102 protein-coding genes, 1 tRNA gene, 1 other RNA gene and 1 pseudogene are annotated in these 115,343 nt (G+C 71.6%); 42 read left to right on the plus strand and 63 right to left on the minus strand.

The window, feature by feature from the left end:
• Positions 1–437 precede the first annotated feature (437 nt).
• Positions 438–788 carry a histone-like nucleoid-structuring protein Lsr2 gene (locus Vse01_RS16170; protein ID WP_093409819.1) on the minus strand — a complete coding sequence of 117 codons (351 nt, stop codon included), beginning with the start codon at positions 786–788 and terminating at the stop codon, positions 438–440.
• Positions 789–900: 112 nt separating this feature from the next.
• Positions 901–2,409 (minus strand): lysine--tRNA ligase, encoded by a 1,509-nt coding sequence (lysS, locus tag Vse01_RS16175; RefSeq protein ID WP_093409821.1) that lies wholly within the window; start codon positions 2,407–2,409, stop codon positions 901–903.
• A 91-nt stretch (positions 2,410–2,500) separates the two neighbouring features.
• On the opposite strand from lysS, the gene Vse01_RS16180 reads away from it, so the two are divergent.
• On the plus strand, positions 2,501–3,241 hold the full coding sequence (locus Vse01_RS16180) for a class I SAM-dependent methyltransferase (RefSeq protein WP_093409824.1): 741 nt from the start codon (positions 2,501–2,503) through the stop codon (positions 3,239–3,241).
• A 219-nt stretch (positions 3,242–3,460) separates the two neighbouring features.
• On the opposite strand, the gene Vse01_RS16185 is transcribed toward Vse01_RS16180, so the two are convergent.
• The 7 genes from Vse01_RS16185 to Vse01_RS16215 all read right to left on the minus strand — a co-directional run bounded on the left by Vse01_RS16185 (position 3,461) and on the right by Vse01_RS16215 (position 10,241).
• A complete protein-coding gene (locus tag Vse01_RS16185) occupies positions 3,461–4,219 on the minus strand; it encodes a type III pantothenate kinase (protein WP_093409827.1) in 759 nt (252 codons plus the stop codon).
• Between the two features lie 19 nt (positions 4,220–4,238).
• A complete protein-coding gene (gene nadC, locus Vse01_RS16190; RefSeq protein ID WP_093409829.1) occupies positions 4,239–5,135 on the minus strand; it encodes a carboxylating nicotinate-nucleotide diphosphorylase in 897 nt (298 codons plus the stop codon).
• The gene (locus Vse01_RS16195) at positions 5,132–6,826 is read right to left on the minus strand and encodes an L-aspartate oxidase (protein WP_093409832.1); all 1,695 of its coding nucleotides are present in this window, start codon (positions 6,824–6,826) and stop codon (positions 5,132–5,134) included. The genes nadC and Vse01_RS16195 overlap by 4 nt, the downstream gene beginning before the upstream one ends.
• 61 nt (positions 6,827–6,887) lie before the next feature.
• The gene (locus Vse01_RS16200) at positions 6,888–7,784 is read right to left on the minus strand and encodes a septum formation family protein (protein WP_093409835.1); all 897 of its coding nucleotides are present in this window, start codon (positions 7,782–7,784) and stop codon (positions 6,888–6,890) included.
• Between the two features lie 160 nt (positions 7,785–7,944).
• The gene (gene panD / locus Vse01_RS16205) at positions 7,945–8,364 is read right to left on the minus strand and encodes an aspartate 1-decarboxylase (protein ID WP_093409837.1); all 420 of its coding nucleotides are present in this window, start codon (positions 8,362–8,364) and stop codon (positions 7,945–7,947) included.
• 27 nt (positions 8,365–8,391) lie between these two features.
• Positions 8,392–9,240 (minus strand): pantoate--beta-alanine ligase, encoded by an 849-nt coding sequence (gene panC, locus Vse01_RS16210; protein WP_093410101.1) that lies wholly within the window; start codon positions 9,238–9,240, stop codon positions 8,392–8,394.
• A 38-nt stretch (positions 9,241–9,278) separates the two neighbouring features.
• The gene (locus Vse01_RS16215) at positions 9,279–10,241 is read right to left on the minus strand and encodes a Rossmann-like and DUF2520 domain-containing protein (protein ID WP_093409839.1); all 963 of its coding nucleotides are present in this window, start codon (positions 10,239–10,241) and stop codon (positions 9,279–9,281) included.
• Between the two features lie 109 nt (positions 10,242–10,350).
• On the opposite strand from Vse01_RS16215, the gene Vse01_RS16225 reads away from it, so the two are divergent.
• Positions 10,351–11,754, plus strand: coding sequence for an SAM-dependent methyltransferase (locus tag Vse01_RS16225; RefSeq protein ID WP_232511428.1), 1,404 nt, complete (start codon positions 10,351–10,353; stop codon positions 11,752–11,754).
• Between the two features lie 37 nt (positions 11,755–11,791).
• Positions 11,792–12,973 (plus strand): NADH-quinone oxidoreductase subunit D, encoded by a 1,182-nt coding sequence (locus Vse01_RS16230; RefSeq protein ID WP_170863599.1) that lies wholly within the window; start codon positions 11,792–11,794, stop codon positions 12,971–12,973.
• A gap of 44 nt (positions 12,974–13,017) precedes the next feature.
• Here Vse01_RS16230 and Vse01_RS16235 read toward each other — a convergent pair whose 3' ends face one another.
• From Vse01_RS16235 to Vse01_RS16250, 4 genes are all read right to left on the minus strand, one after another.
• The gene (locus Vse01_RS16235) at positions 13,018–14,679 is read right to left on the minus strand and encodes a hypothetical protein (protein WP_139233237.1); all 1,662 of its coding nucleotides are present in this window, start codon (positions 14,677–14,679) and stop codon (positions 13,018–13,020) included.
• 156 nt (positions 14,680–14,835) lie between these two features.
• Positions 14,836–15,834: a glycine betaine ABC transporter substrate-binding protein gene (locus Vse01_RS16240; RefSeq protein ID WP_093409843.1), complete on the minus strand. Its 999-nt coding sequence runs from the start codon at positions 15,832–15,834 to the stop codon at positions 14,836–14,838.
• Positions 15,835–16,092: 258 nt separating this feature from the next.
• The gene (locus Vse01_RS16245; RefSeq protein ID WP_373870678.1) at positions 16,093–16,827 is read right to left on the minus strand and encodes an ABC transporter permease; all 735 of its coding nucleotides are present in this window, start codon (positions 16,825–16,827) and stop codon (positions 16,093–16,095) included.
• Positions 16,824–17,510, minus strand: a complete 687-nt coding sequence (locus Vse01_RS16250; protein WP_093409848.1) for an ABC transporter permease — start codon at positions 17,508–17,510, stop codon at positions 16,824–16,826. Before Vse01_RS16250 ends, Vse01_RS16245 begins: the two co-directional genes overlap by 4 nt.
• 2 nt (positions 17,511–17,512) lie before the next feature.
• Between Vse01_RS16250 and Vse01_RS16255 the strand changes: the two genes are divergently transcribed.
• Complete coding sequence (locus Vse01_RS16255; RefSeq protein ID WP_093409851.1) at positions 17,513–18,508, plus strand: ABC transporter ATP-binding protein; 996 nt, start codon at positions 17,513–17,515, stop codon at positions 18,506–18,508.
• A gap of 96 nt (positions 18,509–18,604) precedes the next feature.
• Here the strand turns inward: Vse01_RS16255 and Vse01_RS16260 are convergent, their stop codons facing one another.
• From Vse01_RS16260 to folP, 7 genes are all read right to left on the minus strand, one after another.
• Positions 18,605–19,096, minus strand: a complete 492-nt coding sequence (locus tag Vse01_RS16260) for a hypothetical protein (RefSeq protein WP_093409853.1) — start codon at positions 19,094–19,096, stop codon at positions 18,605–18,607.
• A 74-nt stretch (positions 19,097–19,170) separates the two neighbouring features.
• The gene (locus tag Vse01_RS16265; RefSeq protein ID WP_093409856.1) at positions 19,171–19,476 is read right to left on the minus strand and encodes a hypothetical protein; all 306 of its coding nucleotides are present in this window, start codon (positions 19,474–19,476) and stop codon (positions 19,171–19,173) included.
• A gap of 55 nt (positions 19,477–19,531) precedes the next feature.
• Positions 19,532–20,740: an ABC transporter permease gene (locus Vse01_RS16270; RefSeq protein WP_093409858.1), complete on the minus strand. Its 1,209-nt coding sequence runs from the start codon at positions 20,738–20,740 to the stop codon at positions 19,532–19,534.
• 183 nt (positions 20,741–20,923) lie between these two features.
• Entirely contained in the window at positions 20,924–21,409 is a 486-nt protein-coding gene (locus Vse01_RS16275; protein WP_170863606.1) for a DUF3180 domain-containing protein, read from the minus strand.
• 109 nt (positions 21,410–21,518) lie between these two features.
• Positions 21,519–22,046 carry a 2-amino-4-hydroxy-6-hydroxymethyldihydropteridine diphosphokinase gene (gene folK / locus Vse01_RS16280; RefSeq protein ID WP_093409860.1) on the minus strand — a complete coding sequence of 176 codons (528 nt, stop codon included), beginning with the start codon at positions 22,044–22,046 and terminating at the stop codon, positions 21,519–21,521.
• Complete coding sequence (folB, locus tag Vse01_RS16285) at positions 22,043–22,408, minus strand: dihydroneopterin aldolase (RefSeq protein ID WP_093409862.1); 366 nt, start codon at positions 22,406–22,408, stop codon at positions 22,043–22,045. The genes folK and folB overlap by 4 nt, the downstream gene beginning before the upstream one ends.
• The gene (folP, locus tag Vse01_RS16290) at positions 22,405–23,337 is read right to left on the minus strand and encodes a dihydropteroate synthase (protein WP_232511429.1); all 933 of its coding nucleotides are present in this window, start codon (positions 23,335–23,337) and stop codon (positions 22,405–22,407) included. Before folP ends, folB begins: the two co-directional genes overlap by 4 nt.
• Before the next feature lie 343 nt (positions 23,338–23,680).
• On the opposite strand from folP, the gene Vse01_RS16295 reads away from it, so the two are divergent.
• Genes Vse01_RS16295 through Vse01_RS16325 form a run of 7 tightly spaced genes read left to right on the plus strand, consistent with a single transcriptional unit; the run spans position 23,681 to position 31,991 of the window.
• On the plus strand, positions 23,681–23,998 hold the full coding sequence (locus tag Vse01_RS16295) for a hypothetical protein (protein ID WP_093409864.1): 318 nt from the start codon (positions 23,681–23,683) through the stop codon (positions 23,996–23,998).
• 13 nt (positions 23,999–24,011) lie between these two features.
• A complete protein-coding gene (locus tag Vse01_RS16300) occupies positions 24,012–24,374 on the plus strand; it encodes a hypothetical protein (RefSeq protein WP_093409867.1) in 363 nt (120 codons plus the stop codon).
• A 49-nt stretch (positions 24,375–24,423) separates the two neighbouring features.
• A complete protein-coding gene (locus Vse01_RS16305; RefSeq protein WP_093409870.1) occupies positions 24,424–27,729 on the plus strand; it encodes an ATP-binding protein in 3,306 nt (1,101 codons plus the stop codon).
• A gap of 1 nt (position 27,730) precedes the next feature.
• Positions 27,731–29,668, plus strand: a complete 1,938-nt coding sequence (locus Vse01_RS16310) for an MraY family glycosyltransferase (RefSeq protein ID WP_093409873.1) — start codon at positions 27,731–27,733, stop codon at positions 29,666–29,668.
• A complete protein-coding gene (locus tag Vse01_RS16315) occupies positions 29,665–30,225 on the plus strand; it encodes a hypothetical protein (protein WP_093409876.1) in 561 nt (186 codons plus the stop codon). Before Vse01_RS16310 ends, Vse01_RS16315 begins: the two co-directional genes overlap by 4 nt.
• Entirely contained in the window at positions 30,218–31,384 is a 1,167-nt protein-coding gene (locus Vse01_RS16320) for a M23 family metallopeptidase (protein ID WP_093409878.1), read from the plus strand. Before Vse01_RS16315 ends, Vse01_RS16320 begins: the two co-directional genes overlap by 8 nt.
• Before the next feature lie 13 nt (positions 31,385–31,397).
• Positions 31,398–31,991, plus strand: coding sequence for a hypothetical protein (locus Vse01_RS16325; RefSeq protein ID WP_093409881.1), 594 nt, complete (start codon positions 31,398–31,400; stop codon positions 31,989–31,991).
• Positions 31,992–31,993: 2 nt separating this feature from the next.
• On the opposite strand, the gene Vse01_RS16330 is transcribed toward Vse01_RS16325, so the two are convergent.
• Positions 31,994–32,548, minus strand: coding sequence for a hypothetical protein (locus tag Vse01_RS16330; protein ID WP_093409884.1), 555 nt, complete (start codon positions 32,546–32,548; stop codon positions 31,994–31,996).
• A 198-nt stretch (positions 32,549–32,746) separates the two neighbouring features.
• Here Vse01_RS16330 and Vse01_RS16335 point away from each other — a divergent pair, with 198 nt between their 5' ends.
• A complete protein-coding gene (locus tag Vse01_RS16335; RefSeq protein ID WP_093409886.1) occupies positions 32,747–35,302 on the plus strand; it encodes an FtsK/SpoIIIE domain-containing protein in 2,556 nt (851 codons plus the stop codon).
• Entirely contained in the window at positions 35,299–36,009 is a 711-nt protein-coding gene (locus Vse01_RS16340; protein WP_093409888.1) for a hypothetical protein, read from the plus strand. Before Vse01_RS16335 ends, Vse01_RS16340 begins: the two co-directional genes overlap by 4 nt.
• Positions 36,010–36,024: 15 nt before the next feature.
• On the opposite strand, the gene folE is transcribed toward Vse01_RS16340, so the two are convergent.
• The 4 genes from folE to Vse01_RS16360 form a co-directional block, all read right to left on the minus strand.
• The gene (gene folE, locus Vse01_RS16345; protein ID WP_170863608.1) at positions 36,025–36,687 is read right to left on the minus strand and encodes a GTP cyclohydrolase I FolE; all 663 of its coding nucleotides are present in this window, start codon (positions 36,685–36,687) and stop codon (positions 36,025–36,027) included.
• Positions 36,688–36,725: 38 nt separating this feature from the next.
• Positions 36,726–38,744 carry an ATP-dependent zinc metalloprotease FtsH gene (gene ftsH / locus Vse01_RS16350; RefSeq protein ID WP_093409891.1) on the minus strand — a complete coding sequence of 673 codons (2,019 nt, stop codon included), beginning with the start codon at positions 38,742–38,744 and terminating at the stop codon, positions 36,726–36,728.
• A 406-nt stretch (positions 38,745–39,150) separates the two neighbouring features.
• Positions 39,151–39,726 (minus strand): hypoxanthine phosphoribosyltransferase, encoded by a 576-nt coding sequence (hpt, locus tag Vse01_RS16355; protein ID WP_093410109.1) that lies wholly within the window; start codon positions 39,724–39,726, stop codon positions 39,151–39,153.
• A 99-nt stretch (positions 39,727–39,825) separates the two neighbouring features.
• Positions 39,826–39,963 carry a hypothetical protein gene (locus Vse01_RS16360; RefSeq protein WP_170863600.1) on the minus strand — a complete coding sequence of 46 codons (138 nt, stop codon included), beginning with the start codon at positions 39,961–39,963 and terminating at the stop codon, positions 39,826–39,828.
• Positions 39,964–40,115: 152 nt separating this feature from the next.
• On the opposite strand from Vse01_RS16360, the gene Vse01_RS16365 reads away from it, so the two are divergent.
• On the plus strand, positions 40,116–41,078 hold the full coding sequence (locus Vse01_RS16365; protein WP_093409893.1) for a GlxA family transcriptional regulator: 963 nt from the start codon (positions 40,116–40,118) through the stop codon (positions 41,076–41,078).
• Positions 41,079–41,104: 26 nt separating this feature from the next.
• Here the strand turns inward: Vse01_RS16365 and Vse01_RS16370 are convergent, their stop codons facing one another.
• From Vse01_RS16370 to dacB, 4 genes and pseudogenes are all read right to left on the minus strand, one after another.
• Positions 41,105–42,739 (minus strand): gamma-glutamyltransferase family protein, encoded by a 1,635-nt coding sequence (locus Vse01_RS16370; RefSeq protein WP_093409896.1) that lies wholly within the window; start codon positions 42,737–42,739, stop codon positions 41,105–41,107.
• 68 nt (positions 42,740–42,807) lie between these two features.
• A pseudogene (gene tilS / locus Vse01_RS16375) lies at positions 42,808–43,800 on the minus strand (tRNA lysidine(34) synthetase TilS); the annotation flags it as partial.
• 16 nt (positions 43,801–43,816) lie between these two features.
• The gene (locus tag Vse01_RS16380) at positions 43,817–44,884 is read right to left on the minus strand and encodes an Rv3626c family coenzyme F420 biosynthesis-associated protein (RefSeq protein WP_093409901.1); all 1,068 of its coding nucleotides are present in this window, start codon (positions 44,882–44,884) and stop codon (positions 43,817–43,819) included.
• A 126-nt stretch (positions 44,885–45,010) separates the two neighbouring features.
• On the minus strand, positions 45,011–46,534 hold the full coding sequence (gene dacB, locus Vse01_RS16385; RefSeq protein ID WP_373870679.1) for a D-alanyl-D-alanine carboxypeptidase/D-alanyl-D-alanine endopeptidase: 1,524 nt from the start codon (positions 46,532–46,534) through the stop codon (positions 45,011–45,013).
• Positions 46,535–47,045: 511 nt separating this feature from the next.
• Here dacB and Vse01_RS16390 point away from each other — a divergent pair.
• Positions 47,046–47,552 carry an inorganic diphosphatase gene (locus Vse01_RS16390; RefSeq protein WP_093409905.1) on the plus strand — a complete coding sequence of 169 codons (507 nt, stop codon included), beginning with the start codon at positions 47,046–47,048 and terminating at the stop codon, positions 47,550–47,552.
• Positions 47,553–47,577: 25 nt separating this feature from the next.
• Here Vse01_RS16390 and eccD read toward each other — a convergent pair whose 3' ends face one another.
• Entirely contained in the window at positions 47,578–48,978 is a 1,401-nt protein-coding gene (gene eccD, locus Vse01_RS16395; RefSeq protein ID WP_093409908.1) for a type VII secretion integral membrane protein EccD, read from the minus strand.
• 100 nt (positions 48,979–49,078) lie between these two features.
• Between eccD and eccCa the strand changes: the two genes are divergently transcribed.
• From eccCa to Vse01_RS16410, 3 genes are all read left to right on the plus strand, one after another.
• Positions 49,079–53,026: a type VII secretion protein EccCa gene (gene eccCa / locus Vse01_RS16400; protein ID WP_093409910.1), complete on the plus strand. Its 3,948-nt coding sequence runs from the start codon at positions 49,079–49,081 to the stop codon at positions 53,024–53,026.
• A 73-nt stretch (positions 53,027–53,099) separates the two neighbouring features.
• Entirely contained in the window at positions 53,100–54,422 is a 1,323-nt protein-coding gene (gene mycP, locus Vse01_RS16405) for a type VII secretion-associated serine protease mycosin (RefSeq protein WP_170863601.1), read from the plus strand.
• Between the two features lie 132 nt (positions 54,423–54,554).
• On the plus strand, positions 54,555–55,223 hold the full coding sequence (locus tag Vse01_RS16410; protein WP_232511433.1) for a phosphatase PAP2 family protein: 669 nt from the start codon (positions 54,555–54,557) through the stop codon (positions 55,221–55,223).
• Between the two features lie 7 nt (positions 55,224–55,230).
• Here Vse01_RS16410 and Vse01_RS16415 read toward each other — a convergent pair whose 3' ends face one another.
• From Vse01_RS16415 to Vse01_RS16440, 6 genes are all read right to left on the minus strand, one after another.
• Positions 55,231–56,409, minus strand: a complete 1,179-nt coding sequence (locus tag Vse01_RS16415) for a MarP family serine protease (protein ID WP_093409916.1) — start codon at positions 56,407–56,409, stop codon at positions 55,231–55,233.
• Between the two features lie 63 nt (positions 56,410–56,472).
• Positions 56,473–57,177, minus strand: a complete 705-nt coding sequence (locus Vse01_RS16420; RefSeq protein ID WP_093409919.1) for an NUDIX hydrolase — start codon at positions 57,175–57,177, stop codon at positions 56,473–56,475.
• A 2-nt stretch (positions 57,178–57,179) separates the two neighbouring features.
• Positions 57,180–57,788 (minus strand): TlpA family protein disulfide reductase, encoded by a 609-nt coding sequence (locus Vse01_RS16425; RefSeq protein ID WP_093409922.1) that lies wholly within the window; start codon positions 57,786–57,788, stop codon positions 57,180–57,182.
• Entirely contained in the window at positions 57,785–58,564 is a 780-nt protein-coding gene (gene nth, locus Vse01_RS16430; protein WP_093409925.1) for an endonuclease III, read from the minus strand. Before nth ends, Vse01_RS16425 begins: the two co-directional genes overlap by 4 nt.
• Before the next feature lie 55 nt (positions 58,565–58,619).
• Positions 58,620–59,765: a CapA family protein gene (locus Vse01_RS16435; protein WP_093409928.1), complete on the minus strand. Its 1,146-nt coding sequence runs from the start codon at positions 59,763–59,765 to the stop codon at positions 58,620–58,622.
• 58 nt (positions 59,766–59,823) lie between these two features.
• Positions 59,824–60,501 carry an adenosylcobinamide amidohydrolase gene (locus Vse01_RS16440; protein ID WP_093409930.1) on the minus strand — a complete coding sequence of 226 codons (678 nt, stop codon included), beginning with the start codon at positions 60,499–60,501 and terminating at the stop codon, positions 59,824–59,826.
• Between the two features lie 220 nt (positions 60,502–60,721).
• Between Vse01_RS16440 and Vse01_RS16445 the strand changes: the two genes are divergently transcribed.
• The 9 genes from Vse01_RS16445 (at position 60,722) to Vse01_RS16485 (ending at position 71,714) form a co-directional block, all read left to right on the plus strand.
• Positions 60,722–61,399, plus strand: a complete 678-nt coding sequence (locus tag Vse01_RS16445) for a Crp/Fnr family transcriptional regulator (protein WP_013736306.1) — start codon at positions 60,722–60,724, stop codon at positions 61,397–61,399.
• Positions 61,400–61,573: 174 nt separating this feature from the next.
• Positions 61,574–62,194 (plus strand): TetR/AcrR family transcriptional regulator, encoded by a 621-nt coding sequence (locus Vse01_RS16450; protein WP_093409933.1) that lies wholly within the window; start codon positions 61,574–61,576, stop codon positions 62,192–62,194.
• Positions 62,195–62,220: 26 nt separating this feature from the next.
• A complete protein-coding gene (locus Vse01_RS16455) occupies positions 62,221–63,021 on the plus strand; it encodes a TIGR03084 family metal-binding protein (RefSeq protein WP_093409935.1) in 801 nt (266 codons plus the stop codon).
• A 43-nt stretch (positions 63,022–63,064) separates the two neighbouring features.
• Positions 63,065–64,777 (plus strand): acyclic terpene utilization AtuA family protein, encoded by a 1,713-nt coding sequence (locus Vse01_RS16460; protein ID WP_093409938.1) that lies wholly within the window; start codon positions 63,065–63,067, stop codon positions 64,775–64,777.
• Positions 64,774–65,985 carry an acyl-CoA dehydrogenase family protein gene (locus Vse01_RS16465; RefSeq protein WP_093409941.1) on the plus strand — a complete coding sequence of 404 codons (1,212 nt, stop codon included), beginning with the start codon at positions 64,774–64,776 and terminating at the stop codon, positions 65,983–65,985. Before Vse01_RS16460 ends, Vse01_RS16465 begins: the two co-directional genes overlap by 4 nt.
• Complete coding sequence (locus Vse01_RS16470) at positions 65,982–67,583, plus strand: acyl-CoA carboxylase subunit beta (protein ID WP_093409943.1); 1,602 nt, start codon at positions 65,982–65,984, stop codon at positions 67,581–67,583. Before Vse01_RS16465 ends, Vse01_RS16470 begins: the two co-directional genes overlap by 4 nt.
• 58 nt (positions 67,584–67,641) lie before the next feature.
• Positions 67,642–69,654, plus strand: a complete 2,013-nt coding sequence (locus Vse01_RS16475; protein ID WP_093409946.1) for an acetyl/propionyl/methylcrotonyl-CoA carboxylase subunit alpha — start codon at positions 67,642–67,644, stop codon at positions 69,652–69,654.
• Entirely contained in the window at positions 69,651–70,841 is a 1,191-nt protein-coding gene (locus tag Vse01_RS16480; protein ID WP_093409948.1) for an acyl-CoA dehydrogenase family protein, read from the plus strand. The genes Vse01_RS16475 and Vse01_RS16480 overlap by 4 nt, the downstream gene beginning before the upstream one ends.
• 138 nt (positions 70,842–70,979) lie before the next feature.
• Positions 70,980–71,714 carry a hypothetical protein gene (locus Vse01_RS16485; RefSeq protein ID WP_093409951.1) on the plus strand — a complete coding sequence of 245 codons (735 nt, stop codon included), beginning with the start codon at positions 70,980–70,982 and terminating at the stop codon, positions 71,712–71,714.
• Between the two features lie 52 nt (positions 71,715–71,766).
• Here the strand turns inward: Vse01_RS16485 and Vse01_RS16490 are convergent, their stop codons facing one another.
• From Vse01_RS16490 to Vse01_RS16500, 3 genes are all read right to left on the minus strand, one after another.
• Positions 71,767–72,909, minus strand: a complete 1,143-nt coding sequence (locus Vse01_RS16490; RefSeq protein ID WP_093409954.1) for a hypothetical protein — start codon at positions 72,907–72,909, stop codon at positions 71,767–71,769.
• Complete coding sequence (locus Vse01_RS16495) at positions 72,906–73,847, minus strand: transporter substrate-binding domain-containing protein (RefSeq protein ID WP_093409956.1); 942 nt, start codon at positions 73,845–73,847, stop codon at positions 72,906–72,908. The genes Vse01_RS16490 and Vse01_RS16495 overlap by 4 nt, the downstream gene beginning before the upstream one ends.
• A 91-nt stretch (positions 73,848–73,938) precedes the next feature.
• The gene (locus tag Vse01_RS16500; RefSeq protein WP_139233238.1) at positions 73,939–74,550 is read right to left on the minus strand and encodes a DUF8737 domain-containing protein; all 612 of its coding nucleotides are present in this window, start codon (positions 74,548–74,550) and stop codon (positions 73,939–73,941) included.
• Positions 74,551–74,629: 79 nt separating this feature from the next.
• Here Vse01_RS16500 and Vse01_RS16505 point away from each other — a divergent pair, with 79 nt between their 5' ends.
• Both Vse01_RS16505 and Vse01_RS16510 read left to right on the plus strand, forming a co-directional pair.
• Complete coding sequence (locus Vse01_RS16505) at positions 74,630–74,983, plus strand: winged helix-turn-helix transcriptional regulator (RefSeq protein ID WP_093409961.1); 354 nt, start codon at positions 74,630–74,632, stop codon at positions 74,981–74,983.
• Positions 74,984–75,368: 385 nt separating this feature from the next.
• A complete protein-coding gene (locus Vse01_RS16510; protein ID WP_170863602.1) occupies positions 75,369–75,704 on the plus strand; it encodes a hypothetical protein in 336 nt (111 codons plus the stop codon).
• A 22-nt stretch (positions 75,705–75,726) separates the two neighbouring features.
• On the opposite strand, the gene Vse01_RS16515 is transcribed toward Vse01_RS16510, so the two are convergent.
• The 7 genes from Vse01_RS16515 to Vse01_RS16545 all read right to left on the minus strand — a co-directional run bounded on the left by Vse01_RS16515 (position 75,727) and on the right by Vse01_RS16545 (position 83,699).
• Positions 75,727–77,202, minus strand: a complete 1,476-nt coding sequence (locus Vse01_RS16515) for a serine/threonine-protein kinase (protein ID WP_093410117.1) — start codon at positions 77,200–77,202, stop codon at positions 75,727–75,729.
• Positions 77,203–77,233: 31 nt separating this feature from the next.
• On the minus strand, positions 77,234–77,770 hold the full coding sequence (locus tag Vse01_RS16520; protein ID WP_093409969.1) for a hypothetical protein: 537 nt from the start codon (positions 77,768–77,770) through the stop codon (positions 77,234–77,236).
• A 243-nt stretch (positions 77,771–78,013) separates the two neighbouring features.
• Positions 78,014–81,601 (minus strand): adenylate/guanylate cyclase domain-containing protein, encoded by a 3,588-nt coding sequence (locus Vse01_RS16525; protein ID WP_093409972.1) that lies wholly within the window; start codon positions 81,599–81,601, stop codon positions 78,014–78,016.
• Positions 81,598–82,425, minus strand: a complete 828-nt coding sequence (locus Vse01_RS16530; protein ID WP_093409974.1) for an MBL fold metallo-hydrolase — start codon at positions 82,423–82,425, stop codon at positions 81,598–81,600. The genes Vse01_RS16525 and Vse01_RS16530 overlap by 4 nt, the downstream gene beginning before the upstream one ends.
• Positions 82,426–82,537: 112 nt before the next feature.
• Positions 82,538–83,008, minus strand: a complete 471-nt coding sequence (locus Vse01_RS16535; RefSeq protein WP_093409977.1) for a RidA family protein — start codon at positions 83,006–83,008, stop codon at positions 82,538–82,540.
• Entirely contained in the window at positions 83,005–83,160 is a 156-nt protein-coding gene (gene sp36 / locus Vse01_RS16540; RefSeq protein WP_013736319.1) for a Sp36 family protein, read from the minus strand. The genes Vse01_RS16535 and sp36 overlap by 4 nt, the downstream gene beginning before the upstream one ends.
• A 44-nt stretch (positions 83,161–83,204) precedes the next feature.
• A complete protein-coding gene (locus Vse01_RS16545) occupies positions 83,205–83,699 on the minus strand; it encodes a hypothetical protein (protein ID WP_093410120.1) in 495 nt (164 codons plus the stop codon).
• A 326-nt stretch (positions 83,700–84,025) separates the two neighbouring features.
• Here Vse01_RS16545 and Vse01_RS16550 point away from each other — a divergent pair, with 326 nt between their 5' ends.
• Genes Vse01_RS16550 through bagB form a run of 3 tightly spaced genes read left to right on the plus strand, consistent with a single transcriptional unit; the run spans position 84,026 to position 86,831 of the window.
• Positions 84,026–84,622 (plus strand): Rv0361 family membrane protein, encoded by a 597-nt coding sequence (locus Vse01_RS16550; RefSeq protein WP_093409979.1) that lies wholly within the window; start codon positions 84,026–84,028, stop codon positions 84,620–84,622.
• Positions 84,623–84,648: 26 nt separating this feature from the next.
• Positions 84,649–85,626, plus strand: a complete 978-nt coding sequence (gene bagA, locus Vse01_RS16555) for an ATPase BagA (protein WP_093409981.1) — start codon at positions 84,649–84,651, stop codon at positions 85,624–85,626.
• Positions 85,627–85,679: 53 nt separating this feature from the next.
• Positions 85,680–86,831: an ArsA family ATPase gene (gene bagB, locus Vse01_RS16560; protein ID WP_170863603.1), complete on the plus strand. Its 1,152-nt coding sequence runs from the start codon at positions 85,680–85,682 to the stop codon at positions 86,829–86,831.
• Positions 86,832–86,878: 47 nt separating this feature from the next.
• On the opposite strand, the gene Vse01_RS16565 is transcribed toward bagB, so the two are convergent.
• Positions 86,879–87,199 carry a WhiB family transcriptional regulator gene (locus tag Vse01_RS16565; RefSeq protein WP_093409985.1) on the minus strand — a complete coding sequence of 107 codons (321 nt, stop codon included), beginning with the start codon at positions 87,197–87,199 and terminating at the stop codon, positions 86,879–86,881.
• A 402-nt stretch (positions 87,200–87,601) separates the two neighbouring features.
• On the opposite strand from Vse01_RS16565, the gene Vse01_RS16570 reads away from it, so the two are divergent.
• Positions 87,602–90,055 carry a penicillin-binding protein gene (locus Vse01_RS16570; protein ID WP_093410122.1) on the plus strand — a complete coding sequence of 818 codons (2,454 nt, stop codon included), beginning with the start codon at positions 87,602–87,604 and terminating at the stop codon, positions 90,053–90,055.
• 119 nt (positions 90,056–90,174) lie between these two features.
• Here Vse01_RS16570 and Vse01_RS16575 read toward each other — a convergent pair whose 3' ends face one another.
• On the minus strand, positions 90,175–90,630 hold the full coding sequence (locus Vse01_RS16575) for a GatB/YqeY domain-containing protein (RefSeq protein ID WP_093409988.1): 456 nt from the start codon (positions 90,628–90,630) through the stop codon (positions 90,175–90,177).
• A 25-nt stretch (positions 90,631–90,655) separates the two neighbouring features.
• Here Vse01_RS16575 and Vse01_RS16580 point away from each other — a divergent pair, with 25 nt between their 5' ends.
• The 3 genes from Vse01_RS16580 (at position 90,656) to Vse01_RS16590 (ending at position 92,151) form a co-directional block, all read left to right on the plus strand.
• Entirely contained in the window at positions 90,656–91,549 is an 894-nt protein-coding gene (locus tag Vse01_RS16580; protein ID WP_093410125.1) for a metallophosphoesterase, read from the plus strand.
• A gap of 66 nt (positions 91,550–91,615) precedes the next feature.
• A tRNA-Pro gene (locus Vse01_RS16585) sits at positions 91,616–91,692 on the plus strand.
• A gap of 132 nt (positions 91,693–91,824) precedes the next feature.
• The gene (locus tag Vse01_RS16590; RefSeq protein WP_093409990.1) at positions 91,825–92,151 is read left to right on the plus strand and encodes a zinc finger domain-containing protein; all 327 of its coding nucleotides are present in this window, start codon (positions 91,825–91,827) and stop codon (positions 92,149–92,151) included.
• A 37-nt stretch (positions 92,152–92,188) separates the two neighbouring features.
• On the opposite strand, the gene Vse01_RS16595 is transcribed toward Vse01_RS16590, so the two are convergent.
• Together Vse01_RS16595 and Vse01_RS16600 are read right to left on the minus strand one after the other, a co-directional pair.
• On the minus strand, positions 92,189–92,650 hold the full coding sequence (locus Vse01_RS16595) for a hypothetical protein (RefSeq protein ID WP_093409992.1): 462 nt from the start codon (positions 92,648–92,650) through the stop codon (positions 92,189–92,191).
• Between the two features lie 113 nt (positions 92,651–92,763).
• Positions 92,764–93,543: a phosphodiesterase gene (locus Vse01_RS16600; protein ID WP_093409994.1), complete on the minus strand. Its 780-nt coding sequence runs from the start codon at positions 93,541–93,543 to the stop codon at positions 92,764–92,766.
• A 188-nt stretch (positions 93,544–93,731) separates the two neighbouring features.
• Here Vse01_RS16600 and Vse01_RS16605 point away from each other — a divergent pair, with 188 nt between their 5' ends.
• Positions 93,732–95,150: a sensor domain-containing diguanylate cyclase gene (locus Vse01_RS16605; protein WP_093409997.1), complete on the plus strand. Its 1,419-nt coding sequence runs from the start codon at positions 93,732–93,734 to the stop codon at positions 95,148–95,150.
• A gap of 101 nt (positions 95,151–95,251) precedes the next feature.
• Here Vse01_RS16605 and Vse01_RS16610 read toward each other — a convergent pair whose 3' ends face one another.
• Both Vse01_RS16610 and Vse01_RS16615 read right to left on the minus strand, forming a co-directional pair.
• Positions 95,252–96,310 carry an aspartate-semialdehyde dehydrogenase gene (locus Vse01_RS16610; RefSeq protein WP_093410000.1) on the minus strand — a complete coding sequence of 353 codons (1,059 nt, stop codon included), beginning with the start codon at positions 96,308–96,310 and terminating at the stop codon, positions 95,252–95,254.
• A 5-nt stretch (positions 96,311–96,315) separates the two neighbouring features.
• Positions 96,316–97,581 carry an aspartate kinase gene (locus Vse01_RS16615; protein ID WP_093410002.1) on the minus strand — a complete coding sequence of 422 codons (1,266 nt, stop codon included), beginning with the start codon at positions 97,579–97,581 and terminating at the stop codon, positions 96,316–96,318.
• 222 nt (positions 97,582–97,803) lie between these two features.
• Here Vse01_RS16615 and Vse01_RS16620 point away from each other — a divergent pair, with 222 nt between their 5' ends.
• The 3 genes from Vse01_RS16620 (at position 97,804) to leuA (ending at position 101,247) form a co-directional block, all read left to right on the plus strand.
• Positions 97,804–98,619, plus strand: a complete 816-nt coding sequence (locus Vse01_RS16620; protein ID WP_232511431.1) for a hypothetical protein — start codon at positions 97,804–97,806, stop codon at positions 98,617–98,619.
• 85 nt (positions 98,620–98,704) lie between these two features.
• On the plus strand, positions 98,705–99,253 hold the full coding sequence (locus tag Vse01_RS16625; protein ID WP_093410005.1) for a nitroreductase family protein: 549 nt from the start codon (positions 98,705–98,707) through the stop codon (positions 99,251–99,253).
• 236 nt (positions 99,254–99,489) lie between these two features.
• Complete coding sequence (gene leuA, locus Vse01_RS16630) at positions 99,490–101,247, plus strand: 2-isopropylmalate synthase (RefSeq protein ID WP_093410007.1); 1,758 nt, start codon at positions 99,490–99,492, stop codon at positions 101,245–101,247.
• 39 nt (positions 101,248–101,286) lie between these two features.
• On the opposite strand, the gene Vse01_RS16635 is transcribed toward leuA, so the two are convergent.
• The gene (locus Vse01_RS16635) at positions 101,287–102,759 is read right to left on the minus strand and encodes an MFS transporter (RefSeq protein ID WP_093410010.1); all 1,473 of its coding nucleotides are present in this window, start codon (positions 102,757–102,759) and stop codon (positions 101,287–101,289) included.
• 108 nt (positions 102,760–102,867) lie between these two features.
• On the opposite strand from Vse01_RS16635, the gene Vse01_RS16640 reads away from it, so the two are divergent.
• Together Vse01_RS16640 and Vse01_RS16645 are read left to right on the plus strand one after the other, a co-directional pair.
• Positions 102,868–103,527, plus strand: coding sequence for an HNH endonuclease family protein (locus Vse01_RS16640; RefSeq protein ID WP_093410012.1), 660 nt, complete (start codon positions 102,868–102,870; stop codon positions 103,525–103,527).
• Positions 103,509–103,955 carry a hypothetical protein gene (locus Vse01_RS16645; protein ID WP_093410015.1) on the plus strand — a complete coding sequence of 149 codons (447 nt, stop codon included), beginning with the start codon at positions 103,509–103,511 and terminating at the stop codon, positions 103,953–103,955. Before Vse01_RS16640 ends, Vse01_RS16645 begins: the two co-directional genes overlap by 19 nt.
• 82 nt (positions 103,956–104,037) lie before the next feature.
• Here the strand turns inward: Vse01_RS16645 and Vse01_RS16650 are convergent, their stop codons facing one another.
• The 10 genes from Vse01_RS16650 to ffs form a co-directional block, all read right to left on the minus strand.
• On the minus strand, positions 104,038–105,162 hold the full coding sequence (locus Vse01_RS16650; RefSeq protein ID WP_275415505.1) for an ABC transporter ATP-binding protein: 1,125 nt from the start codon (positions 105,160–105,162) through the stop codon (positions 104,038–104,040).
• A complete protein-coding gene (locus Vse01_RS16655; RefSeq protein ID WP_093410017.1) occupies positions 105,159–106,274 on the minus strand; it encodes an ABC transporter ATP-binding protein in 1,116 nt (371 codons plus the stop codon). The genes Vse01_RS16650 and Vse01_RS16655 overlap by 4 nt, the downstream gene beginning before the upstream one ends.
• Positions 106,275–106,337: 63 nt before the next feature.
• Positions 106,338–107,300 carry an ABC transporter permease gene (locus tag Vse01_RS16660; protein WP_093410020.1) on the minus strand — a complete coding sequence of 321 codons (963 nt, stop codon included), beginning with the start codon at positions 107,298–107,300 and terminating at the stop codon, positions 106,338–106,340.
• Positions 107,297–108,301 carry an ABC transporter permease gene (locus tag Vse01_RS16665; protein WP_093410022.1) on the minus strand — a complete coding sequence of 335 codons (1,005 nt, stop codon included), beginning with the start codon at positions 108,299–108,301 and terminating at the stop codon, positions 107,297–107,299. The genes Vse01_RS16660 and Vse01_RS16665 overlap by 4 nt, the downstream gene beginning before the upstream one ends.
• A gap of 77 nt (positions 108,302–108,378) precedes the next feature.
• Positions 108,379–110,040 carry an ABC transporter substrate-binding protein gene (locus tag Vse01_RS16670; RefSeq protein WP_093410025.1) on the minus strand — a complete coding sequence of 554 codons (1,662 nt, stop codon included), beginning with the start codon at positions 110,038–110,040 and terminating at the stop codon, positions 108,379–108,381.
• A 261-nt stretch (positions 110,041–110,301) separates the two neighbouring features.
• Complete coding sequence (locus Vse01_RS16675; RefSeq protein ID WP_093410027.1) at positions 110,302–110,739, minus strand: hypothetical protein; 438 nt, start codon at positions 110,737–110,739, stop codon at positions 110,302–110,304.
• 71 nt (positions 110,740–110,810) lie between these two features.
• The gene (gene recR / locus Vse01_RS16680; protein ID WP_093410030.1) at positions 110,811–111,404 is read right to left on the minus strand and encodes a recombination mediator RecR; all 594 of its coding nucleotides are present in this window, start codon (positions 111,402–111,404) and stop codon (positions 110,811–110,813) included.
• 8 nt (positions 111,405–111,412) lie between these two features.
• On the minus strand, positions 111,413–111,721 hold the full coding sequence (locus Vse01_RS16685) for a YbaB/EbfC family nucleoid-associated protein (RefSeq protein ID WP_232511434.1): 309 nt from the start codon (positions 111,719–111,721) through the stop codon (positions 111,413–111,415).
• A gap of 241 nt (positions 111,722–111,962) precedes the next feature.
• Positions 111,963–114,887 carry a DNA polymerase III subunit gamma and tau gene (locus tag Vse01_RS16690; RefSeq protein ID WP_093410035.1) on the minus strand — a complete coding sequence of 975 codons (2,925 nt, stop codon included), beginning with the start codon at positions 114,885–114,887 and terminating at the stop codon, positions 111,963–111,965.
• A 300-nt stretch (positions 114,888–115,187) separates the two neighbouring features.
• An RNA gene (gene ffs, locus Vse01_RS16695) (signal recognition particle sRNA small type) lies at positions 115,188–115,277 on the minus strand.
• Positions 115,278–115,343 lie beyond the last annotated feature (66 nt).

The raw sequence follows: 115,343 nt of genomic DNA on the forward strand, positions 1-115,343 counted from the left end.
GCCCTCGTGCTCCTCACGTGCCGTGCGCACTCGATCTTGGTGGTCAAGACTCTCGGCGGGGCCGGATACGCGAGCGCCCGGGACGGGCGTCCGCGCCTCATTACTCTATCGCCGCGAGCCGACTCGGCTGACCTCGTGTGTCTGCGTCGTAGGCCCGGTACGCGTCGTTTTGCACAACCATCCACGCTCAACGGGTGTTCCGGGCATGGTCTGTGTACGCGCAGAGCGAAATTCGAACCGGCGGCCGGAGCCTCCAGGAACGCCGCACGGGGCGCCCCGGCCCGGGACAGCACCACCACGGCACCATCCACAGGTTGTGGACAAGACATCCACCGGCTGTGGACAACGCGCGGTACGCCCCGAATAGTCCCGCGACGACGACGCCGGCCCGGAGAGCGTCTCCGGGCCGGCGTCGTGCTCACTCCTGGTGCCTGGTCTCAGTGACCGGCCTTCGAGTGGTACTCGTCGACGATCTCCTGGGGGATCCGGCCTCGGTCCGAGATGTCCTTGCCCGCCTTGCGCGCCCAGGCCCGGATGGCCTTGTTCTGCTCGCGGTCGGCGGTGGCGCCACCGCGACCACGGGCGGCCCGACCACCGACGACCACACCGCCGCGACCGACCTTGGTGCCGTGAGCGATGTACGGGGCGAATACCTCGCGCAATTTCTCAGCGTTCGAACCTGACAGGTCGATCTCGTACTGAACACCGTCGAGCGCGAACTTGACGGTCTCGTCCGCGTCCCCGCCGTCCAGGTCATCGACCAGCTTGTGAATGATCTGCTTGGCCATGCCACATTCCTTTCGAGCAGGGCTGATCCTGCCAACTGCACAAGCACAATAACCCGTCAGATGCTTGCCGCGTCAATAGGATGCGGTAACGAGGCGGTAAGTTTTCGTACGACTACTCGGGGCGAACCAAGGGGAAGAGGATGGTTTCCCGAATTCCCAGGCCGGTCAGCGCCATCAGGAGACGGTCGATTCCCATTCCCATGCCACCGGCCGGCGGCATTCCGTACTCCATCGCCCGGAGAAAGTCCTCGTCCAGTCGCATCGCCTCGTCGTCGCCCCGAGCGGCCAACTGCGCCTGGGCCATCAGTCGTTCCCGCTGCACCACGGGGTCGACCAGCTCGGAGTACGCGGTGCCCAGTTCGAAACCGAGCACGTACAGGTCCCACTTCTCCGCCAGGCCCGGCTCGCTGCGATGGGAGCGGGTCAGCGGACTGGTCTCCTCCGGGTAGTCGCGCACGAAGGTGGGTGCTTCCAGGCCGGGTACGACCAGTTCCTCGAACAGTTCCTCGGCGAGCTTGCCCGGGCCCCACTTCGGGTCGACGGCCAGGCCCACCTTGTCGGCGTACTCAACCAGGCGCGCCCGCTCGGTGTGTACCGTGACCTCCTCACCCAGCGCCTCGGAAAGCACACCGAAGAGAGTGACCGAACGCCACTCGCCACCGAGGTCGAACTCCCGACCGTCGGCGTGGGTGACCACCGTCGATCCGGAGACCGCGATCGCCGCCCGCTGGACGAGATTGCGGGTCAACTCGGCCATCGTGTCGTAGTCGCCGTACGCCTCGTACGCCTCCAGCATGGCGAACTCGGGCGAGTGCGAAGAGTCGATGCCCTCATTACGGAAGTTGCGGTTGATCTCGAAGACCCGCTCGACCCCGCCGACCACGGCACGCTTCAAAAACAGTTCCGGCGCGATTCGGAGATACAGATCGGTGTTGAGCGCATTGCTGTGGGTCACGAAAGGCCGGGCCGCCGCACCACCATGCAGCAACTGCAACATCGGGGTCTCCACCTCAAGGTAACCCTCGGCGTGCAACGAATCACGCAGACTGCGCAACGTGGCCGCCCGAGTACGCACCATCTGCCGCGCCTGCGGACGGACGACCAGATCGACGTAGCGCTGCCGGACCCGGGCCTCCTCGCTGAGCGGCTTGTGCGCCACCGGCAGGGGGCGCAGCGCCTTGGCGGTGACCGCCCACTGCTCGGCCAGCACCGACAGCTCACCCCGACGGCTGGTGATCACCTCTCCGGTGACCCCGACGTGGTCACCGAGATCCACCAGGCGCTTCCAGGCTTCCAGCCGATCCGCGCCGACCCGGTCCAGCGACAGCATGGCCTGCAGTTCGGTACCGTCACCGTCGCGCAAGGTGGCGAAGCAGAGCTTGCCGGTGTTCCGTACGAAGATCACCCGGCCGGTGACCGAGACCCGGTCGCCGGTGGCGGTGTCCGTCGGCAGGTCCGCGTATCGCTCGCGCAGCTGGCTCAGCGTGCTGGTACGCGGGTAGCCGATCGGATAGGGCTGCACACCGTCGGCGAGCATCCGGTCCCGCTTCTCCCGGCGGACCTTCATCTGCTCGGGAAGGTCGTCGGCGGGGTCGACTGGCACGGGGCTCTGTTGGGTCACGGCACGCTTCCTCAGCGGGAGAATTCGGGCGGGGTCAAGCCCCGAGCGTACTCAAACGCCCCGGGGACCGTTACTGGATAGCCTGCCGGTCATGACCGACCCCACCCAGGCCCTCTCCTTCGGCACCGCCGCCGCCGACTACGACCGCTACCGTCCCCGCTATCCACCGGCGGCGCTGCGCTGGGCGCTCGCCGGCATCGACGCTCCCGCGCAACTTGTCGATCTGGGTGCCGGGACCGGCATCCTGGCGCGTGGGCTGCTCGCCCTGGGGCACCGGGTGACCGCCGTCGAGCCCGGCCCCGCGATGCGGGCCCAGTTGACGTCGCTCGACGGCGACCCGCTCGCCCTGGCCGGCAGCGCCGAGGCGATGTCGCTGCCCGATGGGTACGCCGACGCCGTGCTCACCGGTCAGGCGTACCACTGGTTCGACCGGCCACGGGCGCACGCGGAGATCGCCCGGGTGCTGCGGTCCGGCGGGGTCTTCGCGCCGTTGTGGAACCTGCGCGACGACTCGTGCGCCTGGGTGGCCGAGCTGAGCCGAGTCGCCGAGATCGGCGACACCGTCGAGTACCTGCGGCAGAGCGTGACCGACTTCGGCGACTCCTTCACCAGCCCGGAGTGGGCCGAGTTCACCCACACCACCACGCTGACCCCCGACGAACTGCTCGGCCTGGTCCGCACCCGCTCCCACTACCTCACCGCCGCCCCTGACCGACGCGCCGAGGTCGACCGTGAGGTCCGCACCCTCCTGCGCACCCACCCCGACCTGGCCGGCCAGGAAACCGTCACCCTCCCCTACACCACCCTCGTAGCCCGCGCCCGAAAAACCTGAACCACTCACGACGAGACCGCGACAACGGACGGACCCCCACCCCCCACCACAGACCCCACCCCCAGCGGACGGATGACGCGTACCCATCGAAGGGTTTCCGGGCAGCCCGACCGGCGCAGGGATCAAGCCTGACCGCCCGGAGCCGGTCGGGCTGCCCGGAAACCCCACCGCAACCACCGAAGCTGCCCGGACCCACCGCAAGAAGAGAACGAGAAAGCGTCAGACGTTCCGCTCGTACACCATGCGCAACCCGATCAGCGTGATCATCGGCTCGTGATGCGTGATCGTCCGGCATTCGTTGAGCACCAGCGAGGCCAGCCCGCCGGTCGCGATCACCGCCTTCAGCTCGCCCATCTCGGCGGCCATCCGCTCCACGATCCGGTCCACCTGGCCGGCGAAGCCGAAGTAGAGGCCCGCCTGGAGGCACTCGACGGTGTTCTTGCCGATCACCGAGCGGGGCCGGGTCGCCTCGACCTTGCGCAGCTGGGCGGCGCGGGCGGCGAGCGCATCGAAGGAGATCTCGATGCCCGGGGCGAACGCACCGCCGAGGAACTCGCCCCGGCCGCTGATGACGTCGAAGTTGGTGGTGGTGCCGAAGTCGACGACGATGGACGGCCCGCCGTAGAGGGTGTACGCGGCCAGCGTGTTGACCACCCGGTCCGCGCCGACCTCCTTCGGGTTGTCGATGGCGAGTTGCACCCCGGTACGTACGCCGGGCTCGACGATGACGCTCGGCAGCTCACCGTAGTAGCGGGTGAGCATGGTCCGCAGCGAACGCAGGGCCGCCGGGACCGTCGAGCAGGCGGCCACGCCGGTGATCTCGACGGCGTCACCGGCGAGCAGCCCCCGGAACATCAGCCCCAGCTCGTCGGCGGTCGAGCGGGCGTCGGTCTTGATCCGCCAGGAGTGCACCAGCTTGTCGCCGTCGAAGGTCGCCAGCACGGTGTTGGTGTTCCCGATGTCGATGCAGAGCAGCACGCACGCAGCCTAGACGGGTTTACTCCGTACGCAGGTCCAGGGCGATGTCCAGGATCGGTGAGGAGTGGGTGAGCGCGCCGACGGAGAGGAAATCGACGCCGGTGGCACCCACCGCCGCCGCGTCGGCGAGGGTCAGCCCGCCGGTCGCCTCCAACTCGGCCCGGTCCCCGACGGCGGCGACCACCTCGGCGAGCACGGCCGGGGACATGTTGTCCAGCAGAAGAAAGTCGACGCCGGCCTCGACCGCCTCCACCGCCTCGGCGAGGGTGTCCACCTCCACCTGCACCGGTACGTCCGGGAACGCTTCCCGAACCCGCCGGTAGGCGGCGGCGACGCCGCCCGCCGCGAACTTGTGGTTGTCCTTGACCATGGCGACGTCGTGCAGGCCCATCCGCTTGTTCGTGCCCCCGCCGGCCCGGACCGCGTACTTCTCCAGGGCTCGCAGTCCCGGGGTGGTCTTGCGGGTGTCCAGGACCATCGCCTTGCTGCCGGCCAGCGCGTCCGCCCAGGCCCGGGTGTGGGTGGCCACTCCGGACATCCGGCTGAGCAGGTTGAGGGCGGTGCGCTCGGCGGTGAGCAGCACCCGGGTGGGGCCGGTCACCGTGGCCAGCACGTCCCCCCGGGCCACCCGCTCGCCGTCGCGGGCCACCAGCGAGACCTCGACGGTACGTCCGATCCCGGTACTCTCGGCGGCCAGTTCGAACACGGCGGCGGCGACCGCCAGCCCGGCCACCACGCCGTCGGCGCGGGCCACCACATCGGCGGTGTCCGTCTGGGTCGCCGGGATGGTGGCGACGCTTGTCACGTCGAGCCCGTCCGGACCGAGATCCTCGACGAGCGCGTTCTCGATGATCCGGCGCACCTGGTCCGGGTCCAGCCCGGCCGCGCGCAGCAGCCGCACCGTCTCGCTGGTCATCGCGTCTCCTCCCACCGGGTGGTCAACCGTCCCTGCTCGCCGACGGCACCGACCAGGTGGCCGTGCCACCGCTCGTCGGCCACCGGGAAGTCCTCCCGCCAGTGGCAACCCCGGGTCTCCCGGCGGGCGTACGCGGCGGCAACCAGCGTGGCAGCCACCGTGAGCAGGTTCGTCGCCTCCCAGTCCGCGGTGCGCGGTGTGCCACGAGCAACGCCCAACTCGACAAGTTCGGCGGCGGTCGCGGTGAGCGTCGCGGCCGAGCGGAGCACCCCGGCGCCCCGGGTCATCGCCCGCTGCAACGCTGACGTCGCCGCGGCGGGCAGCACCCAGCCACCCTCCCCACGCCATGCTCCGGTGTCCGCCGGGCGGGCCTGCTCGGGGAGACCGGCGGCGATGTCGTCGGCGATCCGTCGGGAGAAGACCAGCCCTTCCAGCAGCGAGTTGCTGGCCAGCCGGTTCGCGCCGTGCACGCCGGTGCAGGCGACCTCGCCGCAGGCGTACAGACCGGGGATCGAGGTCCGACCGTGCAGGTCGGTGCGGACCCCACCGGAGGCGTAGTGCGCAGCCGGGGCCACCGGGATCAGGTCGGTTCCCGGGTCGACGCCGATGGCCAGGCACGACGCGACGATCGTGGGAAAGCGGCGGGCCAGGAAGTCGCCGCCGAGATGGCGGGCGTCGAGGTGGACGTGATCGTCACCGGTGGCCAGCAGCACCCGGTGGATGCCCTTGGCGACCACGTCCCGTGGCGCCAGCTCGGCCAGCTCGTGCTGGCCGAGCATGAAGCGTTTGCCGTCGGCGTCCACCAGGTGCGCGCCCTCGCCCCGCAACGCCTCGGAGACCAGCGGCTGCTGGGCGTGGCCGGCCCCCGGCACTCGGGAGTGTTCCGGCACGATCAGCGCGGTCGGATGGAACTGCACGAACTCCACATCGGTGACCGCCGCACCGGCCCGCATGGCCAGGGCGACCCCGTCTCCGGTGGAGACCGCCGGGTTGGTGGTGGCCGCGAAGATCTGCCCCATGCCGCCGGTGGCCAGCACGACCGCGCGGGCCAGCAGCGCACCGACACCGTCCTCGCTGCCCTCGCCGAGCACGTGCAACGTGATCCCGCACGCCGCGCCGAGCCCGCCCGGGCCGTCGCCGGGGGCCCGGAGCAGATCCAGCACCAGCGCGTGCTCGACGAGCCTGATCCACGGGTCGCGGCGTACTGCCTCGTGCAGCGCCCGCTGCACCTCCGCACCCGTCGCGTCGCCGCCGGCATGCACGATGCGGTCTGCCCGGTGCCCACCCTCCCGGGTGAGCATCAACGAGCCGTCGGCGTTGCGGTCGAACTCGGCACCGAGGCGCATCAGTTCCCGCAGCCGGGTCGGCCCCTCCTCCACCAGTACGCGGACCGCCGCCGGGTCGCACAGGCCCACGCCGGCGATCTCGGTGTCGGAGGCGTGCATGGCCGGGGTGTCGGTCGGGTCGAGTACAGCGGCGATGCCGCCCTGTGCCCACCGGGTCGATCCCTCGTCGATGTCGACCTTGGTGACCACGGTGACGTGCAGGCCCGCCTCACGCAGGTGCAGCGCGGCGGTCAGCCCGGCCACGCCGGAGCCGACCACGATCACGTCGGTGGTCTCCACCCAGCCGGGTGCCGGGGCGGCCAGCCGGTTCGGCAGTGCCGGCAGGCCGACGGTCGGTAGGTCCATGCCCACAGTCAACCCGAATGGCTTTCGCCTCGGGCGGCGGGGGCGGGACGAGTGGTTCCGGCTACTTCGTCCGGACCGGAAGTTCAGCCGGGCCCACTCCCTTGAGCGTCCCGGTCACCCGACGGTCGCTGAGCCACAGGTAGCAGCGGATCCCCCGATCGCCCACCCGCCACCGACCGGCGCTGGGCGGACGCACCACCACGTCGGTACGGAAGACCAGGTCGTCGTCGTCCGGCAGACCGGCGAAGCGGGCCAGAACCGACCGGCAACCGGCGTAGAAGGGTGCCCACTGCGCGCTGCGCGTCGGATACGGACGGTCCGGGGCCGGCCAGACCCCGGCGAACTCGGCGTCGTGACGCTCGGTACACGGCACCGGAACCAGGGTCTGCACCACCCCGCCCCCGCCGGTGCGCGTCTGCTGGCAGCCCAGTCGCAGCGCCGACGCCGTCCGCAGCACGTCGCGCAGCGAGCCGGTCCGCAGCACGACCTTGGCGCCCGCCTCCACCGTGTCGACCTCCATCAGGTCGCAGCGGTACCAGCGCGAGCCGGCCGCCCAGCCCGGCTCCGACGGCACCGCGACCGCCAACCGGAGCCGCCCGGCCCGCCAGTTGTCACCGACGTAGCCGGTGGCCCGGTTGTCACACTCGACAAAGGCGGTACGCAGCTCCGCCGAGCTTGTGGACGGCGGTTGATTCCGGTCGGCGGGGAAGGTGCCGACGTGCACCGTCTCCACCCGGTGCGGCGCGGCGCAGTCCACCGGCGCGTACGCACCGAGCGGCACCACCTCGGCGAAGTCGGCCTCGTGACAGACCCCCGCGGCGGGGGTGAAGGCCCCGGGCGGCGGCAACGCGGCCCAGTCGTCCACCAGGTTGCCGTCCAGCCCTGCGGTCGATCCGCAGCCGGCCAGCAGCGCCGCCACGGCGAAGGCGGTGACCAGGGTCCTCGTCGCATGCTGCATGGCGCCGCCTCCCCCAGTCAGCGGCCGTCCCCCGACGGCGCCTTCAGGGTAACCAGAAATGACCTTCCGGTGACAGACCGGAATCGCGGCGCGATCGTCGCCGCCGGTCAGAAAGGCCGCCCGAACAGGTGCCGACGGACCCGGCCGCCGAGCGGACCCGCTACACCGACAGCGGGTTCGACACCGGGGCGCCAGCGGTGCCGGGCGCGGCGGTCGACGGGTCGGCACCGAGGTCGACGACCCGGTTGTCCGCGTCCACGTGCACCACCCGGGGGCGGTACGCACGAGCCTCGGCATCGTCCATCTGCCCGTACGAGATGAGGATGATCAGGTCGCCGGGCTGCACCAGGCGGGCGGCGGCACCGTTGATGCCGATCACCCCGCTGCCCCGCCGGCCCGGGATCACGTACGTCTCCAGCCGGGCGCCGTTGGTGATGTCGACGATCGCCACCTGCTCACCGGGAAGCAGGTCGGCGGCGTCGAGCAGATCCTCGTCGACGGTCACCGAGCCGACGTAGTGCAGGTCCGCCTGGGTCACCGTGGCCCTGTGGATCTTGGACTTTAGCATCGTGCGGAACATCGGGACGCCTTTCACGGGTATGTGTGGTCAGGAAGCCGGGTCGAGTCGGATCGGAGCGTTGTCGATCAGTCGGGTGGCGCCCACCCAGGCCGCCACGAGCAGTCGGGCCGGGCCGCGTACCGGCCCGGGCTCCAGATCCGGATCGGTGAGCACCAGGTAGTCGAGCCGTGCTCCGGAGTCGCCGGTACCGAAGGCCACGTGCGCGGCGGTCAGGACCGCTGCGGCGTCACGACCAGCCGCGGCTGCCTCGGCACCGGCCCGCAACGCCCGGGACAGGCTCAGCGCCACCGACCGCTCGGCCGGCGAGAGGTAGCGGTTGCGGCTGGACAGGGCGAGGCCGTCCGGTTCCCGGACCGTGGGCACCCCGATCACCTCGACCGGCACGTCCAGGTCCCGGCACATCCGTCGGACCAGGGTCAACTGCTGGTAGTCCTTCTCACCGAAGAAGGTCAGGTCCGCGCGGGTGAGCTGGAGCAGCTTCAGCACCACGGTGAGCACCCCGTGGAAGAAGCCGGGCCGGCTCAGTCCTTCCAGATCCTCACCGAGCGGCCCCGGAGTGACCCGAACCGCCGGCTCGCCGCCGGGGTACATCTCCTCCACCGGGGGAGCGAAGACCAGGTCGGCACCGGCCCGCCGGCACACTTCAAGATCAGATTCGAGAGTACGCGGGTAGCGGTCGAAGTCCTCGTTCGGCCCGAACTGCAGCGGATTCACGAAGATCGTCACGATCACGTGGTCGGCGCGCGCTCGGGCCTCCCGCAGGAGCGTCTCGTGCCCCTCGTGCAGCGCACCCATGGTCATCACCACCCCCACCGTCCCGGTGCGGGCGGCTCGCGCCCGGGCCAGGTCGGCACGGGTGTGCACCAGCTCCGTCACGTGATCCACCTCGCTCGACAGCTGTCCTCCGCCGACGGTCACGCCGCCACCCCGCTCCGGTAGTCGTCCAGGACGCCGAGCAGTGGCGCCACGTCGCCCGGACGCAGTCGGCCGGCCGCGACGGCCCGATCGGCGGTACGCCGCGCCAGCACGAGGTAGGGCTCGACCGACTCCGGTGCGGTGGCGGCGAGCTGCGCCAGGTGCCGCCGCACCGTACCCGCGTCGCCTCGGGAGACCGGGCCGGTCAACGCGTCGTCACCGAGGCGCAACGCGTTCTCCAGCGCGGCACGCAGCAACGGGGCGAGCACCTTCTCGGGCTGACCCACCCCGGCGTCACGCAGCCGGTCGGCCGCCTCGTTGACCAGGGTCACCAGGTGGTTGGCACCGTGTGCCAGCGCCGCGTGGTACAGGGGTCGGTCGGCCTCGGCGATCCACTCGGGCACCCCACCGAGGTCGACCACCAGACGGGCGGCAAGCGGGCGCAGGTCGGCCGGCGCGGTCACCCCGTACGAGATGCCGGGCAGCCGGCCAAGGTCGTCGGGCGTGCCGGCGAAGGTCATCGCGGGATGTAACGCCAGCGGACGGGCACCGGCCGCGCTGGCCGGCGCCAGGACCGCCAGGCCGTGCGCCCCCGACGTGTGCGCGATCACCTGACCGGGGCGCAGCGCGCCGTCGGCAGCCAGAGCGGCCACCACCTCGGTCAACGCGTCGTCCGGCACGGCGACCAGCAGCAGATCGGTGGCAGCCCGGGCGACCTCGGTGGCGGACCGGCGAGGAACGGTCGGCAGCAGCAGTGCCAGGCGGGCCCGGGAGGCACCGGACGCCCCGCTGGCGGCGACCACCCGATGGCCCGCAGCGGCCAGCGCGGCGCCCAGGGTGGCACCCACCCGTCCGGCGCCGATGACGCCGACGGTGAGCACGGAAGTGGTGGCGACCTGGGCCGATGCCACGGTCGCGGGCCGCCGACGGGCGGCCGAGTCGGTGCGCAGCGGTGCGCTCATGTCACGATCCAGTCCTCGAGACGGGGTACCGGTCGGGGCAAGTATGCGTCGCTGACGCGGATCTGAAACAAGGATGTGTGAAATCGTTCACCGGTGTGAGGAGGGCCCCATGTCGATGCGCTGGCGGGAGGCGATGCGGCAAGCGCTCTACGGACCCGACGGCTTCTTCGTCTCCGGTGCCGGGCCGGCAGCCCACTTCCGGACCAGCGTGCACGCTTCCCCGATTTTCACCTCGGCGCTGCTCCGCCTGATCCACCAGCTCGACGCCGCCCTGGGCTTCCCCGACCCGTTCGACGTGGTGGATGTGGGGGCTGGGCGGGGTGAACTGCTCCACGCTCTCGCTGTTGGGGTTTCCGGGGAGCCCGCCCGCTCCGGGCTCGCCCTGGGGGTTTCCGGGGAGCCCGCCCGCTCCGGGCGGTCAGGCTTGATCCCTGCGCGGGCGGGCTCCCCGGAAACCCTGACCACCACGGCCGCCGCCGGTACCACGCCGGCTGAAACCTCATCCGCATCCGTCGAATCATTGCCGTCCGCGCCGGTTCCGCTGGCTCGGCGGGTACGGTTCACCGCCGTCGAACTCGCCCCGCGCCCCGACCACCTTCCCGACCAGATCGTCTGGACGAACGAGATCCCCACCGGCATCACCGGCCTGCTGCTGGCCACCGAGTGGCTCGACAACGTCCCCCTCGACCTCGCCGTCCACACCGACCACAACTGGCACTACCTCCTCGTCGACCCCACCACCGGCACCGAGACGACAGGCGAACCAGTAGGTCGAGACGACGCAGCCTGGCTGACCACCTGGTGGCTCCCACAGACCGACCAGACACCGGAGGCGCGGACCGTTACGGACGACCCGAACCTCCCTCAGCAGACCGAAACGGACGGGTCGGGCTCGACCAGGTCGGGTTTCCGGGCAGCCCGGCCGGCGCAGGGATCAAGCCTGACCGCCCGGAGCCGGCCGGGCTGCCCGGAAACCCCCACGGACCGCACCCCCACGGACAGCAGCTCAGCTGTGCACAGGGCGGAGATCGGGCGGGCCAGGGACGAGGCATGGGCTGATGCCGTGGGGCGTGTCGACCGAGGGCTGGCGTTGGCGGTGGACTACGGACACCTGCGTGCGGAGCGGCCGATCGACGGGACGCTGACCGGGTACCGGGCTGGACGGCAGGTGCCGCCGGTGCCGGACGGCTCCTGCGACGTCACCGCACACGTCGCCATGGACTCGGTCGCCTCCACCGGTGAACGGGTCGCCCGGTGCGCGTACGTCCTGACCTCGCAGCGGGAGGCGTTGCGAGCGCTCGGGGCCGACGGCGGACGACCGCCGCTGAGCCTGGCCTCCAGCGACCCGGCCGGCTACCTGCGGGCGCTGGCCACCGCGTCGGCGGCGGCCGAGCTGATCGACCCGGCCGGCCTCGGCGGCCACTGGTGGCTGTGGCAGCCGGTGGGCCTGCCCGCCGACCGGCTACCGCCTCTCGCGGCCCTGCGCGGTGGTGCCCACGAGCTGAGCCGCTGATGGGCGACCACCGCCAGGCCCGGTGGTTCATGGCACGATGGCGGGCATGACCACGGGCGAGCTGCGCGAGCTGACCGTCGGCACCGGCGCCGGGCTGGTGGCCGGCACCGGCGGGGAGCAGCTCGGCGCGGACATGGTGCTGAACATCGGACCGCAGCACCCCTCCACGCACGGCGTGCTGCGGCTCAAGCTCGTGCTCGACGGCGAGCGGGTGCTCGCCGCCGAACCGGTCGTCGGCTACATGCACCGGGGTGCCGAGAAGCTGTTCGAGGTACGCGACTACCGGCAGATCATCGTGTTGGCCAACCGGCACGACTGGCTCTCGGCGTTCGCCAACGAGCTGGGCGTGGTGCTCGCCGTGGAACGGCTGATGGGCATGGAGGTGCCCGAGCGAGCCACCTGGCTGCGGATGGCGCTCGCCGAGCTGAACCGGGTGCTCAACCACCTGATGTTCCTCGGTTCGTACCCGCTGGAGATCGGGGCGATCACTCCGATGTTCTACGCCTTCCGGGAACGGGAGACGCTCCAGGCGGTGCTGGAGGAGGTCTCCGGCGGGCGGATCCACTACATGTTCAACCGGGTCGGCGGCCTGAAGGAGGAGGTGCCGGCCGGTTGGACCGGTCGGGCCCGGGCCGCCATCGGTGAGGTACGCCGCCGGATGCCGGACCTGGACAATCTGATCCGCCGCAACGAGATCTTCCTGGCCCGGACCGTCGGGGTGGGGGTGCTGTCGGCGGCGGACGCGGCGGCGTTCGGTGCGTCCGGTCCGGTCGCCCGGGCCTCCGGGCTCGACCTGGACCTGCGCCGGGACGAGCCGTACCTGGCCTACGACCAGCTCGACGTGCCGGTGGTGACGAAGACGGCCGGCGACTGTCACGCCCGCTTCGAGGTGCTGCTCGACCAGGTGTACGCCTCGCTCGACCTGGCGGAGCAGTGCCTGGACCGGGTCGACCAGCTCACCGGACCGATCAACACCAGGCTGCCGAAGGTGCTCAAGGCACCTGAGGGACACACGTACGCCTGGACGGAGAATCCGCTCGGCATCAACGGGTACTACCTGGTCTCGCGGGGCGAGAAGACGCCGTGGCGGCTCAAGTTGCGCACCGCCTCGTACGCCAACGTGCAGGCCCTGGCCACCCTGCTGCCCGGCTGTCTGGTGCCGGACCTGATCGCCATTCTCGGCTCGATGTTCTTCGTGGTCGGCGACATCGACAAGTGACTGCCCCTTCCCGGCGCCGCTGACGGGCGACGGCGTGCGAAGGGTCAGCGCCAGCGGCCAGTGCCACTCTCGTACGCGGCCGGGCCGTGGTCGGGCTCGTCCACGCGATGCCGGCGGCCGTACTGCTCCCCGCCCGCACGCTGTGCTCGCGCCGGTTCGGGCTGGTACCCGTACGCCGGCTCCGGCGCGTAGCCGCGCGCCGGTTCGGGCTGGTAGCCGCTCGCTTGGTCGGGCTGGTGACCGCGCTGACGGGGCGGACGCCACTCCTGCGGCACCGGCACCCCGCCAGCGGGTAGCGCCGGACGGTTCTCCGGCTCACCCCAGCCGTCCCGCCACGCGTCGTCGCTCGCCGCCCGGCGTGGCTCGTCGCGACGTACGCTCGCCCAGCGATCCTCCATCCGGTATTCGGTGCCGGCCGGATCGGCGTGCAGCTCGGCCCGGCGTTCGCCGACGCGCAGCTCGCGGCCCCGGTCGTCGTCGCGTACCGCCGCCCACCGGTCCCCGGCCCGCAGCTGCGCCCAGTACTCACCGGTGTCGTCCGCCCGGTGTCCCCGGGCCGCCGGCACCGGGTCGGCGGGGGCCTCCCAGCGCTGGTCACCCGCGTCCCAGCCCCGGTCGTCGCGCGGGCCCCAGTCACCGTTCCGGTCCGCGGAGGGCCCGTCCGGATAGCCGGAGCCGCCGTCGCGGGCGGCGGACCAGTCGTCGTGCGCGGCGGACCAGCGACCCTGCTCCCGCGGTGGAGACCAGGACCGTTCCTCTTCGCGGGGTGAACCGGACCAGGAACGCTCGTCGTCCCGGGACGATCCGGACCAGGAGCGCTCCTCCTCCTGCGCCGCCCCGGACCAGGAACGTTCGTCGTACCGCTCCGCACCGGACCAGCGGTGGCCGTCGTCCCGGCGGGAACGGTCCTCGCCGTCGGACCACGAGCGGTCGTCCCGGTCGATGCCGCGCCCCTGCCCGTGCTCCCCGGCCTGCGCTCCCGACCACCCCGACGAGTATCCGCCGTACCGGCCGCCGGACTCGCCCACGATGGTGTGCCGCGTGGTGACGTGCACCGTCTCGGTGTGCCGGACCACCCCGAGCGGCCTCGGCGCCGGCTCGCCCGGACGACTGTCCTGCTCCGGACGGACCGGCGATCCGTAGACACCGGCTGAGCCGCTGGCCGGGCGATCGTTGCCGGGCCGGGAACGTTCCCCGCCGTACCCTGCGACCGGGCCGTGACCAGACTGAGCTGTGCCGTAGACCCCGGCCTGCGCGGCCGGCCGTTCGGGCTGCCGCGGCGGGGCCTCCGGGGTTGGCACCCGGGCCCGGCCGGGGCCGGGTGGCTCGTCGTTCGTGGCCGCATCGACGCCGCCCGCGTCGATCCGCCGACGCACCCCGGCCAGCGCCTCCTGTACCCGCTGGACCTCGTCAAGAGCCTGGTTTCCGCGCTGGGCGGCAGCCACGATCTCACCGCGCAACTCCCGCCGCAGCTCGTCGACCTCCGCCCGGAGTTCCTCGGCGTGCTGTCCGCCGCCGTCGGTACGCAGCGTGATGGAGAGCCCGATCAGCACCACAGCCAGGATGGCCAGCACCGCGGCGAACCGCAGCGGCCCGTTGCCGTCAGCGACCAGCAGAATCAGCACCGCGACGGGGGCCAGGGCCACCCCGCCCCAGAAGAGCACGGTGAGCAGCTTGCGCGTATCGGCGGGCACCGGGGCGGGCATGGGTCCGCAGCCTACCGAGAGTTGCGTCACGTGGGAACGGCTTGACGGCAGGTCCGTCGGGAATGCGCCAGGGTTACCGCTGCGCGGTTACGGCCGGCAGACGGCATGGCGCCCCGGCCGACTCGGCCGGGGCGCCATCGCGGTTGGCGCGGCTGCTCAGCTCTGCGCGTACGCCGCGTCGGTCGAGAAGACCAGGCCGACGCTGATCGTGCCGTTGCGCAGGCCCGTCTTGGTCAGCGGGCCGCCCTGGTCGAGTGAGGAGAACGAGCCGACCGTCAGCCCGTAGGTCTGCTCCAGGCCGGGCTTGCAGAACGGACGCTCCTGGCACTCCGGCGGGCCACCCAGCACCGTCGCCGTACCCGAGCACTTCTCGGCCAGTTCGGAGAGGGTCCGCACGCCGTACTTCTCGGAGAACTCCTGGGTCACCGCGAAGGCGTTCTGGTTCTGGGCCGCTGCCGGCGCGCCGAAGGTCAGGCCCACCTGCTCGCCCAGGTCACGCAGCGCGGTGACGGTCTTGTCGACGTCCGGCGAGGAGACCGGTTGGCCACCGCTGTTCACCTTGCCGTTGAGGAACTCGGCGAGGGTGGCCGCGTACTCCGGGACGACCTGGATCTCGCCCTTCTCCAGCGCCGGCTCGTACAGCTCCCGGTTGCCGATCTGCTGCACGGTGGCCTGGTAACCCGCGGCGGCCAGCTGGATCTTGTAGAGCTCGGCGATGATCTCGCTCTCGGTGAAGTTGCCCGCCCCGACCGTGATCTGCCCGCCCGGTCCCTGCTCCACACCGTCGGTAAGTGAGTTGGCGTCGGCGAACTCCTGTGCCGCGGCCTGGGCGCTCTTGCGGTCCACGTCGACCGCCTTGTTGAGCTGCACCAGCTTCGGCGTGTCGAGCACCGCGGAGACCTTGTCGAGGGCGGCGATCAGCTGCGGGGTCGCCACCTCGCTGTTGACCGCCGGGATGATGTTGTCAGCGTTCTGCAGTGACTTGTCGTCTTCGAGTGCGATCAACTGCTCACCGGCCACCGGCGCACAACCCTCGCCGGAGGCGCCCTGCTCGGGCGCCTCCGTGCCGGACGAACCGGCGTCGCCGCAACCCGCCAGGACCGCCGCCGCGACAGCCCCCACGACCGCGATGGACAGTCTTCTACCTGCGCGCATGAGCCCGCCTTCCGTGTCCCGGCGCGGCCCCGGTGGGCCGGCCGCGTGTCCGACGGGCGATCCGCCCTCCGGCCGCCCGCGTTTCCACCCAACATCCTGACGCGGCCCCCCGACAAGCCGAGGAGGCGTTCGTCACCGGAACGTCACCCATTGGGGTCATCGCGGCCCGGCCAGTCCCCCCAGGTGTCGTCGATCGCACGCCCGGCCCGCTGGGCCAGGGTGTTCGGTCCCGTGGTCTTCGAGTCAGGGGTCTCCTGGTCAGGAGCCGGCGACGGCGTCCGCCGCGCGTCGCCCGGCACGACGCCGGACGCGGCGCAGCGGGCGGGGGGTGACCAGCCGTTCGACAAACGCGAAGAGCAGTTCGACGCTGACCGCGAGCCCGGCGACCAGTAGCCCGCCGGCCAGGATCTGACCACCACCGACCGCGATGCTCAGACCGAACCCGAACCGGATGATCTCACCCAGGCCACCCCCGTTGACGAAGGTCGCCAGCGCCGCGGTGGCGACCACCTGGACGGCGGCGGTGCGGAAACCGGCCGCGAGATAGGGCACCGCGAGCGGCAGTTCCACCCGACGTAACACCTGCGCCCCGGTCATGCCCATGCCACGGGCCGCCTCCCGGGTCTGCGGATCAACCTGCCGCACCCCCGTGTACGCGTTCGCCAACAGCGGCGGCACGGCGAAGACGGCCAGCGCCACCACCACCGCCGGCCGGCCGAACCCGAGGAAGGTCAACGGGAGGATGGTGAGCAGGGCCAACGTGGGCACCGCCAGGGTCAGGTTGGAGACGAGCACCACCAGCCCGCCGCCCCGGCCGGTGTGTCCCAGCCACAGACCCAGCGGCCAGGCCACCAGGCAGCCGACCAGCACCGCGGCGGCCGAGATGCTTACGTGCTCGCCGAGCCGGTCCAGGATGCCGCCCGGGTTCGTCCAGTTCAGCGGGTCGTTGAGCCAGACCACCGCCTGGGACACCGGGTTCGTCGCGGCGCTCATCCGGTCCGCCCGCGCAGCCATGGGGTGAGCAGCCGACCGGCCCCCACCAGGAGCAGGTCGAGCACCAGCGCCAGCAGGACGCAGAGCAGCGTGCCGGTCATGATCTGGGCCTTGTAGAGGTTGTTCTGGAAACCGGCGAAGATAATTTGCCCGAGCCCGCCCCGCCCGATCACCACGCCGACGGTGACCAGGGCAACCGTGGACACCGTGGCCAACCGCAGCCCGGTCAGGATGCCGGGTAGGGCGAGCGGCAACTCGATCCGCAACAGTCGCCCCCAACGGCCGTACCCCATGCCTTCGGCCGCCTCGCGGACCTCCGCCGGCACCTGGTTGAGCCCGGCGACGGTGTTGCGGACGATCACCAGCAGCGCGTACAGCACCACCACGCTCAGCACGGTCGCGACACCGATGCCCAGATAGGGTGCGACGAATGCGAACAGGGCCAGGGAGGGAACCGTGTAGAGCACCCCGGTCAGTGCGAGAATCGGCCCGGTGAGCGGCCGGAACCAGTACGCCACCACTGCCAGCGGGACGGCGATCAACGCGGCGATGAGCACCGCCCGGAGGGTCAGCGTGGTGTGCTCACGCAGGGCGTTGAGCACGGTTTCCGAGTTGTCCCGCACGTACTGCCAGGAGAACCACGGGTTACCCGGATCGGCCCGGTAGCTCAGGCGGAAGGACATACGTGGACGTTACCCCGGGTGCCGACGGTCATCGACGTGCCGCGTCGATCACCCTCGACGGCATCGGCAAGCGCTACCCGGACGGCACCGAGGCTGTCCGCGAGCTCAGCCTGCATGTCGACGAGGGCGAACTGGTTGTGCTGATCGGCCCCTCCGGTTGCGGCAAGTCGACCGTGCTGCGGATGATCAACCGGCTGATCGAGCCCACCGAGGGCCGGATCCTGCTCGGCGACTCCGACGTCACCCGGGTCGACCCGGTGAAACTGCGCCGCCAGATCGGCTACGTCATCCAGAACGTCGGGCTCTTCCCGCACCAGACGGTGGCCGCCAACGTCGCCACCGTGCCCCGGCTGCTCGGCTGGGCCGCCGGTTCCGTCAAGCGCCGGGTCGAGGAGCTGCTGGAGCTTGTCGGTCTCGATCCGGCGCAGTTCGGCCGGCGCTACCCCCACGAACTCTCCGGCGGCCAGCGGCAGCGGGTCGGGGTGGCCCGGGCGCTCGCCGCCGATCCGGTGGTGCTGCTGATGGACGAGCCCTTCTCCGCCGTCGACCCGATCGTGCGCACCCGGCTTCAGGAGGAGTTTCTGCGGTTGCAGGCGGAGGTACGCAAGACCATCGTGCTGGTCACCCATGACCTGGACGAGGCCGTCCGGCTCGGCGACCGGATCGCGGTGCTCTCCGAGGGCGGCCGGTTGGAGCAGTACGACATCCCGGCGGCGCTGCTCGGCGCCCCCGCCACCGGCTTCGTCCGCGAGTTCGTCGGAGCCGACCGAGGGGTCCGCCGGCTGGCCGTCACCCCGTTGACCCGGGAGGTGCTTGATCCGCTGCCGGTCGACGGCGTGGCGGACCTGCCATCGGTGCCGCTGGGCGGGTCGGCGTACGACGCGCTGGCCGTGCTGCTCACCTCCGCCGGTGGCCAGGCCGTGGTCACCGAGGACGGGCGGCCGGTCGGGACGCTCAGCCGGGAACGCATCCTGACGCTGACGGAGTCGGCCGGCTGAGTGCCGCGATGCGTCGCCGGGCTCAGCGATGTTCAGCCCGGCGTCCGGCACCGGAGGTCGGCCGGGTCCGTCGTGCCGACGGACCCGGCCGTACGGTCAGCGCCGGCCCCGGTAGCCGCCCAGGGTGGCGATGCCGATGATCCAGCCGACGAAGAGGCCGTACTCCGCGCCGTCCCCCGCAGCCTGGAAGGCGCCCAGCAGCGACGGGTTGGTCCGGATCAGCGTGGTGAACAGGGCCGCGAAGGCCCCGGCGAAGACGAACGCCGCCCAGCCGGCGAAGAACTGGCTGATGGTGCCCCGGGCACGGGCGAGCTGGGAGCCCGGCAGCAGGTAGAGGAACAGGAAGGTGAGGACGACCACGAGGATCGCCCTCAGGTCGTCGGCGAAGATCTCCTGGATCGAGTCGGAGGAGTCGAATCGCCAGGCCGGCCAGGCGAGCAGTCTGAGGAACCACCCGCCGGCGCTGTCCGGATCGGTGTTGTCCCGGGCCCAGTCGACGTACCAGGGACTACCGAAGACCAGAACCAGGATGAGCGCGGCGAGCGTGCCAGCGCCCGGTGCGGACTTGTAACGATTGGTGAGAGCCATGGCCCCGCTATTTCCCAGCGGATCGACGCAGGCAAACGCGAGGTGTCATTTATGGTGGTACGAGCGTTTGACGGCTAATGCTTCATCAGGTAGTCGATGAACGCGGCGCGCAGCAGCGGTGCCGACTCCTCGTAGCCGTGCCCGGTCATCTCGCGCCAGAGGGCCACCGCCTCATCGACAGTCGGCCCCACCGAGTTGGGCGCGCCGTCCAGCGCGGCGGCCTCGTCCGCATTCGGCAGGTGCCGCAGCACCGACCAGAAGAACCGTACGTCGCGGCGCTCCCGAGCAAGGGTGAACGCCCGTTCACGCAACTCCTCGGTGGAGAGGACGTCCAACTCCTCGAACGACCGGCCGCCGGAGATCGATGATGTGTCGGTCATGTGCCGAGCCTAACCGTCGAGATCACGCTCGGCGCGCCGACAAGCTGCCGACCCGTCAGCGGTCATCGGTCTCCCAGGCTGGTGGGCCGGCCTCCCACCGCCGGGCTCCCCACGGGTCCGTACCGCTGACGGACGGTTGGGCCGGCAGCACGGGCGGCCAGTCGCCGACCGGTTGCGGCTGCGTCACACTCCATCCAGCCCCGGTGTTCGGTTCGGTGGGCGGCGGGGGCGGAGCCCCGAAGACCGGCAGCGGACGTCCGTACCTCTCGACCAGGCGTGTGACGATGAGCCCGACGGCCAGCGCAGCACCACCGACCGCCCAGTAGCTGACCGTCCAGCTGCGCGACTCCGCGTACGCCAGGAACAGCCCGATCGCGCCGGCCGTCAGCAGCGTGCCGAAGACGCCGCCACGCAGCCCGAACGCGCTGGTGCCGGCGAGCAGCGTCGCGCCCACCGCCAGCACCGTCCAGTCCAACCCCGCCGTCGGTGTCACGGTGCCGTCCGCCGCGGCGATCAGCACTCCGGCGAGGGCCGCGAGCACGGTGGAACAGACGTATCCAGCGGTGGCGACGAGGGCGGCCGCCGCTCCCCGCCGCCGGGCCGGGTCGGCGACCGGACGGAACCGGCCGACCAGCCGACGGATCGGGCTCACCGCTCCGAAGAGACCACCGAACACCGCGATCGCGGCGAAGCCCACGAAGAGCTGTCCGGCGGTCCCCCGCGGGTCGTAATCCCCCTGCACCAGTACGGGCGCGGAGCGCTGCTCGATGTAGACGATGACGCCGGCCGCGCCACCGAGGCTCGCCGCCCAACCGGGCACGTGCAGCAGCGCGACCACCAGCCCGAGCACCAGTCCACCGATCGCGGCCACGGCCGTGGCCATGCCGACGGTGCCGAGCAACCCGCGGTCGCTCTGTTCGGCGAAGTGCAGCCCGGCCGCGACGGCGACCGGCCCGACAGCGAGGTTGACCGCGGCGGTACGCAGCGTCAGCCCGACGGCCAGGGCGAGCAGACCCAGACCGACCACGTCGACGATGAGGTCCCGCAGCCCGTTGCCGCGCAGCAGGGCCGGATCCTCCCGCCACACCAGGTAGACAAGTGCGCCGAAGCCGAGCAGCAGGAGCGTCTCCCAGACGATGTAGACGCCGAAACGGTCCCGGCCCGGCTCGGCGTCGGAATCGTCGAGCACGGCCTCCGCCCCGGTCGCGGGACCGGCCGAGGTGGGCTCCGGCGGTCCATCACGGCCCGGTTCGTCGTACCCCATGATTTCTGCCTCCCAGCGGTCGCCCGGACTCCACCGACGCAGGGGCGGACCAGCGGCGGGGCGTTGCCCTTCGGTCGCAGGCACCGTACCCGCGCGCGAGAGCGGACGTAACCCCCTGCCTGGGCGGGTGGCTGACGGCCCGGACCGGGTTGCGCAGGCCCGGCGAGCCGCGTACGACAGGACCTAACGGTGGCCCGGGTGGTTTTCCCAGTCGTCCGGCTCGTGCTCGTCGTCGGGCCGCTCCGGGACGCGGCACGCCCGCTCCAGCCAGAGCGCGGCGGCCACCAGAGCGGTCGAGGCCAGCACACCGGCAATGGCAGCCGGGCGGTCGTCGGCGGCCGCCCGCGTCGGCTGTACGAACAACCAGCCCGTCAGCCCCGCGTACCCTCCGGCGAAGATGGCGCCGACCAGCGCGGACGCCTTGGCCAGTACGACGAACCGAGCCACCATCAACGGATTGACCGGGTCACGGCCCGGTCGGCGGTCGATCCGACCCCGGGTGTTGATCGCGGCGTACGCCTCCAGCACAGCCAGCCCGGCCAGCGTCACCACCGGCAGCCAGGGCAGCGGCGGCAGCCGCTCGTAGTAGATGCCGCTGATCAACAGCCAGGCCACCGCGGCGGCGGCGAGGGCGGCCACCACCAGCGTCGAGATGCGGGTGGGTCCCATCCGCGACCCGTCGGGCGGCGGTGAAACGCTCATGCCGGCGCCCCGCTGCACGTCGCACCGCCAGGAGACACCGTCGCGCTGAGCCTGATGGTCCGCTCGGTGCGCTCGCTCATGCCGTCGACTCTAACGTCAGATCGGGTCGGGGGCTCAGTTCCGGCACCTCGACGGCGAGCGGGCCGGTGGTGAGCAGGTCGGTCAACGAACCATGCCCCGGCAGGTGACCGTAGGGCTGGATGTCGATCCACGGTCGCAGCACGAAGGCCCGCAGATGGGCCCGGGGATGCGGCAGGGTCAGCTCGGGGTCGTCACTGAACACCGGGTGGTCGTCGTCGGTCCACACCGCGACGATGTCGACGTCCAGCGTGCGGGGACCGAAGCGCCGCTCCGGGTCCCTGACCCGCCCGGCGGCGGCCTCCGCCGCCCGCGCCCGCGCCAACCAGTCGTATGGGCCGGCGTTCGGGTCCACAGCCAGCAGCACGGCATTCAGGTACGCCGGCTGTTCGACGTCGCCCCACGGTGGGGTCTCGTAGACCCCGGAGACCACCAGCACACTCTCACCGAGGACGGTCAAGGCGGTGCGCAGGTGACCGAGCCGGTCACCGAGGTTGCTGCCGAGGGAGAGCACGGCGCGGGTCATCGGGTACGCGTCCGACGCATCGTCACGGCCACGTCGGTGAAGGCGTGCGGAACCGGCGCCTCGGGCTTGTGCACCGTGACCGTCACGCCGGACACCCGCGGATCCGCCAGGCAGACCTCGATCAGCCGATCGGCGAGAGTCTCGATCAGATTGACCGGCTCGCCGGTGATCACCTCGACCAGCCGCTCGGCCAGTTCGCCATAGTGCACGGTGTCCCGCACGTCGTCGGACCGCGCGGCCGGACCCAGGTCGAGTTCGAGCACCGCGTCGACGACGAACTCCTGACCGTTGGCGCGTTCGAAGTCGTACACCCCGTGCCGGCCGTGCGCCCGCAGGCCGGTCAGCTCGATCCGACCGGTCATCGTCGCCCCTGCCCGTCGACCGCGCTCCCGTCGGCGGCAGCCGACCAGACGACCTCACCAACTGTCGACCCGCCACCGGGGATGATCTCGGTGGCCAGCCGGGGACGGCCGGTGGCCTGCCAGACGGCGAGGGCGTCGACGGTGGCGCGCACGTCGTGCACGCGTACCCCCCAGGCGCCGGCAGCGACCGCGAGCAGGCTGGTGGCGACCGTGGCCGCCGTCCGCCCGTCGGTGGGTCGGGGCACGCCGTCGGAGTCGGCCAGCAGTTGTCCCAGGTACGACTTGCGGCTCGCGCCGAACAGCAGCGGGTAGCCGAGTTCGATAAGTTCGGGCAGCCGGGCGCTGAGTTGCCAGTTGTGGGCGGCGTTCTTGGCGAAGCCGAGGCCCGGATCGATGATGATGCGCCCCGGGTCGACTCCGGCGGCTAGCGCCGCGTCCACCCGCTTACCGAGTTCGGCACGGACGTCGGCGACCACGTCGCCGTAGCTGGCCAGCTCGCTCATCCGGCGGGAGTGGCCACGCCAGTGCATCAGCACCCAGGGGCAGCCGGCGTCGCCGACCACCCGGGCCATGTCGGCGTCGGCGAGCCCTCCCGAGACGTCGTTTACCACGACCGCGCCGGCGTGCAGCGCCGCCACGGCCACCCGGGCGCGGGTGGTGTCGATGCTGACCGGGACACCTGCCGAGGCGAGTTCCCGGATCACCGGTACCACGCGGGCGGTCTCGGTCTCCGCGTCGACCCGGTCGGCACCGGGGCGGGTCGACTCACCACCGACATCCACCAACCCCGCCCCTTCGGCTCGTAGCCGGACGCCGTGTGCGACAGCGGCCTCGACGTCGGCGTAGCGTCCGCCGTCGGAGAAAGAGTCGGGCGTGACGTTCAGGACGCCCATCACCACCGGGGCCGGGGCCCGCACCAGATCGGTCACGAGTAGGACGGTACCGGTCCCGTTGCACGTCGCAGACCGCCCCGTCGACACCCCTGACATGGCAATTGGAACAGGTGTACGATCGGTCGTCCGGGTCACTTCGGGCAGCATCTTCGCGGCTTGTCGCAAAGGGGGGCGGCCCGTACGCTGTGGAATTGCCCAGCATCGAGATGGCGACGGTAGGAGGGAGGGCCGAAACGGGACAACCCGCCCAAAAATCGCCACCCTACGTGGCGGTTGTCGTACGCAGGGTCTCGTGCGCTGCGCACATTGAGCACCGATCCCGCCAGGCTTGCCTACTGCACCACCGCGGCGCCGCCGGCCGCGACTTGGGGAGGTTTCAGTGATCGCCATCGAGCTGATGGAAACGGCGTCCACAAGCGCCGCCCACCTGCTCTCCACCCTGGCGTCGTCGATTCCGTTCGCCGCCGAGGAACCGAAGGGGATCGACACCGAAGGCGTCGTCACCTTCTTCGCCAGCAAGATTGCTCCGATCCTGCTGGCCGTGCTGGGCGTCATCTTCATCGGCCGCGCCAGCCGAGGCGAGATCTCCAAGGTGCTTACCAGTTCGGCCATCGCGATCGTCGGGTTGGCCTTCATCGCCGGAGCCGCCACCCTCTTCTTCATCGGCGACTTCCTGATCAACCTGATCTTCGAATAGGCGCGGGCACGAGATGCGGCTGCGCACCGACGACGACATCTACCGGGCCCGCCTGGTCTATCTCGGCCCGCCCGGCTACACCCTTCCGGTCCACCTGCCGTACGCCCAGTACGGGCTGTTCATGCTGCTCGTCCCCCTCTACATGTTCATCCACTGGCTGTTCACGCTGCAGGTCGAGCTCTTTCCCGCCTGGGAGATCGCCCTCGCCATCGTGACCACCTCGTTCGTCTTCCGGTACGTCGACCCGGACCGTCCGGCGCGCATGGTGATCCGTACCGCGCTGACCGACTGGCGACGCACCCGGGAGCCGGCCGCCGAGCAGCGCGATCCGCGCCTGGTCGGCAGCAGGATCAGGATCCGGGAGGAACTGGCATGACCGGCTGCACGCCGTACGGGCCGAACGAGGACACGGGCAGGGCGATCGCATGAGCCGCTCCGCCACGCCGGGATCCCCGGCCGGACGTCCGGCCGCACCACACGGTAACCGTGCGCGTTCATTCGACTACCCTGAATCCGACGAGCGGGACGAGGCCACGTTGGATCCGGCGCTCGCCACCACCCCGGGTCACGGCAGCGTCGGCGTGTTCCAGGCACCTCGCCCGCCGCAGCGCCGGGCGGTTCCGGCCGACCCGGCCCCGGCCAGCCGGGACGGCGCAGACATCGACTCTCCGTTCCTCGATCTTTTCGGTGGCGCATACCCTCGCGGCGGTTCCGCCCAGCGGGGCAACGGGCTCCCCGCGCGGGCCCTGCCGCAGCAGCCGCACCCCACGCCACCACCCGCCGTCGGGCCCGCACCGGCCGCTCATCGGGCGGCTCCGCCACCGGCACCCCCGCGACCGCCCGGCCCCACGCCGGCCGCGCCACCTGTCCACCCAGTCGACGACGCGGTGGCAGCCCCGAGCCTGCCGCCGGCCCCCTCCCGGGTGGCGCCCGCCCCCGCAGACCGGTTGCCGAGCGCCCGGCCACCCGCCGACGATCGTCCCGCCGGAGACGACCGTCCGGTCCGGGAGGACCGCCGCGCCCGCGACAACAACGACCTGGCATCCGCCGACGCCGAAACCCGGACGCCACGCCGGGTGGCACCCCCGGCCAACCGCCCGGCTCCCCGGCAGCGGTCCGTCGACCATCGGGACCGGCCGGTCAAGCCGGTCCGCGTTCGCCCCCCGAAGATCAAGTTTGGCGATCGGGATCCGGCGGTCGAGCTGGCCATCACCGAGATCGCCGGTCACCTGACCTTCACCCCCAACACGGTCACCGCCTGGTACTGGCTGCCCGAGGTGCGCTGGGCCTTCCGCCCCGACGCCGAACGCGAGGCGTTGCTCGCGGCCATCTCCGAGCAGTACGCCGGCCTGGCCGGCTTCCGGCTGCACCTACGCCGGACCACCCGGCCCTTCCCGGCCGACGAGTGGGCCCGCACCATCGACGCCAACACCGCCGGGCCGCTGCCCGACGTGGCCGGCACACCCGGCTGGGCCGAGCACCTGGTCGCCGCGCAACGGCACCTGCTCTCGGTCAATCACGCCGAGGGCCAGACCTACCTCGGCGTCACCTTCGCCCGCCGTTCCCTCGGTGACTCGCTCACCGAGCGACTGCTGCGCACCTTCGGCCGCGGCGTCGCCGATGGCGAGCGACGCAAGCTCGGCCGCACCGTCGAGCAGTTCGACGAGGTACTCGGCGCCTTCGGGATGCGCGGACGACGGGTCACCGCGCACGAACTGGAATGGCTGCTCTACCGGTCGGTGGCGCTCTGCATGGCACCTCCCGGCACGCTCTCGCCCATCACCGACGGACGTTGGGAACGCGGCGACCTGCTCGCCCTCACCGAGCAGGTCGAGCGCTACCGCACGCCGTACGGCTCCACTGTCAAGCTGGTCCACCGGATGACCGGCGAGGAACGACACGTGGCGGTGCTCGCCGTCGGTCGGATGGAGCCGCTCGAGATCCCCGAGCGACACGAGCCCTGGCTGCACTTCCACGAGCGACTGCCCTGGCCGATGGAGCTTTCCACCCGGGTCGACATCCTCGGTTCCGGCGACTCCTTCCGCAACCTGGAACACCGGCTCCGGATGATCCGGTCACAGCAGTTGGACTACGCCGAACACGGCATCGACGCCCCGCCCGAGCTGGAACGACTCGCCAAGCGGGCCCTGGTCATCGGCGACGAGATGACCACCGGGCTGCCGGTCGACTCCGCCCGCGCCCACGGCTGGCACCGGATCGCGGTCGGCGGCCGTACCCGGGAGGAGTGCCTGGAACGGGCCCGACGGCTCATTCAGCTCTACTCCCGCGAACTGCGCATCTCCCTGCAACACCCGAAGAACCAGGACTGGCTGGCCCGCGAGTTCATCCCCGGCGAGCCGATCGCCAACACCGGCTACGTACGCAGGATGCCCGTCAACCTGCTCGCGGCGGCGCTGCCGCAGGCCGCCTCCACGGTGGGTGACCGACGTGGCGACCTGATCGGGCGTACCGCCGGCACCTGCCGTCGGCCGGTCTTCCTCGACCTGCACTTTCCCATGGAGGTGCGGGAGCGATCCGGTCTGGCGGTCTTCGTCGCCGAACCGGGCGGTGGCAAGTCCACGCTGCTCGGCGCGTTGGGTTACCTGGCCGCCCGCCGTGGCGTGCAGGTGACGCTGCTCGACCCCTCCGGCCCGCTGGCCCGGCTCTGTGCGATGCCAGAGCTTCGGCCCTACTCGCGGGTGCTGAACCTGACCGGCTCCGAACACGGCACGCTGGCGCCGTACGCGCTGATCCCGACGCCCCTGCGCAGCGAGTTCGCCACCGGAGCCGCCGGCGACCGGGAGTTCGAGATCTCGGTTTCCAACGCGCGGGCCGAACGCCGGATGCTGGTCCAGGACATCTGCATGATGCTGGTGCCACCGCAGGTGGCCCGGGAGGCCTCCACCGCCACCCTGTTCCGGCACGCCGTACGCCAGGTCCCGGCAGAGGAGACCTCCACGCTGGACGATGTGGTCACCTGTCTCGGCCAACTCGACGACGACGCCGGCCGGGAGCTGGCCAACCTGCTGCTGGACACCGCCGAGATGCCGCTGGCGATGCTCTTCTTCGGCCGCCCGCCGGAGGGTCTGCTCGGGCCGGACGCCGCACTCACCGTGATCACCATGGCTGGCCTGCGACTGCCCGACCTCAAGATCGAACGCGAGTACTGGTCTGCCGAGGAGGCGCTCGCGCTGCCGATGCTGCACACCGCGCATCGGCTGGCGGTCCGCCGATGCTACGGCGGCTCGATGGCCTCGCGGAAGCTGGTCGGCCTGGACGAGGCGCACTTCATGGAGGGATGGCGCTCCGGCCGGTCCTTCCTCGTCCGACTCGCCCGCGACTCCCGCAAGTGGAACCTCGCCGCACTGGTCGCCTCGCAGAACCCACGTGACATCCTCGGTCTCGACGTACAGAACCTCGTCTCCACCGTTTTCGTCGGCCGGATCGCCGAGGACGCCGAGATCGCCTCCGAGGCGCTGCGGCTGCTGCGCGTACCGGTCGACGACGGCTACGAGGCCACCCTCGCCTCTCTCTCCACCGCCGACGCGACCTCCGCCAGCCGGCTCGGTTTCCGGGAGTTCGTGATGCGCGACGTCGACGGCCGGGTCCAGAAGGTCCGGGTCGACGTCTCCTACGTGGATGGCCTACTGGACCACCTCGACACCACCCCCGCCGCCATCGCCGCCGCCGCAGGGGTGCTGCCGACCGTGCTGCCTGACCTGGAGGCGTGACATGGCGAGGGCCCGGGCACGGATCACGGCGCTCCTCCTGGCACTCGGCGTCCTCGCCGCAGCCACGATCGGCTGGCCCGGGCTCACAGCCACACCGGCGTACGCGGCTCCGGTGGCGTACCAGGCCGCGGCGGCCGAACTCTGCTCGACCGAGGAATGGCAGGTCGATTTCCGCGCCTGCGTCGCCAAACTTCAGCAGGTGGCGGAATCGGAGGCGACCTGCCTCAACCCTCCGACACCAACTGCCCCCGACTCCGGCATCGCCGGCTGGTTCGCCTCCCGTCCAGAGGCATCCAAGCTCCCCGGCCCGAAGGGTTACTACAGCGACTACGGCTACGCCGGTTACAGCTACAGCACCTACAAGATCGAATCCGGCTGCGCGACCACCCTGCTGCACCCGGACTACAAGTTCACAAACACCATCGCCAACGGCGAGTTCATGATGGCGACGGCGATCATCGGTGCCTCGAACGCCCTGCGCGAACGCGCCTGGGAGCCGGGCACCATGTGGGGCTGGGCCGACCCGCTGGTGGACCAGGCCACCAAGGCGATCTACCAGAAGGTGTTCAGCGTCTTCGGCATCGTCACCCTCTGCGTGGTCGGGCTCTACCTGCTCTGGCGCTCGCGCCAGTCCGACATGAGCAGCGCGATGACCACGGCGGGGTGGGCCCTGGTGGTGATGGTGGCGGTCACCGCGCTGGCCGCCTGGCCGGTCAAGTCCGCGAACCTCGCCGACGGTGCCCTCGTCTCCACGCTCGGCGTCGTGCACGACGCCGTCGGCCCGGCCGCCAAGGACGTGCCCCCGGACCGGTGTGCGATGCCGAACCCGGACGCCTGCACGGACAAGCGCCCTCCGGCGGTTCGGGCCAGTGACACGGCCGCCGAGGCGATGCTCTACCGGAACTGGCTGCGCGGCGTGCTCGGCTCGGCCGACAGCGAGACCGCGAAGAAGTACGGTGCCGCGCTCTACGACGCCAAGTCGCTCTCCTGGGGCGAGGCCGAGAAGATCCGGACCAGTCCTGAAACCCGCGAGGCCACCATCAGCGCCAAGAAGCAACAGTGGATGACTGTCGCCGCGCAGATCGAGCGGGAGGATCCGGAGGCCTACGAGTACCTGCAAGGCGTCCGGGACATGGACCGGGTGGGTGCCGGGTTCATCGCGGTGCTCGCCGCTCTGCTTTTCGCGATGTTCGACCTGACCGCGTCGCTGCTGGTGCTGCTGGGCTTCCTGATCTTCCGGTGGGCGGTGATCGCGGCGCCGATCCTGGGCACCATCGGCCTGCTCCGTCCAGCCAGCGCTGGCCTGCGGCGGCTGGGTAACGCGGTGGTGGCGGCGCTGTTCAACATCGCGATCTTCGGCACCGGTGCCGCCATCTACCTCTTCGCGGTCGACCTCATCATGAGCACGGCGACCCTCCCCGGCTGGCTGCAGGTGGTGCTGGTCTGGCTCTGCGGGGTGGTCGGCTGGCTGCTGCTGCGCCCCTACCGCCGGATCACCCAGCTCGGCGGCAAGGACAACAGCGAGGCGGTCAGCTCGGCGGGCTCCTGGCACCGCCGATTCTTCCGGGACATGCGCACCGCGGCCCGGCTCGACATCGCCGAGCCCGGTGGCACCGCCGAGCCGACCGTCGGACGACGCCGGGCGATCGCACCGGAGCAGCCGAAGGTGCGTCCGGAGGCTCGTCCGGACCCGGTCCCCAGCGGCGCACCCGCGGCCGCGAAGCGGCCGGACGACCGCGAAGCGCGCGGCGCCGACGATCAGCCCCGGGAGCGGCCTGGCAAGGGGGCGGCCGCGCCCAGGCCCCGTCGTCGACAGCCGGCGTCATGGACGGAACCGGACCTGCCGGACGAGAATCCCTCCTACGTCATCTACCGTCCCGGTTCGGCCGAACGGGCTCCCGAAAAGCCGGCACCGCGGGTCCGCTCCGAGGCGCGGTGACGGTCGTGCGCCGGGCGATCGAGTTCCTGTTCCTGCGGTTGCTACGGTCCCGGCTGGGTGTCGCACTCGGGATCGCCGTGCTGGTGCTCGGGGTGGTCGGTGCAGCCAGGTTGGTGGCTGGCCCGAGCGACCCGGCGGCCGGGCTCAGTAATCGCCCGACCGACCCGATCACCACAGTGCACCCGACCACCGGGGACGACGGCGCGATCTCCACCACCACGACACCGTCCCCGGTCACCCGGCCCGGCCAGCCGACACCGGATCTGGTCGCCGAACGCTTCGCCGCCGCCTGGCTCGGCCGCCCCGGCCAGACCGCCGAGGACTGGCACGACGCGCTACGCCCGCTCTCGACCGCCGGCCTCACCGAGAAGCTTTCCGGCGCCGACCCGGCCGAAGTGCCCGCCAGCGCGGTCACCGGCGAGGTAACCCTCCGCCCACGCGGTGAGACCTTCGTGGAGGCGACAATCCCGCTCGACGGCGGGCAACTCCGCCTCGAACTGCTGGCACCCGACGGGCGATGGTTGGTGGACGCGGTGGACTGGAGCAGGGATGAGTGAGCAGAGCCGGCCCCGTCGACCGGTCCGGACCGGCGCCCTCGCCGCCGCGCTCACTGCGGCGCTGGCACTGCTCTGCTGCACCGGTGGCGCCGGTGCCTTCTTCCTCACCGAGTTGGGTGGCGACTCCGCCGAGCAGTTTGCCCCGGCCAGCATGGACTGCACCGGCGACTTCGAGGTCGACGCCACCGGCACGATGCCGCGCTTCGCCGAGTACGGAGAACGCCAGCTACGCAACGCCGCAGTGATCATCAAGGTAGGTCAGGAGATGAAGGTGCCGCCACGGGGCTGGGTGATCGCCGTGGCGACCGCCATGCAGGAGTCGCGGCTGCTGAACCTGGCAAACAGCACGGTCGGCGAGTCACAGGACATCCCGAACGAGGGGATCGGGGCCGACCACGACTCCGTCGGCCTCTTCCAGCAACGGGCCTCGTGGGGCACGGTCGCCCAGCGGATGAACCCCGAGTACGCGTCCCGCAAGTTCTACGAGAAGCTGGTCGACGTGGCCGACTGGGAGAAACTGCCGCTGACCGTGGCCGCGCAGCAGGTCCAGATCAGCGCCTTTCCGGACGCGTACGCCAAGCACGAGGAACTCGCTGCCCGCATCGTGGACGCGCTGGCCGGGGGTGCGGCGCGGACCGCGCTGATCGCCGGACAGGACGTATGTGACGCCGCCGCGGGCGGCGAGATCGCCGCCTCCGGTTGGACCGCACCGATTCCGGGCGGGGTTGGCTCCGGATTCCGAACCGCCAGTCGGCCCGGACACAACGGTGTGGACATCGCCGCGCCGAAGGGCACCTTGATCAGGGCCTCGGCGACCGGACGGGTGCTGGTGTCTCGCTGTGATCCCGACCGGAGAGGGCGACTAACGTGCAACGTGGATGGCTGGCCCGGTAAGGGAGGCTGCGGCTGGTTCGTCGACGTGCTGCACGCCCAGGGCTTCATCACCCGCTACTGTCATCTGGTGAGTCGTCCCCGGGTCGCCGCAGGCGACACGGTGCAGGCCGGTGAGGTGATCGGCGAGGTGGGGAGCAGCGGCAACTCCTCCGGGCCGCACCTGCACTTCGAGGTGCACGTCGAAGGTGATCGCAGCAGCCGGGGCGCCATCGACCCGGTGCCGTTCATGCGGTCGAAGGGCGCGCCGTTGAAGGGCGCCGGGTGAACCACGGGCAATCATGACCGAACCACTTCCCGACCCGTTCGCCGACCAGCCCGACTGGGCTCCCCAGCCGCCGCGCCCGATCGAGATCCTTCCCGCTGCCGGAAGCGTCGAACTGCGCGGCCGGCGGGTGCTGGTCGGACTCCCCGGTCTGGGATGGCGTGCCGACCTACGGGCCGACGATCGGGTGGTGCAGAACAGCCGCACCTACGTACCGGTCATCCCGGAGCACGAGTGGTATCGCGCCGAGGCGGACCAGGTCGAGGTGTTCGCCCCGCTGGTGCCGGTCGAACGGGTCTGGGTCGAGACGGTCGGCCGGGCGACCACGCCGACGACTGAGAGCGGCCTGCGTCTCGTCTCGCTGGACGCCCCGGCCCACCCAGCGCCGACGCCGGTCTTCGAGGCGGACGCGGTGACCGGGCGACGGGTCGTGCACATGGTCGGTTCGGTCGAGCACCGTGATCTGCGCGCCGTCACCGAGACTTACTCGGGTGCCGAGGGCGACATCTGCGTACGGGTGACACCCGAGGTGGAGTGGTACCGCTGGGCCTGGCGCGGTCAGGCCCCCACCACATTGGAGGTACCGGTACACATGCTGTGGGTGGAGTGAAGCTAGCCGGGCACGGCTGAGCAGACCCGCCAGTCCTCGCCCAACCGGGTGGTGAACGTCCAGGATTGCCGATCACTCTGCCGAATACCGTCCACCTGCGCCGCGAAGGTTAGATCGACACGCACCTCGGCGCTGCCGTCGATCCGATCCACCTGGAAACGTTCCCAACTAACCCACATGGTCGTGCCGAACCGCTCCTCCCGGGCTGCAAGGTCATCCCTGAGCCGTCGAAGCGTCTCGAACTCGGACACACCTTCGCAGCTGAATAGGCGCGATCGAGCGTCGTTGCGATCTACTAGGTACGCACGCAGGTAGTTATCCACTACCACTGCGGGAGTGCTGCGGTCGAGGGTGGTGGCGCGGTCGTAGACGAAATAGCCGACGACTCCCCCGGTCAGGCAGAGCACCGCGACCACCCCAGCGACCACGGTCAGTACCGTACGCAGGCGCCGCCGGGGCTGGCGCGGGGCCGGCGCGACCGCAGGCGGTGCCAGTTCCTCCGGCGGTGTCCTCTGCGCCGGTACGCGGGAGACCTGGGAACCGGCGGGGGGCGGCACTGATTCCACCCTCTGAGGCTAGCGGCTGCCGGCCCAGGACCCAATGCCCCAGATTTGGCAGATCGTGACCGAACCCTGCCGATGGGTGAGATCCATGACAACACCGACGCAGCGCCGACGCGCTTCCCGGAGGTGGAGCCTTCGCTGGGATACCGTCGTTGCTGCCCGGCGAGTGGGTGCCGACCTCGGGCGGAGGGGGTGGACACGGTGGGCGGTCCGAAGGCACGGACGCTCCGCGCCGCCGCGCTGCACCGCCGGGCCGCCGCGACGGTCACGGCGGCGACGAACGTTCTCGACGAGACCCGTCCCGTCCCGGCCGACCAGCGCCGCCAGTACGCGCTGGCCGAGCGGCTGCGCCTGGCGGCCACCGTCCTCGCCCCTGGTTGGGCCGGGTCCACGCTGGACACGGTCGAGCCGGCGCATCCAGCCGGGGAGGGACCGCCGCCGTTCGTCCGAGTGGGCACCGCCGCCCCGCTGGACGACGCACGTTTCCCGGCGCTGGTGCCGATGTTCGGCAGCGGCCACCTCGTGGTGGACGCCGACGCGCACGAGGCACGGGTCGCCGGGCTGCTGCGGGCTGTACTGCTGCGGATGCTGGCGGCTACACCGGCCGGGGCGCTGCTGGTACGGGCGGTGGACGCCACGGGTGTCGCGCTGGCGCCGTTCGCGGCGCTCGGTGACGCCGGGGTGCTTGCCCCACCGGCCACGGACGCCGACGGTCTTCAGGCCGTGCTGGCGGAGGCGGAGCGGTGGGTGGCGCCGGACGCCGCCGGTCCTCGCCGGCACGACCGTGCGCTGCTGCTGGTGCTGGCCGCGCTGCCCGAACCGTACCGGCCGGGCGATCTCGCGCGGATCGAGACGCTCGCCGAGCAGGGGCCGGAGGCCGGGCTGCACCTGGTGGTGGCGGGGTGGCCACCGGCCCGGGCCGCACTGCCCAGGGCTACGCCGCTGGCCATGCGGACGGCCTACGCGTTGCTCGGTGATCCGCCGGGCGGGGCGTTCGCCGGTGGCGGCACCGACGGAGGGCTGAACTCGCCGGTCTTCGTCGACCCGGATCCGCCGGCCGAGTTGGTCGATACCGTGTGCCGCCGGATCGCGGCCCAGATCGAGGCCGGCAGCCGGCTCTTCCTGTCCCACCTGCTGCCGCCCACCGACGAGCTGTGGCAGGCGGCCGGGACGGAGGGGCTCAGCAGCACCGTTGGCGATGCGGGTGGCCGACCGGTTTCCCTCGGCTTCACCGAGCTGACCCCGCACTGGCTGGTCAGCGGCCGGTCGCGGGGCTGCCGGTCCACCTTCCTGACCACGGCGCTGTTGGGGCTCGTCGCGCGGTACGGCCCGGACGAGTTGTCGCTGTACCTGGTGGACCTCGGTGACGGCGAGTCCTTTGCCGAGTTCCTGCAGACGGAGCGGGACCGATCGTGGGTCCCCCAGGTCCGGGCGGCCGCGATGGCCGCCGACCGGGAGTACGTACTGGATCTGGTGGACCAGTTGACCGCCGAGGTGCATCGACGCGCGGAGGCATCCGCCCGCGCGGGTGGGCAGCGCTTCGCCGAGTTGCGGAAGCATCGCCCGCTCCCCCGGGTGGTCTGTGTGCTGGAGAACCTGCCGCTGCTCTTCGCCGAACGGGATCGCCTCTCCGCCGAGGTGGCCGCGCGGTTGGACGCACTCGCCCGGACCGGGCGGGCGTACGGGGTTCATCTGGTGCTGGCTGGCGAGGGCGACCTGGGCCTGGGCACCCGATCGGACGGTGGGCAGCGGGACTCCCTGCTGGGCCAGTTCCCGGTGCGGGTGGCGCTGCCGGGCGGCGGGGCGGTGCTGGCACCCACCAACGACGCCGCAGCCGGCCTGCCGGTGGGCAGCGCGGTGGTCAACACCGCCGGTGGTCTCGGCGGTCCCCGCGGGGCGATCCGAGGTCATGAGCGGATGGTGCGGTTCCCCGACCCGGCTGACGAGCCGGAGACGGTGGCCGGGTTGCGCCACCGACTCTGGGCGGCCCGGCCGCCGAACGCGACGCCACCCGTCGTCTTCGCCGGGTACGCGCGGCCGGTGCTGAGCAACGATCCGCGTTATCGGGCAGCCGTCGCGGGGCAGTCGACGGCCCCGGCCGCCCTGCTCGGCCGGGCGGTGGATGTCGCGCGCAGCACCGCGGCGGTGCCGTTCGGACCGGCGGCTGGGCGCAACCTCGCGGTTCTCGGTCCGCGGCCGGCTGCGTGTCGCCTGTTGGCGACGGCCGCGCACAGCACGGCGGCTCACCATCCGGCGGGTACGGCGCGGTTCGTGGTCGCCGTACCGGACGCCGAGGCTGGGCACCTGGCCGATGCTCTGGTCGCGGAGTTGGCCGAACGCCACCAGGTCGACCGGGTGGACCTCACCGGCCTGGTCGCCGTGGCGGACGCCGGTGAGCCGGCGTACCTGATCGTCTTCGGGCTGGATGTGGCACCGCCCGAGCAACTGCCGGCGGCCAGACTGCGGGCCCTGCTGCGCGACGGACCACCGGCCGGGCAGCACCTGCTCGGCTGGTGGCGTACGGTGCCGTCGTTCGCGACGCTTATGGAACCGGACGAGACCGTGGACAAGCTGACCGCCGTGGCGGTGGCGGGTGTGCCGGGGGCCCAGCTCACTCCGGTCTTCGGCCGCCCGGTGGAGTGGCGACCCCGACCCGACCGGGTGGTGCTCTGGGACGGGCCGGCAGAGCGCGGCGTGGTGCTGGTTCCGTACGACGTGCCCGGCAGCGTGCAGGGGGAATCCAGATGACTCTCGATCAGTCGCCGGTCACCACCCCCGGGCCGGTTCGGCAGCGCTCGGCCAGCGCACCGGGGGATCCGGTGCGGGCCGCCTGGTCCGACTATCTCGCCGCCGCCCGGCAGCTCGACGGGGTACGCCGTGGCGCGGCGACCGCCGCGGGCGAGCAGGCCCGCGCGGTCCAGGCCGCGCGGGAGGAGCTCGCCGCGGTACGCACCCGGCTGGCACCGCAGGAGAGCCGACTACGTGAGCTGGGCGTACCCCCGATCTCGCTGGTGCCGACACCGCCAGAGCTGGCGGAGGCGACCCGGTCGATGAGCGGCGGCCCGGCGGCGGTGTTGACGGCGTTGCGGGATGCCCGACGGTGGGCTGTCGGAGCGGATGACACGCTCGCCGCCCGCGGCCTGTCCCAGGTCGCGCACTGGCCGTCGCGCGCCCGCAACCTCCTGGTGTACGGGCCGCTGGGGTTGCTCGTTCCGGTGCTTCTGGCGGTGGTGTATGCGCTGGCCGGCACCGGTGCGGTGACCGGGTTGGCGTTGCTGGTGGGGCTGCCGGCACCGGCGGTCGCGTTCGGCCTGGGGTGGTTCGCGGTGGGCCGTTGCTTCCCGCCCGGCCCGGGTGGGCGAGTGGATCGCACGCCCCGGTTCGGCGCGCTGGTCTGCCTGGTCCCGGCCGTGGTGGTCAATGCGGGAATCGTGCTGGCGATGCTGTCGTCCTGAACAACCGACCGTCGGTCAGCGAGGGATGATCAGCGCCATCGCCTCGGCCCGGGACTTGGCGTCGTGTTGCAGAGTGCCCCGCACCGCAGACGTGATCGTCTTGGCACCGGATTTCTGGATGCCCCGCATCGCCATGCACATGTGTTCGCACTCGAGCACGACGACCACGCCGCGCGGCGCCAGCCGCGTCATCAGCAGGTCCGCGATCTGCGAGGTGAGCCGCTCCTGCACCTGGGGCCGCCGGGCGAAGACCTCGACCAGCCGGGCCAGCTTGGACAACCCGGTGATCCGGCCGTCGGGACCGGGGATGTAGCCGATGTGGGCACTGCCCCGGAAGGGCAGCAGGTGATGCTCGCAGAGGCTCATCACGTCGATGTCCCGGACCAGCACCAGTTCCTCGTGGTTGGCCTCGAAGGTGGTGGTGAGCACCGTGCCCGGGTCGACGCGCAGGCCGGCGAAGAGTTCCGCGTACGCCCGCGCGACCCGGGCCGGGGTCTGTTGGAGGCCGTCGCGGTCGGGATCCTCCCCGACCGCGATGAGGATCTCGCGGACGGCCTTCTCAATCCGGCCGAGGTCCATGGTGTCCTCGACGGGACGACCGGTGAGCCGGCCGTTGATCAGCCGCGCGGCGATGTAGTCGAGGCGATCGGTGTCGGGCTCGGTGGCGGAGGCGGCCAGTCCCCGCTGCGGGGAACTGGCCGCCGTGTCGTCGGTGCTCAGTGCGAACCGTCCGAGGAGTTGTTGGAGCTGCCGCCACCGACGGTCGCCTCCGCGCCGTCGGCCTCCGCCTGCACCTTCAGCGCGTCCTTCTCCGCCGGGGTGAGTACGGGCGGCTCGGTGGAGGGCTGCCGCTTGCCGAAACCGTTGTACGGGGCCATCGGCGGTCGCTTCACCACCCGGGCGCAGATCCGGGCCATGTCGGCGGTGGAGAGGGTCTCCTTCTCCATCAGCTCGAGCACGATGTTGTCCAACACGTCCCGGTACTCGACCAGGATCTCCCAGGCCTCGTCGTGTGCCAGTTCGATGAGTGCCCGCATCTCGCCGTCGATCTCGGCGGCGACCGCGTCGGAGTAGTCCCGCTCGTGGCCCATGTTGCGACCGAGGAACGGCTCGTCGCCGCTGGTGCCGTACTTGATGGCACCGAGCTTGGAACTCATCCCGTACTGGGTGATCATCGCGCGGGCCAGCTGGGTGGCCTTCTCGATGTCGTTGCCGGCACCGGTGGTGGGCTCGTGGAAGACGAGTTCCTCGGCGGCCCGGCCACCCAGCGCGTACGCCAGGGTGTCGACCATCTCGGCGCGGGTCTGGGTGTACTTGTCCTCCGTGGGCAGCACCAGGGTGTGGCCCAGGGAACGGCCCCGGGACAGGATCGTCACCTTGTGCACCGGTGCGGCGTGCGGCAGCGCCCAGGCGACCAGTGCGTGCCCACCCTCGTGGTACGCGGTGATCTTCTTCTCCTGGTCACTCATCACCCGGGTACGACGCTGCGGGCCGGCGATCACGCGGTCGATCGACTCCTCGAGCGAGTCGTTGGAGATGGCCCGCTGGTCCTTCCGGGCGGTCAGCAGGGCCGCTTCGTTGATCACGTTGGCGAGGTCGGCGCCGCTGAAGCCCGGCGTCCGCTTGGCCACCGAGTCGAGGTCGACGTCGGGCGTGAACGGCTTGCCCTTGGCGTGCACCCGCAAGATGGCCTTGCGGCCCTCCATGTCGGGAGCGTCCACCGGGATCTGCCGGTCGAACCGGCCCGGACGCAGCAACGCCGGGTCGAGGATGTCCGGCCGGTTGGTGGCGGCGATCAGGATGACGCCGCCCTTGACGTCGAAGCCGTCCATCTCGACGAGGAGCTGGTTCAGGGTCTGCTCGCGCTCGTCGTGGCCGCCGCCCATGCCGGCGCCACGGTGCCGGCCGACGGCGTCGATCTCGTCGACGAAGACGATTGCGGGCGCGTTCGCCTTGGCCTGCTCGAACAGGTCACGGACCCGGCTGGCACCGACACCGACGAACATCTCGACGAAGTCGGAACCGGAGATCGAGTAGAACGGCACCCCGGCCTCGCCGGCTACCGCTCGGGCGAGCAGCGTCTTACCGGTGCCGGGCGGGCCGAAGAGCAGCACGCCCTTCGGGATCTTCGCACCGAGCGCCTGGTACTTCGCCGGGTTCTGCAGGAAGTCCTTGATCTCGTGCAGTTCCTCGACGGCCTCCTCGGAGCCCGCCACGTCGGCGAACGTCGTCTTCGGCGTGTCCTTGGTGATCATCTTCGCCTTGGACTTGCCGAAGTTGAGCACTCGGGAGCCGCCGCCCTGCATCTGCGACATGAAGAACAGCAGCAGGAGCACGAGCAGCACGATGGGAAGCAGGTTGACCAGCAGGCTGACCCAGATGCTGTCGGACGACACCTCGGTGTCGGCCGGCCCGGTGACCCGGTTGTTGGCCTTGGCGTCGAGGACCTGGTTCCAGACCTCGTCGCCGACCTCGTAGGGGAATTGGGCCTCGATCAGCTTGGTGGTGGTATCGCCGAACTCGGTCTCCTCGGCCAGCTCGAGCTGGATCGTCTGTTCCTTGTCCTGGAAGACGACCTTCTCGATGCCGCCCTTGTTGAGCTGGTCGAGCGCGACGGACGTGTCCACCCGGTGGTAACTGGGTCCACCGGTGAACAACTGACTGAGCACGACGGCGCCGAGGATGACCAGGATGACCCAGAACACCGGTCGGCGGAAGAAACGCGTACGTTCCATGCTGTTGTCGAGCGCCGAGACGCCCGCATCCTCCTGATCGACGTCCTGACCGACTGTGGGTGTCGCCGCCTGGGCGGCTGCCGGAGCCGCCGTGCGGGCCGGCCTCGACCCCGGGACGCGATTGCCGCGCCACGGTCATTCGACGGTACACCGTGCGAGACCGATATGAGCTGGCGAGCCCAGCACTTACGCGCACGGCGAACCGGATGTCAGCCGGCGTGGCCCGGAGTCGGATCCCCGGGTCACCGTGGTCAAAGGTAGTCCGATCAGCTGAAAGTCGGCTGAATGTCGGGCGGACGCGCCCGCGGCGACAGTCGGGCCCGGCGGCGTGGCGGCCGGGGGCGTCGACGGTTCCGCGACGAGGGCTGACGGTCCGGCGGCACCGCGACGCGACGCCGCCGCACGGTCAGGAGCGGGCGTAGACCTCCGGCTTGAGCACTCCCACGTACGGCAGCTCCCGGTAGCGCTCACCGAAGTCGAGGCCGTACCCGACGACGAACTCGGTCGGAATGTCGAAGCCCACGTACCGGACCGGAACCGTCACCTTCACCGCGTCCGGCTTGCGGAACAGCGCGACCACCTCGACGCTCGCCGCCGACCGGGACTCCAGGTAGCGCAGCAGCCAGGACAGGGTCAGCCCGGAGTCGACGATGTCCTCCACGACGACGACGTGCCGACCGGCGATGTCCCGGTCGAGGTCCTTGAGGATGCGCACCACGCCGGAGGAGGTGGTGCCCTGCCCGTACGAGGAGATGGCCATGAAGTCCAGCTCGGCCGGGGGTCCGTGCCGGCCCAGCGCCCGGGCGAAGTCGGCCATGAACATGACCGCGCCCTTGAGTACGCAGACGAGCAACAGCCCGTCGGTGACGTGGGAGTAGTCCGCGGAGACCTGCTTGGCCAGCTCCGCGGTCTTCTCGCGGATCTGCGCCTCGGAAATGATCACGTGGTCGATGTCGGCGTCGTACCAGGAGCCGTCAGCCATGACCATAGCCTGCCGTACGCCCCGGGTTCACCGTCGGCGGGGCCGCCCGTTTCGAGGCAGCCCCGCCCAGTGATTTTTCGGATGAAGGGAACATTCGCCTCAGCAGTGGCGTGACTGCCACCTGCGGCCCCCGTCGGAGGGCTTCCAGTCCGCGGAGTCACGGCTGTCGGCGGTCAGCCCCAGGGCGGACAGCAGGGCGAGGGTCAGGAAGAACAACAGGAAGAACAGGAAACCCATGGCGGCGCTCGCTTTCTGGCGTCTGCGGTTGTCGTGTCGCCGCCGGTGCGCACCGGACATCTACCAGTCTGCGTACCCCGCCAATCCCCGAACAGTGGCAGGAATGCCACTCCTACTCGATTTCCTGCCACTCCTACGGTTACCCTCGTCACATGCTTCGTTCCGTGGCCGTACTCGTCCTGGACGGCGTCGCCCCGTTCGAACTCGGCGTGCTCGCCGAGGTGTTCGGCACCGACCGCACCGCCGACGGACTGCCCGGCTACCGCTTCGACGTGTGTGGACCCGGGCAGGCCCCGGTACGCACGTCCGCCGGCTTCCACCTGGTACCGAACGCCGACCTGGATCCGCTGGAGCAGGCGGACCTGGTGGCCGTCCCCGCCCACGACCCGACCACCACCGCACCGGCCGAGGTCCACGAGGCGCTGCGTCGCGCCGCCGACCGGGGCGCGTACCTGTTCAGCGTGTGTGCCGGCGCGTACCTGCTGGGCGAGGCGGGACTGCTCGACGGCCGGGAGTGCACCACCCACTGGCGGCACGTCGACGAGTTGCAGCGCCGTCACCCGAGCGCCCGCGTGCGCTGCAACTCGCTCTACGTGCAGGACGGTCGACTGCTCACCAGCGCGGGCACCGCCGCCGGTATCGACGCCTGCCTGCACCTGGTACGCCAGGCGCACGGCTCGGCCACCGCCACCCGGCTCGCCCGACGGATGGTGGTACCGCCACATCGCGACGGCGGACAGGCCCAGTACATCGAGGCGCCGATCGCGAAGGCACCCGAGGCGCCCACCCTGGAACCGGTACTGGAGTGGCTGATGGGCCATCTGGACCGGCAGACCAGCGTCGACGAGTTGGCCGCGCGGGCCGGGATGGCGCCACGGACCTTCGCCCGCCGGTTCCGTGCCGAGACGGGCACCACCCCGCACGACTGGCTGACCAACCAACGCGTCCTGCTGGCCCGCCGGCTGTTGGAGGACACCACGCTCACCGTGGAGGGGGTGGCCGAACGGGCCGGCTTCGGTGACGCCGCCGCCCTGCGGCACCACTTCACCCGCCGGGTCGGCGCCACGCCGCAGGCGTACCGCACCACGTTCCGCGATCGTGCTCCGACCGGTTGACCGGTCACCGGCCGGTCGCGCAGCTGTCAGAAGCCGCCGGCACCGCCGTCTACCCGGGGCTCGGAACCGACGACGTATCCCCCGTCGTCGCGTCGCCAGATCGCCTGCCCGTAGCCGAAGACGGTGGGATCGGGCGCGACGGTCACCTGGTGCCCCCGGTCCCGCAGGTCGGCCAGCCGCGCGGCACCGCCGGGCCCGGCGATCAACTGCTCCTCGACCAGCAGCGAACGACCCGCGTGCCAGTACCAGCGAGGGACGTCCAGCGCCGCCTGGGGGTCGAGGCCCGCGTCCACGGTCCCCGAGACGAGCTGTACGTGGCCCTGGGGCTGCATGTGCCCACCCATCACCCCGAACGGCCCCACCGGCGACCCCTGCCGGGCCAGGAAACCGGGGATGATCGTGTGGTAGGGCCGCTTCGCCGGGCCGACCACGTTGGGATGGTTTACGTCGAGCCGGAAACCGAGACCACGATTCTGCAGCGCGAACCCGTACCCGGGCAGCACCACGTGCGAGCCGAAGGCCAGGTAGGTGGACTGGATCAGGCTGACCATCATGCCGCTCTCGTCGGCCGTGCAGAGGTACACCGTTCCACCGCGTTCTGGCGCGTCGGTCACCGGGTCGGCCGCCGCGTCGGAGACCGTCGCGCGGCGCCGCGCCAGATGTTCCGGCGTGAGCAGCCCGGATGGGACCGGAGCAAGGTCGGGATCGGCGACATGGGCATGCGCGTCGGCGAAGCCGAGCTTGACCGCCTCGATTTGCCGGTGCAGCCACCGCGACTCGTCGGCCGGGTCGAATCCGTTCAGGATGCCCAGGGCGAGCAGCGCGGCCAGTCCCTGCCCGTTCGGCGGCAGTTCCCAGACCTCGTGGTCCCGGTAGCGCACCGACACCGGGTCGACCCAGACGCTGGCGTGGGTCTCCAGGTCCGCCGCGGTGATCAGCCCACCGGTACGGGCGGCATGGTCGATCAGGGCCGCCGCGATCCGCCCCCGGTAGAACTCCTCCGCCCGGCTGTCGGCGATCAGTCGAAGCGTCCGGGCCGCGTCCGGATTGCGCCACCGCTCGCCCGCCCGGGGAGCCCGCCCACCCGCTGCGAACACCCGCCCGAACTCCGCGTACTCGGGACCGGTCAGGCCGGCGTGCCCGGCGACCGCGCGGGACCAGGCCGCCGCTGTCGTCGTGGAGACGGGGTGTCCCTGCTCGGCGTAACCGATGGCGTCGGCGAAGAGGTCCGCGAAGGGCAGCGATCCGAACCGCTCGTGCAGGTCGCGCCAGCCCGCCGGCACGCCCGGTACGGTCACCGGCAACCAGCCCCGGGCCGGCATCGCCGGGCCGACCGCCTGTGCGCCGCCCAACGCGTCGGCGGGTTCGACGCCTCGACCGCCGGTCGCCGCGAGTACCAGGTCCCGGGTCAGCCCGGCGGGCGACCGGCCGGAGGCGTTCAAGCCGTGCAGCCGGCGGCCGTCCCAGACGATTGCGAAAAGGTCACCGCCGATGTCGTTCGAGGGAGGTTGCACGACGGTGAGCGTGCTGGCGGTGGCCAGCGCGGCGTCCACGGCGTTGCCACCACGACGCAGCACCGCCAGGCCGGCGGCCACGGCCAACGGATGGCTGGTGGCCACGGCGCCACGCGGCGCGTACAGCGGTTGCCGGGGATGGGTCACCCTTCGACCACCGCATCGTCGGGCGCTGACCCCACCGCCTCGGACACCGGTGCCGGGTCGGCCGGCGAAGCCGGTGACGACTCCGACACCAGCCGATCGTCGCGGCGGAGCACCCGAAGCCCGCCCGGCAGGTAACTGGCTCGCTGGCCGCGCCACGCCGTGACCAACGCGTCGAGCGCGGCGACGTGGCGGTGCGACAGTGCGGCCGGCGGGGCGCCCAGCTCGTGGGCCCAGGTGCGCAGCACCCGACCGCGCACGGCGGGCGCCAGCTCCGCCAGGATCCGGGTGGCCAGGCCACCGGCGGGATGCCGGGCCCGGCTCAGCGCCTCGACAGCGAGCTCGTCGAGGACCGCGTTGTCGGCCGCCACCAGCGCGGCGGTACGGGCGAGGTTGTCCAGCACGCCCGGTCCGAGCGCCCGGATCAGCACGGGCAGCACGTCGGCCCGGACCCGGGAGCGGGCGTAGGCCGGGTCGCTGTTGTGCGGATCGTCCCACGGCACCAGCCCGAGAGCCACGCAGGCGGCACGGGTCTCCGCCCGCCCGATCTCCAACAGCGGCCGTACGAGTGGGGTGCCGGCCAGGTCCCGGCGGGCCGGCATGCCGGCGAGTCCGCGCGGGCCGGCACCCCGGGCCAGCGCGAGCAGGACCGTCTCCGCCTGATCGTCCCGGGTGTGGCCGGTGAGCAGTGCAGAGGCGCGGTATCCACCGGCGACCTCGGCCAGCGCCTGGTAGCGGGCGTCCCGGGCCGCCGCCTCCGGGCCACCGGGCCGGCCGGCAACCTCGACCCGGACCACCTCCACCGGAGCCAGGCCGGCCTCAGTCGCCCAGCGCGCCACCGCCTCGGCCCGGTGCCGCGACCCGGCCTGCAACCCGTGATCCACGGTGACCAGCCCGGCGGCGCGGCCCGCCCGGGGTGCCACGAACGCGGTGGCCGCGGCCAGAGCCAGCGAGTCGGCGCCGCCCGAGCAGGCGACCAGCACCGGACCGTCCGTCGGCAGGTCGGCCAGGGCACGACGGACCGCGATCCGGATCGCGGCCACCGGTGGTGCGAGTGGGGCCATCGCTGCGGCGACGCGCTCAGCCGGCGGTCGGTACCGGGCCGACCGGTCCGTGCACCCGCGCCACCCAGGCGTCCGGTTCGCTCAGCTCGGACAGTCGGGGCAGGGTGAGCGGCGACTCGAAGACCCGGTTGAAGCCGGCCATGCCGACCCGGTCCACCACGGCGTGCACGAACTTGCGGCCCTCGGCGTACTGCCGCATCTTGACGTCGATGCCGATCAGCCGCCGGATCGCCTTCTCCACCGGGTTGCCGGCCTCGCGCCGTCGGTTGAAGGCGGACCGGATCCGCTCCACACTCGGGATCACCTGCGGCCCGACGCCGTCCATCACGAACTCGGCGTGCCCCTCCAGCAGGGTCATCAGGGCGGTCAGTCGGTCCAGCACGGCCCGCTGACCGGGCGTCTGCACGATGTCCAGCACGCTGGACCGGCTCTGCGGGTCGCGGACGGCGTCAGCGAGGGTGCTCACCCCCCGACGCAGCCGCTCCAGCAGGTGCTCGCCACCCTGGGCGGCATCGACGAACGCCTGCACCTCACCGAGGAAGTAGGCCCGCATCCAGGGCACCGAGGTGAACTGCGTCCGGTGGGTCACCTCGTGCAGGCAGACCCAGAGCCGGAAGTCGCGTGGATCCGCGCCCAGCTTGCGCTCGACCTCGACGATGTTCGGCGCGACCAGCAGCAGTTGCCCCGGGTTGGCGGAGAAGACCTCGTACTGCCCGAGGACCCGGCCGGAAAGGTAGGCCAGCACGGTGCCGGCCTGTACCCCGGTCACCCGGGAACCGATCGCCTCGGTGAGCGCACCGGGCTGCTTGTCCTGAGCGAGTCGGCCGACCAGCGGGGTGATCACCTCGCGGAGCCCGGCGATGTTCGTCGCCGCCCAGTCCCGCCGATCGACCACCCGCACCGGCGGATGGGTCACCTGCGAGGTCAGCCCCGTGTAGTCGGCGACGTGCCCGGCTGCCTCTTCGGTCAACCGGCGCAGCTCGGAAACCACCTCGGTGGCCTCGGAGTACGTCACCCGGGGGCCCGACTTGCCCAGGGCCCCCGCCGTCGCGGTAGCCAGATCCCAGTCCACGAACTGCGCCATGCAACCCACCGTACCCGCGCCGCGACACCCGCCCGGCCGGCTGGTCCGGCGGCAGGGTGGCGACGGCCCGTCGGAGGACAGTTGCGCCCCCGCTTCACGGAGCCCTTCGACCGGTGCCCGTCGTTCTCAGCGGCAGCCGCAGCCGGCCAGGGCGGCGGCGATCCTGTCCAGCGCAGCGCGCGCCGGCTCCATCCCGTCCGGCGGGACGTCGTCGGTGAGCACCGCGAAGGTGAGCAGGCGCCCCTCGGCGGTGGTGACCACTCCCGCGATGGCGTGCACCCGGGTCAGGGTGCCGGTCTTGGCCCGGACCACACCGGCACCGGCGGCGGTGCCGGGTGTCGCGCCGTATCGATCGCGCAGCGTGCCGGACCAGCCCGCGACCGGCAGACCGCCGAAGATGCCGGCAAGCTCGGGCCGGTCCGGGCTGGCCGCGAGCGCCAGCAGCTCGGTCAGCAGGGCCGGGCTGATCAGGTTGTTCCGGGACAGTCCGCTGCCGTCCGCCAGGTCGAGCCCAGCCACCGGCAGGCCCAGCTCGGAGACCACCTCGGCCATCGCCGACGCGGCACCGGCAAAGGAGGCCGGCCGGTCGCGGGCCAGGGCGACCTGGCGGGCCAGCGCCTCGGCGACGATGTTGTCGCTATCGCTGATCATGATGTCGACCAGCCGGATCAGCGGCGGCGAGTGCACCGCGCCGAGTTCGGCACCGGGTCCACCGCCACCGACCGGTTCCGAAGCGGTCGTCCCGGTCGGCGCTGGCGGGGCGGTGCCCTTGCGTACGGTGCCGACCGGCACCCCGAGCAGTTTGGCGAAGGCACGGCCGGCGGCCAGGTCCGGTTCGGCAACGCGTTCGGCCCAGCCCGGGCCGGCCTTCGGATTCGTGCGTGCTCCGTCGAGCATCAGTGCGGTGATCGCCCCGCCGTAGCCGCCGGTGGGAATGTCGTCGTCCCAGCCGGGTTCGTACACGGGGCCGGAGTAGCGCGAGGAGTCGACGACGACCCTGGTGGGTGCGACCCCGCCCAGCGCCTTGCGGACCTGATCGGCGAGGTCGGTTAGGTTGGCCGCGCCCGGGTAGAAGCCCTTCGGGCCGGCTGCCAGCGTCGGATCCCCGCCACCGACCAGAACCACCTCGCCGGGTTGTGCACCAGCCACCGCCCGGGTCGGGATCCGGTGGCCGGGGCCCCGGGCGGTCAACACCGTCACGGCGGTGACCAGCTTGGTCACCGAGGCCGGCACGGTCCCCTCCCCGCCACCGCGATCGAAGAGCATCTCCCCGGTCAGCGCGTCGGCCACCGCCACGTTGACCCGGCCGCCCAGCGCGGTGTCGTCGATAAGCGGTTCGAGGGTGGTCCGGAGCCCGTCCGTGCTGGGCGCCGGCGCGCCGCTGTCGGCAGCCACCAGCACCGGGACCGGCGCGGACTCCACCGTCCCGGTTGCCGCCGGTGTCGCGGGTGCGTCGCCCAGCCAGCGGCCCACCGGCCCGGGCCGGACCACGACCAGACCCACCGCGACAAGCATGAGCACCAGCACGGCAGCGAGCACCAGCGGCAGCCGCCGCCGCGGCGCCGGCCCGACCGGGGGCGGCACCGCAGCGGCCGGCGGATCACCCGGCGTGCCGGCCGCCGGCGCTACCGGCGCCGGGCGCACCGGCACGGTTGCCGATCCGGTCGGCGGCCCGGCGGGGCTCGTGGGGACGGCGGCACCGGAACCGTTGGCCGGACTCGTCGGGGCGGCGGCCGGCGCGGCCGGGCTCGTCGGGACGGCAGCGCCAGGCGCGGCGGCCCGTCCGGACGCGGTCCCCGGGGGCGGTGTCGCCGGTGGTTGCGCGCCCGAGGGCGGATGCGCCTCGGGCCGGTTCACGGACGTCGGTGTGACGGGCGGCGTCGGAGGTTGTGGCCGGAGGACCTGCGCGTCCGGCACGGGTACCCGTCCGGCGGCCGGCTTGACCGGCGGTTGGTTCGCACCGCCCTCGGCGGCACCGCCGGGACGGTAGTGTGAATCTTCCCTCCCCACGACCCCCTCCTCCCCCACCGGGAACCGGCCTGGGTGACACTACTTCGGTCCGAAGACTATGCGGCGGCCGGAGTCGGCGGGTTGGCAATCGCCCGCCCGGCTCCGCCGCCGGTTCCGTCAAGCCAGCGTGGGCCAACGAGGGAGCGTGCAGATGGATTTCGACGTCACGGTTGAGATCCCCAAGGGTCACCGCAACAAGTACGAGGTGGACCACGTGACCGGGCGGATCCGGCTGGACCGCACCCTCTTCACCTCCACGCAGTACCCGGCCGACTACGGCTTCATCGAGGGCACCCTGGGTGAGGACGGTGATCCGCTGGACGCCCTGGTGCTGGTGCCCGAGCCGACCTTCCCCGGCTGCCTGATCCGGTGCCGCACGATCGGCATGTTCCGGATGACGGACGAGAAGGGTGGCGACGACAAGGTCCTCTGCGTCCCCTACGAGGACCCGCGCCAGGAACACCTGCGCGACATCCACCACCTCGGCGAGTTCGACCGGTTGGAGATCCAGCACTTCTTCGAGGTGTACAAGGATCTTGAACCGGGCAAGTCGGTCGAGGGCGCGACCTGGGTGGGGCGCACCGAGGCCGAGGCCGAGATCCAGGCTTCGTACCGGCGCGCCAGGGAGGCCGAGGAGCGCGGCGAGTCCACCCACTGAGGTGTCCGACGGGTCCGGGGATCGCTCAGCCGAGCAGCCCCCGGGCCCGCTCGTAGAGGCCGAGCACCGCGCAGGCGACCGGCACCACCGAGACCACCAGCAGGGTGTCGGCCAGGTCAGCGACCCGTCCGAGGTACGGGGAGACCGGCCGGCGGGCGTACGTCGTGCCGCCCGCCACCACCAGCAGCGCGCCCAGCAGCCCGCCGGTGACCAGGATCAGCCGGACCGCCGCGTCGGCGGCCCCGGCCAGCGCCCCGCCGAGGACCGCGTACCCGGCCAGGCCGGCGAGCACCGGCGCGATCCGGTGCCGGACCGTCCTGAAGAGCCGGGCCCGTAGCAGCAGCACCGTCGCGGTCACCCCGACCAGCAGCCGACCGGCGGTGCCACCGGTGCTCACGAGGATCACGGCCGCGCCGACGGCCAGCACTGCCTGACCGATCAGCAGGCCGGTGAGCATTTCCTCGGTACGGGCCACTGCTGCGTGCACCCGGCCACGGTCGGGCAGGTCACGCGCCTGGTCCGGGTCATCCGACCCATCGGTGGGCAGGGTGATCGGCGGCAACGGCACCTTGCCCAGCCGGATGGCCAGCAGCGGGACAGCCCCGACGGCGAAGGTGAGCGCGCCGATCAGGACGGCGGCCGAGCCGGCCGGGCCGAGCAGCAGGCCGCCGAGAGCGGCTGCTCCAGCGCCCGCACCCACCACCGTGCCGGCCACGAAGATCCGTAGCCGGGTGGCCACCCCGAACAGTCCCAGCACCGAGGCCAGCAGCAGCGTCACCGACCCGGCGAGCAACTCCGGTGCACCCACCCAGCGCAGCGCGCCGATCGGCCCGATCGGGTCGCCCGAGCCGACGGCGAGGGCGCCGGCCAGTGCCGCGTAGGGCAGCGCGTGTCCGCCCAGCACAGCGCCGGCCGACCCGTCGCCCTGCGCACGGGACAGCACGGTGCCAGCCAGCACCAGCAGACCCGCCACCACGGTCGCGGCCGGCCAGCCGGCGGGGTCGCCGGGCCCACCGGCGGCCAGGGCCAGCAGGCCGACGACGAGCGGAACACCGGCACCGACCAGAGCCACCGCCCGGGTGGCACCGGGTGACCAGGCCCCGCCGCGTCGGCGGGCGGCGTCGGCGATGGCCTCCACCACGTCGTCGTACTCGAACTCCGGCCACTCGGTGCGAGCCGGTACCAGGTGCAGCACCTCGCCGTCGCGGACCCCCTGAGCGAGCAGCGCCTGCCCGCCGGTCAGCACGGTGCCGTCGGCTCGCCGGAGCAGCCAACCGCCGTGCTGCTCCCCCTCGTCGGCGAGCCCGTCGCCAGCGTGGCGCAGCACCTCGGGCAGCAACTCGGCGAGGGGTACCTGATCCGGTAGCGCCACGTCGACCCGCCGTCGGGGCGTGCTGACGGTGAGCCGGGCAAGCCCGACGGTCATCGACTCACCTCCATCCCGAGCCGGCCTGCTGCTGCGCGGACGACAGGACTTTACCTACCATGAGCCAGGCTCGGGTCACCGTGCGCAGTCGGGAGGTCAGGTGTCCACTGTCGTCATCCGGCGGCCGGCGCGACGCCCGGCGCCCGAGATACCCGTCGGTGACCTACCGGTGCAGGCGCCCCCGGAGATTCCGGCCGCCACCGACACCCGCTGGCACCAGTTGCTGATGCTGCTGCCGATGCTCGGCGGTACGGTCGCGATGGCGATGATGTTCGGCCGGGGCGGCGGAGCGTACGCGTACGTGGTCGGCGGCATGTTCGGCCTCTCCTCCCTGGCGATGCTGGCGACCTCCTGGGGCAGCGCCTCCGGCAACCCGAAGAAGTCCGAGATGATGGCCGCCCGCCGGGATTACCTACGGCACCTGGCCACCCTGCGCCGACAGGTTCGGCAGACCGCGGAGCGACAACGCGCCGGCCTCTGCTACCGGTACCCCGATCCGTCGCTGCTCTGGTCGACGGTGCACAGCCACCGGGTCTGGGAGCGACGGCCCATGGACCCGGACTTCGCGGTGATTCGGGTCGCCGTCGGGCCGCAGACCCTGGCCACACCGCTGGTGCCGCCGGTCACCCGCCCGCTGGAGGAACTGGAGCCGATGACGGCGGGCGCGCTGCGGCGCTTCCTGGACGCGTACTCGGTGGTGCCCGACCTGCCGGTAGCTCTCTCGCTGCGCAGCTTCGCCCGGGTCTTCGTCCGGGCCGCTCCGGCCGGGCCCACCGGGTCGCCGGCCGCGCAGGCGCTGACCCGGGCCATGCTCGTCCAGCTCGCCGTCTTCCACGCCCCGGACGAGCTGCTGGTCGCCATCTGTGCCGGGCCGGAACGGCGCGGCAGTTGGGAGTGGGTCAAGTGGTTGCCGCACGCCCAGCACCCCACCCGCACCGACGCGCTCGGTCCGGTACGGCTGGTGGCCAGTTCCGCGGTGGAGTTGGAACGACTGCTCGACGGGGTGTTGGCCAGCCGGTCGAGGTTCAGCCCGGTCGGACCGGCCACGGACGGGCCGCACCTGGTGGTCGTGTTCGACGGCGGCGACCGCACCGGCGCCACCGAACTGGTCGGAGACGGCGGGATCGACGCGGTCACCCTGATCGACCTGGACGCCCCGCCGCCGCGCCTGCTCGACCGGTTCTCCCTGCTGCTGGAGCTGCGAGACGGCCGGCTGCACTCCCGCTCCTCGGACGGGCCGGCCGAGGTCGGCACCGCCGACGCGCTCGACGTCGCCGAGGCCGAGGCGGTGGCCCGGCGGCTGGCACCACTGCGGCTGGCTGCCACCCCGGGTGCCGACGCCGCACCCGGCGCCGAGCCGGGTCTACCCGAGCTGCTCGGCATCGGCGAGCCGGAGGGCTTCACCGTCGAGCAGGGGTGGGTTCCGAGGTCCCCGCGGGACCGGCTGCGGGTGCCGGTCGGCGTCGGCGTGGACGGCGGCGCGGTCGAGTTGGACCTGAAGGAGTCGGCGCAGGGCGGCATGGGTCCGCACGGACTGCTGATCGGAGCCACCGGCTCCGGAAAGTCCGAGCTGCTTCGTACGCTGGTGCTCGGGCTGGCCGCCACCCACTCCGCCGAGCAGCTCAACTTCGTGCTCGTCGACTTCAAGGGTGGGGCCACCTTCGCGCCCTTCGACCGGTTGCCGCACACCGCCGCTGTGATCACCAATCTGGCCGACGCGTTACCGCTTGTCGACCGGATGGTCGATGCGATCAACGGGGAACTGGTCCGCCGGCAGGAGCTGCTGCGCCGCGCCGGCAACTTCGCCAGCCTGCGCGACTACGAGCGGGCCCGGGCGGCCGGCAACCCGCTGCCCCCGCTGCCGTCGCTGCTGCTGATCTGTGACGAGTTCTCCGAACTGCTGTCGGCCAAGCCCGACTTCATCGACCTGTTCGTCCAGATCGGCCGGCTGGGCCGCTCCCTCGGGGTGCACCTGCTGCTGGCGAGCCAACGGTTGGAGGAGGGACGACTGCGCGGGCTGGACACCCACCTGTCGTACCGGATCGGCCTGCGGACCTTCTCCTCGCTGGAGTCCCGCACCGTGCTCGGGGTGCCCGACGCGCATGAGCTGCCCCCGTCGCCGGGGCACGGTTTCCTGCGCTTCGGCACCGAGCCGCTGCTGCGTTTCAAGACCGCGTACGTCTCCGGCCCGGTACGTCGGCGCGCCCTGGCGATCGACGCGACCGGACCCGAACGTCCCCGGCTGCTCGCCTTCTCCACCCACGTCACACCGGTACCGCAGCCGCCCGCCCCGCCGGCTGTCGAAGACGAGGCGGACGCCACGGAGACCGTGCTGCGCCTGCTCGTCGACCGGCTGGCCGGGCAGGGCGCGCCGGCCCACCGGGTGTGGCTGCCGCCGCTGGATGTCGCTCCGGCCCTGGACGAGTTGGTAGGTCCGCTCACGGTCGACCCGGTCCGGGGGCTGACCTTCGGCAATCCCGAGCTGCACGGCGCCCTCCAGGTGCCGGTGGCCGTCGTGGACCGGCCCTTCGAGCAGCGCCGCGACCTGCTGTGGTTGGCGTTGGACGGGGCCGCCGGCCATGTCGCGGTGGTCGGCGGTACGCAGAGCGGCAAGTCCACCGCGCTGCGTACGCTGATCTGTGCCCTGGCCCTCACCCACACGCCGACCGAGGCGCAGGTCTACTGCCTCGACTTCGGTGGCGGTGGGCTGGCCTCGGTGCGTGACCTGCCGCATGTCGGTGGGGTCACCGGCCGGGCCGATCCCACCGGCGTGCGCCGCACCGTCGGCGAGATGTCCACCCTGCTAGCCGATCGGGAGCGCCGCTTCGCCGAACTGGGCGTGGAGTCGGTGGCCGCCTGGCGACAGCGGCGCGCCAGCGGCGACACCGGCACCGACCCGGGCGATACCGACGCGTACGGCGACGTGTTCCTCGTCGTGGACGGGTGGACGACCCTGCGGACCGAGTACGAAGATCTGGAACCGCTCATCACCGACCTGGCGACCCGGGGACTCTCCTACGGCGTGCACGTGGTCGCCACCGCGGTGCGTTGGCTGGATTTCCGACCGGCCATCCGGGACCTTTTCGGCTCCCGGCTGGAACTACGCCTCGGTGATCCGTCCGACTCGCTTGTCGCTCGACGGTCGGCGGCGCACGTGCCGGAGCAGACCCCGGGGCGTGGCATCACCTCGGAGAGCCTGCATTTCCTCACCGCGCTGCCGCAGCCGACCGGAGCGGACACCGCCGGGCTGGTGAAGCGGGTCAACGACGCGTGGTCCGGCCCGGTCGCACCCCCGGTCCGGCTGCTTCCGGCCGTGCTGCCGTACGCCGACCTCGACCTCGACGCCACGACAGGGCTGCGGATTCCGGTAGGCGTCGCCGAGGCGGACCTACGTCCGGTGGTCCTCGACTTCGCCACCGAGCCACACCTCGTGGTCTACGGGGACGCCGAGAGCGGCAAGTCGTCGTTCCTGCGCGCCCTGGCCACCTCGATCGTCGCCCGGTTCACGCCGGAACAGGCACGGGTGATCCTGGTGGACTATCGGCGCAGCCTGCTCGGCGTCATCTCCACGGAACACCTGATCGGCTACGGCACCGCGGCGGCACACACCGCCGACCTGGTCGAGTCGGCCGCCGGTTACCTGGCGGGCCGCGCACCCGGCCCGCAGGTCAGCCCGACGCAGCTGCGGGAACGGTCGTGGTGGTCCGGGCCGGAGCTGTTCGTGCTGGTCGACGACTACGACCTGGTGTCCAGCGGGCCCGCGAACCCGCTGCGGGCGCTGGAGGAGCACCTGCCGCACGCCCGCGACGTCGGGCTGCACCTGGTGCTGGCGCGCCGCTCCGGCGGTGCCGCCCGCGCCCAGTACGAGCCGTTGGTGCAGCGGCTACGGGAACTGTCCACCGCGGGCCTGGTGATGTCGGGCAGCCCGGAGGAGGGTGTCCTGGTCGGTCCGGTCCGTCCTGGTCCGCTGCCACCCGGGCGCGGTCGGCTGTTCACCCGACGCGAGGGCGTACGCCTGGTCCAACTGGCTCACCTGCCGCCACAGTGACGTCGACTCCACGGAACGTCCCTGTAGGCGGGTCGAAACCGGTAATCTCCGATCGTCATGTGTCCCGCGACGAATGGCTGAGGATGTGACCAGGCTGCGGCACACCGGCCCGGCGAGGGCCGGCCGGTTCGCCAACCGCGTGCTGCTCGCAGCGGCCGCCACCGCGCTGTCGGCTGCCGTCGCCGTCATGCCGGCCGCCGCCGTGCCGGTCCAGGCTCCCGCGCTCGGCACGCCGGCTGCCCACAACCCCGATGCCGCGCGACGCGCCGACCAGGTCCGTGACGAGCAGTGGCAGCTCGACAAGTTGAACGCGCGGGCGGCGTGGCGCACCTCGACCGGGCGCGGTGTGGTCGTGGCCGTGATCGATTCCGGGGTGGACGGTTCCCATCCGGACCTGACCGGTCAGGTGCTGCCCGGGCTCGACCTGGTCGCGCCGAACGGGGCGACCCAAGCGGATCCGGTCGGGCACGGCACCACGGTGGCCGGCCTGATCGCGGGTCGCAACGACGACCGCCGGGGGGTGGTGGGGCTCGCGCCGGACGCCCGGATCCTGCCCGTGCGGGTCCTGGATGCGGAGAACCGCTACGACGACGCGCTGATCGTGGCCAAGGGGGTGCGGTGGGCGGTCGACAACGGCGCGAAGGTGATCAACCTGTCGCTCGGCGGCAACGGCGACAGCGCGGCGCTGGCCGCGGCTATCGACTACGCCTTCGCCCGGGACGTGGTGGTGATCGCCTGCACCGGTAATCTCGCCACCTCGCCCGAGGCGAAGGTGTGGTATCCGGCCCGCGAACCTGGCGTCATCGCGGTCTCCGGCCTGGAGCGCAACAGCGACAACCTGTGGAGCGGGGCGATCACCGGTCGCACCACGGTGCTGACCGCCCCCGCCAGCGGACTGGTGGGCGCACGTCCGCCGGGTGGTTACTGGCGGGTGCAGGGCACCAGCTTCGCGGCACCGCTGGTCGCCGCCACCGCCGCCCTGGTGCGGTCGCGTTACCCGCAGATGTCCGCCGCTGACGTGGTGAACCGGCTGCTGGCCACCGCCAGGGACATCGGACCCACCGGGCGTGACGAGCGGTTCGGGTACGGGCTGGTCGACCCGGTCGCGGCGCTTACCGCACAGGTGCCGCCGACGGACAGGAACCCGTTGGACGACAACGACCCGCCCGGGGTGACCGGCTTCGGTCCTGCGCCCGGTGCCGCGACGACGGGCGATCCCGACGCCGAGCAGCTCGGGCTGACCGGGTCCGGGCAGGAGACCCAGTGGCGGGCGCGGGCCGCCGGTTCGCAGGACGACGCCGGCTCGGAGCGGCTCTGGATCGGCTCGGCCATCTTCGTCGCGCTGCTCACCGGTGCGGTGCTGATGCTGCGCCGGTTCCGGCAGTCGCACCACTGACCGGTCCCGGTCGACGCAACATTCCACAGATTCTGCGCATCCGCCCGGGAAGGTCCCGTTCAGCGGGGTAAAACCATCGCCGTGGACACCTTCGAACGAGTCGACTCGGCGCCGCCCTCCGGTCCGGACGGTGTGGGACAACGGGACGACCGGTCAGGTGTGTGGCCGACCCACACCGTCTCCGGCGTGCTGCTGGTCGTGCCGTTCGCGCTGCTCGCCACGCTGGTGCTGGGTGACTGGCCGCCGCTGCGTCGACTCGACCTGGCGATCACCACTCAGCTGCACGGGTACGCCCTGGACCACCCGGTCTGGGTCCGGGCGATGAGCTTCTGGACCGACGCCTTCGCGCCGATGCCCCTGCGGGCCGTGGCGCTGGTCCTGGTGATCTGGCTGGCCCGCGACGGTGCGCGGCGACTCGCCGGCTGGGTCGCGAGCACCATGGTGCTCGGTGGTCTGCTCGGGCCGCTGCTCAAACTGCTCGTCGGCCGGCAGCGACCGGATCTGCCCGACCCGGTGGCGCAGGCGCCCGGTCTGGCCTTCCCGTCGGGCCACGCGCTGAACGCGATGCTCGCCGCCGGGGTGCTGCTTGTGGTGTTCCTGCCCCGGACCAGGCCCGGCTCCGTGACCCGCGCGGCCGTCTGGCTCGGTGCGCTGACGATCGTCCTGGTGACCGGGTTCAGCCGGGTGGCGCTCGGCGTGCACTGGAGCAGCGACGTGCTGGCCGGGTGGCTGCTCGGCGCGGCGGTGGTCGTCGCCACCGTCACCGCGTTCGCGGTCTGGTCGCGGCGCCGGTCGGGCTGACCCGTCGTCAGGTGCAGTCGCCGGTGTCGGTGCCCCGGGTGCGTTCGGCGCCGGCCAGCGCCACCGGTCGGGCCTCGGCGGCGGTGACCGCGAACCCGGTGTTCGGGTCGTCGGCCGCCGCCGCGAAGATCACCCCGAGCACCAGGCCGTTCGAGGAGACCAGTGGACCGCCCGAGTTGCCGCTGCGGACCAGGGCCCGGATCGTGTAGATCTCCCGGTTGACGTTCCCCGACGAGTAGATGTCCGGCCCGGTGATCCGGTCGACGTCGCGGATCCGCGCCGACTGGGCGTTGTACGGCCCGTCCAGCGGGAAACCGAGCACGATGGCGTCCGCGCCGGTGGAGGCGTTGCCGGCGGCGAAGCGCATCGACGGGCCGGGCAGCCCAGGCACGTAGAGCACGGCCAGGTCCCGGTCCGGGTCGTAGACGACCACCTCGCCCTCGTACCGGTCCCCGCCCAGTTCCACCGCGACCGAACGGGTGCCGGCGACCACGTGCGCGTTTGTCATCACCCGGTCGTCGGCGTACACGAAGCCGGACCCCTCGATCCGGCGCGAGCAGCTCGGGGCCGACCCGAGCACCTTCACCACCGAGCGCTGACCGCTGCTCACCACCTCGGAGCCGGCGAGCGCCGGGTCCGGCGGCTCGACCTGCCGAGCCTGGGTACGCCGCAGCCCGTCGAAGACGTCCGGGAAGCCGTTGGTGTCGACGGTGTCGCGCAGCGCGGTGGAGAGCTGCTGAGCCTGGTCGGGCAGCACCCGGTCCACCACGTTGAGCAGCGCGCTGCTCTTCACCGAGGCGGCGAGCCAGGGCAGCGAGGAGGAGCCGAGCGGCACGGCGACCAGCCAGGCGACAAGCAGCACCGCGAAGAGCGAGACGAATGCGCCGCCGATGTCGTCGGCCCGTCGTCCCACATCACTGGCGATGGTGCGGCGCAGGTGCGATCCGAGCCAGCCGGCCAGTGCCTGACCCACCACGGCGAGACCGAAGATGGCGACCAGTGAGATCAGCACCCGGGTGCCGCTGTCCACGAACTGCTGGGCAAACATCGGGCCAATCTGAAGGCCGATCAGGGCACCCAGGAAGAACCCGGAGAACGAGAGCACGCCGATGACGAACCCCTGTCGGTATCCGCTGATCGCGAACACGAGCATGAGCAACAGCAGGACGAGATCCACGGCCGACACGGCTCAAGCGTACGGGGCCGGGGCTCGCGCGAAGACGATCGCTTGCGGAAGGTGACGGTCAGATCAGCGCAGGGCGCTCTCGTCGACCTCGTCGGTGCCGGCCGACGGGGCGGGTGAGGCGCCGATCGGCGGAAGATCGATCACTCGGCTGCGCGGCCACGGGCGGCTCCAGCCACCCATGTCCAGCAGCGCGGCCAGCACCCCGGCCGTGAACCCCCAGACCAGCATCCCGCGTACGGAGAAGGCGGGGCCGACCCAGCCACTCGAATGGCGTACCCGGACCCGGTTGTCCGGGTCGACCAGCTCGGCGATCGGCAGGCGGGCCACGTGCGCCACCTCGGCCGGTTCCCGGGAGTCCACCGGATGCGGCGCGTGCCACCAGGCGAGCACCGGGGTCACCACGAAGTCGCTGACCGGGATCCACAACCTCGGCAGCTGGGCCAGCACCGTGACGCTTGTCGGGTCGAGCCCGACCTCCTCGTTCGCCTCCCGCAGCGCCGTGGCGGCGGCGTCGGCGTCCTCCGGGTCGGCCGCGCCGCCGGGGAACGCCGGTTGACCGGCGTGGTTGCGCAGGGTCGCGGCCCGCTGAAGGACCAGCACGTCCGGGCCGGTGACCGCGTCCTCGCCGAGCAGCACCAGCACGGCGCTCTCCCGGCCACCCTGCTCCGGCGTACGGAGCTGGGTGAAGTCCTCCGTGCGTGCGGTGTCGAGCCGACCCAGCAGCGGCCCCAGCCAGCCGGGCGGCTGGCGATCCGCTGGTTCGGACACGCTCACGCCGGCACCGTGAGGCCGAGGTGCTGTCGGACAAGCTCGGCGAGGCGGGCGTCGTCCAGCGCGCCGGAGCTGTCGATGTGCCGTACCCGGCTCTGGTCGTCGAGGAAGACGGTGAGCGGGACGGCGTTGCGACGCAGTGCCCGCTGCACCGCCTCGCCCTGGTCGACAAGCATCGGGAACCGCACGCCGAAGTCCTCGCCGATCGACTGGGCGCCGTCGCGGCTGTCCCGGCTGTTCACCCCGATGACCCGCAGCTGGCCCTCGGTACGTTCGTGCAGCCGCTGGAAGGCGGGGAGTTCCTTGCGGCAGGGCGGGCACCAGGAGGCCCAGATGTTGACCACTGCCGGTCCGCGGATGTCCCGCAGGGCGACCGGGGCCCCGCCGGTGAAGCAGGTGAGGGTCAACTCGGGCAGCGGATCGCCCGTCGCCTCCCCGTTGCCGGGGCCGACCGGACCGTCGGTGAGGTCGGCGCAGCCCTCGAAGGGGGACGGGCGGGCGGCGGCCGTGGCCTGCCGGGCCGGTGCCGGTGTCTCGGAGTCGGCGGTGCAGGCGGTGGCGAGCAACAGCAGCAGCGGCAGGGTCAGCAGCGCGAGTCGGCGGTTCACGGTGCCTCCGCCTGGACGGCCTGCGCCGGCACCAGCTCGGGATCGACACCGGCGGCGGCCGCGAGGGCACGGACGCGGGGGCCCTTGAGCAGCTTCGCGGCGGCGGCTGGTTCGGTCGGTCCGGTGCCGTACGAGGGGCAGAGCTTCGCCAGGGTGCACGCACCGCAGGCGGGCTTGCGGGCGTGGCAGACCCGGCGGCCGTGGAAGATGATCCGGTGCGACAGCATGGTCCAGTCCCGCTTCGGGAACATCGCCCCGATCTCGTGCTCGATCTTGACGGGATCGGTCTCGGTGGTCAGCCCCCAGCGCCGCACCAGCCGTTGGAAGTGGGTGTCGACCGTGATGCCGGGCACGTCGAAGGCGTTGCCGAGGATGACGTTGGCGGTCTTACGACCGATCCCGGGCAGGGTGACCAGGTCGGCCAGCCGGTTGGGCACCCGACCGGCGTACCGCTCGACCAGGGCTTGGCCCAGTTGGATCAGCGAGTTGGTCTTGTTGCGGTAGAAGCCGGTCGGTTTGATCATCTCTTCCACCTCGCCACGATCGGCCCCGGCGTAGTCGGCGGCGGTCGGGTAGCGGGCGAACAGTTTCGGAGTGACCTCGTTGACCTTCTTGTCCGTGCACTGGGCCGACAGGATGGTGGCGACCGCCAGTTCCAGCGGGCTGCCGTGGTCGAGCTCGCAGTGCGCGTCGGGGTGCGTCTCGGTCAGCACCCGGCCGATCCGCCGCGCGCGACGGGTGCGTCCCAGGTCGGTCTCGGTGGCGCTTCTGGTCACGACGGCCAGCCTACGTCGCCGGTCCGACCGGCTCGGACGCCAGTGCCGTCGCCGATCAGTCCGCGTCGGGCGGGCTGATCTTCCCGGAGTCGGTGAACCGGGCTCCGGTCTCGGCGAAGTCGAGCTCGGTGAGGTCCCGCAGCAGCCCGAGACCACGGTCGTCGGGGTCGATCGTCGGCTTGCGTGCCCCGTCCATGTAGGTGGAGGTGAACGAGCCGCCGGCCCAGGTGCCGTCCGCTTCGAGTGACACCTTCAGCACGCCACCCCAGCCGAGCCGACCGTTGTTGCTGAGCGAGTTGCCGCCACCGGCGAAGTTGCCCAGGCTGTACGCGATCAGCCTGCCCTTGTAGAACTCCATCCCGCGCAGCACGTGCGGGCCGTGCCCGACGATCAGGTCGGCACCGGCGTCGATCATGGCGCGGGAGAACTTGATCGGGTCGCCCCGGTTCTCGCCGAGGAACATCTCGGTGCCGGGCCGCACCCGCGTCATTTCCGACCCTTCGGCCCCCATGTGCACCTGTACCACGACGATGTCGGCCTGGCCGGCGGCCTTCTTGATCACCTTTTTCGCGGCCGGGATGTCGGTGAGGCTGTTCGACCACTGGTACGACGAGAAACCGGCGACGGCGACCTTGACGCCCTTCACCTCGACGACAGTGATCTGGTCAGGTGCGCCGGTGTGCTCCAGCCCGTGTTCCTCCAGGGCCTTCTGGGTGTTCTCGTAACCCTTCGGCCCGAAGTCGTACCCGTGGTTGTTGGCCTGGTTGAGCAGGTCGAAACCGGCGTCGGCGAGATGGGCGGCGTACTCCGGCGGCGCCCGGAACTGGAAGCAGCGGGTGGAGTTGGCACCGCACTTGCCGGCCCCGGTGTCCACCGTCAACGGCTCTTCCAGGTTTCCCATCACCAGGTCGGCGGCGAGCGCCTTCTTCACCGAGTTGAAGAAACCCTTGCCGTTGTTCGGGGGGAGCCGGTCGGGTGCCATGGCCATCACGATGTCGCCGGTGGCGGAGAGCGAGATCTTCTTGACCTCGGGGGCGGCCGATTCGACAGGTGCGCCCTCGCCACCGCCCGTGCCGGGTTGCCAGAGCGGCCCCTCGTCGGTGCTGGCGCAGCTGGCGAGGAGGAGGGCGGCGAGCAGCGCCACCACTGCGGCCAGGGTGCGGCGGCGGGGTCGGGGCACGAAGGGTGCGGCAGCGTACATCGTGCGCGACCCTACCGGGCGGATATCGCGGAATCGACCGCCGATCGGGTGAGGAGATTCAGCCCTGGAGCCGATCCGACCATGGCACGACGGTGTCGCGGCCCACCGACAGCACGGCGGCGTGCACCGCCCGGGCCAGTGGCGCACCCCAGGTGGAGCGGGGTCCGCCGTAGGCGTTGATCGGCCCGTCCGACGGGCAGAGCACGGCGACCGCGTCCGTCGGCGTACCGGTGCCGGGCAGCCCCAACTCCGCGATCGCCTGTGCCTTCGCCTCGGTGGCCGTGGCGACCGCGTTGACAAGTGCCGCGTCACCGAGCCGCGCCGGAACGTACGCCACGATGTTCACCGTGCCGACCGGTTGCGCCGATGCCGCCACCGTCGGTGCCGCTGCCGTCGGTGCCGCCGCCGGCACCGGAGTGCCCAGACCGACGGTGGCCCAGACCAGCACGCCGGTGTCGGTCCGCCGCACCACCTCGGCCACGTCGACTCCGGTCATCAGGCCCACGCCGGGCCCGTCCAGGTCGAACTCGCGGGCCAGCCCGGCCAGGTGGTCGGCGGGGTCGTTCCGGTCGTACGACATGGGCACCGTCGCGTTCAGCACCCACCGGCGTACGCCGATCCCACCGCCGAGCGGGGCGGAGCTGACCGCTCGCAGCGCCCCCTCGGCACGCCAGATGAGCACCGGAATGTCACGTTCGTCCTCGCGCCGGGTGGTCAGTAGGGGCTCGGGCAGCACCCGGTGACCCTACGTCCGGGTGTCCACCCCGCCGACCCCGGCCTGACCAGGCGCGGGATTCTAAAGGGCGATCACGACGGGCACGTTACGCCCAACGATCAAGATTCCAGGGGTGCACCTCTGATTCCTGCTCACGTGCGCCTAGACTGGTCGGCGCGCGAGGGATCAGCGGACGGCGGACCCAGGCCGAGCAGACGGCACGCGCAACCGGAGGTGCGCGATGGACGAGGTACTGGCCCGCAGCGGGATCTTCCAGGGTGTCGACCCGGAGGCGGCCGAGGCGCTCGCCAAGGAGATGGAGACGATCGAGGTCCGCAAGGGCGAGGTCGTCTTCAACGAGGGCGAGCCCGGCGACAGTCTCTACATCCTGCTGTCCGGCAAGATCAAGGTTGGCCGCCGGGCAGCGGACGGCCGGCAGAACCTGATCGCCGTGATGGGTCCGTCGGACATGGTCGGTGAGCTGTCGCTCTTCGACCCGGGCCCGCGTACGGCGACCGCGACCGCGGTCACCGACAGCCGACTGGCCCGACTGCGTAAGCAGGCGCTGCGGCCGTGGCTGAACAACCGGCCGGAGATCGCCGAGCAGTTGCTGCGGGTGCTGGCTCGCCGACTGCGCCGGACCAACGACGCTCTCGCGGATCTGATCTTCACCGACGTGCCCGGCCGAGTGGCCAAGAACCTGCTCCAGATGGCGGGGCGCTTCGGCACCCGCGACGGCGGCGTGCTGCGGGTGACGCACGACCTGACCCAGGAGGAGATCGCCCAGCTCGTCGGCGCCTCCCGGGAGACGGTCAACAAGGCTCTGGCGGATTTCGCCTCGCGCGGCTGGCTCCGGCTGGACGGCAAGAGCATCATCATCCTCGACCCGGAGCGCCTGGCCCGCCGCGCCCGCGTCTGATCCCCCGAAGCCCACGTAGCTGGGTGTGCAACTTCAGGGTTGGTGCTGCCTGCCGCGCGCCTGGATGCAGCAACACCCTGAAGTTGCACCATTGACGGCCTCGCACGGCGTGGGAGTGGTCCCTCAAAAAAGTCAAGCTTGACTGTTTGTTTTTCGGGGGGCAGGCTTTCTCGCATGTCCGCTGCATCGACGCGCGTCCCTCAGCAGGAGCGCAGCCGCGCCACCCGGGCCCGGCTGCTGGAGGCGACCGTCGACTGCCTGGTCGAGCACGGCTGGTCCGGCACCACCACCACGGTCGTGGCGTCGCGGGCCGGCGTCTCCCGGGGTGCCCAGCTGCACCACTACCCGACCCGCACCGCCCTGGTCACCGCCGCCGTCGGGCACCTCACCGAACGGCGGGCGGCCGAGTTGCGGGCCGAAGCCGACGCCCTGCCGGCCGGCGCCGACCGGCTGGACCGGGTGGTGGACCTGCTCGCCGCCGCTTTCACCGGCCCCCTCTTCGTCGCCGCCCTCGAACTCTGGGTGGCCGCCCGCACCGACGCCGAGCTGCGGGCCGCGCTGCTGCCCCTCGAAGCCCGGATCGGCCGGGAGATGCACCGACTGACGGTCGAGCTGCTCGGGGTGGACGAGCGGCGTCCCGGCGTCCGCGAGGCGGTGCAGGCCACCCTGGACCTGCTGCGTGGGCTCGGCGTAGCCAACCTGCTCAGCGACGACTCGACCCGCCGGGCCGCGCTGCTGCACGCCTGGAAGGCCCAGTTGACGGCGCTGCTCACCAGCGCGGAGATGGCACCCTGACCGGCCCAACCCGCCCGGAGGCACCCATGGTCGACCTGACCGCCCTGCTCACGGATCTGGCCACCGAGTCCGAGCAGCTCGACGCGCTCGTCGCGGCGCTGCCGCAGCAGGAGTGGGAGCGGCCCACCCCCGCGGCAGGCTGGACCATCGCCCACCAGATCGCCCACCTGGCCTGGACGGATCACGTGGCCCGACTCGCCGCGACCGACGCCGACGCGTTCTACGCCTCGGTCACCGCCGCACCGGATCCGGCCCGGCTGGTCGACGACGGCGCGATCGCCTTCCTCGCCCCGCCCGAGGTGCTGCTGGCCCGCTGGCGGGAGGGCCGTTCGGCGCTCGCGGCGGCCCTCGCCGCCGCCCCCGCCGGGGAGAAGCTGCCCTGGTACGGAACCCGCATGTCGCCGGCCTCGATGGTGACGGCCCGGATCATGGAGACGTGGGCGCACGGCGAGGACGTGGCCGAGGCGCTCGGCGTCACCCGGCCCGCCACCGACCGGCTACGGCACGTCGCGTACCTCGGCTTCCGTACCGTCGGGCACAGCTTCGCCGCCCACGGCCGCGCGGTGCCCACGGCACCGGTCCGGGTGGAACTGGCGGCGCCCGGCGGCGATACCTGGGCCTTCGGTCCGGCGGACGCGGCGGACCGGGTGACCGGTCCGGCGCTCGACTTCTGCCTGCTGGTGACCCGACGCCGGCACCGCGCCGACACCGCGCTGGTCGCTACCGGGCCGGTCGCCGACGGGTGGTTGGACGTGGCCCAGGCATTCGCCGGCCCGCCCGGCACCGGCCGCCCGCCACGAACGGCGGCCTCGGGAGCCAAGCCATGAGCGCACGGTGGCACCGAGCAGCCGCGACCCCAGGGGGCTACCGATGAGCGACGTGCTGCGGATCGGCAACGCCTCCGGCTTCTACGGTGACCGGTTCTCCGCCTGGCGCGAGATGCTCGACGGCGGCGAGCTGGACGTGTTGACCGGCGACTACCTGGCCGAGTTGACCATGCTCATCCTCGGTCGCGACCGGATGCGCGACCCCGACCTGGGTTACGCGAAGACGTTCCTCCGGCAGTTGGAGGGCTGCCTCGGCACCGCGCTCGACCGCCGGGTCACGCTGGTCACCAACGCGGGCGGGCTCAACCCGGCCGGCTTGGCCGCCGCGATCCGCGCTCTCGCCGACCGGCTCGGGCTCCCCGTCCGGATCGGGTACGTCGAGGGCGACGCCCTGGCCCGACCGGACGCGCTGACCGCGAACGCGTACCTCGGGGCGTTCGGTATCGCCGCCTGCCTCGACGCCGGGGCCGACGTGGTGGTGACCGGCCGGGTCACCGACGCCTCGCTGGTCGTGGGGCCGGCCATCGCCCGCTTCGGCTGGGGGCGTGGCGACCTCGACGCGCTGGCCGGGGCCACCGTCGCCGGGCACCTCATCGAATGCGGGGCGCAGGTCACCGGCGGCAACTTCAGCTTCTTCACGGAACTGCCCGACGGTGGGCGCCGGCCGGGATTTCCGGTGGCCGAGCTGCGTAGGGACGGCTCGGCGGTGATCACGAAGCATCCCGGCACCGGCGGCGCGGTCACCGTCGAGACGGTCACCGCCCAGTTGTTGTACGAGGTGGGTGGGCCGGCGTACCTGGGCCCGGACGTGGTGACCCGGCTCGACTCGGTCCGACTGAGCCAGGACGGCCCGGACCGGGTTCTCGTCAGCGGTGCCCGGGGCACGCCGCCGCCGGAGACGCTGAAGGTGGGCGTCAACAACCTCGGTGGTTTCCGCAACTCCATGACGTTCGTGCTCTGCGGGCTGGACATCCCGGCCAAGGCGGCCCTGGTACGGGAGCAGTTGACGGAGGCGGTCGGCCCGGACGGGTTGGAGTTCACGCTGGCTCGCACCGATCACCCCGACGCCGCCGACACCGAGACGGCCAGCGCCCTGCTCCACGTACACCTGCGCGACGGTGACCGGGCGCGGGCCGGGCGGGCGTTCTCGGCGGCGGCGGTCGAGCTGGCCCTGGCCTCCTACCCGGGCTGCACCCTGACCACCCTGCCCGGCGACGCCACCCCGTACGGCGTGTTCACCGCCGACGTCGTGGCGCAGGGCGAGGTCGCTCACGTCGCCGTGCTGCCCGACGGCACCCGGCTGCCGATCGACCCGCCGTCGGTGACCGGGACGGTAACCGACGGGCCGACGTCCGAGCTGGGCGAGCCGGCAGCGGTGGGTCCGAGCCGACGGGCGGCGCTGGGTGAGGTGGTGGGTGCCCGGTCGGGTGACAAGGGCGGCGACGCGAACCTGGGCGTCTGGGCGCGTACCGACGCGACCTGGGCCTGGTTGCGTGGCTGGCTCACCGTGGCCCGGCTGACGGAGCTGCTGCCGGAGACCGCTCCGTTGACCGTCGAGCGGTACGAACTGCCGAATCTGCGTGCCGTCAACTTCGTGATCCGCGGGCTGCTCGGAGCCGGGGTGGCCGCCTCCACCCGGTTCGACCCGCAGGCCAAGGCTCTCGGCGAGCTGCTCCGCTCCCGGATCGTCGACCTGCCGGTCGAGCCGGCGACCGGCGACGCCCCGGCACCGGTCGGCGGGGAGGTACGGCCGTGACCATAGTGGACACTCCGGAGCGGCGGCAGCTGCGGGAGCTGACCCGCGCCTTCGTCACCCGGGAGGTGCTGCCGCACCTGGCCGACTGGGAGCGGGCCGGCGAGGTACCCCGCGAGTTGCACGTGACCGCCGCGAAAATCGGCCTGCTCGGCATCGGCTTCACCGAGGCGGTCGGCGGCAGCGGCGGTGACCTGCTCGACTCGATCCTGGTCACCGAGGAGATCATCCGTTCGGGAGGCTCGTCGGGGTTGGTGGCTGCCCTCTTCACGCACGGCATCGCGCTGCCGCACATGGTCGCCGCGGCCGGTGCCCGGTCGGGCGGCAAGCTCCCCAGACCGCCCGGCGACGCCGTCGAACGCGTTGACCCGGCGGGCCGGGAGCACGACCTGATCGACAGGTACGTCCGGCCGACGCTGGCCGGTTCGATGATCGGCGCGCTGGCCATCACCGAACCCGACACCGGCTCGGACGTCGCGGGCATCCGCACCCACGCCCGCCTCGACGGCGACCACTACGTGGTCAACGGCGCGAAGACCTACATCACCAGCGGAGTCCGGGCGGACTTCGTGACGACCGCGGTCTGCACCGGAGTGCCGGGCAGCGGAGCGCTGAGCCTGCTGGTCATCGACAAGGGCACCCCCGGCTTCACCGTCGGGCGACGGCTGGAGAAGCTCGGCTGGCACTGCTCGGACACCGCCGAACTCTCCTTCGTCGACGTACGCGTGCCGGTGGCGAACCGGATCGGCGAGGAGGACACCGGCTTCCTCGCGATCATGCAGCAGTTCGCGGCCGAACGTCTCTCCCTGGCCACCCAGGCGTACGCCATCGCGCAGCGCTGCGTCGAGCTGGCCGCCACCTGGTGTCGCGACCGGTCCACCTTCGGCCGGCCGTTGGCGAGCCGGCAGCTGGTCCGGCACCGGCTGGCCGAGATGCACACCCGGGCCGAGGCGGCGCGGGCGTACGTGCACCAGGTGGCCGCCCGGGTGGCCGCAGGTGAGCCGGTGGTGACGGAGGTGGCGATGGCGAAGAACGTGGCGGTCGAGGCCGCCGACCGGGTCGTGGACCAGGCCCTGCAATTGCACGGCGGCTTCGGCTACCTGCGGGACGCCGAGGTGGAGCGGCACTACCGGGACGCCCGCATCCTCGGCATCGGCGGTGGCACCACCGAGATCATGAACGAGATCATCGCGAAGGGCATCGGCCTGTGAGCACACTCGACACCGCGATCGACAGGTCCACGCCGGCTTTCCGGGCCAATCGGGACGCGCTGCTGGAACGTCTCGCCGAGCTGGACGCGGCGCTCGACCAGGCCCGGGCCGGCGGTGGCGAGAAGTACGTGGCCCGGCACCACAAGCGCGGCAAGCTGCTCCCCCGCGAACGCATCGAGCTGCTGCTGGACCAGGACAGCCCCTTCCTCGAACTGTCACCGGTAGCCGCGTTCGGCACGGACTTCCCGGTGGGGGCCAGCGTGGTGACCGGGATCGGCGTGGTCGAGGGGGTCGAGTGCCTGGTCGTCGCCAACGATCCGACGGTACGCGGCGGCGCGGTGAACCCCTGGTCGCTTGCGAAGACCCGGCGGGCCGGCGAGATCGCCCTGGCCAACCGGCTGCCGATGGTGAACCTGGTCGAGTCGGCCGGCGCGGACCTGCCCACCCAGGCGGAGATCTTCATTCCGGGCGGCCGGGTGTTCCGCGACCTGACCCGGCTCTCGGCCGAGCGGATCCCCACGGTCAGCGTGGTCTTCGGCAACGCCACCGCCGGTGGTGCGTACGTGCCCGGGATGTCCGACTACACGATCATGATCCGGGACCGTTCGCAGGTCTACCTGGCCGGGCCGCCGCTGGTGAAGATGGCCACCGGCGAGGACGCCGACGACGAGTCGTTGGGTGGCGCCGCCATGCACGCCACGAAGTCCGGTCTGGCCGACTTCCTCGCCGCCGACGAGCGCGACGGCATCCGGCTGGCCCGACAGTGCGTACGCCGGCTCAACTGGCGCAAGCGGGGTCCGGCACCGCGCAACCCGATGCCGCAACCACCGAAGTACGACCCGGAGGAACTGCTCGGCATCACCAGCGCCGACCTCAAGGTGCCGTTCGACCCGCGTGAGGTGCTCGCCCGGGTGCTCGACGGCAGCGAGTTCGACGAGTTCAAGCCGGCCTACGGCACCGCGCTTGTCACCGGCTGGGGTGAGCTGCACGGGTACCCGGTCGGTGTGCTGGCCAACGCCCGGGGCGTGCTGTTCAGCGAGGAGGCGCAGAAGGCGACACAGTTCATCCAGCTCGCCAACGCCGCCGACACGCCGCTGATCTTCCTTCAGAACACCACCGGCTACATGGTCGGCACCGAGTACGAACAACGCGGCATCATCAAGCACGGCGCCCTGATGATCAACGCGGTGTCGAACTCGACGGTGCCGCATCTGACGGTGAACCTGGGTGCCTCGTACGGCGCCGGCAACTACGGCATGTGTGGCCGGGCGTACGAGCCGAGGTTCCTGTTCACCTGGCCGAACGCCAAGTCGGCGGTGATGGGCCCGGCGCAGTTGGCCGGGGTGCTGTCCATCGTGGCCCGGCAGGCCGCCGCGGCCCGGGGTCGCGAGTTCGACGAGGACTCCGACGCGGCGATGCGGATGATGGTCGAGCAGCAGATCGAGTCCCAGTCCGGCGCGCTGTTCCTGTCGGGCCGCCTCTACGACGACGGGGTGATCGACCCCCGGGACACCCGTACCGTCCTCGGCCTGTGTCTGTCGGCCATCCACAGCGGACCGGTGAAGGGCGCCGACGGCTTCGGCATTTTCCGGATGTGAGCGCGAGGAACGCAGCGAAGCGGAGTCCCGCAGTCGCGAACGAAAGGAGGCACGGCAGATGATTCGCAAGCTGCTGGTCGCGAACCGGGGGGAGATCGCCCGCCGGGTCTTCGCCACCTGTCGGACCCTCGGGATCGAGACGGTCGCCGTGCACTCCGACGCGGACGTCGACGCGCCCTTCGTCACCGAGGCCGACCAGGCCGTCCGGCTGCCCGGAAACACCGCTGCCGAGACGTACCTGCGGATCGACCTGATCCTGGACGCGGCCCGCCGCTGCGGTGCGGACGCCGTCCATCCCGGCTACGGCTTCCTCGCCGAGAACGCCGAGTTCGCCACGGCGGTCGCCGACGCGGGCCTGACCTGGGTCGGTCCGCCGGCCAAGGCGATCGCCGCGATGGGCGACAAGCTGGCCGCCAAGGCGCTGCTCGCCGAGGCCGGCGTACCGATGCTGCCCACCTGGACCGACCCGGCGCAGGTGACGAGTTTCCCGGTGCTGGTGAAGGCGTCCGCCGGGGGCGGCGGGCGCGGCATGCGGGTGGTCCGCGACGCCGACGGGCTCGCCGAGGCCGTCGAAGGCGCGCGCCGCGAGGCGGCGGCGGCGTTCGGCGACGGCACGGTCTTCATCGAGCGGTACGTCGAGCGTGGCCGGCACGTCGAGGTGCAGATCTTCGGCGACAGCTTCGGCGCTGTGGTGGCGCTGGGCGTGCGGGACTGCTCGATCCAGCGCCGGCACCAGAAGGTCGTCGAAGAGGCGCCCGGCGTTCTTGGCGACGAGGCGCGGGAGCGGCTGCACGAGGCGGCGGTGGCCGCCGGACGGGCGGTCGAATACGTGGGCGCCGGCACTGTCGAGTTCCTGCTCGCGCCCGACGGGGAGATCCACTTCCTGGAGATGAACACCCGCCTCCAGGTCGAGCACCCGGTAACCGAGCTGACCACCGGACTGGACCTGGTTCGGCTGCAACTTCTGGTCGCCGAGGGCGGGGCGTTGCCGCTGGCCGCGACACCGGCGGCCACCGGACACGCGATCGAGGTACGCCTCTGTGCCGAGGAACCAGCGCACGGCTACCGACCGGCGACCGGCACCCTGCACCGGTTCGCCCTGCCCGGCGTGGCGGCCGAGTTCGGGCCCCTTGCCGCACCCGGGCTGCGGCTGGACTCCGGCGTGGTCGACGGGTCGGCGGTGAGCATCCACTACGACTCGATGCTCGCCAAGGTGATCGCCTGGGCGCCAACCCGGGCGGAGGCGGCCCGTGCCCTGGCCGGCGCGCTGGCCAGGGCGGAGTTGCACGGTGTGGCCACCAACCGGGACCTGCTGGTCCACGTCCTGCGTAGCCCACAGTTCGCTGCCGTCGACATCGACACCGGTTTCCTGGACCGGCATCCGGAGGTCTTCGCCGCGCTGCTGCCCGCCGAACAGCACCCCCTGGTCGCGTTGGCCGCTGCGCTGGCCTCGGCCGCCGCTCGCCGGGCTGCCGCGACGGTGCTGGCCGGGCTGCCCTCGGGATGGCGCAACGTGCCCGCCTTCCCGCAGGTCACCCGCTTCGCTGCCGCTGATGGGGACGAAATCGAGATCCGCTACCGGCTGGACCGCGCCGGCCGGCTCACCGAGTGGACGACGTCGCCTGCGGGCTCGGGATCAGCGACCTCCACCGCCGGCGGCGAGCCGACCGTGAGCCTGGTCGAGGCGTACCCGGAACGGGTCGTGCTCGATGTCGACGGGGTGCGGCGGGTCTACCGGGTACGCCGGGTGGGGTCGGAGGTCTTCGTGGACGGTCCGGACGGGGCGGCGGGCCTGACCGAGCTGCCGCGTTTTCCGCTGCCCACCGCGGAGCTGGCCGCCGGGTCGTTGCTCGCGCCGCTGCCCGGCGCGGTGGCGCGGGTGCACGTCGAGGTCGGTCAGCGGGTCGCCGCCGGTGACCTGCTGCTGACCCTGGAAGCGATGAAGCTGGAACACCCCGTGCTCGCCCCCACCGCTGGTGTGGTCACCGAGCTGCCGGTACCGGCCGGCGGTCAGGTGGACACCGACGCCGTGCTGGCCGTGGTCACCCCCGATGAGGAGTCGCCGTCATGAACTTCGACCTCACCCCCGAGCAGGACCAGCTCCGCGACGCCGTGCGGGCGCTGGGCAGGCGGTACGGGCACCGGTACTTCGTGGCGAAGGCGAAGGCCGGCGAGCACACCACCGAGCTGTGGCAGGAGGCCGGCGAGCTCGGCTACCTCGGCGTCAACATCCCCACCGAGTACGGCGGCGGGGGCGGCGGCATCACCGAACTGGCCATCGTCTGCGAGGAACTGGCCGCCAGCGGCTGCCCGCTGCTGCTGCTCGTGGTCTCCCCCGCCATCGCGGCCACCGTCATCAACCGACACGGCACCGAGGAGCAGCGCAAACGCCACCTGCCGGGCCTGGCCGACGGCTCCCAGAAGATCGTCTTTGCGATTACCGAGCCGGACGCCGGCTCGAACTTCCACCGCCTCGCCACGGTGGCTCGCCGTGACGGTGACGACTGGGTGCTGTCCGGCCGCAAGTGCTACATCTCCGGCGTCGACGAGGCACAGTTCGTCCTGGTGGTGGCCCGCGTCGCCGTCGATGACGGCAATGCCGGCGCTGGGGAGGCGGCTCCGCAGAAACTCAAGCCGGCGCTGTTCATCGTGCCGACCGACGCGGCCGGGCTGACCTGGTCCAAGCTGGACATGGAGATCGTGTCCCCGGAGAACCAGTTCCTGCTCTACCTGGACGACGTGCGGCTGCCCGCCGCGGCGCTGGTCGGCGAGTCGCTGGACGCTGGGCTACCGGCACTGTTCGCCGGGCTCAACCCGGAGCGCATCACGGTCGCCGCGATGGGTGCCGGCACCGGCCGGTACGCCATCGAACGCGCCTCCGAGTACACCGCGACCCGTTCGGTGTGGGGCGGCCGGACGATCGGCTCCCACCAGGGGGTCGCACACCCCCTCGCGCATGCGGCGGTGCAGGTGGAGCTGGCCCGGCTGATGATCCAGAAAGCGGCGGCGCTCTACGACGCCGGCCGCGACCTGGAGGCCGGAGTCTCCGCCAACATGGCCAAGTACGCGGCCGGCGACGCCGCCGCGCTGGCGGTGGACACGGCCGTGCAGGCGCTCGGCGGCGCCGGCATGACCACCGAGTACGGCGTGGCGACGCTGCTCGGCGCGGTACGGGCCGGCCGGATCGCTCCGGTCAGCCGGGAGATGATCCTCAACTTCGTCGCCCAACACCTCCTCGGCCAGGACAAGTCGTACTGAGTCCCGTGACGTGGTCGTCGCGAGTTGCGGCATGTCGCGGGATAAGTCGGGTGGGAAGGCGCAACATGCCGCGACCCGCGGCGGAGGCGTCCGGTTTCCCCGTCGCCGTGTCCGACTCCGACGCGCATACTCACCGTCGTGAACGACACCGGAGCGGCCGGTCAGGCCCTGGACGACGCGATCGAGAACGTGTACGCCCTCTTCGCCCGCCATCAGCTGCCGGCGGACCTGACGGCCTGCGACCACTGTGTGAGCCCGGAGGAGGTGGATCTCTTCCGGCGTACGCCGCTGCGCCAGCTCACCCCGGATCAGCTCGGTGTCTACCTGCTCAACCCCGGCACCTTCGGTGACGACACGGAATTCCCGCACCTGCTGCCCCGGCTGCTGGAACTGTACGCCCGCGACCAGATGGACGGGTGGAGCTCGCCGGACGCGGTGACGAGACGGATCTCCTCGCAGTGGCGCGACTGGTCGGCAGCCGAGCGGGCCGCCGTGACGCGCCTGCTGGCGACCTGGTGGCGGCACATGCTGCACACCTTCGGTGGGCCGAACGAGGCTTGGTATCTGCTGGACGCCGTCCTGGAGTGCGGTGCCGACCTCACCTCCTACCTCGCCGCCTTCACCGAGGTCGGCGAGGTCGCCGCGGCCCGCCACCTGGCCGACGTCATCGACTGGTGCGTCTTCTCGACCGTCCCGGACGACGACCGTTCGACCTTTCAGCGCTGGCTGGCCGGAGACGAGCCGCTGGCCGTTCTCGACGCCGCCGCGACGCACGTCGCCGACCCGGCGGCCGCCAGAGAGATCAGCAGGGGACGAGAGCAGGCCGAGACGCTCCGCGGCTGGCTGCGCGAGAAGGGCCTACGTCCGGACTGATCGGGGCATCGCCGCGCCCCGCCGACCACTCGGCGAGGCCGAACCGGATCAACTATCGGCAGGCGGCGTCTACCCGGTGGACCGGGCGTACCCGGCGGCCCAGCCCTTCGAGCAGGGAGTCCTCGACGTGGAAGTCGTGGATGCGCAGCCGGTACCGGGGCAGTTCCTCCTCCGAGGGGCAGAGCACCTGACCGCGTACCTGGTCGACCGGCACGTAGCGCACCCCACCGCGTTCCTGAAGGATGACCATGTTGACGTCGTCGGTGGTCACCACGTGCCCACGGATCTCCTCGGTGGCCTCGGCGGAGGTCACGCCGGGTTCACCCACAGTGGTCACGGTCAGCGGCAGCACCGGTGTGCTGATCACCGGCAGCGCCGCCCAGACCAGCACCACCAGCACGGCGAGCTGGGTCACCGGGGCGAGTGGTTGGATGACCACCCGGGGCAGCGGGCCGGCGACGAAGAGAGCCAGCAGCGGGGGTACGACAAGCAGCACGATCGGCAGCAGCTCGCCCTGCCGCCCGGCGTCGCGCAGCGTCGGTACGAGCAGCCAGAGGTAGCCGGCGTACGCCGCGACGACGATCAGGACGCGGAGGGCGGGACGCTCGTGCAGGCGCTCCGGCCGGAGTTGGAAGGCCGCCGCGACGGTGGGCAGCAGCAGCGGGAGATACAGCAGCGGCCAGGTCACCAGGGCCATCAGGAAGCTTGCCGCGACGAACCAGCCCGGCGTGATCTCCATCCACCGGGCAAAGAGGGGTCGGCGGGTCAGCCGGTGCCCGCTGGCGGCGAGTACCCCGCCGAGCGCGAACACCGCGACCAGCACGGTGGAGAGCAGGCGGGCCGCCGTGGTGAGGAAGCCGGCGAGCAGGTTCACCGGTCCCACGTTCGCCACCAGCAGCAACGTGGTCTGCAACTCACCGCCGGCCTCGATACCGAGCCGTAGCACCGAGAAGATCGCCGGTACGCCAACCACGGCCGTCCAGAACGACTGGCTGGCCCGTGCCCGTCGCTCGGCCGGATCCCAGCCGCCGGTGGTCTCCGTCCGGGCCGCACCGGGCGGCGGCTCGACCCGCCCCGCCGTGCTCGGCAGCGCCGAAGGTGGCGGGGCGGTCGGCTGCACGGGGGCTCGCAGTACGGGCGGCGGTGGGCCGCCTGCGCCCGGCTCGTCGGAGGCGGTGGCGGGTGCCGCACTCATCGTTGTGGTGCCTTGTCGTCGAAGTCCACAAGCCTCGGCACGTCGAGCGGTTGCGGCTGCCGCTTCTCGCCCCGCAGCCACGGCCCCAACGTGCGGTTGTACGCGGTCAGCCACGGGCTGGCTTCTCCGCTGCGCCCCTGCTGGTAGCTCTTGTCGAGGAAGTAGGCGACCAGGTCGCGCAGGGCCGGGTCCCCGATCGGCACGCCGACGCCGAGCAGTTCGCTGGTGCCGAAGGGCATGTCGACGATCTCGAACTCGGTCGGGTAGCGGGCCAGGAAGCCGGCGAGGATCGTCTCGTCGGAGCTGACCGCGTCGTACTTGCCGGCCCGAATGCCCTTGACGCAGTCCCAGACGTCCTTGACCACAAGCGTGCGGACCTGGTTCTTCTCAAGTTCCGCCTCGGTGGTGGAACCGCCGCTGGTGCAGATCCGGTACTTCGGGTTCCGCAGGTCCTCGATGGTACGGATGGTGTCCTTGTGCCTGGTCGGCACCAGCACCTCCTGGGTGGTCACGAAGTACGGACCGGCGAAGCTGACGAGCTTCTTGCGTTCTTCCGTGATCGAGAAGCTGGATACCACGAGGTCCACCACCCCGCCCTGGAGGGCCGGAATCCGGTCCTCCGTGGACACGGCCACGAATTCCAGCCGGTGCTCCCCCTCGTAGCCGAGGGAAGCGGCGATGTACCTGGCGATCTCGACGTCGAACCCGATGTGGTTCCCGTCGCGTATCTCGCCCATCAGCGGTTCGTCGTCGGCCACCCCGATCCGCAGGACGGGCTGGCCCCAGATGTGTGACTCGCGCAGCTTCTCCTGCACGGACGGCAGTTCCGGCTCCTTCTGACTGTCGCAGCCGGCTGCCGCGCCGAGCAGCAGCGTCAGGGCGACCGCCGCAGTGGTCGCCGCCGCACGCCACCGGGAACTGGAGAGGCTTACCGCCATGGCCACCTCGCTACGTTTCGAGTTTCGGGTTGCACCGAAAGTAGTCGTCCGTGTCGAGTTACCACCATCCGGTGGTCGGTTCCGGCGTGGGTCACCGGCCGGAGAGTTTGATGAGTGACAGCAGGTGGGCGACCAACGTGATGGGGACGCCGAAGGCGGGGACGAGGCTCATCGGCAGGGTGGACATGAGTCCGGTGTCGACGTCGGTGAGCAGGAGGCCGGCCGGGCTGGCCGAGTAGAGGACGCCGAGGGTGACGGCGAGGATGAGATCGGCGATGCCCAGGGCTGTCCAGGCGACGAAGATCCGGTTGGCGCGGTCGACCACGAAGGCCGCCACCAGTGGCGCGGTCAATCCGATGGCCACGTCGCCGATCCCGGCCGGCAGCGCGAAGCCGGCCGGCAACGCGTCGACGGCGACGAGCGCCAGGAACGCCAGTCCCGCTACCCGCCAGGTCTGCAACAGGGCGAGGAACCGCAGATCGAGGCGGCGGGCCCAGGCACGGAACCGCGACGAGCGTACGGCTAGGACGAGCACCGTGAGTGGCGGTACGCCGGCGGCGAGCGCGAGAGCCACTGGCGGATCGCCCGGTGGCGCGCGGAACGCGCCCAGGGCGCTGGCCACAAGCGCGGCGCAGAACCAGCCGACAGCGACGAGCGCGGGCAGGGTCAACAACGAAGCATGGGTACGCACGGGCACGGTCACGAGCCCTCCAGAGTCACTTGTATTTTGCAAGTGACTCTATTGGGGTAGCTTGTGTATCGCAAGTGACTCGGAGGTGCGGATGTCTTCAGCCCGGAACGTGGCCCCCCGCTCGGACTGCGCCATCGCCGGCACGTTGGATCTCGTCGGTGACAGATGGTCCCTGCTCATCGTGCGTGACCTGCTGTTCCGCGGCAATCTCCGATTCGCGGACCTGGCGGCCTCAACCGAGGCGATGCCGACCAACACGCTCACCGACCGGCTACGTCGGCTGGAGGAGTGCGGGATCCTGGTGCGCCACCCCTACAGCGAGCGGCCCCGGCGGTACGAATACCAGCTGACCGAACGCGGCCGGGACCTCGCGCCGGTGCTGGACAGCCTCGCCACCTGGGGCATCGCCCACCTGCCCGGCACCCGACGTCTCGGGGCCGGCTGACACCGCCGTCCCGGCCGCGCACAACCGGCGGTAGCCGCTTGGGTTCACCGCGCGCCGGCGCACCCTGAGCGGCCAGGTCGCTCTTGGCGGTCTCCGCGCGCTGGGCCACCTCAATCTCCGGCAGCTCCTCGAACGACTGGATGTCGCCGTGGCAGACCTTGCCCCTCTTCGGCAACGTCAACCGCAGCAGGTACGCGTCGATGGCGCCGGTCACACAGTCCGACGTCCCGTACGCGGTGATGTCTGCCGCACAGAAAGCGCATTTCCGACTCGCTCGGCACTGTCGCAGCCCCCTCTTCGTTCGGCAAGCTGTTGTTCGTCAGCTGTTCCGCCTGGTGAAGCTGGCTGCTGTTGACAGATCGGCAATCTCCGACATTCTGGACGGGTGAGACGGTTCCCAGGATCCGACGCACGGACCGTGGCGGTGGCTGCGGCCCTGGCAGCGTTCTGGCTGCTCGCGGCGCTGGTGGTGGGGCGCCGGCAGGATCTGCTCGGGGTGGCGGGGGCGCTGCTCTGCGTTCTGCTCGCCACCGTCGCGGGGGTGGCCGTCACCGCTGCCCGGCAGCGTGACGCGGATGTTCGACCGGATAGCGGGCAGCCGTCCGGAGGGCCGGGTATCGAGCCGTCCGGCATTGATGCCGACACGCTGGAGAGCCTGGGCGATCGGGAGGCGGTCCGCGCGCTGCGGGACCGGCATCGACGCGATCGGTGGGGACGCTGACGCCCGCGACTCTCCCGGGAGGTCAGCCGCTGGTGAGCGTGGGCGAGGCAAGGCCGTTGAGACCCCGACCGGCCAGGCATCGATAGGTGAGGTCAGTGTCCGCGTCAGCCGGCGGTAACACCTCAAGATTCCATCCCGCCGCCTGACGCATCCCGCTGACCAGACGGAACGTCTCCTCGTTGCAGACCTGGCGTACTCGGGGATCCGCGACGATCTCGTCGTGGCCGGCATCGGCCAGGCCGGCCGGCAACTTCCCCTGGGCGTAGCTCTCCCAGGTGTGCCGGGCGTCGCACGGCACTCGGCTGGCTTCGGCCTGCTGGCCACGCACCTGCACCGGCCCGAAGCACTCCAACTCCGCAGCGCACTGGGCACCCGTGGGAAGCGCCTCCTGATGAGTGGCGCAGCCCGGGCGGAGCAGACCGGTGGCCGCCGGGCGGGCCGGCATGCTCGGCTGTGGCGACGGTCCACCACCGGCGGCCCAGGCGCCGACACCTGCCGAAGCGGCGAGGGCCACCACCCCTGCGGCCCCGAGGAACCAGCGGCGGCGACGGCTGCGCTCGGTGGAGCCCTCCCTGGCCGGCGGGGCGGCACGGCCGGCATCGTGGATGTTGGCGGCAACGCCGCTGGTCGGTGCCGCTGGAGGGGTCGACCCCCCGCTCGGTGCGGCCGAGCCGTCCAACGTCAGATTGGTGAGCATGTCGCGCAGTTCCGCGGCGGACGGCCGGTCACCGGGATCGTTTGCCATGCCGGCACGCAGCACGTCGACCAGGTCCTCCGGGATGCCGGGCAGGCTGGGAACCGGCTGGTGGAACATCTCCAACACGGTGACCAGGCTCGGGTTGCGCTCGCTCTGCCAGCGCGGGGGCCGGCCGTGCATGACCGCGTAGAGGGTGGCGCAGAGCGCGTACACGTCGACGGCCGGCGAGGGCGGACTGTGACTGAACATCTCCGGCGGCGCATACGCCGGGGTGAGCACTTCCAGCGCGACGGAGGCGTCCCGCATCTCGGCGACCACGGCGAGCCCGAAGTCGGCAAGCACCGCCGGGTTGAAGTGCGAGTGGAGGATGTTGGCGGGCTTGACGTCGCGGTGCAGCACGCCGGCGGCGTGTGAGTGGGCGATGGCGTCCGCGATCTTGACACCGAGATCCCGGGCCTCGACCGCGCCCAGCGGCGAATTGCGCATCCGCTCGGCGTACGAACCGTCGCAGAGTTCCATGATCAGGTAAGGGTGCTGGTCGATGGTGACCCCGACGTCGAACAGGTCGACCACGTGCGGGTGGGACGACATCCGACCGGCGGCACGCGCCTCGCGCAGAAAACGGGCCTGATCCCGGTCGCTGGCCAGGGTCCGGTTCTCCACCTTGACGGCGACCTCGCGGCCCACCGAGATCTGCGTCGCGCGGTAGACCGTGGCGTAGCCACCCCGGGCAAACACCTGCAAATTAGTCAGACCGGGCACGATGGGCGTCGGCAGGGCGCCGGGCGGGGTGTCGGTCACAGTCTCGAAAATACCGAACTCTGCCGGCCGCTCAGTGAACCGCATCGGTGGCCGGCCCCACACCCGATGTCCCGGCACCGCGCCGGTCGTCGTCCTGCTCCGATTCGTCGGCAGTCGATCCGCTCCCCGCCGCCGGGGCGACCGCCCCGGACCGAGCAGCCGTGCCAGCGGGTCGGCGCGCGTCCCACCAGAGCCCGGCGGCAGTCGCCACCGCGCCCAGGCCCTCCCAGGCCGCCACCCCGAAGAACCGCCCCGGTGCGATGTCAGCAAGCACCGCGAGGGTGAAGACCGTGAACGTGACCAGCCGGAACACGACGGTGAAGCGGTAGAAGGCGCGCCACTCGGTGGCTGCGGCGAGCAGGTAGTAGACCCCCATGTTGAACGAGGCCATCGAGGAGGCCGTCACGAAGACACCCGTGTAGTCACCCGGTGCCCGGCTCTGCGGGATCTCGAAGCCGAGCACCCGCAACAGCGCCTCCGGCCAGAGCAGGCCGACCGCCCCCATCACCAGCGCGAGCGCGCCGAACACCGCGATCGTCCACCCCGCGACCGAACGCGGCAGCCTCATCTTCGCCCCCCTCGACGGCGCGACCGACGACATCGACGGTCGCGTGCACCCGCCACGCTAGCGGCCGGCCCCGACCGGCCACATCCCCGAAACCGCCAGATCCGTACCGGCCATCGATCGACCGGGCGTACCAGGTCGAGAGCCCGACCCCGCCGGGTGACGTTTCCGGGACATCGCGCCACAGTGCGATCACACCGGCGGCGTGGCCGGGCGCGGGCACGCCGAGGTCGCGGGCGGGTGCGGTCAGCCGGGGGTTCGCAGGCGGTTCAGCAGCGCCTCCGCAGCGGCCCGCTCACTGCGCTGCTCGGTGGCGTACGCCAGCCGGACCGCGTCCTCGGCGCTGGCCTTCGCCTCCGCCGGCCGCCCGCACGCGGCCAGCGCCTCGGCCAGAACGCTCGCCGCGACCACCTGGCTGCGGACATCCTCGGCCTGCACCCGCACCGCGCGGTGGGCCCAGTCCAACGCCTGTTCGCGCTGGCCGTGGGCGAGCAGGGCCGAGGCGTACCGCGCCATCGACTGCCGGCGGGAGAAGAGCAGGGACGGGGTGGTGGCCGCCATCGTGGCGACCGGAGCGAGCAGGCCGACCGCGGTGCCCGAGTCGCCGGCCGCCAACCGGGCGGTGGCCAGCAGCACCCGGGGAGCGACCTGGGCCGGTGCCTGCGGATTGTGTGGTTCCACAGTGGTGAGCACCGCGCGGGCGTGCCGCTCGGCGCCGGCCACGTCACCCATTTCCAGCGCGACGAAGCCGCGCAGCGTACCGGCCATCCCGGTGAGCAGCGGGTGACCGGTCCGGTGACCGTACGCGAGCGCGTCGGTGAGCAGGTCCGCGGCGTGCTCCGGCTCGCCCAGCCCTCGGGCGACCACGCCCCGGACCACAAGCGCGAAGCCCTGCCCCCAGTCGTCCGAGGCGGCGGCGAAATCCCGGTACGCCCGCCGGGCTTCCCGGTCGGCGTCGACCAGCTCACCCAGCTCGGCGTTGGCGTACGCGTCGACCGCCCGGAGGGTGCCCACCGCCCACGCCTCGCCGACCCGTTCACCGAACGGCAGGAACACCCGGGCCAGCCGGCGCGCCTCCCGCAGCCGACCAGCGAGCAGCCGGGCGAAGGCGGTGGTGCCGCGCAACCACGCCCGTCCGTACGGGTCCTTGAGCTCGGCGAAGAGCCGGGCGGCCCGGCCGAGGACCGCGTCCGTGCCGGCGAAGTCGCCCCGGGTGGTGGTCACCCAGGCGAGGTTCTGCAACGACCACGCCTGTCCCCGGCGGTCCCCCGCGCCCAGACTCACCTGGTACGCCGCCGCCAGCCGGCTGCTGGCCTGGCCCAGCCGGCCGACCAGGAAGTCGGTCATGCCCAGCCGGCGCATCGCCGAGGCACGCAGGGCGGGCAGGTCGGCGTCCCCGGCCACCTGAAGCGCCTCCTGCCAGCAGGACTCGGCCCGCCGTAGATCACCCATCACCTGCTGGGCCTGCCCGGCGAGCAGCAGGGCACTGGCCCGGGTCGCCGGATCTCCCACGTTCGCGGCGATCTTCTCGGCCGAGGCCAGCGCGTCGGTGGCCCGACCCACCTGGAGCAGTGCCCGGGCGTGCGCCACCCGGTCGACGGCGGGGATTCCGTCGCGGGCCAGTTCGGTGGCGCGTTCGGCGTACTCGACGGCCAGTGCCGGCTCCCCCGCGTGCAGGGCTCGGCGGGTGGCCCGGCCGAGCGCCGCCACGCCCAGCGGCGCGACCGCCCGGGCCGGCGCGTCCGGACGTAGGGTGACCGCGTCGGCCAGCGCGGTGGCCCGCTCGACGTGCTCGGCCACGAAGTCGTCCCGGGACGCCTCCGGGAAGCCGCCCGGGCCGGTTCCGGTGCCGCTCGGGCTGGCGACCTCGGTCACCGGAGCCGCCCAGCGGGCCAACGCGGCGTGCCGTTCCGCCAGCTCCGCCTTGCTGATTCCGGAGTACGCGGCCTCCCGCATCAGCGGGGTGGCGAAGGCGTACCCGCTGCGGGTGCGGTGCAGCATCCGGCGTTGCAGCAGCTCCTCCACGGCCCGTTCCAGCTCGACGGCGGCGACGGCGGCCGGGCGGCCGTCACTGGCGGTGCGCTGCTCCCGCAGCGCCTCCAGCGCACCGTCGGGCACGGTGTCGCCGACCACCGCGGCGTCCCGCAGCACCGAGCGGGCCTCCGCCGGCAGGGCGTCGATCCGGGCGGCGAGCACCGCCGCGAGGTCGCGGGAGAGCAGGCGGCTGCCCAGTGAGCCCGGTGCCAGCCGCCAGGTGTTGCGTGCCCCGGCGGTGAGCGCCCCGCGTTCCATCAGCAGGGTGACCAGCTCCGCCAGGTAGAAGGGGTTGCCCTGGGCGGTGGCGAGCAACCGGTCGGCGTCGGGTTGGGGCAGCCGTCCACCGCCGAGGTAGCTGGTCAGCAACCGGGCCGCGTCGGCGCCTCGCAGCGGCGGCAGCGGCTGCACCTCGGCGTCGGACACCCGGGCCAGGGTGCCAGCGGTACGGACCAGTTCGGGTCGACCGAGCAGCAGCACCAGCACCGGACCGGCGAGCCGGGACAGCGTGACCTCCAACGCGCCGATGGTCTCCGCGGTGGCATCGTGCAGATCGTCCACGATCACCACCAGCGGTGCCTCCTCAGCGAGCGCGCTGAGCAGGTCGGCCACCGCGTTGGGCACCGCGTCGACGTCGGCGGGCGCCTGGGCGGTGCTCCACTCGCCCTGGTCCGTCGGGCCGCCGGCGGGGAGTTCCGCGTACCCGAGCAGAGCCAGCAGCTGATCGGTGGCGACCGGGGCCGGCTCCGTCCGGGTACGGCTGAGCCGTTGCCCGAGCCGGCGCAGCCGCTCCTCCACCGCGGCCCGGGTGACCGCCGTCGCGGTGTCGTTCGGCAACCCCGTCGCGGCGCGTACCAGGTCGGCGAGGGGCGCCAGCCGGCGACGCTCGCCGAACGCGGCACAGCGCACCGAGAGAACCCGGGCACCGGTATGCGCGGCGTACCGGCCGGCACCTACGTCGTAGCCGGCGGCGAGGCGTTCCACCTCGGCGGCGAACCGGGACTTGCCGATGCCAGCCTCGGCCGTCATCAGCAGCACCCGGGGCTCGGTACGGTCGATCACCTCGGCGAGTCGGCCGGCCACCCGACCGATCTCGGTCTCCCGGCCAACGAACGGCGCTTCGTCGCCCAGACCCGAGCGGGTACCGGGTGCGTCCAGCAGGCCGAGCAGCTCGTACGCCTCGACCGGCTCCCGCTTGCCCTTGAGCCGCAGCGGTCGCAGCGCCCGCCAGCTCGCGACGTGCCGGGTCGCCGCGGCGGTACGCCCACCGGCGTAGACCGCACCGACGGCGGCGGCGTCGGCCAGCCGGGCTGCGGTGTTCACCGTGTCGCCGATGACGGTGTACTCGATGGCGGCCTGGATGCCGGCGATCACGTCACCCGTGTTGAGCCCGACCCGTAGTCCCAGCGGCGCGCCGCCGCCCCGCTCGTCGTCGAGCACCCGGCGCACCGCACGCTGCATCGACAACGCGGCGCGTACCGCCCGCTCGGCGTCGTCCTCGTGCGCCACGGGGGCACCGAAGACCGCCATGATCCCGTCACCGGTCAGCTTGTCGACATGCCCGCCGAAGGTCTTGACCGCCCCGGCCAGCGCGGCCAGCACCCGGTCGGTGACCGCGCCGACGCGTTCCGGGTCGAGATCCTCCGACCAGGAGGTGAAGTCGGACAGGTCGCCGAAGAGCACGGTCACCACCCGGCGCTCGGCGGCGGGCAGGGTCGCGGCGGCCGGCAGCGCGGCGCCGCAGTTGTGGCAGAACCGGGCGCCGGGCACGGCGACGGTTCCGCACACCGGGCAGGTCACGCTGGATCCAACCTCGCGTCGCCGCCGTCGGATTCCCGGCCGAGGTATTCGAGTTGGGCGCGCACCGACCATTCCGCCGCCCACCACAGCGACCGGTCGACGTCGGCGTAGACCGCGGCGACCACTTCGGCCGCGGTCCGCGCCCCCGCGTCCAGCGCCGCCCGGACCTGGTCCAGGCGGGCGCGGCGGTGGGCGAGATAGAAGTCGGCGGCGGCGCCGCAGTCGGCCAGCGCCGGGCCGTGCCCGGGCAACGCCGGCACGCCCCGGTACGTCGAGAGCAGCTCCAGACTCGCCAGGTAGTCACCGAGGTGCCCGTCCGGGTGCGCCACGACGGTGGTGCCCCGGCCGAGGATCGTGTCACCGGTGAGCACCACCCGCTGACCGTCGTGCTCGGCGAGGAAGCAGACCGAGTCGGCGGTGTGGCCGGGGGTGGCGAGCAGGCGGATCTCCAAGCCGAAGCCGCTCAGGTCCTGCCCCGGCCCGGTCAGCGGCTCACCGCCGATGGTGTGCGCCGGGTCGACGGCAAGGACGGCGGCGCCATCGAGCAGGTGGTGCAGGCGTGACGAGCCCTCGGTGTGGTCCGGATGGCCGTGGGTGATCAGCACCAGCCCGATCGGCCCCTGCGCGACGATCGCCGCGAGGTGCGCCTCGTCCGCCGGGCCCGGGTCGACGACCACGGCCGGCTCGCCCGGCCGGGCCCGCAGCAGCCAGGTGTTGGTGCCGTCCAACGTCATCGGCCCCGGGTTGGGTGCCCGCAGCAGCGCCGCCCAGTCCGGCAGTTCGCTGGCGAGGGCGGTCACCGCCCCCGTCACATGCCCTCCCATGGCTGCGATCGTACGACCCCACGAACGCAGCCCCGCGATCTTGCAGTTCCGGTCCCCGATTCGTCCTCGTTAGAGTTCTTCGTCCGGTCGGGAACTGCAAGATCGCGGCAGGTCAGGAGACCTCGACGATGACCTCGACCTCCACCGGCGCGTCCAGCGGGAGCTCCGCGACACCGACGGCCGACCGGGCGTGCCGGCCCGCCTCACCGAAGACGGTGCCGAACAGGTCCGACGCGCCGTTGATGACACCCGGCTGCCCGGTGAAGCCGGCTGCGCTGGCGACGAACCCGGTCAGCTTCACCACCTTGACCACGTTCTCCAGACCGACAAGCGAGTCGATCGCGGCGAGCGCGTTCAGTGCGCAGCGTTGGGCCAGCTGCTTGGCCTGCTCGGCGGAGACACCGGCACCGACCTTGCCGGTGGCCAGGAGCTTGCCTTCGGCCATCGGCAGTTGCCCGGAGACGTACACGTGCTGCCCGGACTGCACCGCCGGCAGGTAGCTCGCCACCGGCGGCACCACCTCCGGCAACTCCAGACCGAGTTCCGCCAGCCTGGCGTGGGGTCCGTTGGCCACGGCACTCATGCCTTCGGGCGCTTCAGGTAGGCGACCAGCTGCTCCGGGTTCGGCCCGGGCACGACGGAGACGAGTTCCCAGCCGTCCTCACCCCAGTTGTCGAGGATCTGCTTGGTCGCGTGGACCAGCAACGGGACGGTGGCGTATTCCCACTTCTGCATCGGTGGAGTGCTCCCTCGGTGGCATGGACACTTCGGGACACAGCCTACGGTCCGCCGGCCGGCCGGGACGCGGGACGCTGGTCAGCATCGGGCCACTGCTCGGGAGCGGCCCGTTGCTCGGGTGCCGGCGACAGTTCCCCGCAGGGGCCGGAGTGGTCGTAGGGCTGGGGGCAGCGCGTGCGATCCGGCAGCAACAGGTCGCAGAAGACCCGGTGCCGGTTGTTCTGGTCGTCGGCGGTCGACACCTCGGTCTCACCGGCGTCGAGTTCGAGCAGGAAGTTCAGCGAGGTGGCCAGCCGACCGGCCAACGCGGTGGCGGCGGCCAGATCGGTCACCCGGATGGGCAGGTGGATGACGTACCCAGGGCCGTCCTCCTCCCGTCCGCCGGTCGGCTCGGCACTCGTGACCGGGTCGACGGGACGCCGATACGACCGCTCGTTGACCGGCAGCCGGCCGGAGGAGTCTCCGCCAGCTGTCCGGCTGCCCCGTCGCAGCCCGGCGGGGAACTGGGCTCGGGGGGTGTTGTCCGTGTCGCGCATGCACTGCCTCCGGGCGTCGTACCTGGTCACGGCGTCGCCCACCGGTCCGGGACCCATCCGCCCGGCCCGGGCCGGGGCGTGCCGGAGCGACCGTAGGACCGGGGCACCGGTCCCATCAACAGGACGCGCGCGCCTGATCGCGTTCGGTCACATTTGCGACACCCGGCCAGCGGAAAGTTGATCGCGATCGTCGTACCGGACAGACCGGGCCCTCCGCAGCGGCGCCGCGGACCGCTACCCTTCCCGTCTGGACGGGCGCCCGGCCCGGCCACCCGATCCCACGCGCACCGCCTTCATGCGGTGCTGCGCCGCACCCGGGGGGACCGATGACCCAGCCACCCGTCGGCGGCCCGACCGGCCCCACCGACCTCCCGCCGGCCGGCTCACCGGCCCAGCCCTCGCCACCGGCCACCGGCCACGGTGCGCCGCCCGCGCCGCCCGAGGGCGGGTATCGGCCGCAGCACTCGCCGGCCGGACCGCCGCGTAAGCGGGGGCCACTGCTGGCCTCGCTCACGCTGGTCGTGGTGCTGCTGCTCTGCGCCGGAGGCGGGGTGGCCGCCTTCCTCACCCTGCGCAACACCGAGTCGGGCGAGGGCGCGCCCGATCCGTCGGTGGCGGTCGACGACTTCCTGACCGCGATCTACCAGGACCGGGACGCCGCCAAGGCGGCGGCTATGGTCTGCACCGCCGCGCGCGACCAGGACAAGATCCGGGCCAAGGTGTCCGAGGTCGAGGAGTATGTCTCGACCTACCAGAACCCCCGGTTCCGGTGGGACACGCCGACCGTGGACAACGAGACCGGCGACCGGGCGACGGTCACCACCACGGTGACCGTCACCACCGCCGACGAGAAGATCGCTGATCAGGATCTGCGCTTCACGGTGATCCGTAAGACCGGCTGGTGGGTCTGCGAGGTCGCCTGAGCACGCCGGATGGATAGGCTCGACGGGTGGGAGCAGCGCAGCGACCGACTGACCGGGCCGGCATCGACTGGCCCGCCCGCCTGCACGTGGTGACCGGCAAGGGCGGCACGGGCAAGACCAGCGTGGCCGCCGCGCTGGCCCTTGGCCTGGCCGCCGGTGGTCGACGCACCCTGCTGGTGGAGGTGGAGGGGCGTCAGGGCATCGCCCAGCTCTTCGGCACCGAACCGCTGCCGTACGCCGAGCGGCACCTGGTCGACGCCCCCGGCGGCGGCACGGTGGCGGCGCTCGCGGTGGACGCCGAGGAGGCCCTGCTCGAATACCTCGACATGTTCTACAAGCTCGGCGCGGCCGGCCGGGCGCTGCGCAAGTTCGGTGCGATCGACTTCGCCACCACGATCGCTCCCGGTCTGCGCGACGTGCTGCTCACCGGCAAGGTCAAGGAGGCCACCACCCGCACCGTCGACCAGCGACGGGTGTACGACGCGGTGGTGCTGGACGCGCCACCGACCGGCCGGATCGGGCGTTTCCTGAACGTCACCGCCGAGACCGCCCGGCTGGCCAAGATGGGGCCGATCAAGACGCAGAGCGACGGAGTCTCCGCGCTGCTGCGCTCACCGATGACCGCCGTGCACGTGGTGACTCTGCTTGAGGAGATGCCGGTGCAGGAGACGGTCGACGCGATCGCCGAGCTGACCTCGCTCGGTTTCGGTGTGGGGCGGGTGATCGTCAACGGGACCAGGGCACCGCTGCCGACCGGACGATTGGTCACGGAAGCGGAACTGACGCGGGGACTGCGCGCGGCGGGGCTGCCAGCCAGCACGGGGATCGTCACCGGCCTGCACCACGAGGCGCGGGACCTGATGATCCGCCGGGAGTTGGAGGATTCGCTCCGCACCGATCTGGTGGACCTCGGCGTGCCCCTGGTCGAACTACCGCTGCTGCCCGACGGGGTGAACCGCGCCGGCCTGGAGGTGCTCGCCGCCGCGCTCGTCCAGGCCGATTGACTCACACCTCACCTCGGCCTGGCGCGCGGAGCCGGTCAGCCCGATACGCTCGATTGGTGCCTTCCGACAACGCCGCGCCGCCGCTGGACGTCGACCGGATCCTGGCTGATCCGGGAGTTCGGATCGTGGTCTGCTGCGGTGCGGGCGGGGTGGGCAAGACGACCACGGCCGCCGCGCTCGCGTTGCGCGCCGCCGAACAGCACGGACGCCGCACGGTGGTGCTCACCATCGACCCGGCGCGGCGGCTGGCCCAGTCCCTCGGCCTGACCGAGCTGGACAACACGCCCCGGCAGGTCAAGGGGATCGACGTCGAGGACAGCGGCGGCGAACTGCACGCCATGATGCTCGACATGAAGCGCACCTTCGACGACGTGGTGCTGGCGCACACCGATCCGGCGAAGGCGGCGGAGATCTTCGCCAACCCCTTCTACCAGGCCATGAGTTCCACCTTCGCCGGCACGCAGGAGTACATGGCGATGGAGAAGCTCGGCCAGTTGCACGCGCGGGGCGAGTGGGACCTGATCGTGGTGGACACTCCCCCGTCGCGCTCGGCACTGGACTTCCTCGACGCACCGGCCCGGCTGTCGCGGTTTCTCGACGGGCGGATGCTAAGGCTGCTGCTCGCGCCGGCAAGGACCGGCGGTCGCAGCATGTTCAGCCTGGTCACCGCCTCCTTCGGGATGTTCTCCCGGGTGGTGCAGAAGGTGATCGGCACCCAGTTGTTGACGGATCTGTCCGGCTTCGTCGCCGCGCTCGACTCGATGTTCGGCGGGTTCCGGCAGCGCGCCGAGCAGACGTACCGCATCCTTCAGGCGCGGGAGACGGCGTTCCTGCTGGTCGCGGCGCCGGAGCCGGACGCGGTCCGGGAGGCCGCCTACTTCGCCGGCCGGCTGGGCGCGGAGCAGATGCCGCTCGCCGGCCTGGTACTCAACCGGGTGCACCGGCCGACGGTGACCGAACTGGGCACGGCGGAGAGCCGGGCCGCCGCCGACCGCCTGGCCGCGGCCGGTGGCCATGAGGGCACCGTCGAGGTGTTGCGGGCGCACGCCGCCCTGGCCGAGCAGGCGGTACGGGAGCAGCAGGTGGCAGCGCGGTTCACCGAGGCGTTTCCCCAGGTGCCGGCCGTGTCGGTGACGGCGCAGCCCGCCGACGTGCACGACGTCGACGGGCTACGGACGATCGCGGCGGCGATCAGCCGCCACTGACCGACGGGTGGGTGCGGCCGGAAGCCGCAGCCGACCGTGCCGGTGGTTCAGTTGCCGGTCGCGGCCAGGATCTTGTCCTTGCCGGCCTTGTCCTTGGCGTTCTTCTTCATCGCCGCCTCGAACATCTTGCGCCAGCTGGTGACCTGGGGATGGCGACGCAGCAGCGCGCGACGTTCCCGTTCGGTCATGCCACCCCACACGCCGAACTCGATCCGGTTGTCCAGCGCGTCGGCCAGGCACTCGTACCGGACTGGGCAGCTCCGGCAGATCCGCTTGGCCACGTTCTGTTCGGCGCCCTGTACGAACAACGCGTCCGGGTCCCCGTTCTGACACGCCGCCAACGACGGCCAGTCAGTGATCATGCCCATCTGTACACGTCCCCCCTTGCTGTACTACCGACGCCGTCGCGGGCCAGCCGGCAATCCCCCCGGGTCGTCCGGCACGCCTTACCCCAAGGCGGCACAGACGACATGTGGCGCTGTCGCCGCCTACATCATGCTCTGTAGTCGCACGATTACGCAACGTTGTCGGCGAAATCCATCATTCCGGACACTCCCGGCTTCTCGGGCCCGGGACCGCCGCTTACCCCACCGAGGTCGCCGAAAACGCTGCGAGCCACCTCCATGAGGAGGAAACTCGGCTCGAATCCACGCAACCGGACACCCGGTGCCACGCGTCTAGCACAACGAGGCCGGCGCGCGCAGGAAATGGGGAAAAGACGCCCCAGCGCCCCTCGTTACCTGTTCGCGTACCCTGTCGAGGTGACCTGGATGCGGAAACGTGACCACAACGTCCTGACCAACGCCGCATCGCTGCTCATCTGTGGGCTGTTGGCCGGCGTGGTGGTCGCCGCTGCGGCTTTCCCCGCGGTGGCGATGTCGGGCCTGGCCGCGAAGGCCGGCGCGGAGACCTTCGGCGCGCTACCGAAGGAACTCACCGTGGCCCGCGCACCACAGATCAGCTACCTGCTCGCCTCCGACGGCAAGACACCGCTGGCCACCATGTACGACGAGAACCGGCGGGACGTCAAGCTCGCCGACATCTCGGAGAACATGCGCAACGCGATCATCGCCGCCGAGGACCACGACTTCTACAACCACAACGGGGTCGACCTCAACGGCGTGGCCCGGGCCTTCGTCAACAACAGCCAGGCCGGCGCCGACCGGCAGGGCGCCTCGACGTTGACCATGCAGTACGTCCGGATGGGCATCGCGTACTCGGCCACGCACCCGGCCGACGTGATCGCCGCGACCGAGGACACCAGCGCCCGCAAGCTGCGCGAGATGCGGTACGCACTCCAGCTCGACAAGGAGATGTCGAAGGACGAGATCCTGGAGCGCTACCTCAACCTCGCCGCCTTCGGCAACGGCGCGTACGGCGTCTACGCCGCCAGCCAGGTCTACTTCAACAAGCCCCCGAAGAACCTGAAGATCGAAGAGGCGGCCATGCTGGCCGGCCTGGTGAAGGCCCCCACCGCGTTCGACCCGACCACGAAGGACGGTTACCCGCACGCGGTCGACCGGCGCAACTACGTGATCGACAACATGGTCAAGACCGGGGCGATCACCCAGCAGCAGGCCGATGAGGCCAAGGCCGTCAAGCTGGTGGTCAAGGGCAAGCGGGCCCCCAACGGCTGCGTCGCCACCAACAAGAACGCCTGGGGCTTCTTCTGCGACTACTTCTACCGCTGGTGGATGTCGCAGGAGACGTTCGGGTCGACCTCGTACGACCGGGAGCGGCGGCTCAAGAGCGGCGGCTACACGATCATCACGACCCTGGACAAGCAGGCCCAGACCGGCGCCGACAAGGCGGTGCGCCGGGCGAAGCCGGTGACCGCCAAGGAAGCCGCCATGGTCGCGGTGGTCGAGCCCGGCACCGGCCGGGTCCGGGCGCTGTCGGTCAACCGGAACTTCAAGCTCGACAACCCCGACAAGCCCAAGAACAAGCCGCACAGCGACCCGAAGCAGCGCGAGAAGGGCAAGCGGGGCAACTATCCGAACACGGTCAACCCGCTGCTCACCGGCGGCGACGGCATCACCGGCTACCAGGGCGGCTCGACCTTCAAAATCTTCACCATCGTGGCCGCGCTGGAGAAGGGCATCCCGCTCAGCTACACCTTCAACGCGCCGCAGCAGTTCAGGTCCGAGTACATCATCGACAGCAGCAGCCCCGCCGCCTGTCCGGGCACGAACCTCTACTGCCCGACGAACTCAGGCAAGAAGGCCGGCGGCGTGCAGAACATGTGGAGCGCCTTCTCCGCCTCGATCAACACGTACTTCGTTCCGTTGCAGCAGCAGGTCGGCGCGGAGAACGTGGTGGACGTGGCCAAGCGCCTCGGCATCCAGTTCCGGCAGAGCAAGGACGCGGATTTCGCCAACACCAAGGAGGCCGCGCACCAGTGGGGCGCGTTCACCCTGGGCGTCTCGCAGGTCACCCCGCTGGATCTGGCAAACGCGTACGCCACCCTGGCCGCCGACGGCAAGTACTGCGAGCCGATCCCGGTGCAGGAGATCCGGGACCTGGACGGCAACAAGCTGGACGTGGCCAACCCGCGCTGTGAGAAGCGGATCAGCACCGAGGTGGCCCGCGCGGCGGTGGACGCCGCCCGGTGCCCGGTCGGCGACAACTCCTCCACCAGCAAGTGCGGCGGCAGCCGGACCGCGGCCCAGACCAAGGGCATCGTCGACGCCCCGGTGGCCGGCAAGTCCGGCACCACCGACTCCGAGAAGAGCGCCGCCCTGGTCGCGATGACCAAGCAGTACGCGGTCGCCGGCATCATGGCCGACCCGGACTGGCCGCAGACCAATGCCAAGATGAAGCACAACCAGCCGGACGGCATCAACCCGCCGGTCTGGGAGACGCTGCGCGACGCCATGAAGGGCAAGAAGCGGATCGACTTCGACCCGCCCGGTAAGAAGATCTCCCTGGGCGACCAGCGCACCATCCCTGGCGTCGGATGCCTGTCCCTCGACCGGGCCAAGTCCCGCCTCTCCGGCGCTGGCTTCGAGCCGATCGTCTCCAGCAGCCGGGTCACCTCCGACTGCCCCGCCGGGACGGCCGCCGGCACCAGCCCCAGCGGGCGCACCATCAAGGGCGGCATCGTGACGATCATGGTCAGTGCCGGTAAACCCAGCAACGGCGGCGGTGACGACCGGCCGGGGAACGACTCACCCTCCGGCCCGCCCAACAACCCGGGCCGTCCGCCGGACCGACCCGGCGGCTGACCGCCGCAGCAGCGCTCGAACGGGCGGGCACCCGAACCAGGGGGTGCCCGCCCGTTCATGTGGCGTGACCTGCCGCCAGCAGGAGATAAGGGCCGGGATGGATATTCGGCTGGGACGATTCAGAGGCCCAGCTGGCGGCGTACCTCGGCTGCCACCCGGCCCCCCTCGGCCTGGCCGGCCACCGCGGCCTGAGCCGCCTTCATCGCCGGGCCCATCTGGGCCTTGCCGGTGAAGCCGCCCGCGGCGAGCGCCTGCGTGACCAGCTCGGTCAACTCGGCGTCGGAGAGCTGCTTCGGCAGGTAGCGGTCCAGCACCTCGCCCTCGGCGCTCTCCCTCGCGGCCTGCTCGGCGCGGCCCGCGTCGGCGAAGGCGGTGGCGGCCTCGCGGCGCTTCTTGGCCTCCTTGGTCAGCACGGCCACCACCTCGTCGTCGCTGAGCTCCCGCTTGGCCTTGCCGGAGACCTCGGCAGTGCCCACGGCGGCCAGGGCCATCCGCAGCGTGGAGGTGGTCAGCTCGTCGCGGGCCTTCAGGGCGGCGCGCATGTCGGCGGTGAGGCGGTCCTTCAGCGTGCTCATGGACGGTCAAACTACCCTGATCGGCATGCGAAAGCGCACACTATTCCGGCTCGCGACCGCAACCGTCGCGACGGGTGCCGCCGCCCTGGCGTACGCCTCCCTTGTCGAGCGCAACATGTTCACCCTCCGCCGCTTCGACGTGCCGGTGCTGCCGACCGGCGCCGAGCCGCTGCGCGTGCTGCACCTGTCGGACCTGCACATGACCCCCAACCAGGTACGCAAGCAGCAGTGGGTCGCGTCGCTGGCCGCTGTGGATCCCGACCTGGTGGTGGTGACCGGCGACAACATGGCGCACCCGGGCGCGGTGCCGGGGGTGTTACGGGCACTGCAACCTCTACTCGACTACCCGGGTGCGTTCGTGTTCGGCTCGAACGACTACACCGGGCCGGTCTGGAAGAACCCGTTCACCTACTTCCTGCCTGACCGGGAGTACACCGAGGGCGTCGAGCTGCCCTCCGAGGAACTGCGTGACGTGCTCGTCGGGGCCGGCTGGGTCGACCTGAACAACCGGCGGAGCACGGTCAAGGCCGGCGGCCGCGCGATCGACATGGCCGGGGTGGACGACCCCCACGTCGAGCGGGACGACTACGCCTCGGTCGCCGGGCCGATCTCCCTCGACGCCGACCTCTCCATCGCGCTCACCCACTCGCCCGAGCCCGCGCTGCTCGACGAGATGGCCGCTGACGGCTTCGGGCTGCTGCTCGCCGGGCACACCCACGGCGGGCAGGTGTGCGTACCGGGGGTAGGAGCGTTGGTGACCAACTGCGGGCTGCCCCGGTCGATGGCGAAGGGCCTGCACCGCTGGCCCGGATCGGACTCCTGGCTGCACGTCTCCGCCGGGCTCGGCACCCATCCGACCGCCCCCGTCCGGTTCGCCTGCCCCCCGGAGGCCAGTCTGCTCACGCTGATCCCACGCTGACCACCCGCGCCCCGGGTACCGAGTTTGAGCCTCGGGACGGGTGGGCTACTATTTGTCGGCACGCCTCGGGGTGTGGCGCAGCTTGGTAGCGCGCTTCGTTCGGGACGAAGAGGTCGTCGGTTCGAATCCGGCCACCCCGACCAGGTGAGGGGCACATCCAGCCACTGGATGTGCCCCTCTTTGTGGTGTGCCAACGCCATCGCCCGGCCGATGCATCGAGCACTCTGAGTTTCCGACGTCAGGTTTGGCCGATGGGTCGACGGGGATGCGCGGTCATGCGCATCGACGTGGACGAGCCCGACGCCCGCGACCTGTTCTGGGAAGGGATGCGGGACGTCGCCGACGCCGCCGCGCGCCATCAGGATCAAGCCCTCTACCAGGCAATTGTCAAGATCGGCAGAGCTGCTCTGGCACAGGGCATCGAGGTGGTCTCGTCGGGCGGGCTGTTCCTGCAGTGCCCGATCTGCGACGCCCTGCCCGGCCAACGCTGCGTCAACGTTGCCGGTCATCCGCTCGGAGATCGTGCCTGTCACCCGGAGCGCGTGGAGTTGTCGGCCAAGGCATTCAAGGGCGAAGTGCCGATTCCCCCTCCGCTGCGCTGACCCCCTGGTCCGGCGTGCCGACGCCGAATCTGCCGCCTCAGCCGACCCGGCGGCGGTGTTCGCGGCGCAGCCGAGCGGCCTGCACGGCGGCGACACCGAGGAGAATCAGGAGCACCGGGCCGCCGCCGAGGACGACGAGGCCGGCACCGATGTTCGCACCGATCGCTCCGGCGGTCACGATCCGCCAGGCGAGACCGATCAACACACCGGCGACAAGCAGCGGTACGAGCGCAGACCACACGCGCGGATCGAGTTTGCGGGTGACGGTGGCGCCGATCAGCAGGGCCAGCGACGCCAGCAGGAGCGCGCTGGCCACGACCACCAGGACCCGGTCACCGGTCGCGCCCAGGCTGACCGGCTCCACCGCGTAGTCGAGCGACTCTCCCTCGGCCGCGAGTCGCCGCGCCGCCTCGCCGGTCAGGTCGCCGACGAGCCAGGCGGTCACCACCGGAGTGCTCAGCAGCAAGGCCACCACCAGCACCGCAAGACCACGCCTCATCCCGACACCCCTTTGTCCCGCCGGGCCGCCGAGTCGGACGGACCGGAGCGGTCACCGGCAACCTCAGCGAACCACCATAGTGATTCTCGTCGTTCTTTGTCGCCGTGCGCCGGTCAAAAGCCGCAGGTCATGCCGGCGGTGTGGCTCACCTGCACGGTGTGCGTGACGCAGCCCGACCGGGACACCACGTGCAGCAGCAGTGCGGTCGGCTCGGCGACCCACCCGATCTGCTCGTCGTCGCTCATGGTCAGCGTCGACTGCCGCCAGGTGCTGGGTGCGACGGTCAGCACCGTGCCCGCGAAGGTGGCGGTCACCGGACGGTGCAGGTGGCCGGCGGCGACGCGTACCACATGGGGGTGTCGGCGCAGCACCTCGGCGAGCTCGGCGCCGTCGGCGAGCCGGATCGAGTCGGCGATCGGGATGCCGACCTCGACCGGCGGGTGGTGCAGGCAGACCACGGCCGGCACGTCGGGGCGCGCCGCCAGCGCCCCGTCCAGCCAGGCGAGCTGCTCCTCACCGAGCCGCCCGCCGTTCGAGCCGGGGACCAGGGAGTCGAGCACGACGACTGTCGCTCCAGGGTGATCGACCTGGTAGTGAGCGGAGAAGCCACCGCCGAGCCAGGGCGTGCCGCCGAAGGCGTCGAGCAGCGACTCCCGGTCGTCGTGGTTGCCGGTGACCAGGTGCACCGGCAACGGGAACCGGCCGAGCACCTCGCGCAGCACGGCGTACTCGTCGGGCCGGCCGTGATCGGCCAGGTCGCCGGTGATGACCACGCAGTCGGGTCGGGGATTCAGCGCCAGCACCCGGCCGAGCGCCCGGTGCAGGCCGGCAGCCGGCTCGGCACCGAGGACGCCGGTGGTCAGGTGCGGATCGCTGAGGTGGGCGATGAGCATCGGGCCTCCACTAGACCGGAGAATCCCACGCTATCGCCGCCGCGCCCGACGCGTGGGCCCACAGGCCGTGTCCACACCCTGTGGATAGCACATGTGTACGACCACAGCCGGCTCTCAGCCACGCGTGAGTACGCTTGATCCGCGACCCGGCGCCACCGGGAACCGATCCGACCTGGAACGACGTGCGAGTGGATCACCAGCGAGTCATCCGTGACGTCACGGTCCGCCTGCCCATGGCGTCGACCGTCACCGAGGTCTGCGAAGCGGCCGTCGACGCTCTCGCCCGGTACACCCCTGCCACGATCGCCGTCCTGCTGCACGTGCACGGCCGGCTCCGCTGCGTCGCCGCCACCGGATCCTGGCAGGTCTTCGCCACCGTCGCGCCGGACGCCGGCATCGTCGGGCGGGTCTACACAGGTGGACGTTCCGCCGTCGTTCCGGACGTCACCGCCGACGCCGCGCACATCCCGGTTCGCCCGGACGTCACCGCGGAGGTGTGCGTACCGGTGCTGAACCCGGCGGGCCGGACCATCGGCGTACTCGACCTGCAATGGACCGGGCCGGCCGACCTCGGCTCGTGGCGGCTGGTCGCCGAGCGGGTCGCCGCCCGCCTCGGCACCCGGATCTCGGCACTCGGTGGGCCGGCGGAGAGCCGCAGCGAGAAGCTGCTCCGGCACGTCTCGGCGATGACCGCCGCCGGCACCGAGTGGGACCTCATGACGGCCGCGATCGCCGCGGCCCGGGACATCTCCACCCTCGCCGCAGCTGTCCTGCTGCTCGGTGGCCGGGGCGGCCCGCGACTCGGTCCCCCGACGGTCGCCCCAGGCGAGTTGGAGACCCGGATGCGTAGCGAACTGGCCGAGCTGGATGCCCCGGCCATCGGGCGCATCATCGACCGGGCCCACCGCTACGGGGCGGGCTACACCCTGGGTGAGGCCGGTCATCCACCGACCGACGAGCATCACCCGCTGGTCCGGGTCGGCGTCAGCACGCTGGTCGCGGTGCCGTTCGGGCCGCCGGAGCGAGGCGGGGTGCTGCTGGTCGCCGACGAGCGGCTGCTGCGACCGGACCCGACCACCGTCAACCTGCTGGAGCTGCTGGCCGGGCAGGCGTGGAGCTGCCTGGACCGGCTACGCACCCTGGAACGGCTGCGCGAGCAGGCCAGTTCCGACCCGCTGACCGGGCTGCGGCACACCGGCCCGTTCGGGCAGCGGATCGCCACCGTGACGCCGGGTCGCACCGCCCTGCTGGCCATCGACGTGGACGGCTTCAAGATCATTAATGACACGTACGGCCACCAGGCGGGCGACCGGGTGCTGATCGGGCTCGCCCGGGCGTTGGAGGACGCCCTGCGCCAGGGTGACGAGTTGTACCGGATCGGCGGGGACGAGTTCGTCGCGGTGATCGAGGTGAGTCGCCCCGAGGAGGCGGTCCGCGTCGCGGAACGACTCACCGAGGCGGCTCGCCAGGTGGGCCGCACGATCAGCGTCGGAGTGGCCCTGCCTCGCCCCGGCGAGTCGCCCGAACTCGCCCTGCGCCGCGCCGACCAGGCCCTCTACGCGGTCAAACGACAGGGCCGCGACGGCGTCCACCTCTCCGCCGCCTAACCCACCCCACCCCTGCCTCGGTGATCAAGAAGTTTTGGTCCTCGGGGGAGATCGAAAATGACGCAAACCTCTTGATCAACGCCAAAGAGCGGGGGTGGGGGTCAGGCGGTGAGGGTTTTGGCGAGGAGTTCGGCGATCTGGGCGGTGTTGAGGGCGGCGCCCTTGCGGAGGTTGTCGCCGGTGACGAAGAAGTCCAGCGCCCGCGGGTCGTCGACGGCACGGCGGATCCGACCGACCCAGGAGGGGTCAGTGCCCACCGCGTCGATCGGCATCGGGAACTCGCCGGCCGCCGGATCGTCGACCACGATCACCCCGGGCGCGTTACGCAGCACACCACGGGCGCCCTCGGCGTCGATCTCGGTGGCGAAGACGGCGTGCACCGCGACCGAGTGGCCGGTCACCACGGGTACCCGTACGCAGGTGGCGGAGACCTTGAGGTCACGCAACCCGAGGATCTTGCGCGACTCGTTGCGCATCTTCATCTCCTCGGACGACCAGCCGCCATCGGCAAGCGAGCCCGCCCAGGGGACCACGTTGAGCGCCAGGGGTGCGGGGAACGGGCCGAGGTCGTCGCCGACCGCCTGCCGCACATCGCCGGTACGCGAGCCGAGCAGCCGGTCGCCGGCCGCCTTGGCCAGCTGGTCGTGCAGCGTGTCCGCGCCGATCTGACCGGCTCCGGAGGCTGCCTGGTACGAGGCGAGCACCAGTTCCCGCAGGCCGTACTCGCGGTGCAGCGGGGCGACCGCGACGATCATCGCGAGAGTCGTGCAGTTGGCGTTGGCGACGATGCCCCGGGGCCGGTTGCGCAACTGCTCCGGATTGATCTCGGGCACCACCAGCGGAACGTCGGGATCCATCCGGAAGGCACCTGAGTTGTCCACCACGATGGCACCGCGACTGACCGCGATCGGCGCCCAGTGCGCGGCGACCTCGTCCGGCACGTCGAACATCGCCACGTCGACGCCGTCGAGGGCCTCCTCGGTGAGGACCTGGACGGTCAGTTCCTCGCCCCGGCAGCGGACCTTCCGACCGGCGGAGCGTTCGGAGGCCAGCAGGCGGATTTCGCCCCAGACGTTGCGCCGCCCGGTGAGCAGCTCACACATCACCGTGCCGACGGCCCCCGTCGCCCCGACCACGGCCAGGGTGGGCAGCCTGGCCACCCGGGCTACCGCCCCGTCCCCGCGTACACCACGGCTTCGGTGTCACCGCCAAGGTCGAAAGCCTGGTGGATGGCGCGGACCGCCGCATCGAGGTCGGTGTCCCGGCAGACCACCGAGACGCGGATCTCCGAAGTGGAGATCATCTCGATGTTCACCCCGGCCTGGCCCAGCGCGGCGAAGAAGCCGGCGGCCACCCCCGGATGCGACCGCATCCCGGCGCCGATCAGGGAGACCTTGCCGACGTGGTCGTCGTAGAGCAGGCCCTTGAAGTTCAGGGTTTCCTGGATCTTGCTCAGGGCAGCCATCGCGGTCGGACCGTCGGTCTTCGGCAGGGTGAAGGAGATGTCCGTACGACCGGTGCCCTCGGTGGAGACGTTCTGCACGATCATGTCGATATTGATCTCAGCGCCCGCGACGGTGTCGAAGATGCTCGCCGCGGCGCCGGGCTCGTCGGGTACCCCGACAATAGTGATCTTGGCCTCGCTACGGTCGTGGGCGACTCCGGTGATCAGTGCCTGCTCCACAGAGAGCTCCTCCATCGATCCGGTGACCATGGTGCCGGTGTTTGTCGAGTATGACGAACGGACATGGATCGGCAGCCCGGCCCGCCGGGCGTACTCCACGCTACGCAGGTGCAGCACCTTGGCGCCGCAGGCGGCCAGCTCCAGCATCTCCTCGTAGGTGATCTGCCTGATGTGTCGGGCGTTGGGCACGATCCGAGGATCGGCGGTGAACACCCCGTCGACGTCGGTGTAGATCTCGCAGACGTCCGCACGCAGCGCCGCGGCCAGCGCCACGGCGGTGGTGTCGGAACCGCCCCGCCCGAGGGTGGTGACGTCCTTGGTGTCCTGTGACACGCCCTGGAAACCGGCGACGATGACCACTGCGCCCTCGTCCAGTGCGCCCTTGAGGCGACCCGGGGTGACGTCGATGATCCGCGCCCGGCCGTGCACCGACGTGGTGATCACGCCGGCCTGGGAGCCGGTGAACGAGCGGGCTTCGTACCCCAGGTTGTGGATCGCCATGGCGAGCAGCGCCATGGAGATCCGTTCGCCGGCGGTGAGGAGCATGTCCAGCTCCCGGCCGGGCGGCAACGGGCTCACCTGGTTGGCCAGGTCGAGCAGTTCGTCGGTGGTGTCACCCATCGCCGAGACCACCACGACCACGTCGTCGCCGACCTTGCGGGCCGCGACGATACGCTCGGCCACCCGCTTGATCCGCTCGGCGTTGGCGACGGAGGACCCGCCGTACTTCTGCACCACGAGTGCCACGACGGTGCACTCCCTCCCAGTTGCCCTGAGCGTGCCGACGCCGCCGGCACCGGGGCCGGCGGCGCGGGTCGGACGACCTCAGGGTATCGGTCGTCTCTGACCGCCAGGTCAGGTGATCCCACGATCCGGCCCGCCGGGGCGACCGGAGTGGCCTGCGACACGCCGGAAAGGCCGACCTTTCCGGGGCTGTGCCGAGCCCTGCCCAACACCCAGAATGGCCGGGTGCCCGCCGCCCATCATCCGAACCGTCAGCTGACCGTCGCGCTCGCGCTTGCCGTGCCCGCACTCCTCGCCGCCTGCTCGTCCGACCCGCCCACCGACCCCGCACCGCCGCCGACCGCCGCGCCACGCCCGGCCGGTCCGGATGCGGCCCGGGACGAGTTGGCCGCCCTTGCCGCCGCCGCTCAGGACCGGCACCTGGTCGCCCGGTACACCTTGCGGGCGGACGGGACCGCCGACCGTCTGATCGTCTTCACCAGCGCGAACGACGGCAGCTGGCGGGTGGACGTGCCGGGCGGAGCGCTCGGCGGCACCGCCGACATCACGCTGGCCGCGATCGCGGACGGGTTGTTCCAGTGCGGGCTGCCCTCCGCCGCCCGGCCGGAGCCGGCGAGCTGCGTACGCCTCGGTGAGCGGGACGACACGCTGCCACGCCGGCTGGATCCCCGGGTGCAGCACCCGTTCACCGACTGGCTCGACGTGCTGACCGACCGGCGCGCCCCGCTGGCGGTGTCGCCGGCCATGGCACCCGCCGACGCGACCGGCAACTGCTACTCGGTGGAGACCACCGCGGCATCGATCAACCCGCCGCTGGACGTCGGCATCTACTGTTTCGACGCCGACGGCACACCGACGGCGGTACGGGCGGCGTTCGGCACGCTGACCTTGGCCGCCCCACCCGAGCCGGCCCCCGGCACCGTGCAACTGCCCGGTCCGGTGGTCGAGGGTGAGCCGCTGGGCATGGCCGCGCCGGTGGATCCCACCCCGCCCGTCGGCCCGGATCCGACAGGTACGGACGAGCACGCGGGAACGCCCTGACGACCTATCCCGTTACGGGTGTCATTGCCCACATTCGTCCACCCCTGCCGGCTCGATCAAAACGCCCATACGGGACACTTCTCCCATGACCGACCTCACTCCGCTGCTCGCCTTCCGCTGGAGCCCCCGCTCCTTCGATCCGGTCGCGGAGTTGACGCCAACCGAAGTGACGACCCTGCTGGAGGCGGCCCGGTGGGCGCCCTCGGTCGGCAACCGGCAACCGTGGCGGTTCGCCGTCGGGCACCGCGAGGACGAGACCTTCAAGCGGATCCTGGTCAACCTGCCGGCGGACGAGCAGCGGTGGGCCGGGCGGGCCAGCGTCCTGCTGCTCGCCGCGCACCACGCCACCGACAACCCGTTCGCGGCGTACGACCTGGGGCAGGCGGTGGCCCACCTGACCGTGCAGGCCACCGCGTTGGGGCTGCACGTACGCCAGGTGACCGAACTCGACCGGCCCGGCCTGGTCGCCGACCTCGATCTACCCGCCGACGTGCGACCGTACGTGGTGACGGCGGTCGGGCAACTCGGTGATCCGTTCAGCCTCCCGGCCGACCTGTTGCGCCACGAGACATCACTACGCCACCGCCGGCCGTTGGCCGAACTGCTCCTGAGCTGCTCGAACGCTTCGAGCTGAAGGAACGAAGGCGAGCCTCGTCCCAAACTACGGACGAGCCTTCCCAGACCAACGTCCATCACGTAGTGTCACTCTGTCATGTGGCAGGCGCACCTTCTCCTTGGTCGCCGCGACGAGGCCTGACGGCCGGCACCTCGTCGCGGAGTTGAACCGCGCCGCCAGCATTTCCCGGAACCTTCTCGGCTTCGCCGCCGACCTCCACCGCTGACGTCACATGACCACGGGAGAACTCCGCCATGGCTCACCCAGCCGGCACCACCGACATCGACTCCGATCCGTTCGCGCGGCAGCGCCCGAGCCGGATGCCGTACGCCCGTTACCAGCCGTACCGGCAACAGTTCCGGATCGACCTGCCCGACCGCACCTGGCCGACCCGACACGTCGAGGCCGCCCCGCGCTGGTGCGCGGTCGACCTGCGGGACGGTAACCAGGCGCTTATCGACCCGATGTCACCCGAGCGCAAGCGCCGGATGTTCCAGCTCCTGGTGCAGATGGGCTACAAGGAGATCGAGGTCGGCTTCCCGTCGGCCAGCCAGACCGACTACGACTTCGTCCGCCAGCTGATCGAGCAGGATCTGATCCCCGAGGATGTCACCATCCAGGTGCTGACCCAGTGCCGGGAGCACCTGATCGACCGCACCTTCGAATCGCTGCGCGGGGCCCGCCGGGCGATCGTGCACTTCTACAACTCGACCTCCACCCTGCAACGCCGGGTCGTGTTCGGGCTGGACCGGGACGGCATCACCGACATCGCGACCAGCGGCGCCCGGCTCTGCCAGAAGTACGCGGAGATCCACACCCCGGACACCGAGATCTTCTACGAGTACTCGCCGGAGTCCTACACCGGCACCGAGCTGGAGTACGCGCTGGAGGTCTGCGCCAAGGTCATCGAGGTGATCGACCCCACCCCGGACCGCAAGCTGATCATCAACCTGCCGGCCACCGTCGAGATGGCCACGCCGAACGTGTACGCCGACTCGATCGAGTGGATGCACCGACGCCTGCCCCGCCGCGACAGCCTGGTGCTCAGCCTGCACCCGCACAACGACCGCGGCACCGGCGTGGCCGCCGCCGAGCTGGGCCTGCTCGCCGGCGCGGACCGGATCGAAGGCTGCCTGTTCGGCAACGGTGAGCGCACCGGCAACGTCGACCTGGTGACGCTGGGCCTGAACCTGTTCTCCCAGGGCATCGACCCGATGATCGACTTCTCGGACATCGACGAGATCAAGCGGGCCGTCGAGTACTGCAACCAGCTGCCCGTGCACGAGCGCCACCCGTACGCCGGCGACCTGGTCTACACCGCCTTCTCCGGCTCCCACCAGGACGCCATCAACAAGGGGTTCACCGCGTTGGAGGCCGACGCGGCGGCGGCCGGGGTGCCGGTCGACGAGTTCACCTGGGCGGTGCCGTACCTGCCGATCGACCCGAAGGATCTGGGCCGCAGCTACGAGGCGGTGATCCGGGTCAACTCGCAGTCCGGCAAGGGTGGCGTCGCGTACATCATGAAGACCGAGCATCAGCTCGACCTGCCCCGCCGGCTCCAGATCGAGTTCTCCGGCGTGGTGCAGCAGGTGACCGACCACGACGGCGGTGAGGTCGACCCGGCCACCATGTGGCAGATCTTCGCCGGGCAGTACCTGCTCGACCACCAGCGCGACCCTGCGGTGGCGCTGTCCGAGTACACGATCGGTACCGCCGACGGGAAGGTCGAGATCGCCGCCCGGATCCACACCGGCGGGCAGGATCGCTCGATCACCGCGATCGGCAACGGCCCGATCGACGCGTACGTCAACGCGCTGGGCTCAGCCGGGGTGAGCGTACGCGTGCTCGACTACCACGAGCACGCGCTCTCCTCCGGTGGGGACGCCCAGGCCGCCGCGTACGTCGAGTGCGAGGTGCAGGGGCACACGGTCTGGGGTGTCGGCATGGACGCCAACATCGTCACCGCCTCCATCAAGGCGGTCACCAGCGCCGTCAACCGCGCCCGAGGCTGAACCGACAGGCAGGGCCCCGCACCGGCGCGGGGCCCTGCGTCATCTCGGCGTGGAGACGGGCAACGAGTGGCAGGGCTGGGCCGGTGGCGGGCGACGGGCCGGCCGATGGACCAGCAGGGCGGCGATGAGAGCGCCGGCCACCAGCAGACCGGCGCACCAGAGCAACGCGCCACGGTAGGCCGCGGTGAGTTCCGCGGGCTGTTCGTACCCGGTGCCGGTGAGCCCGACCAGCAGCGGCAGGGCCGCCACCGCGAGCAGCCCGCCGACCCGCGAGGCGGCGTTGTTGAAGCCGCTGGCCACTCCCGCGAAGCGGTCGTTGACGGCGGCCAGTACCGAGGCGGTCAGCGGCGCCACGACCAGGGTCAGCCCGACGCCGAAGATCGCCACGCCGGGCAGCACCTCGCGCCAGTACGACGCCCCCGGCCCGATCTCGCGCAGCATCAGCAGCCCGAGGGCGGCCAGCAGCGGCCCGACGGTCAGCGGCAACCGGGGTCCGATCCTCGTCGACAGCGCACCGGTGAGCGGCGAGCCGACCAGCAGCAGCAGGGTCATCGGCAGCAGCGCGAGGCCGGTGAGCAGGGCCGACCAGCCGACCACGTTCTGCAGGTACACGGCGATGAAGAAGGTGAACCCGCCGAGGGCGGCGTAGACCAGCACGGTGAAGAAGTTCAGCACCGAGAACAACCGGCTGCGGAACAGGCCGGTGGGCAGCATCGCGGTCTCCCCACGACGTCGTTCGAGGAACACGAACGCCACCGCGGCGACCACCCCGGCCAGGGCCGCGGCCACCACCGCCGGGGAGTCCAGACCCCGGTCGGGGGCGTCGACCAGGGCGTACGTGACGCCGGCCAGGGCGAGTGCGCCGAGCAGGGCACCGGCCACATCGAACTGGCGGGTGCCCCGCTTCCGGGACGCGTTCTCGTCCCGGCTCTCGGGAACCCAGCGGAGTGTCGCCAGCACGACCAGCACCGCCAGCGGCACGTTCAGGAAGAAAATCCACCGCCAGGAGAGGGCGTCGATCAGCCAACCGCCGATGAACGGGCCGAGCGCGGTGGAGACACCGGAGAGCCCCGACCACGCTCCGATCGTCTTCGCCCGGTCGTCGGGATGGAAGCTGGCCTGAAGCAACGCCAGCGAGCCCGGGGTGAGCAGGGCACCCCCGGCGCCCTGAAGGAACCGCGCGGCCACCAGCCAGTCGGTGCGCAGGGCGAGCCCGCAGAGGATGGAGGCGGCGGTGAACCAGACCACGCCGAGCAGGAACACCCGCCGACGCCCGAAGCGATCGCCGAGTGCCCCACCGAGCAGGACGAACGCGGCGAGCGTCAACAGGTAGCCGTTGATGGTCCATTGCAGACCGGCCACCGACGCGTCGAGATCGGCGCCGAGGTGCGGCAGCGCCACGTTGACCACGGTGCTGTCCAGGAAGACCATGCCGGAGGCGAGTACGGCGGCGGCCAGGGTGCCCCGGCCGGCGCTGCTGCGCAGGCGGAGAGCGGACGAGGGTTCGGGCATGGTTACCAATCTGCCGTGCACCATCCGTCAGACACCACGAAACGCCGAAACCCTAGCCGGGTACTGTGCGGGATCGCCGGAAGCCCGCAAGCTGGAAAGGTGTCGTCTGTGCGTACCAGATCAGGACCGCGCGTCCCGGGGGCGCTCGCGCTCATCGCGGCGCTGACCCTCGGCGCCGCCGGCTGCGTCCCGCTTGAGGAGGAGCCGGTCACGCCGCCGAGCGGCAGCGGCAACATCGACCAGATGCTCTCGGAGCTGACCGTCGCCGAGGCGGGTTCGATGCGCGGCTACAGCCGCAACCGCTTCCCGCACTGGCGCAAGACCGGCCAGAACTGCGACGTCCGCGACACCGTGCTGGAGCGCGACGGCAAATCCATCGAGCACTCCGGCTGCAACGTGGTCGGTGGGCGGTGGGAGAGCGTCTACGACGGCCGCACCTTCACCGACCCCTCCGACGTGGACATCGACCACATGGTCCCGCTGGCCAACGCCTGGCGCTCCGGTGCCGACGAGTGGGACGACTCGAAGCGCGGTGACTTCGCCAACGACCTCGACCGGCCGCAGCTGTTCGCGGTTTCCGCATCCTCCAACCGGGCAAAGGGTGACCAGGACCCGTCCCAGTGGAAGCCATCAAACCGGTCATACTGGTGTCAATATGCCGGGGACTGGGTGGCGGTGAAGCACCACTGGCAGCTGACGGTGACCAGTGCCGAGCAGGCCGAACTGGCCGACATGTTGGAGGGCTGCACATGGGAGAGCAAGCCGTAACCGGGGCCGACGGGGCACCGGCGCCCGAGCGTACGCCGGATCCGGGCGGCGAGGACGCGGCGGCGGCCACCGGCAGCCCCGGCCCGGCCACGGCCGGCATGACCGTGGACGGCGCCGCCGCGGCAGAGGTGGAGGTGCCGGGCGCCGGGATGACCGCCGACGCTGGCGGTGCCACCGGCCCACAGAGCCGCACCGCCGACATCGTGCCGGGACCGGGCGGCGTGATGACCGACGAGGTCGGCGTGGTGACCGGCGAGCTGACCCTGCGTACCGACTTCGCCGACGGCCGGGTCAGCCTGCACGTGCAGTACAAGGACGCCGACGAGTGGTACGCGGTCACCGGCGGCAGCGCACCGCTGACCGACGCTTCCGGGCTGGACGCGGTACACACCATCGCCCTCGGCCTGCTGCACCGCCCCGAGGGCTGATCGCCCCAGCGTCGTCGGCAGTGACGGCAAGGGGCCCTTCCGACAGCTCGGGCGTCAGGAAGGGACCCCTTGCGCGCACGACCTACACGAAGGAGCCGGGCTCGGTGGGGGCGGAAACGACCGAGGGATCCTCACCCTCACCCGCTGGCCGGGTGATCTCCACGCTGACCTTGTGCCGACGCAGTTCCCCGCTGGCGATCTGCTCGGCCCAGTGGCAGGCGACCCGACTGCCGCCGATGTCCCGCAACTCCGGCCGCTCGTCGGCGCAGCGGGTCGGCTGCGCCCACGGGCACCGGGTGTGGAAGCGGCAGCCCGACGGCGGGTTGGCCGGCGACGGCAGATCGCCGGCGATGAGGATGCGCTCTCGGCGGTCCTCCACGTCCGGGTCGGGCACCGGCACCGCCGACATCAGCGCCCGGGTGTACGGGTGCAGCGGTTCGGTGTAGAGCCGGTCGCTCGGCGCCTCCTCGACCAGCGCGCCCAGATACATCACGCCCACGGTGTCCGAGATGTGCCGGACCACCGCCAGATCGTGCGCGATCACCAGGTAGGTCAGACCGAGGTTGTCCTGAAGTTCGTCGAGCAGGTTGACCACCTGGGCCTGAATCGACACGTCGAGCGCGGAGACCGGCTCGTCCGCGACGATTAGTTCCGGCCCCAGCACCAGCGCCCGGGCGATGCCGATGCGCTGCCGCTGGCCGCCGGAGAACTCGTGCGGGTAGCGGGACAGCGCCCAACGCGGCAGCCCGACCTGGTCCAACGTCTCGGAAATGATCTTGCGACGACTGTTCCGGTCACCACCGATGCCGTGCGCCTGTAGCCCCTCGGTGAGGATCGACTCGACGTTCTGCCGGGGATCGAGGCTGGACATCGGGTCTTGGAAGATCATCTGCATCCGGCGGCGCATCGTGCGCAGCTTGTTCGGTGCCAGCGTGGTCAGCTCGACCCCGTCGAAGCTGACCTCGCCCGAGGTCGGCGGGGTGAGCTGGAGCAGCGCCCGCCCGAGCGTGGACTTTCCGCAGCCCGACTCGCCGACCAGGCCGTACGTCTGGCCGCGCGTGATGCGCAGGTCAACGCCGTCGACCGCCTTGACGTGGCCGACCGTACGGTCGAACAGCACCCCCCGCTTGATCGGGAAGTGCACCTTCAGGTCCCGTACCTCGACGAGGACGTCCTCTCCGCTGAGCCGATCGATTCGCTCGCTCACGGCGTCTCCTCCTCACTCGGAGCGGCGGCCAGGCCCGGCGCGGCCGGCGGGTCGTCCGGCACCGCCTGCGCGGGCACCGAACCCGGCGTGGCCTGTCCCGGTCGCGTCTCCCGAGCCTCCGCACCGGGCGTCAGGCCCGGCAGCGGGGCCGGGTTGACGCACCGGTAGCTGCGGCCGTCGTGGGTCAGCACCAGGTCCGGCGGCTCGCCGACGCAGGCGTCCACCCGTCGGTCGCAGCGCGGGGCGAAGGCGCAGCCGTCCGGCCAGGGGAGCAGGTCACGCACCGAGCCCGGAATCGGGTTCAGCCGCTCACCGCGTCCCGCGTCCAGGCGCGGCACCGAGCCGAGCAACCCCACGGTGTACGGGTGCCGGGGCTGACGGAACAGCGGACGCCGCCGCGCGGTCTCCACCACCCGACCGCCGTAGAGCACGTTGATGGTGTCGCACATGCCGGCCACCACGCCCAGATCGTGCGTGATCATCACCAGCGCGGTGCCGGAGTCCCGGACCAGGTCCTTCAGCAGTTCCAGGATCTGCGCCTGGATGGTGACGTCCAGCGCGGTCGTCGGCTCGTCGGCGATGAGCAGCCGGGGCTGGCAGGCCACCGCCATGGCGATCAGGGCGCGCTGGCGCATCCCACCGGAGAGCTGGTGAGGGTACTCCTTCAGCCGCCGCCTCGGGTCGGGGATGCCGACCCGGTCCAGCAACTGCGCCGCCTCCTTCGCCGCCGCCTCGCCCTTCATGCCACGGTGCCGGGTCAACACCTCGGTCACCTGAAGCCCGATCGGCACGACCGGGTTCAGCGACGACAGCGGATCCTGGAAGATCATCGCGACGTCCCGGCCCCGGATGTCCCGGCGCGACCGGTCGTCGAGCTGAAGCAGGTCGGTGCCGTCGAAGACGGCCTTGCCGGCCACCTGAAGGCCGGGCTGCTTGGGCAGCAGGCCCATGATCGCCAGTGAGGTCACCGACTTGCCGCAGCCGGATTCGCCGACCAGGCCGACGACCTCGCCGGCCTCCACGGAGAAGGAGACTCCATCCACGGCCCGTACGGTCCGCTGACCGCGCCGGGCGAAGGTCACCGAAAGATCTTCGACATCAAGCAGTGCCATGTCGCACCGCCCTTTCGTTCACAGCCACGGAGGTCAAATGCGCGCTTCTCATGCTCGGCACGCCTACTTCCGCAGCTTCGGGTCGAGGGCCTCACGCATCGACTCACCGAGCAGGGTGAAGCCCAGCGCGGTGATGATGATGGCGACCGCCGGGTAGATGGCCAGCTCGGGCCGGATGCCCAGGTACTGCTGCGCGTCGGCGAGCATGACGCCCCACTCGGGGGTTGCCGAGTCGGGGTTGCCGAGCCCGAGGAAGGACAGTGCTGCCGCTTCGATGATCGCTGTGGCCAGGGTCAGCGTCGCCTGGACAATGACCGGGGCGAGCGAGTTGGGCAGCACGTGGGCCAGGGCGATCTTCGACTTGCGTACCCCGAGCGAGGTGGCGGCCAGGACGTAGTCGCTGTTGGACTGGGCGATCATCGAGCCGCGCAGCAGCCGGGCGAAGACCGGCACGGACACCATGCCGACCGCGATCATGACCGTGGTCAGGCTCGGTCCGAGCAGTGCGGCGATGCTGACCGCCAGCAGCAGGCTCGGCAGCGCCAGCAGCATGTCGATGAACCGCATCAGGGTGCTGTCGACCCATCGGCCCCAGCGCCCGCCGAGGCCGGCGGCGGCACCGGCGACACCGCCGATCAGCACGCCGACGGCGAGACCGATCAGGGTCGCCACCACGCCGACCAGCAGGGTCTGCCGGGCCCCGACGATCATGCGGCTGAAGACGTCCCGGCCCTGGTGGTCGTAACCGAACCAGTGCTCGCTGGAGGATCCGGGGATGACCCCCGGTTTGATGACGCCCTCCCGGATGCCCATCGTGTCCGTCGGCCCGTACGGCACCAGGAACGGGCCGATCAGCGCGACCAGGACGAAGACGGTGAGGATGACCGCGCCGATGATGGCGGCCGGGTTGCGCCGCAGCCGACGGAAGGCGTCCTGCCAGAGGCTCACCCCCCGCTCCTCGTCGCGGGCGGCCAGTTCGGCGAGTCGGTCGATCTTCTCTCGCTTCTTGCCACCGATGGTCGTCATCGGACCCTCACCCTCGGGTCGATCAGGCTGTAGGAGAGGTCCACTATCAGGTTCACCAGCACGTAGACCACGGCGATGATCATGATGAAGCCCATCAGCACCGGATAGTCGCGCTGGTTGATGGAGTCGGCGAGGAAGGCGCCGATCCCGCTGAAGGCGAAGACCGTCTCGGTGAGCACCGCGCCGGAGAGCAGGCCACCGGTGAGCAGACCGATCGAGGTCACCACCGGGAGCATGGCGTTGCGTAGCACGTGCCGGCGGCGGACGACGTTCTCGGTCAGGCCCTTGGCCTCGGCGGTACGCACGAAGTCCTCGTTGAGCACCTCGAGCACACTGGCCCTGGTGATCCGGACGATGATCGCCAAGGGGATGCTGGCCAAGGCGAGCGCCGGCAGCACGAGATGCATGAGCGCGTCGGCCGCTGCGTCCCATTCCCGGGTCATCAGTCCGTCGAGGACGAAGAAGTTGGTGATCCGGGTGGCGCCGATGGTCGGGTCCTGCCGGCCGCTGGAGGGGAACCAGCCGAGGTTCTCCGAGAAGATCGCCTTGAGGATGTACGCGAGGAAGAAGACCGGGATGCAGATGCCGATCAGCGACCCGCCGACGGAGGCGTGGTCGAGGAACCGGCCGCGCCGACGGGCGGCCAGGTAGCCCAGCGGAATGCCGATGCCGACTGCGATCACCATCGCGGTGATGGTCAGCTCGACGGTGCCGGGGAATCGTTGCAGGAACTCCGTCGTCACCTCGCGCTTCGTCGAGATGGACGTACCCAGGTCTAGGCGGATCATCCGACGGACGAACCGGCCGTACTGAATCAGGATCGGCTCGTCGAGACCGAGATTGCGGCGGATCGCGGCACGCATCTCGGGTGTGCCCCGCTCGCCGAGAATGGCGGTCTCGGGGCCTCCGGGCAGTCGCCGGAGCCAGATGAACAACAGGATGGAGAGCCCGAACAGCGTGGGTATCAGCTGAAGCAGGCGTCTGACGATGAACCGGAACACGGCGGCCTCGGAAGGGGGCAAGGGATCACGGGCGGGCGCTGTGGGTCACAGCGCCCGCCCGTGGTCGGTGCGTCAGATCAGGACTTGAACTCCGCGGTGGCGAACCGCTCGTCGGTGAGCGGGCTCGCCTTGACCCCGGTCACGTCCTTGCCGAACACGATTGCCGGCGGCGAGTGCGAGATCGGCACGCCGGGCAGGAAGTTCATGATGTCGGCGTTCAACTCCTTGTAGAGCGCCACCTTGGCCGCCTGGTCCGCAGTGGTGTCCGCCTGCCGGAACTTGTCGAACAGGGCCTTGTTGTTGAAGCCCCACTCGTCCTTCTGCCGGTCGAAGAACGTGCCGATGAAGTTGTAGCCGTCACCGTAGTCGCCGGTCCACCCGAGGAAGTGCAGGTCGTGCTCGCTGCCGGAGGTGGTGGCGTTGAGGTAGTCCGGGCTCCACTTCAGCGGGATCGGCTCGATCTTGATGCCGGCCGCCTGGAGGTCCGCCGAGACCAGCTCGAACAGGTCCTTCGGGTTCGGCATGTAGGGCCGGGTGACCTCGGTCGGGTAGTGGAACCGCAGGGTCAGGTCCGAGGCACCGGCCTCGGCCAGCAGCGACTTCGCCTTCTCGACGTCGTACTCGTACTTGGTGACGTCGCCGTTCCAGCCCTCGACCGTGTCGGGGAAGAAGTTCACCGCGACCTGAGCACCCGGGGGCAGCTTCGAGTCGACCAGGGCCTGCCGGTTGATGGCGTGGGCGAGCGCCTGCCGGACCTTCAGGTCCGCCAGCTTCGGGTTCCCCTTCTGGTTGATGGCCAGGTAGAGGATGTTGAAGGCCGGGCGGGTCAGGAGGTTGAAGCCCTCGTCCTTGAGCGGCTGGACGTCGGCCGGGCCGACCAGGTCGTAGCCCTGGATGTCGCCGGAGCGCAGCGCCTGCTTACGGGCGTTCTCGTCCGAGATGGTCTTGAAGATCAGGCTCTTGAGCTTGGCCTTGTCGCCCCAGTAGTCCTCGTTCCGCTCCAGGGTCAGCGTCTTGTTCGCGATGTCCCAGGTCTTGAACTTGAACGGGCCGGTACCGGTCGGGTGCTCGGTCGCGTAGGCCGGGTACTTGATGTCGTCCGCGCTGCCCGAGACGTTGCTAGCGTCGTACTCCTGGAGCGCCTTCGGGCTGTGCATGGAGAAGGACGGCAGCATCAGGGCGGCCGGGATCTTGCTGGAGACCCGGCTGAAGGTCAACGCGACCGTGGTGGGGTCGGTGGCGGAGCAGGACTTGAAGAGGCTCTCACCGAGGGTGTCGTCCTCGTTGGCGGCGAAGCCACCCATGACGTCCTGCCAGTACGCGGTCACGTCCGGGCTCTGCATCAGGCCCTTGGCGTTGTACCAGCGGTCGAAGTTGGCGCAGACGGCCTCGGCGTTGAAGTCGGTGCCGTCGTGGAACTTCACGCCGGAACGCAGCTTGAACGTCCACGTGGTGCCTGCGGCGTCCGGCTCCCAGGACTCGGCGAGGCCGGGGCTGACCTTGGTGCCACCCTCTTCCGGGCGGACCAGCGTCTCGAACACCTGGCGGGCCACGCGCAGCGACTCACCGTCGCTGGCGAAGCTGGGGTCGAGCACCTTCGGGTCTCCGGCGACGCCGAAGACCAGGGTGTCCTTGCTACTACCGCTGGAACCTTCGCGGTCGCTCTCGGCACAGCCTGCTACCGCGAGGGCCGCGGCCGCCACGGCCGCGATAGCGACCTTCGGCCTGGATGCACGCATGGTGCTTCACCTCGTCCTTAGGGGTACGGACAACGTGGTGACAGGGTCACCGATGGCCGTGACCTTAGCTCCCGTTCGGACCGGCGGGAAACGGCGCTGGAAGCTCTTGGTACCGGATCGTGTCCTTAGTGCCTGGCCCCGGTCACGCGGACCAGCAGGCTCACGGACAAAAACGCTCAATAGCCCCAAACAATCGATATCATTCTGTTACATCGATTGGGCGGATCACTAGCAGTGTGTCATACCGTCGGCAGGTGCCTGTCACGGTGTGGGCGGCGTCGGGCACGAGGGCAGACGTACCAGATCGGAGCCGGCATCGGGCGCGCCCAGGGCCCGGAAATCGAGTCGATGGCAAAGCTGCAACAACCCGTCCGGCCATGGACCGTAGGCCTCGGTCGACTGGACGACCAGCGACAGCTCCGGCTCCCGGCGGATCTCCCAGACATCCATCCCCTGCTCGGCGGCGAGGGTGCGCAACCTGTCGTCGGATGTCCCTGCCCCGGCGGCGATCACCGCCTCGGCGTAGTCGCCGACCCGCCGGTCGAGTTCCGCCGCAGCCGCCGCCTCGCCGCGGTCGCTCGCCTCGCGGAACTGGCGCATCTTCCCCGCGACACACCACCAACCGGCCAGCACGGCAAGCACCAGCAGGGCAGCCAGCACCGAGGGCGCCCAGGGCCGGTCGTCCCGTTCCTGCCGCACCTCGACCTCCCTCGCGCCCCGGGCAACCGGTGAGCTCTACGGTGACGGCCCGCCGCCGCTCGGCTGATCCGTCACACGGCGCGGCGGCCCTCGAATGCCCGACCCAGGGTGATCTCGTCGGCGTACTCCAGGTCGCCGCCGACCGGCAGGCCGCTGGCCAGCCGGGTCACCGCGATCCCCATCGGCTTCACCATCAGCGCGAGGTAGGTCGCAGTCGCCTCGCCCTCGGTGTTCGGGTCGGTGGCCAGGATCAACTCACGGATCGCACCACCGCCGAGACGGGTCATCAACTCGCGGATGCGCAGATTGTCCGGCCCGATGCCCTCCAGCGGATTGATCGCCCCGCCGAGCACGTGGTACCGGCCGCGGAACTCACCGGTCCGTTCGATCGCCACCACGTCCTTCGGCTCCTCGACCACGCAGATCACCTCGTCGGTGCGGCGCGGGTCGCGGCAGATCCGGCACTGGTCGGACTCGGCGACGTTGTAGCAGCTGGTGCAGAACCGCACCAGCTCCTTGACCTTGCGCAGCGCGCCAGCCAGCCGGTTGATGTCGGCCGGGTCGGCGGACAGCACGTGAAAGGCGATCCGCTGGGCACTCTTGGGGCCCACGCCCGGCAGTCGGCCCAGCTCGTCGATCAGATCCTGGATGGCGCCCTCGTACATCTGTGGGCTCAGAACCCGGGCAGGCCGAGGCCGCCCATCCCGCCCGCGACCGGGCCCATCTTCTGCTCGGTCAGCTCGCGGGCCGCCTCGGTGGCGTTGTGCAGCGCGGCGACGACGAGATCCTCCAGGGTCTCCACGTCGTCCGGGTCGACAGCCTTCGGGTCGATCTTGATGCTCTTGACCTCGCCGGAACCGGTGACGACAGCGGTCACCAGGCCGCCGCCGGCGGTGCCGGTCACCTCGGCCTCGGAAAGCTCCGCCTGCGCCTTGGCGATCTGCTGCTGCATCTTCTGCGCCTGCTTCAGCATCTGCTGCATGTTCGGCTGTCCACCAGGCCGCACGATGACTCCCTCGACTCGCCTCTTCTGCCGCCGCCCACCCTAACGCCACCCACCGACCTACCCCGCGCGCCGCACCCCTGTCACCCCCACCCCCGCCCCTCCCCCCGCCGATCTTGCACTTTTGGTCGCCCTTATGCCGGCTTCGGCAGCATTTGTCGAGACAAGAACTGCAAGATCGACGCTGACGGGTGGGGTGGGGTGGGGTGGGGTGGGGTGGTTAGTCGTTGATCTTCTCGACGCTGCCGAAGGTCTCCCGGAGCAGGCGTACGGCCTGTTCCTCGCTCGACTCGCGGGCGGTCTTCTCGTCGATGATCTCGTCCAGTGGCTCGTCACCCGGGTCAAAGCCCTCGTAGGCAGGGGTGACGGCCGGTTGAGCACCGCCGGGACGTCCCGCGCCACCGCGCAGCGGGCCGTCGAAATCCGGGTCGTACGGCGGCTCGCCGGCGAACTCCGCGTCCGCGGTCTGCCGGGCTCCCTTGGCGGTACGCGTACCCCGCCCGGCCGCTGCCGCCCGAGCCGCGGCGATCGCGCTGCTGACCGGGGCACCACCGGAGCTGCCGTTGCCGTTGGGCGCTCCCGCCTGGCGCGGCGCGGCACTCGAACCATGGCCGCCCGATCCACCGTTCGCCCGGGCCCCACCGGTCCCGGCGGTTGTTCCCGCTCCAGCCGATCCGACGTGTGTCCCCGCTCCACCTGACCCGGCGGTGGTCGCCGGTCCACCCGACCCGCTCCTCGCCCCGCTTCCGCCGGGCATGACGCCGGCCGCTGCCCGGCCCGACGCGGCGTGCGTCCCCGCGCCGTCCGAACCGGCGACCGGTGAGCCGTCACCCCCGCCACGGCTCGACGGGGCGCCCGCCGCTACCGGCCCCGCCGAGGTTTGCGAGGCAGTCGCCCGAGGGTCGCCCGACGGGTCCGCCGCCGCATCGACCGAGCCACCACCGGGGCGGGCCGCCTCCGGCCAGTCGTCGTCGGCAGCGGACGCGGCGCTACCACCTGGGCGGGCCGGCTCGGGCCAGTCGTCGTCGCTGTTCTCAGCAGTGGTGGCGGCCGGGTCACCCGACCGAGGAGCGCCGGAGGCACCGCCGGAGCGACCCCGGTCGGCCCGCCCTGCGGGCACCTGCGGACTGGCGGCGACCGGAGCGGGGGCCGGGCCGGGAGCGGCTGGGCTGCGGTGCGGACCAGGCGACGCCCCGCCCCGTTCGCCGGCCACCTCGCAGCGGATCTGCCAGCGTCCGCCCAACTCCTCGTAGAGCGCGTCGGTGAGCACCTGCGCGTGGTCGGACATCATCCGGGCCAGCACCGCCGACTTCACGGTCAGCACGAGCGTGTCCCCGTCGAGATCGCGGACGACCGCGTCGCGCATCAGCGCGGCGATCCGCTTGTTGCTCCGGTTGACCTTGCCGACCACCTCCGGCCAGACCCGGCGCACCGCCACCGCGTCCAGTACGCCGGGACTCACCGCGCCGGGTCGGGGCGGCTCCGGGGTCGCCGGATCGGGCATGACGGCCGACTGTGGCACGGGTCGCCGGGGCGTGGCCGCACCGTTTGTCGCACCGTCCTGAGTGCCATCCGACCATCCCGGACGACCGTCACCGGGGCCGACGGCCGGACCGTCAGCTGTCCCGTTCATGCCGGCGTGGCGACCAGCGTCGGCCCCATCACCGGCTGCGGTACCGCCCGTACCCGCCCCGGCCGTCGAGGTCACCCCGCCACGACCGGCGTCCTGAGTCGTGCCGTCGGGACCGGCCGACACATCGTGACCAGAGGAATGGCCGTTGCCGCGATCGGCTGACGGGGACGCGTTACCGCGACCGGGAGGCGGGACGGCGCTCGACGAGGTGGCGGTAGCCGGCGCGGCAGCGCCGGTCCCGGCCCGATTCGCGGCGGCAGCCGCGGGCGCGGCGGGAGGCTGGGTGCGTACCGCCGGGGGGTTGGTGGCGGGCGCGGAGCCGGCGGTGGCCGGCGGCACGTCGGTGCCGGCGAGGGTGAGCCGCCGCTCCATGCGTTCGAGGCGCTGGAGCAGACCGCCGGTGCCGTCGTCGACGCCGGGCAGCAGCATCCGGGCGCAGATCAGTTCGAGCAGCAGCCGGGGCGCGGTGGTGCCGCGCATCTCCACCAGGCCGTCGTGCACGATGTCGGCGCAGCGGGACAGGGTGCCCGGGCCGAGCTGCTGGGCCTGCGCGGCCATCCGCTCGATCTGGTCGTCCGGCCCGTCGATGAGACCCTTGGTCACCGCGTCGGGCACCTGCTGGAGCACGATCAGGTCGCGGAGCCGTTCCAGCAGGTCGGAGGCGAACCGGCGGGGGTCGTGCCCGGCCTCGGCGACCCGGTCCACGGTGGCGTACGCGGCGGCGCCGTCCCCGGCGGCGAGGGCGTCGCACATCTCGTCGATAAGCGCCGCGTCGGTCACCCCGAGCAGCGCGGCGGCCCGGGCGTAGCTCACCCCGTCGGGCCCGGCACCGGCGATGAGCTGGTCGAGTACGGAGAGGCTGTCCCGGGCGCTGCCGCCACCGGCGCGCACCACGAGCGGGAACACCGCCGGCTCGACAGGCACCCCCTCGGCCTCGCAGAGCTGCTCAAGGTAGGGCCGGAGCACCTTCGGCGGGATCAGCCGGAACGGGTAGTGGTGGGTCCGCGACTTGATCGTGCCGAGGACCTTCTCCGGCTCGGTGGTGGCGAAGATGAACTTGACGTACTCCGGGGGCTCCTCGACCAGCTTCAGCAGGGCGTTGAAGCCGGCCGACGAGACCATGTGCGCCTCGTCGATGACATAGATCTTGAAGCGGCTGTTGGCCGGCGCGAAGAACGCCTTCTCCCGCAGCTCACGGGCGTCGTCCACACCACCGTGGCTGGCCGCGTCGATCTCGATGACGTCGATCGAGCCGGCCCCGTCGCCGGCCAGCGACCGACACGAGTCGCAGGTGCCGCAGGGCTCCGGGGTGGGGCCGTGTTCGCAGTTGAGTGAGCGGGCCAGGATGCGGGCGCTTGAGGTCTTGCCGCAGCCGCGTGGGCCGGAGAAGAGGTACGCGTGGTTGAGCCGCCCGCTGCGCAGCGCCTGCGACAACGGCTCGGTGACGTGCTCCTGCCCGATGACCTCGGCGAAGGTACGCGGCCGGTACTTGCGGTAGAGCGCCAGTGCCACGGCGTCCCGCCTCCTCTCGACCGAGCCATTCTGCGCCGACCTCGCCCGCCTGACCACCCACCCCGCCGGTTGCTCCGGGTGGTCCGCCCGACTTGCGCCAGGCCGCGCCGCGGCAGGTCGTGGTGCGGCAGGCCGCGCCGCGGCAGGTCGTGGTGCCGGGATGATCCACTCCGGTTGCGGCAGGTCGCGACAGGCGCACTGCCAGGATGATCCACTCCGGTTGCGGCATCTTGCGGCTTCCAGCAGCCGGGAAACCCCCAGATGCCGCAACCGGAGAACGCCCGAAAGCGCCGGAGACAAGAAGGCCTCCCGTGCACCCGGCAGAGCTCGCTTATCCTTGCTGCCTTCCGGCCCTGGGGAGGTTCACGAGATACCGCCGCACGGGAGGTGTCCCCAGCCTACCCGACCGACCGTGGATCCTCAGGGGGTGGTGGGGTGGGCGGCTCGGCGCGGACC

Source organism: Micromonospora sediminimaris, from assembly GCF_016863575.1.
In the GTDB taxonomy this organism is placed as follows: domain Bacteria; phylum Actinomycetota; class Actinomycetes; order Mycobacteriales; family Micromonosporaceae; genus Micromonospora; species Micromonospora sediminimaris.

Coding starts and splice junctions, on each gene's coding strand:
- Vse01_RS16655 (WP_093410017.1), bottom strand. CDS start 106,274: ATGGCACTGCTTGATGTCGAAGATCTTTCGGTGACCTTCGCCCGGCGC.
- Vse01_RS16580 (WP_093410125.1), top strand. CDS start 90,656: ATGCGAAAGCGCACACTATTCCGGCTCGCGACCGCAACCGTCGCGACG.
- Vse01_RS16235 (WP_139233237.1), bottom strand. CDS start 14,679: ATGCCCGCCCCGGTGCCCGCCGATACGCGCAAGCTGCTCACCGTGCTC.
- Vse01_RS16460 (WP_093409938.1), top strand. CDS start 63,065: ATGAGCGACGTGCTGCGGATCGGCAACGCCTCCGGCTTCTACGGTGAC.
- Vse01_RS16505 (WP_093409961.1), top strand. CDS start 74,630: ATGTCTTCAGCCCGGAACGTGGCCCCCCGCTCGGACTGCGCCATCGCC.
- Vse01_RS16590 (WP_093409990.1), top strand. CDS start 91,825: ATGCGCATCGACGTGGACGAGCCCGACGCCCGCGACCTGTTCTGGGAA.
- folB (WP_093409862.1), bottom strand. CDS start 22,408: ATGACCGGTCGGATCGAGCTGACCGGCCTGCGGGCGCACGGCCGGCAC.
- Vse01_RS16450 (WP_093409933.1), top strand. CDS start 61,574: ATGTCCGCTGCATCGACGCGCGTCCCTCAGCAGGAGCGCAGCCGCGCC.
- Vse01_RS16310 (WP_093409873.1), top strand. CDS start 27,731: ATGGCGAGGGCCCGGGCACGGATCACGGCGCTCCTCCTGGCACTCGGC.
- panD (WP_093409837.1), bottom strand. CDS start 8,364: ATGTTCCGCACGATGCTAAAGTCCAAGATCCACAGGGCCACGGTGACC.
- Vse01_RS16445 (WP_013736306.1), top strand. CDS start 60,722: ATGGACGAGGTACTGGCCCGCAGCGGGATCTTCCAGGGTGTCGACCCG.
- Vse01_RS16575 (WP_093409988.1), bottom strand. CDS start 90,630: ATGAGCACGCTGAAGGACCGCCTCACCGCCGACATGCGCGCCGCCCTG.
- Vse01_RS16180 (WP_093409824.1), top strand. CDS start 2,501: ATGACCGACCCCACCCAGGCCCTCTCCTTCGGCACCGCCGCCGCCGAC.
- Vse01_RS16215 (WP_093409839.1), bottom strand. CDS start 10,241: ATGAGCGCACCGCTGCGCACCGACTCGGCCGCCCGTCGGCGGCCCGCG.
- Vse01_RS16360 (WP_170863600.1), bottom strand. CDS start 39,963: ATGGGTTTCCTGTTCTTCCTGTTGTTCTTCCTGACCCTCGCCCTGCTG.
- leuA (WP_093410007.1), top strand. CDS start 99,490: ATGGCTCACCCAGCCGGCACCACCGACATCGACTCCGATCCGTTCGCG.
- Vse01_RS16240 (WP_093409843.1), bottom strand. CDS start 15,834: ATGCGCGCAGGTAGAAGACTGTCCATCGCGGTCGTGGGGGCTGTCGCG.
- Vse01_RS16670 (WP_093410025.1), bottom strand. CDS start 110,040: ATGCGTGCATCCAGGCCGAAGGTCGCTATCGCGGCCGTGGCGGCCGCG.
- mycP (WP_170863601.1), top strand. CDS start 53,100: ATGGCTGAGGATGTGACCAGGCTGCGGCACACCGGCCCGGCGAGGGCC.
- Vse01_RS16340 (WP_093409888.1), top strand. CDS start 35,299: ATGACTCTCGATCAGTCGCCGGTCACCACCCCCGGGCCGGTTCGGCAG.
- Vse01_RS16320 (WP_093409878.1), top strand. CDS start 30,218: ATGAGTGAGCAGAGCCGGCCCCGTCGACCGGTCCGGACCGGCGCCCTC.
- Vse01_RS16475 (WP_093409946.1), top strand. CDS start 67,642: ATGATTCGCAAGCTGCTGGTCGCGAACCGGGGGGAGATCGCCCGCCGG.
- Vse01_RS16600 (WP_093409994.1), bottom strand. CDS start 93,543: ATGCTCATCGCCCACCTCAGCGATCCGCACCTGACCACCGGCGTCCTC.
- Vse01_RS16570 (WP_093410122.1), top strand. CDS start 87,602: ATGCGGAAACGTGACCACAACGTCCTGACCAACGCCGCATCGCTGCTC.
- Vse01_RS16685 (WP_232511434.1), bottom strand. CDS start 111,721: ATGCAGCAGATGCTGAAGCAGGCGCAGAAGATGCAGCAGCAGATCGCC.
- nadC (WP_093409829.1), bottom strand. CDS start 5,135: ATGACCAGCGAGACGGTGCGGCTGCTGCGCGCGGCCGGGCTGGACCCG.
- Vse01_RS16550 (WP_093409979.1), top strand. CDS start 84,026: ATGACCCAGCCACCCGTCGGCGGCCCGACCGGCCCCACCGACCTCCCG.
- Vse01_RS16245 (WP_373870678.1), bottom strand. CDS start 16,827: ATGAGCGCCGCGACGAACCCGGTGTCCCAGGCGGTGGTCTGGCTCAAC.
- eccD (WP_093409908.1), bottom strand. CDS start 48,978: ATGACCGTCGGGCTTGCCCGGCTCACCGTCAGCACGCCCCGACGGCGG.
- Vse01_RS16365 (WP_093409893.1), top strand. CDS start 40,116: ATGCTTCGTTCCGTGGCCGTACTCGTCCTGGACGGCGTCGCCCCGTTC.
- sp36 (WP_013736319.1), bottom strand. CDS start 83,160: ATGCAGAAGTGGGAATACGCCACCGTCCCGTTGCTGGTCCACGCGACC.
- Vse01_RS16300 (WP_093409867.1), top strand. CDS start 24,012: ATGCGGCTGCGCACCGACGACGACATCTACCGGGCCCGCCTGGTCTAT.
- hpt (WP_093410109.1), bottom strand. CDS start 39,726: ATGGCTGACGGCTCCTGGTACGACGCCGACATCGACCACGTGATCATT.
- Vse01_RS16435 (WP_093409928.1), bottom strand. CDS start 59,765: ATGTACGCTGCCGCACCCTTCGTGCCCCGACCCCGCCGCCGCACCCTG.
- Vse01_RS16260 (WP_093409853.1), bottom strand. CDS start 19,096: ATGGCTCTCACCAATCGTTACAAGTCCGCACCGGGCGCTGGCACGCTC.
- Vse01_RS16625 (WP_093410005.1), top strand. CDS start 98,705: ATGACCGACCTCACTCCGCTGCTCGCCTTCCGCTGGAGCCCCCGCTCC.
- Vse01_RS16495 (WP_093409956.1), bottom strand. CDS start 73,847: ATGGCGGTAAGCCTCTCCAGTTCCCGGTGGCGTGCGGCGGCGACCACT.
- Vse01_RS16380 (WP_093409901.1), bottom strand. CDS start 44,884: ATGGCGCAGTTCGTGGACTGGGATCTGGCTACCGCGACGGCGGGGGCC.
- Vse01_RS16455 (WP_093409935.1), top strand. CDS start 62,221: ATGGTCGACCTGACCGCCCTGCTCACGGATCTGGCCACCGAGTCCGAG.
- Vse01_RS16305 (WP_093409870.1), top strand. CDS start 24,424: ATGAGCCGCTCCGCCACGCCGGGATCCCCGGCCGGACGTCCGGCCGCA.
- folK (WP_093409860.1), bottom strand. CDS start 22,046: ATGACCCGCGCCGTGCTCTCCCTCGGCAGCAACCTCGGTGACCGGCTC.
- Vse01_RS16275 (WP_170863606.1), bottom strand. CDS start 21,409: ATGGGACCCACCCGCATCTCGACGCTGGTGGTGGCCGCCCTCGCCGCC.
- Vse01_RS16265 (WP_093409856.1), bottom strand. CDS start 19,476: ATGACCGACACATCATCGATCTCCGGCGGCCGGTCGTTCGAGGAGTTG.
- ftsH (WP_093409891.1), bottom strand. CDS start 38,744: ATGGAACGTACGCGTTTCTTCCGCCGACCGGTGTTCTGGGTCATCCTG.
- Vse01_RS16545 (WP_093410120.1), bottom strand. CDS start 83,699: ATGCGCGACACGGACAACACCCCCCGAGCCCAGTTCCCCGCCGGGCTG.
- Vse01_RS16200 (WP_093409835.1), bottom strand. CDS start 7,784: ATGCAGCATGCGACGAGGACCCTGGTCACCGCCTTCGCCGTGGCGGCG.
- Vse01_RS16660 (WP_093410020.1), bottom strand. CDS start 107,300: ATGACGACCATCGGTGGCAAGAAGCGAGAGAAGATCGACCGACTCGCC.
- Vse01_RS16270 (WP_093409858.1), bottom strand. CDS start 20,740: ATGGGGTACGACGAACCGGGCCGTGATGGACCGCCGGAGCCCACCTCG.
- Vse01_RS16490 (WP_093409954.1), bottom strand. CDS start 72,909: ATGAGTGCGGCACCCGCCACCGCCTCCGACGAGCCGGGCGCAGGCGGC.
- Vse01_RS16250 (WP_093409848.1), bottom strand. CDS start 17,510: ATGTCCTTCCGCCTGAGCTACCGGGCCGATCCGGGTAACCCGTGGTTC.
- Vse01_RS16565 (WP_093409985.1), bottom strand. CDS start 87,199: ATGGGCATGATCACTGACTGGCCGTCGTTGGCGGCGTGTCAGAACGGG.
- Vse01_RS16530 (WP_093409974.1), bottom strand. CDS start 82,425: ATGGGAGGGCATGTGACGGGGGCGGTGACCGCCCTCGCCAGCGAACTG.
- Vse01_RS16480 (WP_093409948.1), top strand. CDS start 69,651: ATGAACTTCGACCTCACCCCCGAGCAGGACCAGCTCCGCGACGCCGTG.
- Vse01_RS16635 (WP_093410010.1), bottom strand. CDS start 102,759: ATGCCCGAACCCTCGTCCGCTCTCCGCCTGCGCAGCAGCGCCGGCCGG.
- Vse01_RS16520 (WP_093409969.1), bottom strand. CDS start 77,770: ATGAGGCTGCCGCGTTCGGTCGCGGGGTGGACGATCGCGGTGTTCGGC.
- Vse01_RS16170 (WP_093409819.1), bottom strand. CDS start 788: ATGGCCAAGCAGATCATTCACAAGCTGGTCGATGACCTGGACGGCGGG.
- Vse01_RS16390 (WP_093409905.1), top strand. CDS start 47,046: ATGGATTTCGACGTCACGGTTGAGATCCCCAAGGGTCACCGCAACAAG.
- Vse01_RS16595 (WP_093409992.1), bottom strand. CDS start 92,650: ATGAGGCGTGGTCTTGCGGTGCTGGTGGTGGCCTTGCTGCTGAGCACT.
- recR (WP_093410030.1), bottom strand. CDS start 111,404: ATGTACGAGGGCGCCATCCAGGATCTGATCGACGAGCTGGGCCGACTG.
- Vse01_RS16535 (WP_093409977.1), bottom strand. CDS start 83,008: ATGAGTGCCGTGGCCAACGGACCCCACGCCAGGCTGGCGGAACTCGGT.
- Vse01_RS16230 (WP_170863599.1), top strand. CDS start 11,792: ATGGCGGGCATGACCACGGGCGAGCTGCGCGAGCTGACCGTCGGCACC.
- Vse01_RS16225 (WP_232511428.1), top strand. CDS start 10,351: ATGTCGATGCGCTGGCGGGAGGCGATGCGGCAAGCGCTCTACGGACCC.
- Vse01_RS16325 (WP_093409881.1), top strand. CDS start 31,398: ATGACCGAACCACTTCCCGACCCGTTCGCCGACCAGCCCGACTGGGCT.
- Vse01_RS16645 (WP_093410015.1), top strand. CDS start 103,509: ATGGGAGAGCAAGCCGTAACCGGGGCCGACGGGGCACCGGCGCCCGAG.
- Vse01_RS16195 (WP_093409832.1), bottom strand. CDS start 6,826: ATGGACCTACCGACCGTCGGCCTGCCGGCACTGCCGAACCGGCTGGCC.